This window comes from Yinghuangia seranimata (assembly GCF_029953285.1).
In the GTDB taxonomy this organism is placed as follows: Bacteria; Actinomycetota; Actinomycetes; order Streptomycetales; family Streptomycetaceae; genus Yinghuangia; species Yinghuangia seranimata.
This window is the reverse complement of record NZ_JASAOI010000027.1, coordinates 1-81,935: the sequence shown is the minus strand read 5'-3', so window position 1 is coordinate 81,935 and position 81,935 is coordinate 1. Positions and strand designations below refer to the sequence as shown.

At 72.5% G+C, this 81,935-nt stretch carries 76 protein-coding genes, 2 tRNA genes and 2 pseudogenes; 32 read left to right on the top strand and 48 right to left on the bottom strand.

The genetic code is table 11. The features are described 5' to 3' along the window. Positions 1 to 63: 63 nt before the first annotated feature. A complete protein-coding gene (locus tag QI554_RS18325) occupies positions 64 to 1,257 on the bottom strand; it encodes an NAD(P)-dependent malic enzyme (RefSeq protein WP_281471115.1) in 1,194 nt (397 codons plus the stop codon). 347 nt (positions 1,258 to 1,604) lie between these two features. Between QI554_RS18325 and QI554_RS18320 the strand changes: the two genes are divergently transcribed. Next, positions 1,605 to 2,156 (top strand): CGNR zinc finger domain-containing protein, encoded by a 552-nt coding sequence (locus QI554_RS18320; protein WP_281471114.1) that lies wholly within the window; start codon positions 1,605 to 1,607, stop codon positions 2,154 to 2,156. Between the two features lie 7 nt (positions 2,157 to 2,163). On the opposite strand, the gene sodX is transcribed toward QI554_RS18320, so the two are convergent. Further along, on the bottom strand, positions 2,164 to 2,568 hold the full coding sequence (gene sodX / locus QI554_RS18315) for a nickel-type superoxide dismutase maturation protease (protein WP_281471113.1): 405 nt from the start codon (positions 2,566 to 2,568) through the stop codon (positions 2,164 to 2,166). Positions 2,569 to 2,698: 130 nt separating this feature from the next. On the opposite strand from sodX, the gene sodN reads away from it, so the two are divergent. Continuing rightward, the gene (gene sodN / locus QI554_RS18310) at positions 2,699 to 3,103 is read left to right on the top strand and encodes a superoxide dismutase, Ni (RefSeq protein WP_281471112.1); all 405 of its coding nucleotides are present in this window, start codon (positions 2,699 to 2,701) and stop codon (positions 3,101 to 3,103) included. An 84-nt stretch (positions 3,104 to 3,187) separates the two neighbouring features. On the opposite strand, the gene QI554_RS18305 is transcribed toward sodN, so the two are convergent. Next, positions 3,188 to 3,400 (bottom strand): DUF4287 domain-containing protein, encoded by a 213-nt coding sequence (locus tag QI554_RS18305; RefSeq protein ID WP_281471111.1) that lies wholly within the window; start codon positions 3,398 to 3,400, stop codon positions 3,188 to 3,190. A 135-nt stretch (positions 3,401 to 3,535) separates the two neighbouring features. On the opposite strand from QI554_RS18305, the gene QI554_RS18300 reads away from it, so the two are divergent. Then, on the top strand, positions 3,536 to 3,946 hold the full coding sequence (locus QI554_RS18300) for a VOC family protein (protein WP_281471110.1): 411 nt from the start codon (positions 3,536 to 3,538) through the stop codon (positions 3,944 to 3,946). Here the strand turns inward: QI554_RS18300 and QI554_RS18295 are convergent. After that, the gene (locus QI554_RS18295; RefSeq protein ID WP_281471109.1) at positions 3,928 to 4,587 is read right to left on the bottom strand and encodes a methyltransferase domain-containing protein; all 660 of its coding nucleotides are present in this window, start codon (positions 4,585 to 4,587) and stop codon (positions 3,928 to 3,930) included. The two genes, QI554_RS18300 and QI554_RS18295, sit on opposite strands and share 19 nt — an antisense overlap. A 524-nt stretch (positions 4,588 to 5,111) precedes the next feature. Between QI554_RS18295 and QI554_RS18290 the strand changes: the two genes are divergently transcribed. Then, entirely contained in the window at positions 5,112 to 5,555 is a 444-nt protein-coding gene (locus QI554_RS18290; protein ID WP_425528006.1) for an ATP-binding protein, read from the top strand. Next, positions 5,444 to 6,487, top strand: a complete 1,044-nt coding sequence (locus tag QI554_RS18285; protein WP_281471107.1) for an RNA polymerase sigma factor SigF — start codon at positions 5,444 to 5,446, stop codon at positions 6,485 to 6,487. Before QI554_RS18290 ends, QI554_RS18285 begins: the two co-directional genes overlap by 112 nt. 97 nt (positions 6,488 to 6,584) lie before the next feature. On the opposite strand, the gene QI554_RS18280 is transcribed toward QI554_RS18285, so the two are convergent. Then, the gene (locus tag QI554_RS18280; protein ID WP_281471106.1) at positions 6,585 to 7,022 is read right to left on the bottom strand and encodes a hypothetical protein; all 438 of its coding nucleotides are present in this window, start codon (positions 7,020 to 7,022) and stop codon (positions 6,585 to 6,587) included. A gap of 117 nt (positions 7,023 to 7,139) precedes the next feature. Here QI554_RS18280 and QI554_RS18275 point away from each other — a divergent pair, with 117 nt between their 5' ends. Beyond that, a complete protein-coding gene (locus QI554_RS18275) occupies positions 7,140 to 8,069 on the top strand; it encodes a diacylglycerol/lipid kinase family protein (RefSeq protein WP_281471105.1) in 930 nt (309 codons plus the stop codon). Between the two features lie 321 nt (positions 8,070 to 8,390). After that, a complete protein-coding gene (locus QI554_RS18270) occupies positions 8,391 to 8,645 on the top strand; it encodes a WhiB family transcriptional regulator (RefSeq protein WP_281471104.1) in 255 nt (84 codons plus the stop codon). 179 nt (positions 8,646 to 8,824) lie between these two features. On the opposite strand, the gene QI554_RS18265 is transcribed toward QI554_RS18270, so the two are convergent. After that, on the bottom strand, positions 8,825 to 10,294 hold the full coding sequence (locus QI554_RS18265) for a sensor histidine kinase (RefSeq protein WP_281471121.1): 1,470 nt from the start codon (positions 10,292 to 10,294) through the stop codon (positions 8,825 to 8,827). A 132-nt stretch (positions 10,295 to 10,426) separates the two neighbouring features. On the opposite strand from QI554_RS18265, the gene QI554_RS18260 reads away from it, so the two are divergent. The 3 genes from QI554_RS18260 to nagA all read left to right on the top strand — a co-directional run bounded on the left by QI554_RS18260 (position 10,427) and on the right by nagA (position 13,563). Next, on the top strand, positions 10,427 to 11,632 hold the full coding sequence (locus QI554_RS18260; protein WP_425528005.1) for an 8-amino-7-oxononanoate synthase: 1,206 nt from the start codon (positions 10,427 to 10,429) through the stop codon (positions 11,630 to 11,632). A 241-nt stretch (positions 11,633 to 11,873) separates the two neighbouring features. Continuing rightward, positions 11,874 to 12,044 carry a hypothetical protein gene (locus QI554_RS18255; protein WP_425528004.1) on the top strand — a complete coding sequence of 57 codons (171 nt, stop codon included), beginning with the start codon at positions 11,874 to 11,876 and terminating at the stop codon, positions 12,042 to 12,044. 316 nt (positions 12,045 to 12,360) lie between these two features. Next, on the top strand, positions 12,361 to 13,563 hold the full coding sequence (gene nagA / locus QI554_RS18250) for an N-acetylglucosamine-6-phosphate deacetylase (RefSeq protein WP_281471102.1): 1,203 nt from the start codon (positions 12,361 to 12,363) through the stop codon (positions 13,561 to 13,563). 203 nt (positions 13,564 to 13,766) lie between these two features. On the opposite strand, the gene QI554_RS18245 is transcribed toward nagA, so the two are convergent. The 10 genes from QI554_RS18245 to QI554_RS18200 form a co-directional block, all read right to left on the bottom strand. Continuing rightward, entirely contained in the window at positions 13,767 to 14,339 is a 573-nt protein-coding gene (locus QI554_RS18245; protein WP_281471101.1) for a lysophospholipid acyltransferase family protein, read from the bottom strand. Positions 14,340 to 15,016: 677 nt separating this feature from the next. Further along, positions 15,017 to 15,766, bottom strand: a complete 750-nt coding sequence (locus tag QI554_RS18240) for a GNAT family N-acetyltransferase (protein ID WP_281471120.1) — start codon at positions 15,764 to 15,766, stop codon at positions 15,017 to 15,019. Between the two features lie 482 nt (positions 15,767 to 16,248). Further along, entirely contained in the window at positions 16,249 to 16,944 is a 696-nt protein-coding gene (locus QI554_RS18235) for an SDR family oxidoreductase (RefSeq protein ID WP_281471100.1), read from the bottom strand. Between the two features lie 77 nt (positions 16,945 to 17,021). Next, entirely contained in the window at positions 17,022 to 18,041 is a 1,020-nt protein-coding gene (locus QI554_RS18230; protein ID WP_281471099.1) for an aldo/keto reductase, read from the bottom strand. Positions 18,042 to 18,107: 66 nt separating this feature from the next. After that, a complete protein-coding gene (locus QI554_RS18225) occupies positions 18,108 to 20,921 on the bottom strand; it encodes an arylsulfotransferase family protein (RefSeq protein ID WP_281471098.1) in 2,814 nt (937 codons plus the stop codon). 238 nt (positions 20,922 to 21,159) lie between these two features. After that, a complete protein-coding gene (locus QI554_RS18220; RefSeq protein WP_281471097.1) occupies positions 21,160 to 22,221 on the bottom strand; it encodes an SIS domain-containing protein in 1,062 nt (353 codons plus the stop codon). Between the two features lie 32 nt (positions 22,222 to 22,253). After that, the gene (locus tag QI554_RS18215; RefSeq protein ID WP_281471096.1) at positions 22,254 to 23,750 is read right to left on the bottom strand and encodes a glycoside hydrolase family 3 protein; all 1,497 of its coding nucleotides are present in this window, start codon (positions 23,748 to 23,750) and stop codon (positions 22,254 to 22,256) included. A gap of 8 nt (positions 23,751 to 23,758) precedes the next feature. After that, positions 23,759 to 24,586 (bottom strand): carbohydrate ABC transporter permease, encoded by an 828-nt coding sequence (locus QI554_RS18210; protein WP_281471119.1) that lies wholly within the window; start codon positions 24,584 to 24,586, stop codon positions 23,759 to 23,761. A 2-nt stretch (positions 24,587 to 24,588) separates the two neighbouring features. Continuing rightward, on the bottom strand, positions 24,589 to 25,605 hold the full coding sequence (locus QI554_RS18205; protein WP_281471095.1) for a carbohydrate ABC transporter permease: 1,017 nt from the start codon (positions 25,603 to 25,605) through the stop codon (positions 24,589 to 24,591). A gap of 165 nt (positions 25,606 to 25,770) precedes the next feature. Then, positions 25,771 to 27,078: an extracellular solute-binding protein gene (locus QI554_RS18200; protein WP_281471094.1), complete on the bottom strand. Its 1,308-nt coding sequence runs from the start codon at positions 27,076 to 27,078 to the stop codon at positions 25,771 to 25,773. Between the two features lie 342 nt (positions 27,079 to 27,420). Between QI554_RS18200 and QI554_RS18195 the strand changes: the two genes are divergently transcribed. The 4 genes from QI554_RS18195 to QI554_RS18180 all read left to right on the top strand — a co-directional run bounded on the left by QI554_RS18195 (position 27,421) and on the right by QI554_RS18180 (position 32,263). Next, complete coding sequence (locus tag QI554_RS18195; RefSeq protein ID WP_281471118.1) at positions 27,421 to 28,206, top strand: GntR family transcriptional regulator; 786 nt, start codon at positions 27,421 to 27,423, stop codon at positions 28,204 to 28,206. A gap of 362 nt (positions 28,207 to 28,568) precedes the next feature. Further along, a complete protein-coding gene (gene bioD / locus QI554_RS18190; RefSeq protein WP_281471093.1) occupies positions 28,569 to 29,300 on the top strand; it encodes a dethiobiotin synthase in 732 nt (243 codons plus the stop codon). Continuing rightward, positions 29,297 to 30,334, top strand: coding sequence for a biotin synthase BioB (gene bioB / locus QI554_RS18185; RefSeq protein ID WP_281471092.1), 1,038 nt, complete (start codon positions 29,297 to 29,299; stop codon positions 30,332 to 30,334). Before bioD ends, bioB begins: the two co-directional genes overlap by 4 nt. A gap of 156 nt (positions 30,335 to 30,490) precedes the next feature. Then, complete coding sequence (locus tag QI554_RS18180; protein WP_281471091.1) at positions 30,491 to 32,263, top strand: acetolactate synthase; 1,773 nt, start codon at positions 30,491 to 30,493, stop codon at positions 32,261 to 32,263. A gap of 7 nt (positions 32,264 to 32,270) precedes the next feature. On the opposite strand, the gene QI554_RS18175 is transcribed toward QI554_RS18180, so the two are convergent. After that, positions 32,271 to 32,672, bottom strand: coding sequence for a thioesterase family protein (locus QI554_RS18175; RefSeq protein ID WP_281471090.1), 402 nt, complete (start codon positions 32,670 to 32,672; stop codon positions 32,271 to 32,273). A 19-nt stretch (positions 32,673 to 32,691) separates the two neighbouring features. Between QI554_RS18175 and bsaP the strand changes: the two genes are divergently transcribed. Further along, entirely contained in the window at positions 32,692 to 32,907 is a 216-nt protein-coding gene (gene bsaP / locus QI554_RS18170) for a biotin synthase auxiliary protein BsaP (RefSeq protein WP_281471089.1), read from the top strand. A gap of 40 nt (positions 32,908 to 32,947) precedes the next feature. Here the strand turns inward: bsaP and QI554_RS18165 are convergent, their stop codons facing one another. Beyond that, complete coding sequence (locus QI554_RS18165) at positions 32,948 to 33,562, bottom strand: zinc-ribbon domain-containing protein (RefSeq protein WP_281471088.1); 615 nt, start codon at positions 33,560 to 33,562, stop codon at positions 32,948 to 32,950. 131 nt (positions 33,563 to 33,693) lie between these two features. Between QI554_RS18165 and QI554_RS18160 the strand changes: the two genes are divergently transcribed. Both QI554_RS18160 and QI554_RS18155 read left to right on the top strand, forming a co-directional pair. Continuing rightward, a complete protein-coding gene (locus QI554_RS18160; RefSeq protein WP_281471087.1) occupies positions 33,694 to 34,224 on the top strand; it encodes a SigE family RNA polymerase sigma factor in 531 nt (176 codons plus the stop codon). Beyond that, entirely contained in the window at positions 34,221 to 35,243 is a 1,023-nt protein-coding gene (locus tag QI554_RS18155; RefSeq protein ID WP_281471086.1) for a hypothetical protein, read from the top strand. Before QI554_RS18160 ends, QI554_RS18155 begins: the two co-directional genes overlap by 4 nt. Before the next feature lie 38 nt (positions 35,244 to 35,281). Here QI554_RS18155 and QI554_RS18150 read toward each other — a convergent pair whose 3' ends face one another. From QI554_RS18150 to QI554_RS18130, 5 genes are all read right to left on the bottom strand, one after another. Beyond that, positions 35,282 to 36,112, bottom strand: a complete 831-nt coding sequence (locus QI554_RS18150; protein WP_425528003.1) for an HD-GYP domain-containing protein — start codon at positions 36,110 to 36,112, stop codon at positions 35,282 to 35,284. A 173-nt stretch (positions 36,113 to 36,285) separates the two neighbouring features. Further along, complete coding sequence (rsrA, locus tag QI554_RS18145) at positions 36,286 to 36,627, bottom strand: mycothiol system anti-sigma-R factor (protein ID WP_281471085.1); 342 nt, start codon at positions 36,625 to 36,627, stop codon at positions 36,286 to 36,288. Then, entirely contained in the window at positions 36,624 to 37,397 is a 774-nt protein-coding gene (locus tag QI554_RS18140) for a sigma-70 family RNA polymerase sigma factor (RefSeq protein WP_281471084.1), read from the bottom strand. The genes rsrA and QI554_RS18140 overlap by 4 nt, the downstream gene beginning before the upstream one ends. Positions 37,398 to 37,471: 74 nt before the next feature. Beyond that, the gene (locus QI554_RS18135) at positions 37,472 to 38,146 is read right to left on the bottom strand and encodes an alpha/beta hydrolase family protein (RefSeq protein ID WP_281471083.1); all 675 of its coding nucleotides are present in this window, start codon (positions 38,144 to 38,146) and stop codon (positions 37,472 to 37,474) included. 44 nt (positions 38,147 to 38,190) lie between these two features. After that, positions 38,191 to 38,973 carry an SOS response-associated peptidase gene (locus tag QI554_RS18130; protein ID WP_281471082.1) on the bottom strand — a complete coding sequence of 261 codons (783 nt, stop codon included), beginning with the start codon at positions 38,971 to 38,973 and terminating at the stop codon, positions 38,191 to 38,193. Between the two features lie 82 nt (positions 38,974 to 39,055). On the opposite strand from QI554_RS18130, the gene aroA reads away from it, so the two are divergent. Further along, a complete protein-coding gene (gene aroA / locus QI554_RS18125) occupies positions 39,056 to 40,342 on the top strand; it encodes a 3-phosphoshikimate 1-carboxyvinyltransferase (RefSeq protein WP_281471081.1) in 1,287 nt (428 codons plus the stop codon). 7 nt (positions 40,343 to 40,349) lie between these two features. Continuing rightward, positions 40,350 to 41,399: a ribosome small subunit-dependent GTPase A gene (rsgA, locus tag QI554_RS18120; RefSeq protein ID WP_281471080.1), complete on the top strand. Its 1,050-nt coding sequence runs from the start codon at positions 40,350 to 40,352 to the stop codon at positions 41,397 to 41,399. A gap of 23 nt (positions 41,400 to 41,422) precedes the next feature. On the opposite strand, the gene QI554_RS18115 is transcribed toward rsgA, so the two are convergent. After that, a complete protein-coding gene (locus QI554_RS18115; RefSeq protein WP_281471079.1) occupies positions 41,423 to 41,956 on the bottom strand; it encodes a DUF2231 domain-containing protein in 534 nt (177 codons plus the stop codon). Positions 41,957 to 42,219: 263 nt separating this feature from the next. Between QI554_RS18115 and QI554_RS18110 the strand changes: the two genes are divergently transcribed. Next, positions 42,220 to 43,011 carry a DUF4097 family beta strand repeat-containing protein gene (locus tag QI554_RS18110; RefSeq protein ID WP_281471078.1) on the top strand — a complete coding sequence of 264 codons (792 nt, stop codon included), beginning with the start codon at positions 42,220 to 42,222 and terminating at the stop codon, positions 43,009 to 43,011. A 24-nt stretch (positions 43,012 to 43,035) separates the two neighbouring features. Here the strand turns inward: QI554_RS18110 and QI554_RS18105 are convergent, their stop codons facing one another. From QI554_RS18105 to QI554_RS18085, 5 genes are all read right to left on the bottom strand, one after another. After that, positions 43,036 to 43,587: a DUF2087 domain-containing protein gene (locus QI554_RS18105; RefSeq protein WP_281471077.1), complete on the bottom strand. Its 552-nt coding sequence runs from the start codon at positions 43,585 to 43,587 to the stop codon at positions 43,036 to 43,038. A gap of 30 nt (positions 43,588 to 43,617) precedes the next feature. After that, positions 43,618 to 44,307, bottom strand: coding sequence for an HAD family hydrolase (locus QI554_RS18100; RefSeq protein WP_281471076.1), 690 nt, complete (start codon positions 44,305 to 44,307; stop codon positions 43,618 to 43,620). Positions 44,308 to 44,398: 91 nt separating this feature from the next. Beyond that, positions 44,399 to 45,508 carry a ferritin-like domain-containing protein gene (locus QI554_RS18095; protein WP_281471075.1) on the bottom strand — a complete coding sequence of 370 codons (1,110 nt, stop codon included), beginning with the start codon at positions 45,506 to 45,508 and terminating at the stop codon, positions 44,399 to 44,401. A 64-nt stretch (positions 45,509 to 45,572) separates the two neighbouring features. After that, complete coding sequence (locus tag QI554_RS18090; protein WP_425528002.1) at positions 45,573 to 46,130, bottom strand: TetR/AcrR family transcriptional regulator; 558 nt, start codon at positions 46,128 to 46,130, stop codon at positions 45,573 to 45,575. A 1,311-nt stretch (positions 46,131 to 47,441) separates the two neighbouring features. Next, positions 47,442 to 48,185, bottom strand: coding sequence for a hypothetical protein (locus tag QI554_RS18085; RefSeq protein ID WP_281471073.1), 744 nt, complete (start codon positions 48,183 to 48,185; stop codon positions 47,442 to 47,444). 172 nt (positions 48,186 to 48,357) lie between these two features. Here QI554_RS18085 and hisN point away from each other — a divergent pair, with 172 nt between their 5' ends. Both hisN and QI554_RS18075 read left to right on the top strand, forming a co-directional pair. Continuing rightward, positions 48,358 to 49,146 carry a histidinol-phosphatase gene (gene hisN / locus QI554_RS18080; RefSeq protein ID WP_281471072.1) on the top strand — a complete coding sequence of 263 codons (789 nt, stop codon included), beginning with the start codon at positions 48,358 to 48,360 and terminating at the stop codon, positions 49,144 to 49,146. 201 nt (positions 49,147 to 49,347) lie between these two features. Next, positions 49,348 to 49,749: a CBS domain-containing protein gene (locus QI554_RS18075; RefSeq protein WP_281471071.1), complete on the top strand. Its 402-nt coding sequence runs from the start codon at positions 49,348 to 49,350 to the stop codon at positions 49,747 to 49,749. A 54-nt stretch (positions 49,750 to 49,803) separates the two neighbouring features. On the opposite strand, the gene QI554_RS18070 is transcribed toward QI554_RS18075, so the two are convergent. Next, positions 49,804 to 51,273: a catalase gene (locus QI554_RS18070; RefSeq protein ID WP_281471070.1), complete on the bottom strand. Its 1,470-nt coding sequence runs from the start codon at positions 51,271 to 51,273 to the stop codon at positions 49,804 to 49,806. Between the two features lie 133 nt (positions 51,274 to 51,406). On the opposite strand from QI554_RS18070, the gene QI554_RS18065 reads away from it, so the two are divergent. Beyond that, on the top strand, positions 51,407 to 51,823 hold the full coding sequence (locus tag QI554_RS18065; protein ID WP_281471069.1) for a Fur family transcriptional regulator: 417 nt from the start codon (positions 51,407 to 51,409) through the stop codon (positions 51,821 to 51,823). 4 nt (positions 51,824 to 51,827) lie between these two features. Here QI554_RS18065 and QI554_RS18060 read toward each other — a convergent pair whose 3' ends face one another. Beyond that, the gene (locus tag QI554_RS18060) at positions 51,828 to 52,460 is read right to left on the bottom strand and encodes a TetR/AcrR family transcriptional regulator (RefSeq protein WP_281471068.1); all 633 of its coding nucleotides are present in this window, start codon (positions 52,458 to 52,460) and stop codon (positions 51,828 to 51,830) included. Between the two features lie 103 nt (positions 52,461 to 52,563). On the opposite strand from QI554_RS18060, the gene QI554_RS18055 reads away from it, so the two are divergent. Next, on the top strand, positions 52,564 to 53,280 hold the full coding sequence (locus QI554_RS18055) for a rhomboid-like protein (RefSeq protein ID WP_281471067.1): 717 nt from the start codon (positions 52,564 to 52,566) through the stop codon (positions 53,278 to 53,280). A 384-nt stretch (positions 53,281 to 53,664) separates the two neighbouring features. On the opposite strand, the gene QI554_RS18050 is transcribed toward QI554_RS18055, so the two are convergent. After that, on the bottom strand, positions 53,665 to 54,381 hold the full coding sequence (locus QI554_RS18050; RefSeq protein WP_281471066.1) for a hypothetical protein: 717 nt from the start codon (positions 54,379 to 54,381) through the stop codon (positions 53,665 to 53,667). 384 nt (positions 54,382 to 54,765) lie between these two features. Between QI554_RS18050 and QI554_RS18045 the strand changes: the two genes are divergently transcribed. The 3 genes from QI554_RS18045 to QI554_RS18035 are packed head-to-tail and all read left to right on the top strand — an operon-like array spanning position 54,766 to position 57,748. Further along, on the top strand, positions 54,766 to 55,575 hold the full coding sequence (locus QI554_RS18045; protein WP_281471065.1) for an ABC transporter ATP-binding protein: 810 nt from the start codon (positions 54,766 to 54,768) through the stop codon (positions 55,573 to 55,575). Continuing rightward, a complete protein-coding gene (locus QI554_RS18040; protein ID WP_281471064.1) occupies positions 55,572 to 56,567 on the top strand; it encodes an ABC transporter permease in 996 nt (331 codons plus the stop codon). Before QI554_RS18045 ends, QI554_RS18040 begins: the two co-directional genes overlap by 4 nt. 17 nt (positions 56,568 to 56,584) lie before the next feature. Next, the gene (locus QI554_RS18035) at positions 56,585 to 57,748 is read left to right on the top strand and encodes an ABC transporter substrate-binding protein (RefSeq protein ID WP_281471117.1); all 1,164 of its coding nucleotides are present in this window, start codon (positions 56,585 to 56,587) and stop codon (positions 57,746 to 57,748) included. Between the two features lie 58 nt (positions 57,749 to 57,806). Here the strand turns inward: QI554_RS18035 and QI554_RS18030 are convergent, their stop codons facing one another. The 6 genes from QI554_RS18030 to QI554_RS18005 form a co-directional block, all read right to left on the bottom strand. After that, positions 57,807 to 59,732 (bottom strand): tetratricopeptide repeat protein, encoded by a 1,926-nt coding sequence (locus QI554_RS18030; RefSeq protein ID WP_281471063.1) that lies wholly within the window; start codon positions 59,730 to 59,732, stop codon positions 57,807 to 57,809. 193 nt (positions 59,733 to 59,925) lie between these two features. Further along, a tRNA-Met gene (locus QI554_RS18025) sits at positions 59,926 to 60,002 on the bottom strand. Between the two features lie 71 nt (positions 60,003 to 60,073). Beyond that, on the bottom strand, positions 60,074 to 61,195 hold the full coding sequence (locus QI554_RS18020) for a Gfo/Idh/MocA family protein (RefSeq protein WP_281471062.1): 1,122 nt from the start codon (positions 61,193 to 61,195) through the stop codon (positions 60,074 to 60,076). A 96-nt stretch (positions 61,196 to 61,291) separates the two neighbouring features. Then, on the bottom strand, positions 61,292 to 62,578 hold the full coding sequence (locus tag QI554_RS18015) for a cytochrome P450 (protein ID WP_281471061.1): 1,287 nt from the start codon (positions 62,576 to 62,578) through the stop codon (positions 61,292 to 61,294). A gap of 92 nt (positions 62,579 to 62,670) precedes the next feature. Next, positions 62,671 to 64,350 carry an N-acyl-D-amino-acid deacylase family protein gene (locus QI554_RS18010; RefSeq protein ID WP_281471060.1) on the bottom strand — a complete coding sequence of 560 codons (1,680 nt, stop codon included), beginning with the start codon at positions 64,348 to 64,350 and terminating at the stop codon, positions 62,671 to 62,673. Between the two features lie 32 nt (positions 64,351 to 64,382). Continuing rightward, a complete protein-coding gene (locus QI554_RS18005) occupies positions 64,383 to 65,891 on the bottom strand; it encodes an aldehyde dehydrogenase family protein (protein ID WP_281471059.1) in 1,509 nt (502 codons plus the stop codon). Between the two features lie 321 nt (positions 65,892 to 66,212). On the opposite strand from QI554_RS18005, the gene QI554_RS18000 reads away from it, so the two are divergent. Further along, complete coding sequence (locus tag QI554_RS18000; protein WP_281471058.1) at positions 66,213 to 66,500, top strand: hypothetical protein; 288 nt, start codon at positions 66,213 to 66,215, stop codon at positions 66,498 to 66,500. 263 nt (positions 66,501 to 66,763) lie between these two features. On the opposite strand, the gene QI554_RS17995 is transcribed toward QI554_RS18000, so the two are convergent. Both QI554_RS17995 and QI554_RS17990 read right to left on the bottom strand, forming a co-directional pair. Continuing rightward, positions 66,764 to 66,837 (bottom strand) — tRNA-Met (locus QI554_RS17995). A 100-nt stretch (positions 66,838 to 66,937) separates the two neighbouring features. Next, on the bottom strand, positions 66,938 to 70,003 hold the full coding sequence (locus tag QI554_RS17990) for a UPF0182 family membrane protein (RefSeq protein ID WP_281471057.1): 3,066 nt from the start codon (positions 70,001 to 70,003) through the stop codon (positions 66,938 to 66,940). 230 nt (positions 70,004 to 70,233) lie between these two features. Here QI554_RS17990 and QI554_RS17985 point away from each other — a divergent pair, with 230 nt between their 5' ends. Further along, entirely contained in the window at positions 70,234 to 70,758 is a 525-nt protein-coding gene (locus QI554_RS17985; protein ID WP_281471055.1) for a PPA1309 family protein, read from the top strand. A gap of 27 nt (positions 70,759 to 70,785) precedes the next feature. Here QI554_RS17985 and QI554_RS17980 read toward each other — a convergent pair whose 3' ends face one another. The 4 genes from QI554_RS17980 to QI554_RS17965 all read right to left on the bottom strand — a co-directional run bounded on the left by QI554_RS17980 (position 70,786) and on the right by QI554_RS17965 (position 73,826). Continuing rightward, positions 70,786 to 71,874 carry a YlbL family protein gene (locus QI554_RS17980; RefSeq protein WP_281471053.1) on the bottom strand — a complete coding sequence of 363 codons (1,089 nt, stop codon included), beginning with the start codon at positions 71,872 to 71,874 and terminating at the stop codon, positions 70,786 to 70,788. Positions 71,875 to 71,884: 10 nt separating this feature from the next. Further along, the gene (locus tag QI554_RS17975; RefSeq protein ID WP_281471052.1) at positions 71,885 to 72,100 is read right to left on the bottom strand and encodes a hypothetical protein; all 216 of its coding nucleotides are present in this window, start codon (positions 72,098 to 72,100) and stop codon (positions 71,885 to 71,887) included. 122 nt (positions 72,101 to 72,222) lie between these two features. Continuing rightward, positions 72,223 to 72,675, bottom strand: a complete 453-nt coding sequence (locus QI554_RS17970) for a molybdenum cofactor biosynthesis protein MoaE (protein WP_281471050.1) — start codon at positions 72,673 to 72,675, stop codon at positions 72,223 to 72,225. Positions 72,676 to 72,758: 83 nt separating this feature from the next. Then, positions 72,759 to 73,826 carry an NAD-dependent epimerase/dehydratase family protein gene (locus QI554_RS17965; RefSeq protein ID WP_281471116.1) on the bottom strand — a complete coding sequence of 356 codons (1,068 nt, stop codon included), beginning with the start codon at positions 73,824 to 73,826 and terminating at the stop codon, positions 72,759 to 72,761. A gap of 374 nt (positions 73,827 to 74,200) precedes the next feature. Between QI554_RS17965 and QI554_RS17960 the strand changes: the two genes are divergently transcribed. Together QI554_RS17960 and QI554_RS17955 are read left to right on the top strand one after the other, a co-directional pair. After that, positions 74,201 to 75,727, top strand: a complete 1,527-nt coding sequence (locus tag QI554_RS17960; RefSeq protein ID WP_281471049.1) for a zinc-dependent metalloprotease — start codon at positions 74,201 to 74,203, stop codon at positions 75,725 to 75,727. A gap of 723 nt (positions 75,728 to 76,450) precedes the next feature. Further along, complete coding sequence (locus tag QI554_RS17955; protein WP_281471048.1) at positions 76,451 to 77,026, top strand: NUDIX hydrolase; 576 nt, start codon at positions 76,451 to 76,453, stop codon at positions 77,024 to 77,026. Between the two features lie 81 nt (positions 77,027 to 77,107). On the opposite strand, the gene QI554_RS17950 is transcribed toward QI554_RS17955, so the two are convergent. The 4 genes and pseudogenes from QI554_RS17950 to QI554_RS17935 form a co-directional block, all read right to left on the bottom strand. Further along, positions 77,108 to 77,866: an AIM24 family protein gene (locus QI554_RS17950; RefSeq protein ID WP_281471047.1), complete on the bottom strand. Its 759-nt coding sequence runs from the start codon at positions 77,864 to 77,866 to the stop codon at positions 77,108 to 77,110. Between the two features lie 17 nt (positions 77,867 to 77,883). Then, positions 77,884 to 78,564, bottom strand: coding sequence for an AIM24 family protein (locus QI554_RS17945; RefSeq protein WP_281471046.1), 681 nt, complete (start codon positions 78,562 to 78,564; stop codon positions 77,884 to 77,886). 7 nt (positions 78,565 to 78,571) lie between these two features. Further along, on the bottom strand, positions 78,572 to 80,257 hold the full coding sequence (locus QI554_RS17940) for a TerD family protein (RefSeq protein ID WP_281471045.1): 1,686 nt from the start codon (positions 80,255 to 80,257) through the stop codon (positions 78,572 to 78,574). A gap of 563 nt (positions 80,258 to 80,820) precedes the next feature. Continuing rightward, positions 80,821 to 81,363: pseudogene (locus tag QI554_RS17935) on the bottom strand (M48 metallopeptidase family protein); the annotation flags it as partial. 197 nt (positions 81,364 to 81,560) lie between these two features. Here QI554_RS17935 and QI554_RS17930 point away from each other — a divergent pair. Beyond that, positions 81,561 to 81,935 (top strand): annotated as a pseudogene (locus tag QI554_RS17930) (ThiF family adenylyltransferase); the annotation flags it as partial.

The following is an 81,935-nucleotide window of genomic DNA, read 5'->3' as shown; positions in this document are numbered from 1 at the left end:
GCCGGGGGGGGCCCAACCGGGGGGGCCCGCCCCCCGGGGGGCCCGGCCCACCGCCGTACAGCGTCAGATCCGGGCGACGCCGTCGCGCCGGGCGGCCGCCGCGACGGCCTTCGTCACGGCGGGCGCGACGCGGTCGTCGAACGGGCTCGGGATGACCTTGTCCGCCGAGAGCTCGTCGGCGACGACGGCCGCGAGGGCTTCGGCCGCGGCAACCTTCATGCCCTCGGTGACGCGGGTCGCGCGCACGGACAGCGCGCCGGCGAACACGCCGGGGAACGCCAGGACGTTGTTGATCTGGTTCGGGTAGTCGCTGCGCCCGGTCGCCACGACCGCGGCGTACTTGGCGGCGACCTCCGGCATGATCTCCGGGTCCGGGTTGGCCATCGCGAAGATGATCGCGTTCGGCGCCATCGTCGCCACGACGTCCTCCGGCACCTTGCCGGCCGAGACGCCGAGGAACACGTCGGCGCCCTCCATCGCGACCTCGATGCCGCCCTGGAGGCGCGCCTTGTTGGTCAGTTCGGCGATCATGCGCTTGACGCTCGTGAGGTCCTCGCGGCCCTCGTGCACGATGCCGCGCGAGTCGACGACGCACAGGTCGCCGATGCCGGCCTCGATGAGGATCTTGGCGATCGCGATGCCGGCCGCTCCCGCGCCCGAGATGACCGCGCGCAGGTCCTTCAGCTCGCGGCCGGTGACCGTCGCGGCGTTGCGCAGCGCGGCGAGCGCGACGATCGCGGTGCCGTGCTGGTCGTCGTGGAAGACCGGGATGTCCAGGCGCTCCTGGAGGCGGCGTTCCACCTCGAAGCAGCGCGGCGCGGAGATGTCCTCCAGGTTGATGCCGCCGAAGGACGGGGCCAGCCGGGCCACCGTCTCGACGAGGTCGTCGACGTCGGTGCAGTCGAGCGCGATCGGCACGGCGTCGACGCCGCCGAACTGCTTGAACAGCAGCGCCTTGCCCTCCATGACCGGCAGGGACGCCTTCGGACCGATGTCGCCCAGGCCCAGCACGGCGGTGCCGTCGGTGACGACCGCGACGGTGTTCGACACCCACGTGTAGTCGTTCACCAGGTCGGGGTTCTCGGCGATCGCCGTGCACACGCGGGCCACGCCCGGCGTGTACGCCAGCGACAGGTCGTCCTTGTTGCGCACCGGGACGGTCGACCGGACCTCGAGCTTGCCGCCGCGGTGCAGGGCGAACGCCGGGTCCAGCTCGTCGGGTGAAGTGCTCTCGGTGGGGATGATCTCCGCTGCCACAGTGACCCCTTTGTCAACGTCGCGATTTGGTGGTGCAGCTCCTGTGCCGAAGGACGGCACGACCAGGGGTTGGGGGCCTGGGGGTGTCGTTCGTCGGGCACGGCGGGATGCTGCCTGCCTCGTCGTCGCCGGCGCCGCTTGTCGCGCACGCGATCCGACGAGGGTACGGGGGTCACCCGTGACATCTAGCTTTCCACAACCCCCGGACGGTGGTACGTCGGGGCGATGCCGCAGCCCGGTAGGCGGGATGGACCGTTGGTGTACGCGCACCGCCCTTGTGGGGGATCACCGTACTGCCACCGGCGGTAGGCTCGGTGTAACCACCGCCACACCTGGGAGGCCGGACCGTGGAACTGTCCGCGTACGCCGACTACGCGGTCCGTCTGGTCAACACCGAAGAGCCCGCGCGCGGCACCGACGAGCTCCGCAGCACGGCGGACATCGCGCGGCTGCTCGAGGCGGTCGGGCGGCCGCCCGGCAGGGTCACCGAATCGGACGTACCCCGGCTGCGCGCGGTGCGCGCCCGGCTCCGGGCCGTCTTCACGGACGCCGCCGAGGGCCGCGCCGAGGACGCGGTGGCAACGCTGAACGGGCTGCTCGCCGAGTACCCGGTGCACCCGCGCGTGACCGGCCACGACGGGCGGCCGTGGCACATCCACCTGGCCGACGACCAGTCCGGCGCGGCCGAGTCGTACGCGGCGGTCGCCGGGATGGGGCTGGCGGTGCAGCTGACCTCGCTGGGCCCGGACCGGCTGGGGGTGTGCGAGGCGGCGCCGTGCCGCAACGTATACGTCGACGCCTCCGCGAACCGCTCGCGCCGCTACTGCAGCGACCGGTGCTCGACGCGTGCCAACGTCGCCGTCTTCCGCGCCCGCCGCAAGGCGCGCGCCGCGGACTGACGCCCCGTCATCCCTCGAACGGGTTGTCCGCACCGATCCTGCGCCACCGTGCGCGCCCCCGGGACGCGCCTTCCGCGCCTGTCCCGGCGCCGCCGCGGCGGCGCACGAACGCCGCCCGGCCCATCACGAGATGGTCGGCCACCGGGCCGAACTCCCGGCTGTCGATGCTGCGGTACGGGTTGTCGCCCAGCAGCCACCAGCCGTCGGCCACCCGCTCGCGGACCCGCTTGACCATGACCACCTCGGGCCGGTCGGGCCGCCGGACCACCACGACATCACCCGGGCGGACGCGCGCGTAGGGCCACGCGAGGACCTGCTCGCCGTCGTAGAGGTTGGGCAGCATCGAAGGTCCCGCGATGTCCGCGAGCAGCCACGGCGGCCGCAGACGCCGCGCCTTCGGGGTGTCACCCATGCGCACAACGTACCGGTTCCGCCCGAACCCCCCACGGACACACCGGCGCCCGACCCCCGGCCCGCCCGGAAAAAGCACCCCGCGCCGGAGTAGGGTCCCCCGTGGGAAGACGATCACAGAAAGGACTCACATGTTCTCTCGCCTGTTCGCGAGCACGGTGACGGCCGAGGCGCACTGCGACCTCCCCTGCGGTGTCTACGACCCCGCTCAGGCCCGTATCGAGGCCGAGTCGGTCAAGGCCATCCAGGAGAAGTACCAGGGCAACGAGGACGCGGCGTTCCGCGCCCGCGCGATCGAGATCAAGGAGCAGCGCTCCGAGCTCGTCAAGCACCACCTGTCGGTGCTGTGGAGCGACTACTTCAAGGCCCCGCACTTCGAGGCCTACCCGAACCTGCACACCCTGTTCAACGACGCCATCAAGGCGGCCGGCGCGGGTGGCACCAAGGGCTCGAACGACCCTGCCACCGGCCAGGCGCTCCTCGACCTGATCGCGCAGATCGACGCGATCTTCTGGGAGACCAAGAAGGCCGCGTGACGCCTCGTCACTGACGCAAGCGACCGCACCCGGGCCCGCCCGGGTGCGGTCGTCGTCTTCCGCGGGCCGGTCGCGCCGACCGGGTCACCCGGCGGCGGGCAGCGAACGGACGTGGGCGACCAGGGCGTTGGCGTGGCCGTGGCCCAGCCCGTACTCCGACTTGAGCCAGGCGACCTGCTCCATGTGCTTCTCCAGCGGCGAGGCCTGGATCAGCTCGATCCACTCGGCGATCGGCCGGCCGTACTTCTTCTCGATGGAAGGGAAGTAGCTGGCGGGACCCTTGGGTGCGTCGGCCATGGCCGTCTCCTTGTCCACTCGTGGAGTGCGCTCGCGTCGATGTCTCACGGTCTTGGACCGCCGCGAGCCCGAGAACTCATCGCCACCCCCGATGTGACCCGCACCATACCCACCCCGCCGCGGGATGATCGCCGCATGGCACACCTGGGACTCACCGCGATCCTCGTCCACGACTACGACGAAGCGATCGCGTTCTACACCGGCCCGGTCGGATTCGACCTCGTCGAGGACACCCCGCTCGGCAACGGAAAGCGCTGGGTCGTCGTCCGCCCACGCGGCGCGCACGAGACCGGCCTCCTCCTGGCCCGCGCCGACGGCGACCGCCAGCGCGACCGCGTCGGCGACCAGACCGGCGGCCGGGTGGGCCTCCTCCTGTTCACCGACGACTTCGCCGCCGACCACGCCCGCATGACCGCCGCCGGCGTGACCTTCGCCGAAGACCCCCGCCACGAGCCCTACGGCACCGTCGCCGTCTTCGTCGACCTGTACGGCAACCGCTGGGACCTGATCCAGCACACCGAACCGACTCACCCCGCGAGCGAGTAGTACGCGTCCACCGCCGGCTGCCCGGTGTAGTTGGGTCCGGCCTGGTCGTCGGCACCGACGTAGCGGAGGCGGCCCAGCGCGGCGACGCCGGAAGCGCCGAGCGGGCCGCGGCGGGTCACCAGCTTCCGGCGCGCGTCGTAGACGAACCCGGCCGCCCGCAGCGCGGCCGCCGCACGCCTCGCCGCGGAGGCGCCGCCCACCAGGCGTATCCCGTTGACGTCGAGGTTGGCGGCGAGCACACCCTCGGGGGCGAGCCAGGTCGCGGCGCGGGCCAGCAGGCCGAGGCGGTCTCCGACGTAGTGCAGCCCGTGCACACAGGTGATCAGGTCGTATCGCGCGCCTTCCGGAGGCGACCACTCCGCGACCGGCGCGGTCGCGAACCGTACGCCGCGGGGCCACGGCGCGGGGACGTAGAAGTCGACGAGGTCGACGCCCGTGAAATCGAACCGGGGCGGGTCAAGATCCGTGTTCCCGGCATGGGGCGATGCGGGTGGGGCGGCGAGGGGCGGGAGCGAGGCGGCTTCGACGAGGGCTCGGCCGGAGCCGCAGCACAGATCCAGCCAGGCGGCGGGGTGTGCGGGGGTGGCGGCGCGCAGGAGCGCGGGCAGGTCGACGTGCAGTTCTCGGGTGTAGCTGTTCACGCCGGAAAGGCCCCGTCCCCGGTTCATCGTGCGGTTGGCCACCACGGCAGAATTTTCCAGTGCGGCGGTGGAGAGAAGGACGGGATTTTCCGGCGTCGGGGTCACCCGGGCAGGTTAATCGCGGGCGTCTCCGAGGGCTGGAAGGCCGCGCCGGGGCGCGAAAGTGGTGGGGTGGGCGCCCGGACATCACTCCTGAATCACCCTTTCGGGTCAACAGCCTTGACATCCCTGGGTCTTGCCTGGTTTCTGTCGTGTGGACGACTTTCACCCTTTCAGGGTGTCCGCCGCGCGGTTCCCGGCGAACCAGGTACACTGCGTACTCGCCAAATCACATGCGGTGACGTACTGTCGTACGCATAAGCGATGCGGCGGAGCGCCTGCGGGTCGAGACGGGATGCCAGAGGAGAGCACAATCGAGCTCCCTGGAAGAGTGGTGGCGGAGACGGGTCGGGGGTCCGCGCGGTAGCGTCAACACGGTCTCCGTCATCGGTCGTGGTCACAGGTGTGACCACCTACGCAGCACCTTGGAGGTGAGGGTGTCCCAGCGATCCGCACACACGGCGGACGAAGCCGGCGCCGGCCAGCAGGACTTCGTCGAGGTCCGGTTGCCCGCCGCGGGGGCGTACCTCTCGGTTCTTCGTACCGCCACGGCCGGCCTGGCGGCGCGGCTGGATTTCACACTGGACGAGATCGAAGATCTGCGTATCGCCGTGGACGAGGCGTGCGCGATGCTGCTGGGGCAGGCCGTCCCGGGGAGCGTCCTCTCCTGTGTGTTCCACCTCGTCGGTGACGCCTTGCAGATCACCGTCTCGGCGCCGACGACCGACGGGCACACCCCTGCGCGTGACACGTTCGCGTGGACCGTGTTGTCCGCCCTCGCGGGCGAGGTCGACGCGACCGTGGACGAGAACGACGTCGTGAGCATCAGCCTCCACAAGAAGCGCGGTGGCGGGCCGGGGGCGCCGTGAGCACCGAGCGCGCGAGTGACCACCGGGGCGCGGAACCCCCGGAGGGCGAGGCCCGGGAGGCCGAGGACATGGCCAGTGAGACGAGTGTGACGGCGCAGGACGAGACCGTCCCGCCGCAGGACAGTCCCGACTCGACCGTGCCGGGCCGCCGCAGGCAGCCCGGCTCCGGCCACTCGCACCACGACCGGGAGCTCGCGAAGGGCATGTTCGCCCAGCTCGCGAAGCTGCCGCCAGACGATCCCGACCGGCGGCTGATCCGCGACCGGCTGGTCGAGATGCACCTGCCGCTGGTCGAGCACCTCGCGCGCCGGTTCCGCAACCGCGGCGAGCCGCTCGACGACCTGGTGCAGGTCGCGACGATCGGGCTGATCAAGTCGGTGGACCGGTTCGACCCGGACCGCGGCGTGGAGTTCTCGACGTACGCGACACCGACCATCGTCGGCGAGATCAAGCGGCACTTCCGCGACAAGGGCTGGGCGGTGCGCGTGCCGCGCCGCCTGCAGGAGCTGCGGCTCGCGCTGACCGCCGCGACGGCCGAGCTGTCGCAGCGCAACGGCCGCTCGCCGACGGTCGCCGAGCTGGCGGTGCAGCTGGGCATCTCCGAGGAGGAGGTGCTCGAGGGCCTGGAGTCGGCGAACGCGTACAGCACGCTGTCGCTCGACGTCCCGGACACGGACGACGAGTCGCCCGCAGTCGCGGACACGCTGGGCTCCGAGGACGAGGCGCTGGAGGGCGTCGAGTACCGGGAGTCGCTCAAGCCGCTGCTGGAGCAGCTGCCGCCGCGCGAGAAGCGGATCCTGCTGCTGCGTTTCTTCGGGAACATGACGCAGTCGCAGATCGCGCAGGAGGTCGGCATCTCGCAGATGCACGTCTCGCGCCTGCTCGCGCGCACGCTGGCGCAGCTGCGCGAGCGCCTGCTGGTCGAAGAGTAGACCGCGGAGTCACGGACACACGGCACAACGGGGAGGGCCCCGGAGGAAGCAGTTCCTCCGGGGCCCTCCCCGTTGTGCCGTTCTTCCGCCGGGCCGGTCAGCCCCGCTCGGCTCGCTGCCGCCGGTGGTGCTCTTCGAGGGCCTGGTACAGGCTCGGCCGCACGAGGACGCCGATCGCGCCGACGCCGAGCAGGACGATCACGGCGCCGAGCGCCCAGCGCCCGCTGCCGCTGATCATCCAGTAGCCGACACCGACCACGATGAGGTTGAACGTGATCGCCGGCGACCGGCTCCAGCGCCGACCGCGCAGCATGCCGATCGTCGTCGCGAGCATGCCGAGCCCGAGCACCAGGAGGTACGCGCCCTCGCTGATGCCCTTGTCCCGGTGCACCGGGTGCCCGAACACGCTGGCGAGCAGGATGTAGAGGGAGAAGCCGAGGCCGACGGCGGTCTCCAGCGCGACGATCCCGGTCGCGGCGCGGAAAGCGACAGGCAGGGAACGGAAGCCCACGGGGGCGGGAGCGGCGTCAGTCATCACCCCACGAGGGTAGACCGGCCGCGCGGCCGCCTCGGACCACGACCCCGACAGGCACGGGGCCGGTCGCCCCTCCACCGCGTCGGCCCAGGTGGGCGCGAGGTTACTCTTGCGTACATGCGTGCCCTTCTCGTCGTGAACCCCAAGGCGACGACCACCAGCGAGCGGACCCGCGACGTTCTGGCGCACGCGCTCGCCAGCGACCTGAAGCTCGACGTGGCGGTCACCGGGCACCGCGGGCACGCGACCGAGCTGGCCCGCGCGGCCGTCGCGGACGGCGTCGACGTGGTGATCGCGCTCGGCGGCGACGGCACGGTCAACGAGGTGGCGAACGGTGTGCTCGCCGACGGCCCCTCCCCCGACCTGCCGGCCGTCGCGGTCGTCCCGGGCGGCAGCACCAACGTGTTCGCCCGCGCGCTCGGCATGCCGAACGACCCGGTCGAGGCCACCGGCGTCCTGCTCGACGCGCTGCGCACCCGCCGCACCCGCGAGATCGGCCTGGGCATGGCGGACGACCGCTGGTTCCTCTTCTGCGCGGGCTTCGGCTTCGACGCCGAGGTCGTGGCGCGGGTGGAGGAGCACCGCGCGGACGGGAAGCGCTCGACGTCGGCGCTCTACGTGCGGTCCGCTCTGCGCAGGTTTTACCGAAGTGGTGGCACGCGGAGGTCCGGTCCCCTCACACTGGAGGTACCCGGCCGAGAGCCGGTTCCCGGACTGTGCCTCGGCATAGTCCAGAACACGAATCCCTGGACGTATCTGGGCGCTCGCCCGGTTACCGCCTGCCCTGACGCGTCGTTCGACACCGGCTTGGACCTGTTCGGTCTGACCCGTATGTCGACGCTGCCCACCCTCCGGCATCTCAGCCGGATGCTGGGTTCGTCGGGGAACGCACCGCACGGACGTCACGTGGTGTCGCTGCACGACTGCGCGACGTTCACTCTTGGGGCTGAGGAGGCTGTGTCGCTTCAGGTGGACGGCGACCACCTGGGGGAACATCGCAGTGTGACCTTCAGGGGCGTTCCGCGAGCACTGCGTGTGATTGTGTGAGCGGAAGGGCCTCTACGCCTTTCAGTCGAACGTAGAAAGCCGTTCACTCCTTCGAAGTAGCGGTGTGACCTACCCGACACCGATGATTCAAAAAATCCTTCGCAAGAGGGGTTGTGTCCAGAGCCGAGGTTTGTCAGGCTCTACGTGGCGGCAGGGAGAAGCCCCAAAGGCTGGATTCTCTCCGCTCGACTCCACCACCAAACCTGGGGACCGACAATGTCGGCCCTTACGTTGTTGGGGGATTCGTGAAAGCGTTCACATTCACAAGCCGACACTAGGTGGGGCCACAAGCTCCGCCCGCTGAACGAGGAGTTGGACCGCATGGACTGGCGCCACCGTGCCGCCTGCCGTGACGAAGACCCGGAGCTGTTCTTCCCGATCGGTAACACCGGTCCGGCGCTGCTGCAGATCGAGGAGGCGAAGGCTGTCTGCCGTCGCTGCCCCGTCATGGAGTCGTGCCTGCAGTGGGCCCTTGAGTCCGGCCAGGACGCGGGCGTCTGGGGTGGGATGAGCGAAGACGAGCGCCGCGCGCTCAAGCGCCGTGCCGCGCGCAACCGCGCACGCGCCTCTGCCTGATCCCCCCGCTTCCGGATCTCCACGGCACCAACAGAACCTCGGCAACGCCCCGGACGGTCATCGCGACCGACACCGGGGTGTTGCCGTTTCCGCGCCCGGTCGCCTTTGTGCGACCGGGCGTTCGCGTTGCCCGGGGCCCGACGAGCGGGGCCGGCCGCGCGCCGCCGGGAGCAGCCGGATCAGCCCCGCGTCGAGCGGCGGACCGGGAAGTCGAGCGTCACGACGGTGCCGCCGCCGTCGCGCTGCGCCATGTCGAAGCGGCCGCCCAACTCGCTGCCGACCAGGGTGCGGACGATCTGCAGCCCGAGGTTTCCGGACAACTGCGGGTCGAACCCCTCCGGGAGTCCGGCCCCGTCGTCGGTGACGGTGATGACCAGCCGTTCGGCGTCGCCCTGTTCGCGTACCGCGGTGATCTCCAGGCTGCCGGAGTGCGTGTCGAACGCGTGCTCCAGGGCGTTCTGCAGCAGTTCCGTCAGCACCATCGCGAGCGGCGTCGCCGTCTCGGCGATGAGCTCGCCGAACGAGCCGTGCCGCGCGGTCCGCACCCGGACCGCGGACGCCGCGACCTCGGTGACCATGCTCAGCACGCGGTCCGCGATCTCGTCGAAGTCGACCCGCTCGTCGAGCGTCTGCGACAGCGTCTCGTGCACGATCGCGATCGAGCCGACCCGGCGCACCGCCTCCTCGAGCGCGGCCCTGGCCTGCGGCGAGTCCATCCGCCGGGCCTGGAGGCGCAGCAGCGCCGCGACGGTCTGCAGGTTGTTCTTCACCCGGTGGTGGATCTCCCGGATGGTGGCGTCCTTGGTGATCAGTTCCCGTTCGCGGCGGCGCAGTTCGGTGACGTCGCGCAGCAGCACGATCGCGCCGATCCGGGCCCCGCGCGGCTTGAGCGGGATGGCGCGCAGTTGGACGACCGCGGCGGCCGTCTCCACCTCGGTCTCGCGCGGCGCCCATCCGCTCGCGACCGCGGAGATGGCCTCGTCGACGGGGCCTTCGGTGGGCGCGATCTCGGCGGTGGTGCGGCCGAGGTGGCAGCCGACGAGGTCGGTGTTCAGGCCGAGGCGGTGGTACGCGGACAGCGCGTTGGGGCTCGCGTACTGCACGAAGCCCTCGGAGTCGAGCCGGATCAGGCCGTCGCCGACGCGCGGAGAGGCGTCCATGTCGACCTGCTCGCCCTTGTACGGGAAGAACCCCGAGGCGATCATTTGCGCCAGGTCGGCGGCGCTCTGCAGGTACGTGAGCTCGAGCCGGCTCGGCGTGCGCGCGGTCAGCAGGTTGGTGTTGCGGGCGATGACGCCGATGACCCGGCCGTCGCGGCGCACCGGGATGGCCTCGACGCGCACGGGGACGTCGTCGCGCCACTCGGGGTCGCCCTCGCGGACGATGCGGCCCTCGTCGAGGGCGGCGTCGAGCATCGGGCGGTCGCCGCGGGAGACCAGGTCGCCGACCAGGTCGTCCTGGTGCGAGGTGGCGCCGGTGTTGGGCCGCATCTGCGCGACCGCGACGTAGCGGTCGTCGCTCGTCGGCACCCACAGGACCAGGTCCGCGAACGACAGGTCCGCGAGCAGCTGCCACTCGGAAACCAGCAGGTGGAGCCACTCGAGGTCGGCCGGCGGCAGGTTCCCGTAGTTGCGGACGAGGTTGTTCATGGAGCGCACACGCGAAGCGTAACCCCGGGGTGTGTGCGGGCCTCTGTAAGGATGCCCTGAGCACCCGGCGCCGACCGGGGGCCGCCGGGCGGGCGCGCCACCGCCTCCCGGGCCGAACGTTCGGAGGTCGATATGTCCCAGGGTGTGTCCGAGAACCCCTCCCCCGCCGGGGCGCCGCACGCGTCGTCCGCGGCGGCCGGCGGGCACCCGCTGGACTGGCTGGACCTGCGCGAGAAGGAGCGGATCGCGGCGGGCCTGCGGCGCCGCGTGCGGCCGCGTCCGGCCGACGAGCCGGGCGTCCTCGACCTGGCCGGAAACGACTACCTGGGCCTCGCCCGCCACCCGCGCGTGCTGGCCGCGGCGGCCGCGGCGGTCGCGGAGTGGGGCGCGGGGTCGACCGGGTCGCGGCTGGTGACCGGCTCCACCGAACTGCACGCGGCGCTGGAGGACGAGCTCGCGGAACACCTGGAGGCCGAGGCCGCGCTGGTGTTCTCGTCGGGCTACCTGGCGAACCTCGGCGCGATCACGGCGCTCGTCGGGCGCGGCGACCTGGTCGTGTCGGACGCGATCAACCACGCGTCGATCGTCGACGCGTGCCGGCTGTCGCGGGCGCGGACCGCGATCACGCCGCACTGCGACGTCGACGCGGTCGCCGAGGTCCTCGCGAACCGGGCCGAGGAACGCGCCCTGGTGGTCGTGGACGCGGTGTTCTCGGTCGACGGGGACGTCGCCCCGCTCGCCGCGCTGGCGGCCGTCGTACGGCGCTACAACGCGGTCCTGCTCGTGGACGAGGCGCACGGCCTCGGCGTCGTCGGCGCGGGCGGCCGCGGCGCGGTGCACGAGGCGGGCCTGGCGGGCGCCGACCACGTGCTGCAGACGGTGACGCTGTCCAAGGCGATGGGCTCGCAGGGCGGCGCGGTCGTCGGGCCGCGGCGGGTCGTCGACCACCTGATCGACACGGCGCGGACGTTCATCTTCGACACGGGCCTCGCGCCGGTGAGCGTCGCCGCGGCGCTGGAGAGCCTGCGGATGCTGCGCGAACGCCCGGAGCTGGCCGACGCGGTGCGCCTGCGCGCGACCCAGCTCGCCGACGGGGCCCGGGCGCTCGGCCTGCGCGCGACGCACCCGGCGGGCGCCGTCGCCTCGGTCCTGATCGGCGAACCCGACGCGGCCTTCGCGGCCTCGCAGCGGTGCGCCGACGCGGGCGTGCGCGTGGGCTGCTTCCGCCCGCCGTCCGTCCCGGACGGCATCTCCCGCCTGCGGCTCGCGGCCCGCGCGGACCTGACGGACGGGGACGTCGCGCGGGCACTGGAGGTGCTGGCCGACTCCGTCGGCTGACGGGCGGAGCGGATCGGCCGATGCCGTGGTCCTGATCCGCGGAGGAGGCCCCCCGCACCCCCGAGGCGCGAGCGCGCCGAGGGACCGGAACGCGACGCACCTGATGTCGCCGGCCGGTCCGTCCGCGAGACCGCCGAGGAGCGGGAGGACTTCGCCCGCGACATGGCCGGCACACCGCAGGCGGCGCCGTGCCGCGCCCCGGCGGCGCCGTGCCGCGGACCTGATCCTGCGGATCCGTGCGGTGAGCCCGGACGCCGACCGGCGGGCGTGCGACGCGGGCGTGCGCGTGGGCTGCTTCCGCCCGCCGTCCGTCCCGGACGGTATCTCCCGCCTACGCCTCGCGGCCCGCGCCGACCTGACGGACGCGGACGTCGCGCGGGCACTGGAGACGCTGGCCGACGCGGCCGTGTGATCGGACGCGGACGTGGCCCGGCCACTAGAGGTGCCGGCGGACGCGGCCATGTGAGGTCGCCGACTCGCTCGTCCGCGAGGCCGTCCTCCTCCCCCGACGCTGCGGTTGGTGGGCCCGCCGCGGCGCGCCGACCTGCGCCTCAAGCATGCCCGCGAACGGTGTGGCGCGGGCCTCCCGGCCATCCTGCGCGATTGGTCTAGACATCTGGGATTGGTCTGAACCACAATGGTCCGCGTTGCTCTGATCCAGGAGGCGCTACCCCGGCGGACGTCGCACCCGCCGGGGTAGCGGCACCTTTGAGGGAAGGACCGCGCGCGTGGCCACCATCTCGGCGCCCCGGCTGCTCGTCGGCGGCCGCATCGTCGGTCCCGGCGCGGTCGTGGTCGAGGACGGCCTCGTGGTGCGCGTCGAGGACACCGTGCCGCCGCCCGCGCCGGACCACCTCGCGCTGCCGTCCGGCGTGCTCACCCCGGGGCTCATCGACCTGCAGGTCAACGGCGCGTTCGGCGTCGACTTCGTGGCCTCCACGCCCGACGAGTGGCGCACGGTCGCGGGCCGCCTCGCCGGGACCGGCGTCACGGCGTTCCTGCCGACGTTCATCACCGGAGCCATGGACACCCTGGTCGCCGCCCTGGCCCGGGCCCACACCACCCGGGCGACGCTGGCCGCCGAGCCCGTCGCCCGGGTGCTCGGCGTGCACCTCGAAGGCCCGTTCCTGTCCCCCGCCAAAGGCGGCACCCACCCCAAGGAACACCTGCTCGAGCCCGCGCCGGAGCTCGTCGACCGGCTGCTGGGCGACCCCGCCGTCCGCGGCGTCCTCGCGCTCGTGACGCTCGCCCCCGAACTCCCCGGCGGCACCGAGGCCGTGCGGCGCCTCGTCGAGGCCGGCATCAAGGTGTCGATCGGCCACAGCGACGCCACCGCCGCCGAGGTGGGCGCCGCCGCCGACGCGGGCGCGACGCTCGTCACCCACCTGTTCAACGCCATGCGCGGCCTCGGCCACCGCGAGCCGGGCGTCGTCGGCGCCGCGCTGACCGACCCGCGGCTCACCCCCGGGCTCATCGCCGACCTGCACCACGTCGTGCCCGCCGTGTGCTCGCTCGTCCTGCGGATCGCCGGCAAGCGCACGGCGCTCGTGACCGACGCCATGGCCGCCGCCGGCATGCCGCCCGGCCGCTACCGGCTCGGCGACGTCGACGTGACGCTGGCGGAGGGCGACGTCCCCCGCAACCCGGACGGCACCATCGCCGGATCCGCGCTCACGCTGGACCAGGCGGTCCGCAACCTCGTCGCCCTCGGCCACGGTCTGGCCGAAGTCGTCACGTGCGGTTCGACCGTCCCCGCCGACGCGCTCGGCCGCGCCGACCTGGGCCGCATCGCGCCCGGTGCGGCCGCCGACCTGGTGTGGTGGGACGATGAACTGAACGTTCGTCAGACCTGGGTGGCGGGCGAGACGGTCTTCACCGCAGCGGCTGACACGGCGCCTGCAGCGGCGGCGGCCGCGACCTTGGGGGCCTGACCCGGCGCCCACCGAAAACGTGGCGGGCGGCCCTCAGCCGCACTGTAAGGCCCTCACCGCCACCCTCCGAAGCGGCTGCCACCGCACCGGAGTGCACGCCGACAGGCGCCGGACCACCGGGGTCCGGCGCCTGTCGCGTTCCGGCGGTTTCCGCGGGCGCGGGTCCGGCCGACGAACGGGTCGGCGTGGGTGGGGATCCCGGGTCAGAGCGGGTGCTCGGCGCCGGGAACGGCCGCCCGCACCGCGTGCTCGGCGGCGCGGGCGAGACCACGGCGGTCCTGGTGGGCGCCCGCCGGGATGGCCGGCAGCACCCGCACCTCGACGGAGAGTCCACGCGCGCCCGCGACGCGCCACACCGACGCCCCGAGGGTGTCGTCGCCCACGAAGGCCGCCACGTGGGCCGGTTCGCCGTCGGCGCCCCGGTAGGCGACGGCCAGAGGCCGCACCGGCACGTCGGCGTCCAACGCGGCCTGGAACACCGCCCGCCGGAACCCGCCCATGCGGGCGCCGCACCACGTACTGCCCTCCGGGAACACCGCGACCGCCGACCCTCCGCGCAACGTCCCGGCCAGTGCGGCGACTTCGCCCGGCAGGGCACGAGGCCGGTCACGCGCCACGAACAACGTGCCGCCGAGGGCCACGAACCGCCCGAGCACCGGCCAGCCGCCGACCTCGCGCTTGGCGACCATCCGCGCCGGACGCACGGCCGCCACGGCGGCGACGTCCAGCCACGACACGTGGTTCGCGACGACCAGCACCCCGCCGGTCTCGCGCACCTCCCCCGACACATTGACCCGCACCCCAAGCGCCCGCGGCACGGCCCGAGCCCACACGCGCACAAGCCGCGTCCGACGCTCCGCACCCAGCCGCGCCACGACAGGCAACGCGACCAGACCCGCGACGACCACGAACAGACAGCCCACACACCGCAGAACGCGCCGCACAAGCCCCACGCGGGCCCGGGAAGCCTCGACGAGACAGGCCCGAGGGCTGCACGGCGCACACGGAACCCAGGCAGGCACCGGCCCGGGGTGCACGTCGACAACGGACTCGGCGACCGCATGCGGGACGGGGCCGCGATGCGCACGGGCAGACGGCATCGCGCTGGCACTCTCAGCGGGCGCCCCCGAGACGGACCCGGTACGACCGGGCGCCCCGGACGAGGCCGCGTGCCCGACGGGACCGGGCACGACGGTGGTCGCGTCGGATCCTGCCGCGCCCACGGCACTCGCCTCCGCGAGCCCCGCGCCGGCGAGCACCGGCAGCGGCGGCTTCAGCGACCCTGGCAGCGCCGTTCCCCTGCCACCCCCGGCCACCGAGCGGCAGGCGGTAGCGTCGGCCCCGACAGCTGTCGCCCCGCCCGCGGCACTCGTCGTCGCGAACTCCGCGCCGGAGGCGGTCCCGTCGGGGTGCCGGGTCAGGGCGTCCAGGTTGTCCGCGCCCGCCGGCGTTCTCACGCCGAGTCCAGGGCGAGGAATCTGCGCAGGTAGCGGGCGTCGGTGCGGCGCAGGGACAGGAGTACGTAGAAGTCGGCGCACTCGAAGTCCGGGTCGTACGCGGGCTCGCCGCACACCCACGCGCCCAGGCGCAGGTAGCCGCGCAGGAGTGCCGGCAGCGGCACGCGTCCTTCCGGCGCGGGCGCGCCGGTCGGGTCCCAGGGGCGGTAGGGGCGGACCCGGTACTCGGCGGGGGCCATGTGCTTGCGGGAGACCTCGTCCCACACCGCCGCCGCCAGCGTGCCGCCGTCGTTCAGCGGGACCGAGCAGCATCCGGCGAGCCAGTTGTGGCCGCTGTCGACGAGGTAGCGCGCGATGCCGGCCCACATGAGGCCGATCACCGCGCCTTCGCGGTGGTCGGGGTGGACGCAGGAGCGGCCGACCTCGACGAGGTCGTCGTGGAGGACGTTCTGGCCGCCGAGGGCGAACTCGCCGTCGGCGTAGCGGCGTCCCAGGGCGGCCGCGCGGCCGGGCGGGAGGAGGCGGTAGGTGCCGACGACGGCTCCCGTGTTCTCCTCGCGCACCACGAGGTGGTCGCAGTGCGCGTCGAACTCGTCGACGTCGAGGCCCGGTTCGAGGCTGTCGAGGCGCGCGCCGAGTTCGCCGGCGAACACCTGGTGGCGCAGCAGCTGCGCGGCGCGGACCTCGGCGAGGTCGCGGGCGAGTCCGACGGTGTAGCGGGGCGCGGCGGGTTCGGCGGCCGGCATTCCGGTGCCCGCGACGACGCGGGCCGCGGCCGCGGACACCACGGCGGCGGCGGACGCGCGGGCGGCCATCGCGCGGGCGGTGTTGGGGTCGCCGGGGGTCTCGAAGGCGTTCCGGGGCAGCCCGTAAGCCGGTTCGGCGGCGGGCGCCGGCGCGGTGCTCGGACCCGGGTTCTTGGTGGGCGCTGGGGCGGGGGCAGGTGCGGGCGCGCTCATGAGGTCTCCCGTACCCGGCGGTCCGGCCGGGGCGTGACGGCGCCACGGGTGCGGCGCCGCACTCCTCTTCATCCCGGCCGGGACTGGATTCGGTGTGGCGGCGGCAGTGCGTACGGGTGTTCGGCCGCTGAAATCTTCCGCCGTATGCGGAGGAAGAGTGACAAACCATCCCGACCACCGCTGTGCGGGTCCTCCCGGCCCGTCAGTCGGCGGCCACCGTCCGGCTACCGCGTGGACGTCGCCCCGTCTCCCCCCGACGACGACGCCGCCTACCAGGCCACGGCCACGCCGTCCTGGAAGAACCCGCCCGTCGGGCCGCCGTCCGGCAGCGTCGCCGCCCACACCACGCTGGACGCCCCCTCGGCGACGGGACGGCCGCCGGGGCCGCCCATGTCGGTCGCGACCCAGCCGGGGCAGACCGCGTTGACCAGGATCCCGTCGTGCCGCAGCTCCGCGGCGAGCATGCGGGTGAGCGCGTTGAGGGCGACCTTGGACGTCCCGTAGGCGGGCGTCCCGCCGCCCATCTCGGTCAGCGACGCGGCCGCGCTGGACACGTTGACGATCCGGCCGTGCCCGCCGGCCCGCAGCAGCGGCAGGAACGCCTGCACGCACCGCCACGGCCCGTACAGGTTGGTGTCCATCGCCTCGTGCACGACCGCGAGGTCGGCCTCGGCGGCGCGCTGCCACGTGTCGTAGTGGATCGCCGCGTTGTTGACCAGCACGTCGAGGCGCCCGAAACGGTCGCCGACCTCGGCGGCCGCCCGGGCGACGTCGGCGTCGGAGGTCACGTCGAGCACGAGCGGGTGGACGTCGAGCCCCTCCGCGGACAGCGCTGCGGCGGCCGTCGCCGCGCTGTCCTTCGTGCGCGCGGTCAGCAGCACCGTGTCGCCGCGTGCCGCCAGCTGCCGCGCCACTTCGCGGCCGATGCCGCGGTTCGCACCCGTCACCAGCGCCACGCGTGCCATGTGTGCTCCTCGTCCGATCGCCGGCCGGTCTCCCCGTACCGGTGATCTTCGCGGATGCCCGCCGCCGCGGCCCATATTCAGCCGCGCCCGTCGAGCCGTCCCGCGGTCTCCCCGTAGACCCAGTTGTGCGTCGAGGCCATGAAGTCGTGCGGGAACCCCAGCGCGAAGTCGACCGCACCGTCCAGTCGGGCGACCGCCTCGGCCGGCAGGTCGAGTTCGGCCGCGCCGAGGTTGTCCTTGAGCTGCTCGACGGTCCGCGCCCCGATGATCGGGTGCACGGCGCGCGAGCGCGCCCGCGTCCACGCGATGGCGACCTGCGACGCGGTGACGCCCAGCTCGTCGGCGACCTCCTGCACGGCACGGGCGGCCGCATGGTCGCGGTCGCCGAGCGTCCCGGGGTCGACGCGGGTGCCGGCCTCGGCGCCGCCGGGGCGGGTGAACTTGCCGGACAGCACACCGCTCGCCAGCGGCCCCCACGCGGCGACGCTCATGCCGAAGTCGAAGGCCATCGGCAGCAGTTCCCGCTCGATGTCGCGGTTGAGCAGGTTGTACGGCACCTGCAGTCCCGCAAACGGCGTCCAACCCCGCCACTCGGCCAGCGTGTTGGCCCGCGACACGACCCAGGCGGGCGCGTCCGAGATCCCGACGTACAGCACCTTGCCCGCCCGCACCGCGTCGTCGAGGGCGCGCATCGTCTCCTCGATCGGCGTCTGCCGGTCCCAGATGTGCACCCAGTAGACGTCTATGTAGTCGGTGCGCAGGCGCTTGAGGCTGGTCTCCAGCGAAAGGCGGAGGTTCTTGCGGTGGTTGCCCGCCGCGTTCGGGTCCGAACCGTCGCGCGTCAGCGTGTACTTGGTCGCCACGACGAACCGGTCGCGGCGGCCTTCGAGGACCGTGCCGAGGATCTCCTCGCTCTGCCCGCCCCGGTAGTTGACGGCGGTGTCGATCACATTCCCGCCCGCGTCCTCGTACGCGTCGACCATCCGCCGGCACTCCTCCGGCGCCGCCCCGACCGTCCCCGCGTCCCCGAACGTCATCGCCCCGAAGAACAACTCCGATACGCGCAGCCCCGTGTTCCCGAAGAGCCGGTAACGCATGTGCGATCCCCCTTGAGTGGCACCGTCGTTCAGGCCGTTCCGGGCCGTCGTGGACCGGCCGGTGGTTCAGTAGTAGTGGACGGTCGTCTTCTGGCTACGCGGGTCCCAGAAGATCCATCCGCCGTCGAAGTCCTGCCGCTGGCGCCCGTCGTCCGTGCGGTACTCGTCGCTGCGCGGGTAACCGAGGCGGCTGTTCTCGTATCCCAACGACGCCCAGGTGCTCAGCATTCCGCCACGCACCGCCGCGGTGCCGCCCCACGACGTCCAGTAGATGGAGCCGCGCTCGAACGTGTTGAAGCGACCGGTCCCGGCGGGCGTCGACTGCTCGTCGCTCGTCGGGTAGCCGAGCACGCCGCCCTGCCAGCCGAGCGCCGCCCACTTGTCGCGGATGCCGCGCTGCACGATGTGCGCGCCGGTGGCCGGGCTCCAGAAGATCGAGGCCCCGCCGGAGAAGTGGTTGTAACGCCCCACCCCGTCGGCCGCGCCCAGTTCGTCCGCCAGCGGGAAGCCGAGCCCGCCGCGCTCGGCGCCGTTCGCCATCCAGACGTCGCGAATGCCGCCGTGCACCTCGTGGGCTCCGGTCGCCGGGCTCCAGGCGACCGTGCCGCGCTGGAAGTGCACGACGCGCCCGCCCGCCGACGCGGTGCTGTCGGTGACCGGGTAGCCGAGGAAGCCGCCCTGCCAGCCCAGTTCCGCCCATTTGGTGCGGACGTCGGCGTCGACCGTGTGCGCACCGGTCGCCGGGGACCAGAAGATGCTCCAGTAGTTGGAGAAGTGCACGTAGCGGCCGCCGTCGGACGTCGTGTTCTCCTCCATGAGCGGCATGCCGAGCGGGCCGGTGACGCCGCCCGCCGCGTTCCACTTGGTGTAGATGTCGCCCCAGATCCCGTGCAGTTCCTGCGTGCTGTTGACGTAGGTGCCGGTGATCGCGCCGTTCTGGAACTTCTGGACGTACATGTCACCGCCGGGCACGCGCACCGAGCTGACGTCGGCCGCGGGCAGCCCCAGGGGGCCCTGCTCGCCGCCGAGTTCGCGGTACCGCGTCAGCCAGGGGCCGGCCATGGTGACGGCACCGGCCGGCAGGGCGTAGACCGTTCCGCGGTCGAAGTCCTGGCGCGGCGTGGTGGATCCCGCCGGCGTGTACTCGTCGGACACGGGCGCGCCGAGCGAGTTGCCGCGGGCCAGGTAGTCCCAGATCACCCCGGCGACGGCGTGCGCGCCGGTGGCGGGCCTCCAGGTGACGGTGCCGTGCATGTAGCTGACGCTGACTTCGCCGTCGCTCTCGGTGCGGGAGACGAACGCGCCGAGCTTCTCGCTCCCGCCCGCCGCCGCGTACGCCTGGGCGACCTGCGCCAGCGCGACGCGGTCGGTGCGCCCGAGGACCTCCCCGCTGCGGCCGAGCGCCTCGACGCGGGTGACGACGTCCGAGGACGTGTACGACGCGCCGATCCGCGTCTCGAACCCGGCGCGCGGCGTGGTCGCCACGACGCGCAGGTGGTCCGCGTCGGGGCCGACGGAGACGCGCCAGGCCTGCACGTCGGTGCCGTTCCAGCTCGCGTAGACGTCGGTGCCGCCCGACTCGGAGGGCAGCGCCCCCACGTCGGGCCTGGTCTTCCACGCGCTGCTCGGCCACATACCGCGGGTGGTGGGGGACGCCCCCTGCGGCGTCGTCGCGGTGAACACCAGCTGGCCGTTGACGTCGTACTCCGCCGACCAGTTGCCCGCGGACAGCAGGCCCGCGTAGGTACCGCCGAAGGAGACCGCGTAACTCACGGGCTGGAAGGCGCCCTTGGTCGTGTCTGTGACCTGCGGGGCGGAGTCCGGGGCCACGGACTTCAGCAGTCGGACCGAACCGTCCGTCCCGGTCTTGTACACCAAGCCGCGCGCGGTGCCCGTCCCCGGGTTCACGTCGCCTACGTAGACCGCCCCGTCGTCGTGCACGGCCACGGAGAACGGCTTGTTCGGGGTCGGCATGTCGGCGGGGCCGGTCAGCGTGGGGTGCTTGCCGCCGAGCGTCGCGACGATCTGCCCGGTGGCGGCGTCGAGCTGATAGACGGCGCTGGTGCCGCGCGCGCTGACGTACACGTAGCGACCGTCGCGCGAGTACGCGACGCTGCTCAGGCCCAGGTAGTCGAACGTCCGGGTGGAGGCGGTCCGGTAGCTGTCCGACAGGGGGATCGGCCCCTGGTCCGGCAAGGATTCCTGACCGGCAGTCAGGCTCCGCCACTCCCACAGGACTTCGCCGGTCCGCACGGCCACACTCTTCACCGTGGCGACGAGGACCCGGCCGTTCTCCGGGCCGCCGTACGGCCGCAGGTCGGCCGTGACCTCCTGCGTGCCGCTGACGACCGCGATCTCGCCGGAGACGTTCACCGCGATCGACGCGCCCGTGTGCGGGGCGACGGAATCGACCGGGATGGACGCGGCTTTGTGCCCCCAGTCGTCGTAGATGTCCCACCGGTTCGGCGCGGTGAAGGCGGCCATGCCCTCGCCCCACGCGTACCGGACGGGGCGGGCACCGGTGCCGCCGGACTGGATCCCCAGCGGCTCGCCGGTGTTGTCGTACACCACCATGGCAGGAACGTTTCCGCCTGCACTCTGCCCCGTGAAGGACGTGAACAGCGCGCCGTCGTGCGGCCGTCCCGGCGTGGTCGTATCGGCGTGGAACCGCGGCAGGTCCGGGCGGCTCACATATCCGGCGGCGGCAGCCGCAGGCACCGCGGCGGGAACGACGGCGGGCGCGAAGACGGCCGGAACGCCCGGCGCCGCCGTCACGGTCACCGGGGAGGCGTACGCCGGCGAGGTCAGCGCCGGCAGGACGAACGATACGGACGCGGCCGCGCACGCGGCGGCCACGGTTCGCTTCAGAAACGCGGTCAAGTAGTGCTTCCTCGTCGCACGGGCACCAGGCGGTCGCCGTTCGGCCCGGAAAAGGCGCAGGCGTGTCGAATCCCCCACGGCCGCGGCGGAGTCGCAGCGCGGCGCGGTCATCTTATGAGCGCGCCCGTCAACTGACCAGTGTTTTGCCCCGTGGCGCCCGGCTCCGGACCCGCCGCGGCCCCGCCCCCGGGACGTGGGGCGGGGCCTTGGGGTGGCGGCGGGGTTGGGGGCCGCCGGGTCAGTGGGTTTCGGTGACCTTGGCGAGGGCGCGGGGGGCGTCGGGGTCGAGGCCGCGGGCCATGGTGATCTCGTAGGCGAGGAGTTGCAGCGGGAGGATCTCGAGGATCGGCTGGACCTCCTCGGGGACGCCCGCCGGGAGGGCGAAGCCCGCGCTGGCGCGTTCGACCTGGTCGGCCTGGCCGACGACCATCAGGTCGGCGCCGCGGCCGCGGAGTCGTTCGAGGACGGGCTGGAGCGCCTCGCCGGCGCGGCCGTCGGGGACGACCGCGATGACGGGGCTGACGTTGTCGATCATCGCCAGCGGGCCGTGCAGCAGGTCGGCTCCGGAGAACGGGTGGGCCGGGATGTAGCTGGTCTCCATGATCTTCAACGCGGCCTCGCGCGCCGTCGGGTAGCCGTACCCGCGCGACGTGATGACGAGGCGCTGCGCGAACCGGTAGCGCTGGGCGATCTCGGCGACCTCGGCCCGCCGGGCCAGGATGCCCGCGGCGAGCTCCGGCAGCTCCGAGGCGGCCGCGCCGTCGCCGCCGCGCAGGCCCTCGACCAGCAGGTAGAGGGACAGCAGTTCGGCGGTGTAGGTCTTGGTCGCGGGCAGTGCCTTCTCGGGTCCGGCGAGCACGTCGATGTGGAACTCGGAGACGGCGGCGAGCGGCGAGTCGGCGTTGTTGGTGACGGCGAGGGTGATCGCGCCGGCCTTGCGCGCGGCCTCGGTGGAGGCGACCAGGTCGGGCGACCCGCCGGACTGGCTGACCGTGATCACGAGGCAGTCGGTGAGGTCGGGCTCGGCGCCGTACGCGGTGGTGGTCGACATCGAGGTGAGGCCGGCCGGCTTCCCGAGCAGCACCTCGACGAGGTACTTCGCGTACAGCGCGGCGTTGTCGCTGGTGCCGCGCGCGGTCAGCAGCACGAAGCGCGGGCTGCGGGCGGCGATCTCGGCGGCGACCGCGCGGATCCGCGGCGCGCCTTCGGTCAGGATCCGGCGCAGGACCTCCGGCTGCTCCGCCGTCTCGGCGGACATGATCCCGCCCCGCGGGGCCACACCTTCGGAGCTCGCAGACATCTCTTTGGGGCCTTCCGTAGTTGCGGTCGTGCTCAGGTGTAGAGGGGTTCCAGGGTGCGCCCGGTGAGCGCCTCGGCGGCCGCTATGCCGCACACGCGCGCGGCGCCGTGCGTGGCGACGCGCGTGACGCCCTGGGTGTCGCCGTACGGCAGGCCCATCTCGACGACGACCGCGTCGGGCCGTGCCGCGAGGATGCCGGCCAGCAGGTCGGCGGCGCGGACGTTGCGGTGCAGGTCGCGGACGACGACCGCGAGCGGGCGCCCGGCGGCGGCCGCGAGCTGCGTGTCGACCAGGCCGAAGGTGGTGACCGAGGCACGCGCCACCGTGGTGCCGGGCAGCAGGCGGGCGAGGTACGCGCCGACGCCCCAAGGGGTCCGGTCGCCGACCGCGATGTTGGCCTGCGACGCGAGTTCCAGCACGTGCGCGGGCCGGGTGAACGGGTGGAGGTCGCCGGTGACGCGGACCGCGCGGCGCGCCGCGTCCAGGCCCGCGGCGTGGTCGCCGCCGGAGCCGCCGTACTCGGCGACCGAGCGTGCCCAGGCGGCGAGTTCGCCGACCCGGCGGGCGGCGTCGGCGAGCCGTTCCTCGGGGAGCCTGCCGGTGCGCACGGCGTCGACGATGGCGTCGCGCAGCAGCACGACGGTGGCCTCGTCGCACAGGCCGCCGCCCACGCACACCGCGTCGGCGCCAGCGGCGAGCGCCCGCACCGTGCCGTCGGCGATGCCGTAGGTGTCGGCGATGGCGCCCATCTCGATGCCGTCGGTGACGATGAGGCCGTCGTAGCCGAGTTCCTCGCGCAGCAGGCCGGTCAGGATCGTCCGGCTGAGCGTCGCGGGGTGCTCGTCGTCGTACGCGGGCAGCACGATGTGCGCCGACATGACGGCCTTGGCGCCCGCCTCGATGGCCGCGCGGAACGGCACCAGCTCGCGGGTGGCGAGCAGTTCGCGGGACGCGTCGACGCGCGGCAGGCCCAGGTGCGAGTCCACCGCGGTGTCGCCGTGCCCGGGGAAGTGCTTGACGCACGCGGCGACGCCGGTGGCCTGGAGGCCCTCGACGTACGCGCGGGTGTGCCGGGCGACCAGGTCGGGGTCGGCGCCGAAGGAGCGGACGCCGATCACCGGGTTGTCGGGGTTGGAGTTGACGTCGGCGTCCGGCGCCCAGTTGAAGTTGACGCCGCAGCGCGCCAGGTCGCGGCCGAGCCCGCCGGCGACCGCGCGGGTGAGCGCGGGGTCGTCGACGGTGCCGAGCGCGAGGTTTCCGGGCCAGGAGCTGCCCGTGCCGACCTCGAGGCGGGTGACGTCGCCGCCCTCCTCGTCGATGGCGACGAGGACGTCCTCCTTCTCCTTGCGCAGTGCGGCGGTCAGGCCCGCGAGCTGCTCGGGCGCGTGGATGTTGCGCCCGAACAGGCCGACGGCGCCGAGTCCGTCGCCGAGGTGCCGGCGCAGCCAGTCGGGCGGCGTGAGGCCCTCGAAGCCGGGCTGCAGGACGGTCAGGGCGAGGCGGTTGAGCTCGTGGGACTCGTGCGACATCAGACGTATCAGCCCTTGACCGCACCGGAGGTCATACCCCCGGTGACCTTGCCTTGCAGGACGAGGAAGATCGCCAGGACCGGCAGCATGAACAGCGTCGACGCCGCCATGATCGCGCCCCAGTCGATGGTCAGCCCGTTGCTGAACGAGCTGAGCCAGGTCGGCAGCGTCTTCTGGTCCTCGTTGTTGATCAGCAGCGCGTTGGCGAACGCGAACTCGTTCCACGCGGTGATGAAGCCGAACAGCGAGGTGGACAGCAGGCCCGGCGCCAGCAGCGGGAACACGACCTTGCGGAACGCCGTGAACCGCGAGCACCCGTCGACCCGGGCGGCCTCCTCCAGCTCGACCGGGATGCCGGCGAGGAAGCCGCGCAGCGTCACGATCGCGAACGGCAGTGTCATGACGAAGTAGATCGCGGTGAGGAACGGCAGGTTGTCGAGCATGTCGTTGTCGCGCGCGATGAGGTACATCGGGATCATCAGCGCCTCCCACGGCGCCATCTGCGCGATGAACACCATGAGGATGAACGACGCGCGGCCCTTCCACTGCATCCGCGCCACCGCGAACGCCGCGAAGCACGCGATGACCAGCGACAGGCCGACGCCGCCGACCGCGACCAGCAGGCTGTTGCGCCAGTAGTCGGCGAAGTGCGGGGTGTCGATCGCGTGCTTGAAGCTCTCGAACGTGATCGAGCTGGGGACGAACTTCGGCGTCTCCGACTGGATGTCCTTGCCCGGCTTGATCGCCGTGAGGACCATCCAGTAGACGGGGAAGATCATGAAGACGAACGTGATGAACGCCGCCTGGTTGAGCGCAAACCGCTTGAGGAAACGCATGTTCACGAGTTCCCGGCCTCCCGCTCCTGCTTGAACATCTGTCGGAAGTAGAAGACGAGCATCAGCGCGATCAGCAGCACCGTGACCGTCGCGACGGCGCCCGACATGCCGTAGTGGTGCAGCGACGTGCCCATCTGGAACGCGTACACGGGCAGCGTGCGCACGTCGTTGATCGGGCCGTTCTCACCGGCGATCGACCAGATCTGCGCGAACGACTTGAAGATCCAGATGACCTCGAGCGAGGTGACCAGTGCGAAGATCGGCCGCAGCATCGGGAAGGTGATCGAGCGGAAGATCCGGACGGGGCCCGCGCCGTCGAGGCGCGCGGACTCGTAGATCTCGGAGGAGATCGTGGTCAGGCCCGCGTAGATGGTGAGCGTCGCGAACGGGATCGACTGCCACACGATGAGCAGGCCGACGACGAACAGCGTCGAGCCGCCGTGCGCGAACCACGTGTAGTTCTGGTACGAGTCGAAGCCGAGCTGCACGAGCGCCCAGTTGACGACGCCGTTGTCCGAGCGGAACAGCCACTTGAAGATCGTGGTGGCCGCGATGACCGGGGTCGCCCACGCGGCGACCAGGCCGATCAGGACCAGGACGCGCATGGCCTTGCCGAGCTTCATGACCATGAGCGCGATCAGCGTCGAGACGACCATGATCACGACGACCTGGATCCCGGTGAACCAGAAGGTCCGCCAGGTGACTTCCCAGAAGTCGGAGTCCTTGAACAGCGTCGTGAAGTTGTCGAAGCCGATGTACTCGGCGCCGCCCTTGAACAGCTGCTTGAGGTTGTAGTCCTGGAAGGACAGGACGGTGTTCTTGGCCACCGGATAGACCAGCAGGAAGGCGATCCCGAGGATCGCCGGGGCGACGAGCAGGTACGGGGTGACCTGCCGCGCGATGGCGCCCGGACGGCGCGGGGACCTATGGGTGGGGGACGCGTGCGAAGGCGTTCGCGCGTCCTTCCGCGGGGGCTGCGCGGGCGTCGCGACCGCCGCCTGTGCCTTGGGGGCTGCCACAGCTGCCTTCCCGTCGTCGAAAGGGTGGGGTTCCGAGGCCGATCGTGGCCCGGGGCCGGTCCCGCCGGAGGCTGCTTTCCCCTCCGGCGGGACCGGCCCGCTCGGGCTGACTGTTGTTCAGTCGATCGGATCAGGCCGGGTGTGCGTCCGGCCGGGTCCCGTTGCTCAGGACTTGGTGTTGAGCGTCTTGGTGAGCGTCTCGTTCGCTTCCTTGCCCGCCGCGGCCGCGTCGGTCCCGGTCAGCACCTTCGTGAGGTAGGCCTTGATCGGGTTGTTGCTCTCGACCGCGGTCCAGTTCGGGGAGTTCGGGGTCGCGAAGCCGTTGGAGGCGCCGGTCATCATCGCGGCGGCACCGGCGTCGCCCTCGAGGGCCGCGCCCAGCGTCGTCTTGTTCGGCAGCATCTTGATCGCCTTGGCGAGCTTGGTCTGCCACTCGTCGCTGTTGAACTGCTTGATCACGTCGTAGGCCAGGTCCTGGTTCTTCGCCGTCTCCGGGATGATCAGGTCCGAGCCGCCGGTCAGCACCGCGCCGGGCTTCGCGGCGTCCTTGCCCGGGATCGGGAAGTAGCCGTACTTGTCCTTCAGCGCCGGGTTCTTCGTGACGACCGTCTCGAGCTCACCCGGGACCGCGATGAACTGCGCGACCTTGCCGTTGGCCGCCGCGACGGTCTCGGGCTGGGTCTTCTCATCGCCGTCCTTGGCCGCCTTGCTGTTCGCCTGGAGGTCCTTGTAGAAGTTGGCGGCAGCGGCGGCGGCCGGGGTGTCCAGGCCGCCCTTCCACTTGTCGCCGTCCTTGACCGCCAGGTCGCCGCCCTGGTCCTTGAGCAGGCCCGCGTAGAAGTACCAGTTCTGACCCGGCAGGTAGATGCCCTGCTGGTCGCCGCTGTTGAGCTTCTTGGTGTCCTCGAGCCACTCCGCCTGCGTCTTCGGCGGGGCCGTGATGCCGGCGGCCGCGAAGGCCTCCTTGTTGTAGATCACGACGCGGTTGGCGGCGTAGAACGGCACGCCGTACTGCTTGCCGTCGACCTTGCCGGGGTTGGACAGGCCGGTCAGCCAGTCCTTGCCGCCCAGCTCGTTGACCTTGCCGGTCAGGTCCTTCACGCCGCCCGAGGCCGCGTAGGTGGCGACCTGGGTGTTGCCGGCCTCCATGACGTCCGGCGCGTCCTTGCTCGCCAGCGCGGAGATGATCTTCTGGTCGATGCCGTTCCACTGCTGGATCTGGACGTCCAGGGTGGCACCGGGGTGGTCGGCCTCGAACTTCGCCTTGAAGGCGGCGAGGTAGTCGTCGGGGGCGGTGCCCTTCATGAGCCAGACGGTGACCTTCTTGCCGTTGCCCGGGGCGGGAGCGTTGCTGGACGCTCCGGCGGCCGGGGTCTGGCCGTCCTTCTTGTCACCGTCGTCCGAGCTGCCACAGGCAGCAACGCCGGCGAGCGCCGCCGCGACACCCGCCGCGACGAAGAGACGACGCTTCACACCATCCTCCTCAGGATGCTTGGTACCGCTGCCGTGGGTATCGCGCTCCCCGCTTCAGGCCCGCTCTGGAGCGCCGGGCCTTCAGGATCCGCCTGGAGGGAGTTGGGTTGCGAACCTGGACGAGGGTTGCGCGGTGACCACCAATGGTTTAGACCATTCCGGAGGTTGGCATAGACCAATTGGGGTGTCAAGGTTCCGCGAAAGACCGGCCCCAGCCGTTATCCGACCGACATCTGCGTCGTGATAAACGCGGCCCGGCACCACCGCCGGGACGGTCGTGCCACGATGGGGACCGAACGTGTCAGGAGGGCACCGGTGACGGCGGAACAAGGGGCGACCGCGATGGCTGCGGCGTCGAACGAACAGGGCGCTGGCCTGGACAGCGCCGCGGGTGGGGACCTGGCCGCCGAGGGCGCCGCGCGGGAGCCGAAGTACTACCGGCTCAAGAAGCACCTGCTCGAGCTCACCCAGACCCAGCCGCCGGGCACCCCGGTGCCGCCCGAGCGGACGCTGGCCGGAGAGTTCGACATCTCACGCACCACCGTGCGCCAGGCGCTGCAGGAACTGGTCATCGAGGGCCGGCTCGAGCGCGTCCAGGGCCGCGGCACCTTCGTCGCGAAGCCCAAGGTCGCCCAGAGCCTCCAGCTGACCTCGTACACCGAGGACATGCGGGCCCAGGGGCTGGAGCCCACCTCCCGTCTCATCGACATCGGCTACATCACCGCCGACGACCAACTGGCCGAACGCCTGGCCATCAAGCCCGGCAACCGGGTGCTGCGGATCGAACGCCTCCGGCTGGCCAACGCCGAGCCGATGGCGATCGAGACCACCCACCTGTCCACCAAGCGGTTCCCGTCGCTGCGCCGCACGCTCGACCGGTACACGTCGCTGTACACCGCCCTGAGCGAGGCCTACGACGTCCACCTGGCCGAGGCCGAGGAGACCATCGAGACGGCGCTCGCCAACCCGCGCGAAGCGGGCCTGCTCTCCACCGACGTCGGCATGCCGCTGCTGCTGCTCTCCCGCCACAGCTTCGACACGGCCGGCGAGCCGGTGGAGTGGGTCCGCTCCGTGTACCGCGGCGACCGCTACAAGTTCGTGGCCCGCCTTCGGCGCCCTCAAGGGTGACACATCAACCCTTAAAACGGGCATAAGCCCAGTTCATCCCTGAATCACCGCACAGCGCGCGCGTGGCGGAACCGGGGAAACGGCCGGAAACACACCCGGACACACGTCGGCCGGGACGGCGGGGGCTTGGTTTCGCCCGCCGTCCCGGCCGAGGGTGGAGGAATGCCGTTCACTCCGTGTGGCCCGTGCAGAATCGAAGGCACGAACTGAACCGGGTCGCGTGCCCGCGCCCGTCCGGGCGCGGGCTCCACGCCCACACCCTGATCCTGCCCCCGCCGGCGGCGGATCCAACCGGGCCGACGGTCCGAAGTCGGACGGGACCTTGGTCCTGACCGGCGACCGGGGCCGTTTAGGGTGCTGCGGTGAGCATCCTCGTCGTGACCGGCACCGACACCGGGGTCGGGAAAACCGTGGTGACCGCGGCGGTGGCCGCACTGGCGGCGGCGCGCGGGTCGTCCGTCGCGGTCGTGAAGGCCGCCCAGACCGGGATCGGCCCGGACGAGCCCGGCGACTTGCAGGACGTCGGGCGCCTGGCCGGCGTCACCGACCTGCACGAATACGCCCGCTACCCCGACCCGCTGTCCCCCGCCGCCGCGGCCCGGGTGTCCGGCCTCCCGCCGGTCAACCTGTACGAGGTCGTCGGCCGGGTCCGCGAGCTCGCCGAGACCCGGCGGCTGGTCGTCGTCGAGGGCGCCGGCGGCCTGCTGGTGCGCTTCGACGAGGAGGGCACCACGCTCGCCGACCTGGCGCACACGCTCGGCGCCCAGGTCCTCGTGGTCGCCCGCCCGGACCTCGGCACGCTGAACCACACCGCGCTCACGCTGGAGGCGATGGCGCACCGCGGCATCGACCTGGCGGGCGTCGTCATCGGCTCGTGGCCGGCCCGACCGGACCTCGCGATGCGCTGCAACATCCGGGACCTGGAGACCATCGCGGCCCGCCCGCTGGCCGGCGCGATCGGCGCCGGGGCGGGAGCGCTGCACCCCGCCGAGTTCCTTGTGTCGGCCCGCTTGAGTTTGTCCCCGGCCCTGGGCGGTACCTTCGACCCGGGCGCGTTCCGTGCCGCCCACGATCCAGCGCGAGGTGAACGGTGACGGAAACGCTCGATGTGACGAGCCGGCAGGCCCCCGCGGACGGCGACATCCTCGCCGTCGCACGCGTGCAGGTCCTGGAGGAAGGCCGCGGCCTGTCCGAGGAGCAGGTGCTGGAGGTGCTGAACCTCCCGGACGAGCGCCTCGAGGAGCTGCTCCAGCTGGCGCACGAGGTGCGCATGCGGCACTGCGGCCCCGAGGTCGAGGTCGAGGGCATCGTGTCGGTCAAGACCGGCGGCTGCCCGGAGGACTGCCACTTCTGCTCGCAGTCCGGCCTGTTCCCGTCCCCCGTGCGCGCCGCGTGGCTCGACATCCCGTCGCTGGTGAAGGCCGCCGAGGAGACCGCGGCGACCGGCGCGACGGAGTTCTGCATCGTGGCCGCCGTCCGCGGGCCCGACGAGCGCCTCATGAGCCAGATGCGCGAGGGCGTCAAGGCGATCCGCGAGGCCGTCGACATCAACATCGCGGCCTCCCTCGGCATGCTCTCGCAGGAGCAGGTCGACGAGCTCGCCGAGATGGGCATCCACCGCTACAACCACAACCTCGAGACGGCCCGCTCCTACTTCCCGAACGTGGTCACCACGCACTCGTGGGAGGAGCGCTGGGACACCCTGCGCATGGTGCGCGCCGCCGGCATGGAGGTGTGCTGCGGCGGCATCGTCGGCATGGGCGAGACCCCGGAGCAGCGCGCCGAGTTCGCCGGCCAGCTCGCCGAGCTGGAGCCGGACGAGGTGCCGCTGAACTTCCTCAACCCGCGCCCGGGCACGCCGTTCGAGGAGCAGACGGTCATCGAGCCGCGCGAGGCGCTGAAGATCATCGGCGCGTTCCGGCTCGCCCTCCCGCGCACCATCCTGCGCTACGCGGGCGGCCGCGAGATCGCGCTCGGCGACCTGGGCACCGAGCAGGGCCTGCTGGGCGGCATCAACGCCGTCATCGTCGGCAACTACCTGACGACGCTCGGCCGCAAGCCGGAGAGCGACCTGGCGCTGCTCGACCAGCTGAGCATGCCGGTCAAGGCGCTGAACCAGACGCTGTAGGCACCATCCGGAGGCCCGTGCGCGAGCGACCCGCTCACGCACGGGCCTTCGCGCGTCCGGGGCGCCCGGTTCCCGGGGAAATCCCGCCGCGGACCGTGTCGCAGCGTGTCCGCGCCGCTACCGTTTCAGGTCGGACTCTTGCGCGGAGGTGTCGGCATGGCGGGCACGGACAAGGACGCAGGTCAGGACACAGGGCAGGACGCGGGGCACGGCGCGGGGCACGACCCCGCCGCACCGCAGGGGGCACGGGCGAACGCCGCCCCGCCCGACACCCCACCCGGCACCGTGGCCGGCCACGGCGGCGACCTCGTGGTCGCGGCGGCCCGCGCGTACGGTGTCGACACGCTCTTCACGCTCTCCGGCGGCCACGTCTTCCCCGTCTACGACGCCGCGGTGCGTGCCGCCGAGCCGCTGCGGGTGCTGGACGTGCGCCACGAGCAGACCGCCGTGTTCGCGGCCGAGGCGACCGCGAAGCTGACGCGCCGCGCCGGGTTCGCGGTGCTGACGGCCGGGCCCGGCGTGACCAACGGGATCAGCGCCGTCACGACCGCACACCTCAACGGCTCGCCGCTGGTCGTGCTCGGCGGTCGGGCGCCCGCGTTCCGGTGGGGTTCGGGCGCGCTGCAGGAGCTCGACCACCCCCCGCTGCTCGCGCCGGTGACCAAGCACGCCGCGACGGTGCACGAGACGGACCGGATCGGCGCCGAGCTCGCCGACGCCTTCGCGCTGGCCGAGCGACCGCGGCGCGGACCGGTGTTCCTGGACGTGCCCATGGACGTGCTGTTCGACCGGACCACCGCCCCGGCGCCGGTCGCCGTGCGCGCGGAGCCCGTCGCCCCCGACCCGGTCGCGGTGGCGACCGCCGCGGGACTGCTGGCCGACGCGCAGCGGCCCGTGCTGGTGCTCGGGCAGGACGTGTGGATGGGCCGCGCAGAGGAGGCCGCGCGGCGGGCCGCGGAGACCATGGGCGTCCCGGTCGTCGCGAACGGCATGGGCCGCGGGGTGCTGCCGACCGGCCACGAGCTGCTGGTCACCCGCGCCCGCGTGGCCGCGCTCGGCGGCGCGGACCTGGTCGTCGTGGTCGGCGCGCCGCTCGACTTCCGGCTCGGGTACGGCGTGTTCGGCGGCCGGGACGGCGCCGTGCCGGCCCGCGTCCTGCATCTCGTGGACTCCCCCGAGCAGCTGAGCGCGACCGCCCCCGTCGCGGCGTCGGTGTGCGGCGACCTCACGCTCGTGCTGGACGGCCTGGTGGACGCGTGGGAGCGGCAGGCCAAGCCGGGCACGTACCGGAACTGGTTCGAGCACATGCAGGCGGCGACCCGCACCGCCGCGCAGTCCGACCGCGCGCTGCTCCGCGGCGGCGGCGACCCGATCCACCCCGTGCGGATCTACGGCGAGCTGCTGCGGGTGCTGGCAGACGACGCGGTGGTGGTCGGCGACGGCGGGGACTTCGTGTCGTACGCCGGGAAGTACGTCGAGCCCGGCCGGCCCGGCGGCTGGTTGGACCCGGGCCCGTACGGCTGCCTGGGCACCGGCCTCGGCTACGCGGTCGCCGCGCGCCTGGCCCGCCCCGACGCCCAGGTCGTGGTGCTGCTCGGCGACGGCGCGGCGGGGTTCTCGCTGATGGACGCCTACACGCTCGTGCGGCACAACCTGCCGGTGGTGATGGTCGTCGGCAACAACGGCGTCTGGGGCCTGGAGAAACACCCGATGCGCAAGCTGTACGGCCACGACGTCGCCGCCACCCTGGCGCCGGAGACCCGCTACGACGAGGTGGTGCGGGCGCTGGGCGGTGCGGGCGAGACGGTCCGCAGGGCGGACGACATCGAGGGCGCGCTGGCCCGCGCGTTCGCGTCCGGCGTGCCGTACCTGGTCAACGTGCTGACCGACCCGGACGCCGTCTATCCGCGCAGCACCATGGGCGTCTAGGGCCGCGTCACGCCTCGGGCAGCCGGGCGAGGAACCGCTCGCGGTCGACCACGACGCGGGTGACCTCGCCCTGCCCGACGAGGCGGCGCGCGGCGTCCTCGGCGACCACCGCGAAGCGCACCAACCGGCCGTCGGTGTAGACGACTTCGGCGCGCACGGTCACGGTGCCGCCGACCGGCGTGGCGAGCAGGTGCTCGAGCGCGACGCGGGTGCCGACGGACGTGCGGCGCTCGCCGAGCAGGCCGTCGAGCGCGCGGACGGTGGCGGCCTCGGCGAGCGCCAGCAGCCGCGGGGTGCCGAGCACGGCCAGGTCACCGCTGCCGACCGCGGCCGCGGTGTCGGCGTCGGTCACGGTGTGGGTGATTTCGGCGTGTGTTCCGGGTGACACCGGAATGGGCTCGTGCGGCATAGGGCCGTACTCTACGACCGTGAACACGACCGCTGACCCGACCGACGCGACGCCCGCGGCCTTCTGCGACCAGTGCGGCGAGCCCGCCGACGCCGCCGGGCACACCGCGTGCGCCCGGCGCCGCGAGCTGGAGCCGCCGCGTTACTGCGGGCAGTGCCGCCGGAGGATGGTCGTGCAGGTGACGCCGCGCGGCTGGACCGCCAAGTGCGTCGAGGACGGCGTCCGCACCGCCTGACCCGACCCCGGGCCGGTACCGCGCCGGACACGGCGGACGATCAGGCCTGGGCCGCGTTCCGCTGCACGGTGTCCACGACGCCCGCCACGTGCGCGACCGTCATCTGGAGGAACGCGCCGCAGCGGTCGAGCACCTCGCGCTCGGCCGACCCGATCCCGCCGTCGGCCGCGGCGATCCGCACCCCGCGGGTGAGCAGCCATTCGCGGCCCTGCGCCTCGAGCTGCTGGCCGAGCGGCACGAGCACGCTGCCCGACGGGACGGGTGCGGCGGCGAGTTCGGCGTCGAGCGCGGCCATGGAGTAGTCCGGCAGGCCGGCTTCGACGACCGCCTTGACCGCCGCGGTACGCGCCGCGGTCGACGGGGTGCCCGACGCGCGCAGCACGTCCAGAGCCAGCAGCCGCATGCCGTTCGCCAGGTCCTGCGACAGCTGCCCGGACGTCGGCCGTTGCAGCACCGACTCGTAGAACGTGCCCTTGCAGGTCTGGCACTCCACGTGGTTGCCGTCCGTGCGGTACGGGAAGACGGGGATGAAGAACAGCGTGAACCAGCGCCGCGCGAGGCGCAGCCGGTAGGCACGGTCCACGCCGCAGCGCGGGCAGTGGAAGACGCCCTCGGAGAGGACCTTGAACAGGGTCTTGAAGCCCCATATGAGCATGCTGAGTTCCCCGCTTGGTCGGTAGGAGGGGAACGATGCTGTCAATTGCCGTCGGCGCCGCGCAACCGGATAGCCGGGTCGCGTCTCTTCCAAGGTGAAGGCCCTGACCGGGCCCCCGAGGAGGTGTCGCGTTGGCAGGACATGACGATGCCCTGCGCGAGTTCATCATCGCTCGTCGCGGTCCTCTGCTGCGCAGCGCGTTCCTGCTGTGCGGCGACGTCCACGAAGCCGAGGACCTCGTGCAGTCCACCCTGGTCAAGGTGGTGCTCGCGGGTCGGCGGCTCGACCGGATCGACAACATCGAGGCGTACACGCGCCGCACGCTCATGAGCGTGTTCATATCGTCGCGGCGCCGCCTGTGGCGCCGCGAACACCCGCACGCCGCACCGCCGGACACCCAGGCGGCGCCGGGCGGGGATCCGGAACTCGGGCTCGCGGTACGCGCGGCGCTCACCCGCGTACCCGCCCGGCAGCGCGCGGTCCTGGTGCTGCGTTACTGGGAGGACCTCAGCGTCGAGGAGACCGCCCACATCCTCGGCGTCTCGCCCGGCACGGTGAAGAGCCAGAGCGCCCGGGGGCTGGCGGCGCTGCGCACCGCGTTGGGCGACGCGCTGCCCGGGGCGCCGCTCGCGGCCACGAATGCCGAGGAGGCCCGGCTTTGAACGGCACGGACAGGTTCGACACGGACGACGACTTCGACGGGAGTGACCCACAAGACGTGCTGGCCAAGCAGCTTCTCAAGCTGGCGGCCGAAGGGTTCGTGCCGCCCGGCGACACGGGCGCCGACGACATCATGGCGCGCGCCGGGGCGATCCGGCGGCGGCGCAGGTACGCGATGGCCGCGTCGTCGATCGCGGCCGTGCTCGCGATCGGCTTCGGCGCGGGCCTCCTGCCGAAGCTCAACCAGGCCGCGCCGCAGGGCAACTCCCAGCCGCAGAGCACCACGGCCGCGGCGCCGGCGCCGCACGCGACCGGCAGCCCCGCGCCGCTCGTCGAACCCGGCGGGGGCGAGGTGAGCGCGTCCACCGGGCCCACCGCGAGCCCGGCCGACGGCCCCGACGAGGAGCGCACCACCCAGCCCGGCGGCGCCGGAATCAGCAAGCAGACCAAGAGCAGCGGCACCCCGACGCGGAGTTCGCCGCCGGCCACCGCCTCCACGCCGCCCGCGGCCAAGGACCCGGTCGCCTTCATCGCCGCGCTGCTTCCGTCCGACACGGGGACGCTGCGCCGGCAGACCCCGGCCAAGACGCCGACCAACCCGCTCAACGGCCGCTACTTCGTGACCAAGGACGGCAAGACCGGGTACCTCGACGTCGCCGTCGTCGACATCGCGGTCAACCGCGACGACTGGCACAGCACGGTCGACGACGAACGCGCGCACAACTACTGCGAGAGCACCGGCACGACGCCGCCGAACACCGACTGCACGACCGAGACGCTGTCCAGCGGCGCGGTGTTCAAGACCTGGACGCTGCCCGGCGACCAGCAGTCCGGTGGCGCGGCCGGCTCCGCGGCCGGCTTCGCCGCGTCCCTCACCTTCGCCAACGGCAACCAGGTGGTGCTGTACGCCGTCAACGGCCTCACCGGGCCGGACGCCCCCGGACCCGCGATGAGCAAGCCGCCGCTGACCAAGTCGGCACTGAACGACCTGGCGAAGTCGCCGGCGTGGTTCCGCAAGTGATCCGACGGGGCCCGAACGCCCCCGACCGGCCGGGGTGTTCAGCCGGCCTCGTGCCGCTCGGCCGCGAGCGCCCCGGCCACGCTGTGGGTGTCGTCGACACCCAGCCGCGGCACGGGGACCGGCGACGCCGCCCGGCCCGCCGCGGCGGTGTCCGGGCGCTCGGCGAGCGGCCAGCCGTAGCGGCGCAGGGCCGCGTCGAGCGCCTGCACCATGCGCGGGTCGAACTGGTCGCCGCTGCAGCGGTGCAGTTCGGCGAGCGCCGCCTCGATCGGCCGCGACCTGCGGTACGAGCGGGTCGAGGTCATCGCGTCGAACGCGTCGGCGACCGCGATGATGCGGGCGAACTCCGGGATGGCGGTGCCTTCGAGGCCCGCCGGGTAGCCGCGTCCGTCCATGCGCTCGTGGTGGTGCAGGATGCCGTCCCGGCCCTCGCCGAGGAAGTCCATGTCGCGCACCAGGTCGGCGCCGCACTCGGGATGCCGCTGAATGGTCTCGCGCTCGTCCGGGTCGAGCGGGCCCGACTTGGTGAGCAGCCGGGTCGGGACGCCGAGCTTGCCGACGTCGTGCAGCAGCGCCGCGTAGCGCAGCAGCACCACGCGGCGGTCCGGCATCCCGAGCTGACGGGCGATCAACACCGAGGCGTGGGCCACCCGTTCGCTGTGCGCGCGGGTGTAGACGTCCTTGACCTCGACGGCCCGCAGCAGACTGCGCACCGCCGCGTCGCGCTCCGCGTGGTCGCGGGCGCGGGCCAGGCCGCGGCGCACCAGGACGAGCGCTGCGGACAGCGCGACCGCGCCGCGTACCGCGAACCCGATATGTGGAAATCGGGCAGTGGACCGGCCGGCCGTAATGATCGGCAGCGTTCCCATTGCGACTGCCTCCTCGGCTCCGGTCGCGAATTCAACCGCCAACCGAGGATAGGACGGCGTACGGGCGCTGAGCGCCTTCTGCCCGGTTTACTCTGCCCGGCGTCGCCGGATTAACCCGAAAGGGGGGCGCGTAATAGGCCGTTCGCCGTATCACGCGCCCTGGGGCACGACGGTCAGGCGCCGGGCCGGTCGCCGTCCACGACGACGGACTCCACCGACACCTGTTCGACGACGACCGACGCCCCGTCGGACGTCACGACCTGCGTCTTCACCTCGCGGATCCGCGCCAGGACTTTGCTGCGCAGATCGACCGGCACGTCGTCGCAGCCGCAGCAGCGCTGCACCAGCGCCTTCACGTGCTGTTCCAGCCCGTACTTCTCCAGACACGGCGAGCACTCGTCCAAGTGCGTCCGGATGTCCCCGCAGTCGGCGTCGGCCAGCTCGTTGTCGATGTACTCGTACAGCCGGTCGAGGATTTGCGAGCAGTCCACTTCGTGGTGGTCGCCGCAGCTCATGAGACCGAGTCCTTCCGATCCGAGCCCGCCGGGACCAGCCCGCGCTCACGGGCGTAGTCCTCCAGCAGGGTGCGCAACTGGCGGCGTCCGCGGTGCAACCGGGACATCACCGTACCGATGGGGGTCCCCATGATGTCGGCGATCTCCTTGTACGGGAATCCCTCGACGTCCGCGAGATACACCGCGATGCGGAATTCCTCGGGGATCGCCTGCAGCGCTGCCTTCACATCGGAATCCGGCAGCCGGTCGAGCGCCTGCGCCTCGGCCGAACGCAGGCCCGTCGACATATGCGACTCGGCCCGCGCGAGCTGCCAGTCCTCGATCTCCTCGGCGGCGCTCTGCTGGGGCTCCCGCTGCTTCTTGCGGTAGCTGTTGATGAAGGTGTTCGTGAGGATCCGGTAGAGCCAGGCCTTCAGGTTGGTGCCCTCGCGGAACTGGTGGAACGACCCGTACGCCTTCGCGAACGTCTCCTGCACCAGGTCCTCGGCGTCCGCCGGGTTGCGCGTCATACGCAGCGCCGCCGAGTAAAGCTGGTCCAGATACGGCAGCGCGTCGCGCTCGAACCGCGCGTCCCGCTGCTCCAGGGTCTCGGTCTCCGCGACGGGACCCACCTCCTCCACCTGACGATCCCCACGGGTCACCACGGACCCGTTCGACCTCGACGATATCGGTCGCTCGGGATCACCGCCCGGCGCCCACGCGCGCCACTGCAAGATCGACGGGTCGGCAGCGGCATCAGCGCGGCCGACAGGGGGCAGGGCTGTGAGCATGGGCGGCCTCCACAGGTCGAGGGTGTATCGGCCACAACGCGAGGTCAGCGGGGTTCATTCCCCACCGCCGGCGGTCACCCGAACAGGCTTACGAGCCAGTCGCCGACCGTGTCCGTGATCAGCGCGAGGGTGTCCTCCTCGGTCACCGGGGCCTTCTTCGCGACGCCGAAGGAGTGGTCGGCGTACGGCACGGCGACCAGCGTCGTGCCGGCCGGCGGCTCCGGGAACTCGGCGGGTCCGCCGAACGGGTCCTTGTCGCCCTGCACGACCAGCGTCGGCACGCCCGCCCCGAGCAGCTCGTCCGCCCGCGACGCCGCCGGCTTGCCCGGGGGGTGCAGCGGGAACGCCAGCGCGACCACCCCTGCGGCCCCCGACGCCGCCGCGGTGCGGCACGCCACGCGCGCGCCCGCGCTCCGCCCGGAGACGGCGAACGGCAGGCCGTCCATCCGGGCCTTCAGGTCCTCGACGACCGGTACCCAGGCCTCGTCCAGCCGTTTCGGGGCCGGGGCGAGCTTCTTCCCCGCCACCCGCCACGGCTGCTCGACCAGCGCCACGGTGATCCCCAGCGGCGGCAGCGCCGCGGCCAGCGCGACCAGGTCGCGCGCCTCGATCCCGCCGCCGGCGCCGTGCGACGTCACGAACCAGCCGCGGGCCGTCCCCGTGGCGGCGTGCACCGTCGCCCGGGCCTCGCCGACGGGCGTCTCGATCGTGTGGACGGAGGGCGATGCGGCGGCCTTGGCGCGGGTCATGCCGCGATGCTGCCAGACACGGTCGCGCGGGCCGGTCAAACGCGTCAAAACAGCGTCGCGTCGGCCTCGAGGACCTCCTCCGGAGGCAGCGGGTCGACCAGGTGCGGCGAGTTGTTCTTCACGCTGTTGACCTCCAGGGACACCGGGTGCGCCTGCATCAGGCCCGGGTCCGGCGCGGTCAGCAGCGCGCGGGCCTGCTCGGTGTCGCCGAGCTTGGGGTCGAGCCACGCGTCCCAGCGGTCGGGCTCGAGGACCAGCGGCATCCGGGGGTGGATGCGGGCGAGCTCGGGCTCGGCGTCGGTGGTGATGATCGTGCAGGTCCACAGCCACGCGAGCGGGTCGTCGTCGGGGCGCGTGCGGTCGCGCCACCACTCGTACAGGCCCGCGAACACCAGCGGCGAGCCGTCGGTGTGGTGGATCCAGAACGGCTGCTTGCGGACCTTGCCCTTGGGACCGTCCGGGGCGGTCTCCGGGGTGTACCACTCGTAGTAGCCGTCGGCCGGCAGCAGGCAGCGGCGCGACGCGAAGGCCTTGCGGTACGCCGGCTTCTCGAACACCGTCTCGGAGCGCGCGTTGATCATCTTGGCGCCCATGTCCGGGGACTTCGCCCACGACGGCACCAGGCCCCAGCGCAGCGCGCGCAGCTGCCGCACCGGCGGGCCCTCGGCGGCCGCGGCACGTTCCAGCACCGCGTAGACGTTCTTCGTCGGCGCGATGTTCCAGTCCGGGGGCAGCGTCTGGTCCGGGTCCGACCTGTCGAACTTCTCGATCTCGAACAGCTCGATCAGGTCGTCGGGCTGCTGGCTTGAGGCGTAACGACCGCACATGTGCCCTACCCTCGCACGTCCGGAGCAGTGCCGGGACAAACCCCGGAGATCGTTCCGGTGCCCGCGTATAGGCTGGTTGCCCATGACGACCCCGCTCTGGCCCGCTCCTGTCGCGTCCGCTCCTGTCGACGCCGTCGTCGCGCTGCCCGGCTCCAAGTCGGTCACCAACCGCGCGCTGGTCCTGGCGGCGCTCGCCGAGGGCCCGGGGTACGTCCGCCGTCCGCTGCGCAGCCGGGACACCCTGCTGATGACGGCCGGGCTGCGCGCGCTGGGCGTCACCGTCGAGGACACCCCCGAGGGCGACTGGTACGTCGTGCCGGCCCCGCTGACCGGGCCCGCCCAGGTCGACGTCGGCAACGCGGGGACCGTGATGCGCTTCCTGCCGCCGCTGGCCACGCTCGCCTCGGGCGACGTGCGGTTCGCCGGCGACCCGCGGTCGACCGAGCGCCCGCTGGACGCCGTCATCCTGGCACTGCGCGAGCTCGGCGCCGACATCGACGACGGCGGCGCCGGGCGGCTGCCGATGACGGTCCGCGGCGCGGGCGGCCTGCGCGGCGGCATCGTGGAGATCGACGCGTCGGCGTCGTCGCAGTTCGTGAGCGCGCTGCTGCTGTCGGGCCCGCGCTTCGCCGAGGGCGTCGAGGTGCGGCACGTGGGCACCTCCGTCCCGTCCATGCCGCACATCGAGATGACCGTCCAGATGCTGCGCGCCGCCGGCGTCGCGGTGGACGACTCCGAGCCGGACGTGTGGCGGATCGCGCCGAGCGCGCTCGCCGCCCGGGACATGGTCGTCGAGCCCGACCTGTCGAACGCCGCGCCGTTCCTGGCCGCCGCGCTCGTCGCGGGCGGCACGGTGACCGTGCGGGACTGGCCGCACGCGACCACACAGCCCGGCGACCAGCTGCGCGACCTGTTCACGCGCATGGGCGGGGCGTGCGAGTTCACCCCCGACGGCCTGCGCTTCACCGGCACCGGCACGGTGCACGGCATCACCGTCGACCTGCACGACGTCGGCGAACTGACACCGCTGGTCGCGGCGGTCGCCGCACTCGCCGACTCGCCCAGCTCGCTGACCGGCATCGCCCACCTGCGGCTGCACGAGACCGACCGCCTCGCGGCGCTCGCCAAGGAGATCAACGGGCTCGGCGGCGACGCCACGGACACCGCCGACGGCCTGGAGATCCGGCCGCGCGCCCTGCACGGCGGCGTGTTCCACAGCTACGACGACCACCGGATCGCGACCGCGGGCGCGGTCCTCGGCCTGGTCGTGCCGGGTGTGGAGGTGGAGGACATCGCCACCACCGGCAAGACGCTGCCCGACTTCCCGGGCATGTGGTCCGACCTGCTCGCGCCCGCGCAGGCCGGCTGAGCGTCCGATGGCCAACGCCCGGTCGACGCGCCGCACCGACTTCGACGAGGACGACGTCCGGATCCGGCCGTCGCGGCGCGGTTCGCGGCCGCGTACCCGGATCCGCCCCAAGCACGAGGACGCCGAGACGGGGCGGGTCCTGACCATCGACCGCGGCCGCTTCACGTGCCTGGTCGACGAGGGCACCCGCCGCGAGCACGAGGTCACCGCGATGAAGGCCCGCGAGCTGGGCCGCAAGGGCGTCGTGGTCGGCGACCGCGTCGCGATCGTGGGTGACGTCAGCGGCGACAAGGGCGCGCTGGCCCGCATCGTACGGGTCGAGGAGCGCGACTCGGTGCTGCGCCGCACCGCGGACGACGACGACCCGTTCGAGCGGATCATCGTCGCGAACGCCGACCAGCTGGCGATCGTCACGGCGCTCGCCGACCCCGAGCCGCGGCCCCGGCTGATCGACCGCTGCCTGGTCGCGGCGTACGACGCGGGCATGGAGCCGCTGCTGGTGCTCACCAAGGCGGACCTCGCGCCGCCGGAGACACTGCTCGAGCTGTACGGCGCGCTGGGCGTGCCGTACGTGGTCACGCGCGGCGGCGACGCCTACGACGACTGGGACCTCGACCCGATCTACGCCGAGCTGGCCGGCCTGACGACGGTGTTCGTCGGCCACTCGGGGGTCGGCAAGACCACGCTGGTCAACGCGCTCGTCCCGGACCGGCAGCGCGCCACCGGGCACGTCAACGAGGTCACCGGGCGCGGGCGGCACACCACGACGTCGGCCCTGACGCTGCGGCTGCCGCCGTTCGGCGAGGACCGCGAGCAGGGCTGGGTGGTGGACACCCCGGGCGTGCGCTCGTTCGGGCTCAACCACGTCGACCTGGGCCGCATCATCCACGCGTTCCCCGACCTGGAGCCGGGCACGGTCGACTGCCCGCGCGCCTGCTCGCACGACGAACAGGACTGCGCGCTCGACGCGTGGGTCTCGGACGGGCACGCGGACCCGGCGCGGCTGACGTCGCTGCGTCGGCTGCTGGCGACGCGCGAGCGCGCCGAGGGCGACTGACGCTCTCCGGCGCGCCCGCGGGGTCAGCCGAGGAGCCGGTCGACCGGCGCGGACACCGCGTTGGTGCTCTGCACGACGGGCCGCCACACCGCCCGCGCGCCGGAGTCTCCGACCCGGATGACCTGAATGATCGTCAGCACGGCGGCGGCGACCGCGAGTACGCCCGCGACCGGGACGAGGAACGGCGGGAACGGGCGGCGGAACATCGCGCCGCGGTTGCGCTCACGCGCCACCAGCACGAGGACGATCGCGGTGACCAGCAGCGCGACGGCGTACCAGAGCAGGTCCTCGCCGCGGCTGATGTGGGTGCGCACGGCCGGCGGCCGGTCGTCGGCGTTCGGCCACAGCCGGTGGGCGAGCTTCTCGCCGCTCTCGCGGGTCACGTACACGACGACGAGCAGCACCGCGTCGAGGGCCACCACCCACCAGCCGAAGCGGGGCAGCCACGCCGGGCGCACCGCGACGGCGATCGTCGCGAGCGCCGCCACCGGCAGCCCGACCACGGTCAGGTGCAGGATCAGGATGTGCACGGGCAGACCGAACACCGTGTCGAACATGCGCGGACACTCCTTAGCGCCTCGGGGAAGCTCAACCGATCACATGATCAAACCGGACGACGGGACGGACGCTCCGGCACGCCTTGCACGTGCGGGAGGCCTCCCCGGTTCGACCGCGGCTCGAACCAGGTTCGAACACCGTGGTGGGGCTGTCCCTACCACCGATCGGGGAGGGCGCTGCATGCCGCCGGTCCGGGACCGGCTCATAGGCTCATCGCATCGGAGTACAGCGTCGTCCCCGTCCGAACCACCCAGGAGCCTTCATGTCCCGCCCGATGCGCGTCGCCCTGTTCACCGTCGGGGGCGTGGTGGCGGCCGCGTCCATCGGCACGGCCGCGTACATAGGGCTGGTCGCGGTGTCGAGCCACGACGTGAAGGGGCACAACGACTTCCTCTTCAGCGGGCAGACGCTCACCATCACCAGCGACGGCGGCGAGATCAACCTCGTGCCCGGCGACGCGGGCGTGATCAAGGTCGACCGCACGACGACCGAGAGCATCAACGGCAGCGACCCGGAGTGGGAGCTGAGCAACGGCAAGCTGCGCCTGGACACCAACTGCCCGAGTTTCCTCAACCTGTTCTGCGACGGGAAGTACGACGTCCAGGTGCCGAAGGGCGTGGACATCGTCGTCCGGGACGACAACGGCTCGATCCACGTGAACTCGCTCGCCCAGAACCTCGACCTGCGCAGCGACAACGGGTCGATCCACGTGAACGACTCGCGCGTCGACAACCTGAGGATGGAGAGCGACAACGGGTCCATCTCCGTCAACCGCAGCTTCGTCCAGACGCTCAACGCCTCGTCGGACAACGGCAGCTTCAACGCGCACCTGAACAGCGCGCCCGTGTTCGTGAAGGCCTCGTCGGACAACGGCAGCCTGAAGCTCTACGTCCCCGAGGGACCCGAGACGTACAAGATCTCCGCGTCCACCGACAACGGCTCGAAGGACATCGGCAGCGTCCGCACCGCGCCGGACGGCCGCCCCGTCACCCTGTCGTCGGACAACGGCTCGGTGAAGATGGGCTACTGGACGCCGCCGCCGGCCGCGCAGTAGCCCCACGACGGGCGGGACCCGCCGTCACTCGACGTCGAACGTCCCGCCCGTGCGCCAGTACGAGCCGCCCTCCCGGCCGAGGAACCCCTCGTCGACCAGGTGCCGGCGCAGCGCCGTCGGGTCGTCGGTGTACCGCTGCAGCGCTTCGCCGACCTCGGTCTCCGAGTAGTGCAGGCCGGGCTCGAACGTGCCCGCGACGTGGTCGAGGACGACCAGCCGCTTGGCGCGCTGCGCGGGCAGCTGCTGGATGCGGCCGTCGACCAGGTAGGTGCGCAGTACGGCGACCTCGGCCGAGGTGCGGCCGGGGTACGCGGCCTCGGGCGGGCCGTCGGCGTTCAGCACGGCCTCGCGCAGGCGTTCGGGGCACGCGTGCCAGCCGTCGCCCACCCGCACCGCGAGGCCCGCCGCCTCGAACCGGGCCAGGATCCGCACGGCGTCCCCCGGCGCGAGCCCGGCCCGCTCGGCGATCTGCGCGGTGCCGCGGGTGCCGAGGACCAGCACGGCGAACACCCGCAACCGGGTCTGGTCGGCGAGCAGTCCGAGCAGTTGCGTGGCGTCGTCGGCTGCGGCTGACATGGCCTGAATCCTAAGGGCGCGGACCCGGCGTCAGGCGCCGCGCACGCCCAACTCGTCGATGTGGGTGAGCAGATCGCCCGGCTCCTCGTACACCCGGAAGGCGGACGCCCGCTCCAGCTCGTCCTGGCCGTAGCCGCCGGACAGCAGGCCGACGCCGAGCGAGCCGGCGCGGCGCGCGGCCAGCAGGTCCCACACGCTGTCGCCGACCACGACGCAGTGCCGCGGGTCGACGTCGAGTTTGGCGGCGCCGGCCAGGAACAGGTCCGGGTCGGGCTTGGCGCGGGCGACCTCGTCGCGGGTGACCATCGGCAGGTCGGCGGGCGCGCCGAGCTTGGCGAGCATCGGCTCGGCGCCGGCGCGGCGGCCGCTGGTGGCGATCGTCCACTTGATGCCGACGTTCGTGAGGTGGCGCAGCAGCTCGGGCGCGCCCGGCAGCGGCTCGACCTCGGCGACGCGCGCCGCGTAGTGCCGGCCGTGGGCGTCCTGGAGCGCCTCGACCTGCGCGTCGTCCAGGACGATGCCGGTCTCGCGCTGCACGCCCTTCACGAACAGGCCGCCGCTCATGCCGATCTTGCGGTGGATGCGCCAGGTCGCCAGCGGGATGCCGGCCTCGCGCAACGCCTCCTGCCACGAGATGACGTGCTGGTAGACGCTGTCGACGAGGGTCCCGTCGAGGTCGAACACGAACGCCGGGGCCGGAGGACGGACAAGATCGCTCATACCGCCAAACCTAACGCGCCGCCGCCCCGCGACGCGGCCATCCGCGGGGGCGCGCCGCCCGGGCGGGCCGCGCGCCCCCCGCCGTCCGGGCTCAGTCCTCCGCGCCCAGCGCGACCATCTCGGCGACCTCGTCGGCGCGCGCCGCCTCCTCGGCCGTGAACCGCCGCTTGCGGTCGATCTCCTCGGCGGTGTCCTCGTCGGCGCGCATCATCACGTCGAGGTCGGTGTCGGCCATGTCGAGCACGCCCATGTCCGCGAACGCGTCGCGCACCTTGGGGCCCCACAGCCCGATGTCCTTGATGCACGGCGCGATGCGGCTGAACAGCAGTTTGCGGAACGCCCGCAGCCACTCGGAGTTCGCGGTGGCCTCGGTCGCCTCGCGCTTGTCGATGTCGAAGTTGGTCCACACCTCCTCGCCGCGCAGCCGGTCGCGCATCAGGTAGCAGCCGTGCACGACGAAGTCCTCGCGCTCGGCGAGCTCGGCGTCGGTCAGCTCGCGGTAGTAGTCGCGCAGCGCGAGGCGGCCGAACGCGACGTGCCGGGCCTCGTCCTGCATCACGTACGCGAGGATCTGCTTGGGCAGTTCGACCGGTGTCAGGTCGCGCAGCATGCCGAACGCGGCGAGCGCGAGGCCCTCGATGAGCACCTGCATGCCGAGGTAGGGCATGTCCCAGCGGGAGTCGGACAGGGTGTCGTCGAGGAGTTCCTTCAGCTGCGGGTTGATCGGGTAGTAGAGGCCGACCTTCTCCTTGAGGAACCGCGCGTAGGTCTCGGCGTGCCGGGCCTCGTCCATGGTCTGGGTCGCGGCGTAGAACTTCGCGTCCAGGTCCGGGACCGACTCGACGATGCGCGCGCTGCACACCATCGCGCCCTGTTCGCCGTGCAGGAACTGGCTGAACTGCCAGGCGACGCTGTGCCGGGTCAGTTCGTCGCGCTCGCGCTGCGACATCTTGTTCCAGCTGGGGGTGCCGTAGAGGGCGTGGGTCTCCTCGGGCAGGCCGAGCGGCTTGACGGGGTCGACGGGCAGCGACCAGTCGATGCGGCGGGCGGCGTCCCACTGCTTGTCCTTGCCCTTGGCGTACAGCGACAGCAGCCGGTCGCGCCCGTCGTCGTACTCCCAGGTGAAGCGGGCGGAACCGGTCGCGGGGACTTCCCACACCTGCATCTCGGCAGGTAGCGCGTACAGTTCGTGCGTCGACACGGGCGATCTCCTTCGGAGCCGGTGGTGCGTGTGACGTTCGGGGGGCGTTGCGGGGGACGCGGGGTCAGCCGGACGCGGTCAGCAGCCGGCGGACCAGGACGGCGATGTGGTCGGCGGTCACCTCGGCCGCCTCGGTGGGCACGACCAGGTGCGAGACCGTGATGCGGACGGCCATCTCGGCCACCCACGCCACCTCGTCGGGGTCCAGGTCGGGGAAGCGCTCCAGGAGCACCGCGGCCGCGGCGTCCCGGAACAGCACCAGCAGGCCCGCGGAGCGGGTGGTCAGGGTGGGGAGCAGGCCCGCGGCCTCGTCGGTCAGCGCGGCCTTGATGAGCAGGTTCTGGCGGGCCTCGTGGAGCGACCACAGCGTCGCGGCGCGGACGCAGTCGCCCGCGTCGCCGGTCGAGGCGCGGCAGGCCTCCGCGGTGCCGGCCAGGAAACGGTCGGCCTCGTGCCGGGTCAGCGCCTCGGCCAGCGCGTCCTTGCCGCCGAACTCGTTGTAGAGGGTCTGGCGTGAGACGCCCGCCGCCGCGGCGACGTCGGCCATGCGCGTGGTCGCCCAGTTGCCGGCGACGGCCGCGTCGCGGGCGGCGTCGAGCAGTGCCTGACGTACGGACAACACGTGCTCCCCTCGGGGACGGACCGGCGGTCTGTGCTTTACACGTGGAGGCTTGGTGTCAACCAGGATTGTCCCGGTCGGGTGCGGCCGTCAAGAGCGTGTACGGGGCAACTATGTGCCGGCGAGCGGGGCGTCAGACGGGTGGAATCCCGGCCGCCGGGCACCGCACCCTCGCCACTGCCCACACGCACACGAGGTTCACCGGGGCAGGTGCGATGCCTGGGCCACGGCGCTGCGCCAGCTCGAACAGTCGCGGCCCGCGGTGCTCATCAGACCGGTCACCGAACAGGGCTTCGGGCCGATGGGCTGCGGGCCGATGGGCTGCGGCATGGACTGCGCGTGGCCGCACCGGGATCGGGCCGATGGGCTGCGGCATGGACTGCGCCTGGCATGCACCGTTCCCGGCCTGGCTGGTGGCGGTGTCCTGGCGCCCCTCCCGATTTTTGATGGTCCGCGCGGCCGAACGGCTGTCAAGCCGCGGTGGATCTCCTACGAACAGGCGGCCTGTCGCGCGCTGGTGGGGGCGGCTTGACAGCCGCCCGTCCGCGCAGACAACCCGGCAGCTATCGGGAGGGGCGCGGGGTGTGAAGGCGCTTTGGTCGCGTTGGTCGTGCCGGGCTGCGGTCCCAGCGTGGTGGGCGGCGCGGCTTCACGCCGAGTGTGCCGCGCTGCCGGGCTGCGGTCGCCGACCTCTCATCTCTCACTGACAACGGTTTTCAAAAGAACCAGATGGCAACATGTGGCCATTTGGTTCTTTTGACGCAAAGCCAATAAGGGATTCGGCGCCTCAATGCCCGATTTTGGTGCGATATGAGAACTGTGAAGCCCGGTCACCGGTCGTCAAAGGTGGCCGCCCGCCCCACGCTGGGACCGCAGCCCGGCGACGCAGCGCACCCGATGCGGCTCCACACCGCCTCCCCCTCCCGATAGTTGCCGAGGTTTTAGCGCGGCCGGGCGGCTGTCAAGGCGCCTCCCCGGCACGCGACAGGCCGCCTGTTGACGACTGATCCACCGCGCCTTGACAGGCGACCGGCCGCGCGGACAATCACAAATCGGGAGGGGGAGGTGGCCACCGCCAGCGTGCAGGTCCGGGACGGTGCAGGTCTTCGACGGCCACGCCGCAACAGCCGAGGCCTTGGCCGCCTTCGACGGCCGGGCGGCCCGCTCGCTACGCGAGAGCACGGGCCCGATCAACGCCTGAGTCCGGCAACGGCCTTGGGCCGGCCGGAAGGCCGGCAACGGCTTTCAGCCAGACGGTCCGCGACCTCATCCGCGCCACCGGGCCCGACGCAGCGGTCGCGGGCGCGCCGTCGCTCAGTCCTCGGACGTGCTCTCGTCCTCGCTGGCGTCCGGCGCCTTCCCGTCGTCGTCCGACGCCTTCCCGTCGTCGGTCGCGTCCGCCGCAGGCGGCGGGGTGGCGGGGAGGGGCGGAAGCGGTGGCAGGGGCGGAAGCGGCGGCAGCGTGGCCGCCAGCGGTTCGGCGGGCTTTGCAGGGATCGCCGGGGCCGATTCGGGATCCGGCTTCGCGGTCGGCGCCGGAGGGGTCGTCGTCGGCTTCGGCGGAACCGCGGGCTCGGCGGCAGGCGCCGGGGCGGGCTCCGGCGACGCGGTGGCCTGCTTCGGCGGCGTGGGCCCGCTCGGCACAGCGCTCGTGACCGACGGGGACTCGGGGCTGGTCGAGGGCTCCGGGATCGCGCCGAGGCGCTTACGGAGCCGCTGGCGGCGGCGGCCGAGGGTCTTCGTCTGCACGGGGTGGGCGTCCCGTACGGCCGAGGGAAGGGCGAACCAGGCTTCCAGGACCGCGAGGGCCTGGGGGCGTTCGCCGCCGCGTTCGAGCAGGTCGGCGGCGCGTTCGTAGGTCCACGGGGTGTCCATCCCCGCGCTCACGCCGTGCAGGAGAGTGCCGAGCTCGCGCAGGTCCTCACCGGCGAACCGGGCCGCGAGCGTTGTGCCGTCCAGCGTCCAGCCGTCGAGACTGCGGCGCGGGGCCACCAGCGCCGGCACCTGGAACGCTTCCTTGTCGCGCGCACGCCCGCGCCCGACCCCGAACAGTGCCATCGAGGCCCCGACCCCTTCCGCCGTCACGCTGCACACCCGAGTGCACCCGAAGCGTACGAGGCGTCACGGACGCCGCGAAAGGGCGCCGGTCGGCCGACCGCCCCCGGTGCGCCCCCACGCCACCCCGTGCCCGCGTGGCAGCGCCCGCCCCGGAGCGGCTAGTGTTCGCGCCATGCCCGGCTACGACGACGACCTGCGCCTCGCCCACGTCCTCGCGGACGCCGCCGACGCGACCACGCTCGACCGCTTCAAGGCGCTCGACCTGAAGATCGAGACCAAGCCGGACATGACGCCGGTGAGCGACGCGGACAAGGCCGCCGAGGAGCTGATCCGCGCGCAGCTGGGCCGTGCCAGGCCGCGCGACGCGGTGCTCGGCGAGGAGTACGGCGCGACGGGCCACGGCCCGCGCCGCTGGGTGATCGACCCGATCGACGGCACCAAGAACTTCGTGCGCGGCGTCCCGGTCTGGGCGACGCTGATCGCGCTGATGGACGGCGACGAGGTCGTCGTGGGCCTGGTGTCGGCGCCGGCGCTGGGCCGCCGCTGGTGGGCCTCGAAGGGCGCGGGCGCGTTCACCGGCCGCAGCCTGTCGCAGGCGTCGCGGATCCACGTGTCGAAGGTCGCGAGCGTCGAGGACGCGTCGTTCTCGTACTCGAGCCTGGGCGGCTGGGAGGACCGGGGCGCGCTGGACAACATGCTCGACCTGACGCGCGCGGTGTGGCGCAGCCGGGCGTACGGCGACTTCTGGTCGTACATGCTGGTCGCCGAGGGCGCGGTGGACATGTGCGCGGAGCCCGAGGTCAACCTGTGGGACCTGGCGGCGCTGTCGGTGATCGTGACCGAGGCGGGCGGCAAGTTCACGTCGCTGTCCGGGATTCCGAGCCCCGCCGAGGGTGACGCGGCGGCCTCCAACGGCCTGCTGCACGAGGACCTGCTCGGGTACCTGACGCAGCCCGCCTGATCCGCGTCAGCCAACCACTCCGATAGCAAGAAATTCTCGGTAAATCCCGACAAAGCTTTCGCCAGTCGGTAGGGCCGTGTGACCATAAGAATGCATCCGCTTGTGAACTTGTGAACGCGTTCTCAAGGGTCTCCAGGGCCGTCGAGGGCGCGTACCCGGCTCACGGGCGCCGGCCCGACCCCCTTGTGGAGGTGGTGCACCATGCTCGTACGCGACGGCATGAGCACGGTCGTCCTGACCATCGGCCCGACCCACACCCTGCGCGACGCCGCCCGGCTCATGGCAGCCCGGCAGATCGGCGCCGCCGTCGTCATCGATCCCGACACCAGCGGGATCGGCATCCTGACCGAACGGGACATCCTCGTCTCGCTGGGGTCCGAACAGGACCCCGACCGTGAGATCGCGGCCGACCACCTGACGTCGAACGTCGTGTTCGCGACGCCGCACTGGACCCTCCAGGACGCCGCCGCCGCCATGACCCGCGGCAACTTCCGGCACCTCGTCGTCCTCGACCGGGACGACGTGGTCGGCATCATCTCGGTCCGCGACATCGTGCGCTGCACGCTGCAGGAGCAGGCCAGGGCCGCGGAACTGGTGGGATGACTGCGGTGGCCGGCCGGGTCTCGAGGGCGCCGGCCGGCCACCGGATCACGGGGCTCAGCCGGTCCGCAGGGCCTTGACCGCGGCCTCCAGCCGGTCGCCGTAATCGGCGTCCGCGGCACGGAAGTTGGCGATCGCGCGGTCGACGATGTCGTCGCGTGAGACCTGGGCGACGAAGCCCGCCAGGTTGGCGATCAGGCGGGCGCGCTCGTCTTCGCCCATGAGCCGATAGAGGTTGCCGGCCTGCACGAAGTCGTCGTCCTCCACGTGCGCGGGGGCGGCGAACGTGCCGGTCCGACCCGACACCTGGCCGGGCGCGAAGACCGGCTCACCGGTCTCGTACGGGCCGCCGAAGCTGTTCGGCTCGTAGTTCTTCGCGCGCCCCGCGGCGTTGGTCGCCATCGCGCCGTCGCGGCCGTGGTTGTTCGCGGCTGTGGCGTGCGGGGCGTTGACCGCCAGCTGGGTGTGGTTGACGCCCAGGCGGTACCGGTGCGCGTCCGCGTAGGCGAACAGCCGTCCCTGGAGCATCTTGTCGGGCGACGGACCGATGCCCGGAACGAAGTTGTTCGGCGAGAACGCGGCCTGCTCGACCTCCGCGAACACGTTCTCCGGGTTGCGGTCGAGCACGAGCCGGCCCACCTCGATGAGCGGGTAGTCGGCCTGCGGCCACACCTTGGTCAGGTCGAACGGGTTGAAGCGGTACGTGGCCGCGTCCGCCACCGGCATGAGCTGCACCTTGAGCGTCCACGACGGGAACCGGCCCGCGTCGACGGCCTGGTGGAGGTCGCGCTGGTGGGAGTCGGGGTCGGCGCCGGCGAGCGCTGCGGCGTCCTCGGCGGTCAGGTTCCGGATGCCCTGGTCGGTCTTGAAGTGGTACTTCACCCAGAACGCCTCGCCCTGGGCGTTGACCCACTGGTAGGTGTGCGAGCCGTAGCCGTTCATGTGCCGGTACGACGCGGGGATGCCGCGGTCGCCGAACAGCCACGTCACCTGGTGCGTGGCCTCGGGCGACAGGGACCAGAAGTCCCAGACGTTGTCGGCCTCCTGCACGCCCGTGTACGGGTCGCGCTTCTGCGTGTGGATGAAGTCCGGGAACTTCAGCGGGTCCTTGATGAAGAACACCGGCGTGTTGTTGCCGACCAGGTCGTAGTTGCCCTGCTCGGTGTAGAACTTCACGGCGAACCCGCGCGGGTCGCGCACCGCGTCCGCCGCGCCCAGGTTGCCCGCCACCGTCGAGAACCGCGCGAACACCTCGGTGCGGCGCCCCGGTTCGGCCAGGAAGTGGGCCTTGGTGAAGCGCGTGACGTCGGCCGTCACCTCGAAGTAGCCGTACGCGCCCGAGCCGCGCGCATGCACGATCCGCTCCGGGATGCGCTCGCGGTTGAACCGCGCGAGCTTCTCCAGCAGGTACTGGTCCTGGAGCAGCAGCGGGCCGCCGACGCCGGCCTGCGCGGAGTTCTGGTTGTCGGCGACGGGGGCGCCGGACTCGGTGGTGAGGGTGGCGCGCGAGGCGTTGCGGTCGGTCATTGTTCTCCCCTTCGGACCCCGGGGGACCTCCCCCGGCCAGCGGAACGATCGCCAAACTAGATCCGAACTTAGATTTTGTCTAGCTCAATACTTAGACTAGTTCTAAGACTGGCGCGGGTGTACCCTTCCCCGCATGAGCGACCTTCTGGAACGACTCCGCGACCGGGGATGGCGGCTCACCGCGCAGCGCCGCGTCGTGGCCGAGGTCCTGAACGGCGACCACGTCCACCTCACCGCCGACGAGGTGCACGAGCGCGCGGGCCGGCTGCTCCCCGAGATCAGCCGCGCGACCGTCTACAACACGCTGGGCGAACTCGTCGCGCTCGGTGAGGTCCTCGAGGTCAGCACGGACGGCCGCGCCAAGCGGTACGACCCCAACGCGCGCCACCGGCACCACCACCTGGTGTGCACGAACTGCCGGACGATCCGCGATGTTCCGGCGGACGAGACGACCGACGCCCCGCCCTCCGGCGACTGCTTCGGGTTCCGGATCTCGGACGTCGAGATCACCTACCGGGGGCTGTGCCCCGACTGCCAGGCCAAGGCCTGACGCGCTATCCGGCCGCGACCGCCTCGGGCGCGCACATCGGCGCCGCCACCGAGTCCGGCGACACCGACTCCGGCGACCAGGCGCCGTCCAGCGGCCCGGTGAGGCAGCGCTGCAGCGCGGGGGCGAGCCACGCGACGACCTCGTCGCGGGTCATGTCCACGACCGGTCCGATGCGCAGGATGTAGCGGCACAGCGCGAACCCGAGCACCTGCGAGACGAGCAGGCCGGCCCGACGCTGCGCCTGCGCGGCGTCGGGGCACACGGCCGTGACGATCGGGCAGAGCTTCTCCCGGGAGATGACCCGCAGCCGCTCGGCGGCCTCCTCGTTCGTGACGCTGGTGCGCAGCAGCACCATGAAGGCCTCGTCGTCCTCCCAGCGCCGCGTGAAGTGCTCGGCGAGCACACGGCCGAGGGTCTCGGGAGGCAGGGCGGACAGGCCGGGCAGCCCGAGGTCGAACTCGGCGGCGGCCGCGAAGAGCTTGTCCTTGCTGCCGAAGTAGCGCATGACCATGGCCGGGTCGATCCCCGCGTCGGCGGCGATGGCCCGGATCGTCGCACGCTCGAAGCCGTCGGTCGCGAAGCGCTCGCGCGCGGCGGCGAGGATGGCGCACTTCGTGTCCTGTGACGTCCTTCTCATCTCAACAAGCGTAGGCCAACACGTGTTGACCCGCCATAAAACCGGGTGCAGACTCGTGCCAACGGTTGTTGGCCTACGACCGTTGGCACGGGAGGGGCGCACAGTGACCACAGTCACGGGCACCGACACACGGCCGGCACACCCGCCGGCGCACACCCGCACAGCGGCACTCGCCGCGACCACGGCCGCCGCAACCACGGCACTCCGACGCGCGGCGGCCGTCCTACCGCACCCCCGGCGCACGCCGGTGACGTTCTGGTACCTCGCGGTCCTGCTGGTCACCACCCAGCTGCGGCGGATGCTGCCCGAGGACACCGTCGAGCGACTGGTCTCCGGGTCCAGCACCGACGCGTACCACCTGACGCACAGCCCGCTCCGCGTCCTGATCGCGAGCGCGCTGTGGACGGCCGGCGGACTGTGGACGCTCTACGCCGTCCAGTTCAGCCTGATCCTCGCCCCGCTCGAACGCCGCGTCGGCGGCCGGCGCCTGCTCATGGTCTTCGCCTCCGGCCACATCGCCGCGACCCTCGCCACCGAACTCCCCATCGCCGCCATGGTGGGCTTCAACCACCTCCCGGACGACTCGGCCCACCGCGTCGACGTCGGCGTGAGCTTCGGCCTCTACGCGACGGCAGGCGCCCTCATGGGCCTGCTCACACTCCGACACAGGCTGCTCGGCCTGGCGCTCATCGCCGCCACCCTGATCCCCGACGTCCTCGAACTGGACGACCCGGTAGCCGCCTTCGGCCACCCGTTCGCCCTGGCAGTAGGCATCCTGTGGTGGCCGGTCCTCACCAGAACACGAGTGACGCAAGTGTGACGCGAACACCCCCCAATGAGGGAGTTCTGGTGATTCGCATACGTGACGGCAAAGTGATGGGGGGTCGAGGCCGCGCCCCCGACCGAGTCGGACAAGCGCGGCCCCACGCTGGAACGACCCCCGGCAGCGCAACAAAACCAAGCAACAAAACCCGCCCGGAACCCCAAGCGAAACCGCAGCCCGGCAGGGAAACCAAACAAGCGCGTCCACACCCCGCGCCCCTCCCGCCAGGTACGAGGTGGTTCAGCGCGGACGGCCCGCAGGTCAAGCCGCAACCGAACCAGGCCACCAGACCAAGCGTTGGCAGGATCGGCTTGAGGCGCGGGCCGTCCGCGCGGAAAATCCAAGAGCGGGAGGGGCGTCAGGCCAAAACCACAAACCAGGTCAGGAACGGTGCAGCCGGGGCCCGTCACCCCGACACGCCTCGCGGTACACATCGAGGACGCCCGAAGCGCGGGAACGGCCCCGTCGAAGCTCAAGCAGCGGCAGGATCACCGCCGCCTCCTCCGCCTCCATCCGCCACATGAGCGCGATCCGGGCCCGCCGCCGCACCGGTTCCACCCAGTCGTCGGTACGCAGCGCGAGGACGGCCGCAGCCAGCGGCCCGGGCCGCGCGGCGAGCCGGACGACGGCCTCCTCACGCAGTCCGCCGTTCTCGTCCATGCCCGACAACGCGGCGACAGCCGGATGATCCGTCCGCCGAAGCAGCGCACGCCGCTCCCGGAGCCCGCCGAGCGCCTCGACGGAACCCGACCGCGAGAGCTCGTCGAGATCGACCAACGTCCGCGCGGGCACCCCGCCCAGGACATCCGCGGCAGCGTCGCGGTCCGCGTCGTCCCCGAGCACCGCGTCGCGCAGCGAAAACAACAGAGCGTCGGCCTCAGCACGCGGATACCCGGACGCAGCAAGCGCGCGCGTCACAGTGCCGAGCATGTGGCCGCGAACCCCACCGACAGGCGCCTCCCCCGGCGGCTGATAGGCGAAGGCGCCGAACGCTTTCCCGCCACGCATCTCACGCCGCGCCCCACGCATCTCACGCCGCGCCCGAGGCACCCGGTCCGTACCGGTCAGACCACGTCGCACCACACGCACCGCAACCACCGCCCCTACCGACGCCCGCCGGAGACCCACGTCGGAGACCCACCTCGCGGGGTACCAGCCTGCCTCACCCGTCGACCCCGCGCACGCACCACCCGTCGACCCTCCGCACGCACCACCCGTCGCACCCCCAACCACACCGCGCGCGCTTCCGTACCCACGACCCGCGTTTTCCGGCCGTACGCCGGCGCACGTCGGTGTGCATTTGTCGACCAACGGCTCATCCCTCTTGTCTCATCTGACACCCCGTCATATCGTCGCGCCGTTCACCGTCGGTGATCCTTTCGGGATCGCGAAATCCGCCGGTACGCGCCGAAGTACGTCGTCAGTACGTCGCCAGAACGCCGCTAGTACGCCGCCAGCACGCCCTGCCGGGGAGGACACCAGGTGACCGAAACCCCACCGTCCGGGAACCCGCCTCCCGACGCCCCTGTCAAGATCCACGCGACGGGCGTGACACGGCACTTCGGCCGCGGCACCAAACGCGTCGACGCCCTGGGGCCGATCGATCTCGACATCCGCACCGGCGAGTTCTGCTGCATCGTGGGCCCCTCCGGCTGCGGCAAGTCGACGTTCCTGCGCGTCGTCGCGGGGCTCGTCCGGCCGAGCGAGGGCCGCGTCGAGATCACCGCCGGGACGCCGCACCCGGCCGCGATGGTGTTCCAGGACTACGGCATCAGCCCGTGGAAGACCGTCCTGGCGAACGTCCGCTTCGGCCTGGACATCCAGCGGGTGCCCCGCAAGGAGGCCGACGCGCGCGCCCGCGACTGGCTCGCGCGCCTGAAGCTCGCGGAGTTCGCCGACGCCTACCCGGCCGCGCTGTCCGGCGGCATGCGGCAGCGCGTGTCGATCGCCCGCGCGCTCGCCGTGGAGCCGGAGATCCTGCTCATGGACGAGCCGTTCGCCGCGCTCGACGCGCAGCTCCGCACGATCCTTCAGGACGAGCTCCTGGAGATCTGCCAGGCCGACCGGCGCACCGTGCTGTTCGTGACGCACAGCCTGGAGGAGGCGTTGCTCCTCGGCGACCGCGTCCTCGTGATGTCGTCGCGCCCCGGGCGGGTGATCGCCGAGCGGGTCCCGCCGTTCGAGCGCCCGCGTACCGGAGCCGTCCGTACCTCCCCCGAGTTCGCCGCCATGCAGGCCGAGTTGTGGATGCTGCTGCGCGGCGAGGTGGAGACCTCAGGAGCCGCCCGATGAGCGACGGAACCACCGAAGCCACCGAAGCCGAAGCCGCCAAGGCCGAAGCCCCCGGAACCGCAGCCACCACACCCGACGGAACCAACGGAACCGTCGGAACCCCCGGAGCCCCCGGAGCCCCCGGAACCGAACAGGCCAAGCCCACCCCCACGCTCCTGCTCACCCGCTCCCCCGGCCCCGCCGAACTCGACCCGGACCGAGCCCGGCGCCGCCGCCGCACGCTGGAGATCACCCTCGGCATCGCCGTACCCCTGCTGCTGCTCCTGTGGTGGCAACTGGCCGTCCAGCAGAAGTGGATCGACTCGCGCATCTACCCCGCGCCGCAGACGATCCTCGAAGACGGCTGGAAGCGCCTCGTCGACGGCAAGCTGTGGCCGGACATCTGGGCCACCCTCAAGCGCGTCGTCCCGGGCTTCCTGCTCGGTTCGCTCGCCGGCTACGTCGTCGGCCTGCTGACCGGTTCGATCCCGCTGGTCCGCGCCGCGCTGGAACCGATGCTGGACGCCCTCTACGTCGTCCCCAAGCTCGCCCTGCTGCCGATCTTCCTGCTCATCTTCGGCCTCGGCGAGACCCCGCAGATCATGCTCGTCGCGGTCACCGTGTTCTTCCTGATCTGGATCCAGACGATGGCCGCCGTCCTCGCCGTCCCCGAGGGCTACCGCGAAGCCGCGACCGTCTTCGGCGCGAGCCAGTGGCAGATGTACCGGCACATCCTCATCCCCGCGTCGCTCCCACCCGTCGTGGTCGGGCTGCGCCTGGCGTCCGGAATGGCCGTCCTGGTGATCGTCGCGTCGGAAGGCCTCGCGTCGCCGAACAACGACGGCCTCGGCTACCTGATCTTCAACGCCAAGAACATCTTCGACCAGAAGGCGATGTACGTCGGCATCATCACCGTCGCCGTCGTCGGCGTGCTCTTCTCCGAACTCGTCCGGCTGATCGGCCGGCTGCTCACCCCCTGGGCCCCGGACCGCCGCGGCCCGGGCGGCTCCTGAGGAAAGGCAAGGTGTCCATGCCGCTGCTCCCGTCCCCCCGTGCGGGTCGCCGTACCGCACTCGCCACCGCACTGGTCGCCTGCACCGCGCTGCTGTCCGCCTGCGTGTCGTCCGACGACACCGACAACACCGCCAAGTCGGCGCCGACGCCGTCCGCGCAGGTCGCCTCGGTGCCCGGCTGCGAGAAGGGCTGGACCGACCCGGCCGACCTCTCGCCGACCAGAGCGCCGGCGCGCTGCGCGCCGAACACGCCGGCCGCGAAGCCGCTTCCGGCCAAGACGCACATCGTCGTGACGGCCGGCACGCTGTCGGCCGAGTACCTGGGCCCGATCCGGGTGGCCATCGCGAAGGGAGAGTTCGCGAAGGAGAACCTGGACGTCGAGCTCAAGCAGATGCCGTCGACGGACGCCATCACGCTGCTCTCCAAGGGCGAGATCGACGTGCTGTACTCGGCGCCCGAGGCCGGCATGGTCAACGCCGCCAAGCAGGGCTTCAACGTCAAGTGGGTGCTCGGCAACTACTCCTCGGACCCGAAGTCGAAGTCCGGCGTGTGGGTGCGCCTCAAGGACGGCCAGACCGCGGACCAGGTGGATCTGAAGGGCAAGACCTTCGGCAGCCTCGTGGGCAAGACGTCGATCATCATGTACCCGATCGCGTCGGTGCTGGAGAAGCACAACACCAAGGTCACCGACGTGCAGTTCAAGCAGTTGGACGCGCAGAGCAACATCCAGGCGCTGCAGAACGGCGGCGTCGACGCCGCATGGCTGCTCGACCCGGCGTGGAAGGACTTCGAGAACAAGCCGGGCTACGCGTTCCTCGGCGGCCAGCCGGCCGGCGAGCCGATCGGCGGCATGCTGTACGGGCCGAGCCTGCTCGACAAGAACCGTGCCGCGGGCACCGCGTTCGCGCGCGCGATGATCCGCACCGTGAGCACCTACTTCGCGGGCGACTACAAGGCGGACCCGGCGTTCGTGCAGGAGCTCGCGCAGATCCTCGGCAACAAGCCCGAACTGCTCGCCGCCGTACCGTCGTTGGTGACGGACTGGGAGATCCGCAAGGGCACCGTCGACAAGGCGGAGAAGATGTTCGTCGAGGGCGAGGTCGTCCAGGCGCCCGCGCTGCCCGAGGACAAGCTCGTCGACCGCTCCTTCTACGCCGAGGCCGTCGGGCACAGCGGATAGCCGAAGCCCGAAGCGTCTGAAAGAGCCGCCGGTCCCGGACGCCCCGGGTCCGGCGGCTCTACGACGCCAGCTCCTCGCGTAGAGCGCGCAGCAACCGCTCCGCGCGCGCCGCGAGTTCGGGCGGGCCGTGGGTGATGACAGGCCCGCACCAGCGCTCCGCGGCGACCGGGTCGCCCGCCTTCAAGGCGAGCACCACCAGCCGCATCGCCGCACGCCCGTGGCCGCGTTCGGCCGCCGCGCGCAGCCACGGCTCGGCACCCTTGGGGTCGCCGCGCCGCAGGTGCACCAGGCCGAGGTTCCACGCCCCGGCGACGCTTCCGGCGTCGGCCGCGGCCCGGAACCGGCGGGCGGCCGAGCCCTCCGCGCCGCGCTTGGCGTGCAGGATGCCCGCGCGCAGCATGGCCGGCACATGCCCGGAGTCCGCCGCCGTGCCGTACCAGTGCTCGGCCCCTTCGGTGTCGCCGGCGCGGACGAGCAGCGCGGCGAGCCGGCAGGCCGCCACGGTGCGCCCGGCACCGGCCGCGACGCGGTACGCGCGCGCGGCCTCCCCGTCGGCACCGCGGCGCTCCATGATCAGCCCCAACTGGAGTGCGGCGTCCGGGTGTCCGCCCTCGGCCGCGCGCGCCCAGCAGCGCTCGGCGGCGCCCTGCGGCTCGGCACCGGGTCGGCGCGCAAACAGGATGCCGAGGTTGTAGGCGCCGTCCAGGCTGCCCGCCTCGCTCGCGCGCGCGAACCAGACCTCGGCCTCCTCCTCGTCGTCTCGCGACAGCAACAGCCCGGCAAGGGCGTTCGCGGCGTCGGCGTGCCCGGCGTAGGCGGCCATGCGGTACCAGCGCTCGGCCTCCTCCTGGTTGTCGCGCGCGGTGTACAGCAGCCCGAGGTTGAAGGCGCCGTTGGACTCGCCGGTGGCGGCGGCGCGTTCGTACCAGTGCGCGGCCTCGCCGGCCCGGCCCTCGGCGGCCAGCAGCGCGCCGAGCGCGTTCGCGGCCATGCCGTCGCCGGCCTCCGCGGCACGCCGCCACCAGTGCGCGGCGCCGTCCGCGTCGCCCGCGTCCTGGAGCAGGAAGCCGAGCGCGCGGGCCGCGCCCGGGTCGCCCTCCTCGGCGGCGAGCCGGAACCAGCCCTCGGCCTCGTCGGTGTCCCCCGCGCGCTGCAACTGCCGCGCGAGGCGTACGGCGGCCCTTATGTGGCCGCACGACGCGGCGCGCAGGAACCACGCGGACGCCGCCCGTTCGTCGCCCCGGTCCTGCCCGAGCCGGCCGAGCCGGTACGCGGCCTCCGGGTGCCCGGCCTCGGCGGCGCGCCGGTACCAGCGCTCGGCGCCGGCCTGGCCGCGCTGCTCGTGGAACTCGCCGAGCACCAGGGCCGCGCGGACGTGCCCGGCCTCGGCCGCGTTGCGCAGCCAGTAGAGCGCCTGGCCCAGGTCGTCGCCGTCCTGCTCGGCCGTCGCGGGCCCGTCGTCGAGGGCGGTGTCCAGGAGCAGCGCGCCGAGCGAGAACGCCGCGATGCGGCTGCCCGCCTCGGCGGCCCGGTACCACCAGCGCCGCGCCTCGTCGAGCCGGTCCTGACGGTGCATCAGTACGCCGAGGTTGGTGGCGGCGCCGCGGTGCCCGGCCTCGGCGGCGCGGCGCAGCCACGGCTCGGCCTCGTTCTCCTCGCCGCGGCGCAGCAGCATCAGGCCGAGTCGGCTCGCGGCGGTCGCGTCGCGACCCGCGCGGTCGCGGTAGCGCCTTTCCAGCTCGGCGAGTTCGCGGCGGTCGAGGTCGTCGTCGTCCAGCGGCTCGGCGCCGGCGAAGTCGGCGGCCGGGCCTCCGCCGTCGGCGCCCGCGGCGCGGCGGCGGGGACGGAACGGCACCAACACCGCATAGTCGTCAGGGTGTTTGGCCGGAGGCGTCAGGTAGCCGTCGGACCGGCCGCGGTCGAGGACGACGGTCGGGAACGCCTCACTCTCCGGGACGGAAGCCGAAATATCCGTCGTTTCCACAGGAATTCGGGCAGGGTCAGGTGGCGGCTGCGCAGGCGCGCTCCGCTCACCTCGTCCCCGCCGTACCCCCATACGTCCATCGTCGCATCATCGGACGCACGCGTCAGGGTCGATTTCTCGATAACTAGATGACAATGCTGTTTCTTCAACGGCGAAGGTCCGGTTGCCAGAAAGGCAACCGGACCTTCGTACGTGGTAGCGGGGACAGGATTTGAACCTGCGACCTCTGGGTTATGAGCCCAGCGAGCTACCGAGCTGCTCCACCCCGCGTCGGTGAAGACAACAGTACGGCAGCGTGCCCCGTTCGCCAAATCGATTACCGCGACCCGCGTGTTCCGGGGTCAGCGCTCGACCGCGACCCAGCGGCCCTCCGCCGCCGACCGGCGCACGGCGTCCAGCACCAGCTGGTTCGCGACGCCGTCGGCGAACGTCGCGTACGGCGGGTCGGCCGGCACCTCGCAGCCCAGGATCAGGTCGCGGAACGTGCCGGCGAGCCGCGCGTACGGCGCCCGGTCGATGCCCATGCAGTGCAGCAGGTCGTACGCGGTGTGCAGCAGATCGCCGGGCGGCGGCTCGGGCGCGGGGTTCGCCAGGTCGTCGGGCACCGGGACCTTGCGGTCGCCTTCGGCGTCGCCGAGCCACACGTCCTCGAACTCGACCCACGCGGTGCCGTGCGTGCCCGCCACCCGCGTGATCATCTGCGGCGGCCCGTACACCGCGCCGGAGCTCTGCAGCGTGCCCTCGACGCCGGTGACGGTGCGGAAGCGGATGTTGAAGGTGTCCTCGGCGGTCTGCCCGGGCCGGTCGGAGACGATCGGCAGCCCGGCGCTGACGCCCTCGATCGCGCCGAGCGTGTACTCGACCTGGTCGATCCAGTGGGTGGCGTGCGCGCCCAGCCAGCCGCCGCTGTCCTCGGCGCGGCCCCACCACTCCGGGACCTCCGCGTCGGGGCCGGCGAGCACGGGGATGTGCAGCAGCCAGGTGGCGAGCGTCGGCGTGCCGACCGCGCCTTCGGCGACCACGCGGCGCAGCAGCGCCTGCGGCGTCGACCAGCGGAACTCCGTGCCGAGCAGGTGGACGACACCGGCCTTCTCGGCGGCGTCGAGCATGCGGCGGGCCTGCTCGGCGTCGGCGGCGAAGGGCTTCTCGCACACCACGTGCTTGCCGGCCTCGACGGCCTCGATCACGAGGTCGGCGTGCGTGTGCGGCGGCGTGGCGACGCTGACCGCGTCGACGCCGTCCAGCGCGAGCGCCTCGGTCAGCGAGGTGAACGCGTGCGGCACACCGAAGCGTTCGGCCCGCGCCCGGGTCTTCTCGGGGTCGCGCCCGACGAGCGCGCGCACCTCGAACCCCGCGTCGCGGAACGCCGGCAGGTGCGTGAGGCACCCGAAGCCCGTCCCGACGATGACGACACCCAGCTCGGTGTCCGTCGCGCCCGTCGTCCCCGTCGTCACATCGGTCATCGCGCCCGCCCACTCCCCGCTCGTTCCGGCCACGGCCCTTGGTGCGGCGGCACGCTAACGCCTCGTCCGCCAGATCAACAGGGCCACGCTCAGCCGTCAGGGTGTGTCGAAGACCACGGGCAGGCGCACGGCGGTGCGCAGCCCCAGGCCGGTGACGCCGTCGCAGGGAGTGTCCGGGTCCAGGCGCAGCCCGGGCAGCCGGTCGAGCAGCAGGTCGAGCGCGACGCGCATCTCCATACGGGCCGCGTGGATGCCGAGGCACACGTGCGGGCCGACGCCGAAGGACACGTGCGGGACGGGCGTACGGAAGATGTCGAACTCGTCCGGACGCTCCCAGCGCGACGGGTCGTGGTTGGCGGCCGCGACGGGGGCGTTGACGTGCTGGCCCGCGCGGACCGGGCAGCCCTCGACGACGGTGTCGCGCACCGCCGTTCGCCCGACGGCCAGCAGCGGCACCTCCCAGCGCAGGCCCTCCTCGATCGCCTGCGGGATCAGCGAGCGGTCGGCCCGCACGGCGGCGAGCTGGTCGGGGTGGCTGAGCAGGCCGTAGAGGACGGTGGTGATGGCGCGGTAGGTGGTCTGGGCGCCGGCCGGGACGAGCAGGCGCAGGAAGGCGACGATCTCGTCGTCGGTGAGCTGCCGGTCGCTGGCGCCGTCCCAGTCCTCGTCGTTGAGCCGGGCGCGGACCAGGACGCCGATGAGGTCGTCGGCGGGCTCGGCGCGGCGGGCGTCGATGAGTTCCTGCACCATGGCGCCGAGGTCGCGTGACGCGGCGAGGCGTTCGTCCTGGGAGACGGCGACGTTGGTCAGCAGCGCCGTGTGCCGGTAGAACTCGGGCAGGTCCACGACCGGCAGCCCGGCGGCGACCGCGATGACGTGGATCGGGTAGTGGAACGCGAAGTCCGCGGCCAGGTCGGCACGTCCGTCGGCGCGGAAGCGGTCGAGGTACGCGTCGACGATCCCGCGCACGAACCCGTGCTCCCAGCGGTCCATTTCGCGACGCGTGAAGGCCGGGGAGATCAGCGAGCGGAAGCGGCGGTGCTCGGGCGGGTCCATCTCCAGGATGGTCCGGCCGATGACGTCGCCGATCGACATGCGGTACCAGCTCGACGAGAACGAGGCCGCGTCGCGCAGGACGGCGTCGACGCCCTGGTAGGTGTAGACGGACGCCTGCTCGTCCTCGGCGGCGATGATCCGGTCCGCGCCGGGGAGGTCGAAGCGCGCCGACACCGAGCCCTGGTGGACGGGGCACTGCGAGCGGAGTTCGGCGAGCCGCGGGTACGGGTCCTTGACGACGCCGACGCCGTTGAGCGCGTTCTTGGCCGCGAACGCGTCAAACGCGTCGAACTCAGTGGGGGCGTCGGAGGTCTGCTGGTCGGCCACTGGCCTGCCTTCCTGGTGTGGTCGGTGTCGGTCGTGCCGTACCTGTGTCGCCGCAGTCACCGCTGTCGCTGCTGTCGGTGCTGTCGGTGCTGTCAGCGCTCGCCGTCCGCCGTGGACCGCAGGACGCGTCCCGGGGCGTGGCCCCAGAAGTCGATCGGGCGGTCCACCTGCCGCTCCTCGCACCGGATCGGCACCCCGGCGACCAGGACGTGCCGCACGCCGGTCGGCGCGTCCGCCACCAGCCGGTCCGCGTCCGCCGGGAAGTCCGTCACGCGCCTGATCGGGCCCGGTCCTATCGCCGCCGGGTCGAACACCACGACGTCGGCGGCCGCGCCCACGCGCAGGTAGCCGCGGTCCGCGAGCCCGAACAGGTCGGCCGGCTCGCCGGTCAGCTTGCGCACCGCCGCCGGCAGCGCCAGCACGCCGCGGTCGCGCACCCATCCGCCGAGCAGGTCCGTCGGCAGTACGGCGTCGCAGATCTGGTCGGGGTGGGCGCCCGCGTCCGACAGCCCCAGCACGGCGCCGTCCAGCGTGAGCAGGTCGGCGACCTCGGCCTCGTCGTCGTTGGCCAGCACGACCGTGAACCGCGTCGCGAGGTCGTCCGCGAGCGCGATGTCGAGCGCGCAGTCCAGCGGCGCCGTGTCGCGTTCCTCGGCGACCTCGGCGACCGTCCGCCCGACCAGGGCCTCGTCGCCCGACTCGGCGACGAACCAGCGGTCCCAGCGCGGCGCCAGCAAGCCCTCGGCGAGCTCGGCGGCGAGCCGGTCGCGCCACCCCCGGTCGCGGTAGGCGGCGGCCCGCAACAGCATTGAGGAGCCTTCGAGTTCCGCGAGGCTCGCGGCGCGCAACGCGAACGGTGCCAGCAGCGTCGTCTGTGCGACCAGCGGCCGACAGGTCACCTGCGGGTGCACGTCCGCCCCGGCCGCGGTCCCCGCGCGGTGCAGGTCCGCCCATTCGCGGTGCCGTCCGTCCGCGAGGGCGAGCAGCGCGGTCCACGTGAACGGCCGTCCGATACGCGGCTGGAGCTCGTACAGCGCGGCGTGGTCGAACGCGCCACCCGGCACGAAGGAGGCCACTCCCCGTCCGGCGTCGCGCAGTTCGTCCAGCAAGCCGGTCGTCTCGGCGGCGCCCGCGAACCGCGACGGACAGCGCCGCCCGGTCGGCGAGGCGCTCGTCGCGAACCCGATCGCGCCCGCCGCGAGCGCGTCCCGCACCGCCATGCGCATCTCGGCGACCTCAAGGTCGGTGGCCTCGCGCTCGTACGCCTCCTCGCCCATCACGTCGATGCGCACCGCCGAATGCCCCACGTACGCCGCGAGGTTGATGACGGGGCCGAGCCGCTCCACGGCGTCCAGGTACTCGCCGAAGGTCGCGAAACCCCAGCCGATCCCGGCCTCCAGGGTGTCGGTGCGCATGTCCTCCAGGTCGTGCAGCATCCGCACCATCAGCGCGCGCCGATCGGGTCGGCAAGGCGCCAGCGAGAAGCCGCAGTTGCCCAGCACCGCCGTCGTCACCCCGTGGTAGCTCGACGGCGTGCACGCCGGGTCCCAGAAGACCTGGGCGTCGTAGTGCGTGTGGACGTCGATGAAGCCCGGCGCCACCACGCAGCCGGACGCGTCCAGCACCCGGTCCCCCGGCATCGCCTCCACATCGGGGCCGAGTTCGGTGACCCGGCCGGCCGACAGCGCCACGTCCGCGCGGTACAGCGCCCCGCCGGTGCCGTCCGCGACCAGACCGCCGCGCAGCACCGTCCTCACGTCTCCCCCGACCAACGCCGCCTCCTCTTACGCCTCGCCCGTCACGCTCACACCGACCCGACCACGACGTGCTTCGTCTCCTGGAACGCCCGGATCCCCGCTACCCCGCGTTCCCGGCCCAAACCGCTCTGCCCGTATCCACCGGCCGGCGTGAAGCCGCTCGCGCACCCGGTGTTGATCTGCACGGTGCCGGTGCGCATCCGCTCGGCGACCGCCATCCCCGCAGCCAGGTCGTCCGTGTAGACCCCGCCGGACAGCCCGTACGGACTGTCGTTCGCTATCGCGACGGCCTCGTCCACGTCGCGGTAGCCCTGCACGCTCAGCACCGGCCCGAAGACCTCCTCGCGCGCCGCCGGGTTCGCGTTGTCGTCGACGTCGAGCACCGTGGGCGCGAAGTACCAGCCGCGGTCCAGCCCTTCGGGCACACCGCCGCCCGTCACAAGGTGCCCGCCCGCCGCCACCGACGCGGCCACGAGCCCGGCGACCCGGTCCCGCTGCGCCTCGCTGATCAACGGCCCGAGCACGGTCGCCCGTTCGTGCGGATCCCCGACGGGCAGCGCCGCCGCGGCGGCGCGCAGCGCGTCCAGGACCTCCGCTTTGCGGTCCTGCGGCACCAGCATGCGCGTCTGCGCCGCGCACGCCTGCCCGGAATGGCTCGCGAACATCGCCACGGCGCCCGCGACCGCCCGTGCGGGACCGGCCGCGAGCGCGTCCGGCAGGTACAACCCCGCGCTCTTGCCGCCGAGTTCGAGGACGAGGCGCTTGAGGGTCTCCGCACCCTGCGCGGCGATGCGCCGGCCGACGGCCGTCGACCCCGTGAAGCTGACCAGGTCCACGTCCGGGTGCGTGGACAGCAGCACGCCGCCCGCGTCACCGGCCTCGGCGACCACGTTCAGCACACCGGGCGGCAGCCCGGCCGCGGCCGCCGCGTCGCCGAGCACCAGCGCGGCCAGCGGCGTCAGCGGACTCGGCCGCAGCACCACGGTGCAGCCGGCGGCGAGCGCCGGGAACACCTTCACGACGTTGGTCACCAGCGGGAAGTTGTACGCGGTGATCGCCGCGACGACGCCTACCGGCTCGTACCGGCGGATGCTGAGCCGCACCTTGCCCGGCGCGTAGAGGTGCTGCTCCAACGGGAGTTCGTTGTGCTCCCAGGCGGGCAGCCCGGCGGCGAGGCCGGTCAGCTCACGGGCCTGCGCCAGCGCGAGGCCGACCTGCGCGGCCTCGGCGAGCGTGCGCGGCGCGCCGGCCTCCGCGATCGCGGTCTCGACGAGCCGGTCGCGGAGCCCGTCCAGATGGTCGGTCATCCGGTCGAGCACAGTGACGCGCTCGGCGACCGTCGTGCGCGGCCAGGGGCCGGTGTCGAAGGCCGCGCGCGCCGCGCGGACCGCCCGCTCGACCAGCGCCGTGCCGTCCGCCGCGACCACCTCGGCGACGACCGCCCCGGTCGCGGGGTCGGACACCGCGAGCGGAAGCGTCCCGGGGACGCCGAATTCCACGAACTTCCCGTCGACATATGCGCGGCGGCTTGCGACGATCTCGACCGCGTCGGTCATGCGCCGGCACCTTTCTCAGGCCGCGTGATCTTTTCGGTATATCGAAAAGAATTTCGCCATGATGTTCGTCACATCGTCCGGGCGCGCCCGCGAGAAATCAAGGCCGAGGCGATGCGGTCACCCCCGGTGATCACATCGCCGAATCGATATATGACCGAACGATTCGCCCGATTGATCCCAACTGGGCGGCCGCGCGCGCGACGTACCTGACCGACGGCGTGAAATCGACGTCCCGACACGGCTGTTCCGGCCCGAAAACGCCACCCCGACATGCGGGAACAGGCGGTCACAGAGGGCCTCCGATGGGGTACGGTCTGCGTCGTGGTCATATCAGGAATGGACCATTCGAGCAGGCCGCGGCGGGTTCCGATCCCCGCGGTCGACGCCCTGCGCGGCGGCAGCGGCGACCGACTCGAACGGCACCTCGCTCTCTTCGGGCATGCCCCGGCACCGGCCAAGGCCCCCGAGGCGGCCACCGCCAACGCACGCGAGTCCGCCATGCTCATCCAGGAGGTCGCGCCGCGTCCGAGCCGTGCCGCGGGGCACCGCCTCGCCCGCGCCGTCCTGACGGCGCCGCTCCGTGGGCTGCGCCGCCGCGTCTCTCTCTGACCAGCGCCACCCGCACCGCACGACGCCAACGCCGACCGCAAGCCTTCGGGCCCGGTCGGCGTCGTGTTTTCCCCGCCTTGCGTCACACAGCCCCGAAGGCCGGGGGTGCGGGCGCCGAAGCCCCCACCTGCCCGACCCGGCAGGGCCCACCCCGAAGGCGGGGGTGCGGGTGGCGAAGCCCCGCCCGCGCGGCGAAACCGCGCAAAAAACAACGAAGGCGACCCGGCTCACGTTTCCGTGAGCACAGATCGCCTTCGACTGAGTAGCGGGGACAGGATTTGAACCTGCGACCTCTGGGTTATGAGCCCAGCGAGCTACCGAGCTGCTCCACCCCGCGTCGGTATGCCTTAACCATACGCGATCGTCGGGCGGAAAGCCAACCGGGTTGCCCCGGGCCCTGACGGACCCGGGACAACCCGGTCTATGCGCGTCCTGCTCTACGGTTTCGGCGTCGCCCCGCTGGCCGGCGGCAGGGCCGGCTGCTGGGTCTGGCCGGGGGTCGGCGAGGCGGGCGGTGCCGCCGGGGCCGTGGCCGCGGTCTCGGCCTGCACCGCGCGGGTGATGGCCTCGTTGAGCCGCTTCTGCGCATCGCCGTACTTGGCGAAGTCACCCGCCTTCAGCGCGGCGTCCGCGTCCGCGATCGCCTTCTGCGCGTCGTCGAGCGCCTGCTTGACCGTCGGGTTCTGCTGCCCGCCGGCCGGCGGCGGGGTCGTCGACGGCGGCGTGGTCGCCCCACCGGTCGGCGGCGGCGTGGTGTTCGTACCGCCCGCCGGCGGCGGGCTGCCCGGGTTGGGGACCGCCCCCTGAGCCCCGGCGAACAGCACCGCGAAGGCTTTCTCGAGGGTGTCCTCGTACGCGATCGTGTTGCCGTACGACGCGAGCACCTTCTTCATCAGCGGATACGAGCTGTTGTTCTGCGCCACGGCCTTCACGTAGACCGGCTCGACGTAGAGCATCCCTCCGCCCACCGGAAGGCTCAGCAGGTTGCCGTAGACCACCTGTGAGGCGTTCAGGCCTCCGATGGTGCCGAGCGACGTACTGACGGTCGGGTTCGAGGTGAACACGTTCTGCATCTGCTCGGGCCCGTTGATCGTCGTCGTCGACGGCAGCGACAGGAGTCTGAACTTGCCGTAGTCGGGCCCTGGTTGCGCGTTCACCGCGAGGAACGCCGCCATGCTCTGCCGTTGGTTCGGCACGAGGGCACTGGTGAGCCGGAAGACCTGGTCGGTCTCCGGCGCCTGTCCCTGGGCGGGCGGCATCTTCATCGAAAGGTAGTACGGCGGCTGCTCGCCGCCCGCCTGCTTGATCGTCGTCGGGTCCTGCGGGACCTTCCAGAAGTCCGAGCCGTTGAAGAACGTCTGCGGGTTGGTGACGTGGTAGCGGGTCAGCATCTCGCGCTGCACCTTGAACAGGTCCTGCGGGTAGCGCAGGTGCTGCATCAGGGCCGGGGAGATCTTGTCCTTCTTCTCCACGGTGCCGGGGAACGCCTTCATCCAGGTCTTGAGGACCGGGTCCTGCTCGTCCCACTGGTACAGGGTCACCGCGCCCGTGTAGGCGTCGACGGTGGCCTTCACCGAGTTGCGGATGTAGTTGACGTTGCCGGTGTTGCCGACCGTGCCGCGCTTCTGGTCGGCGCGCACCGCCGAGTCCGCGGTGGTGTCACCGAGCGTCGTCCGCGACGAGTACGGGTAGCCGTTGGTCGTCGTGTACGCGTCGACTATCCACTGGATCTTGCCGTCGATGACGGCCGGGTACGCGTCGCCGTCGATGGTGAGCCACGGCGCGACGGCCTCCACCCGCTCCTTGGGGGTGCGGTTGTAGAGGATGCGCGACTTCTCGTTGATCGAGCTCGACAGCAGGATGTTGCCGTCCGCGAACTTGGTCGCGTACAGCAGCTTGTTGAACGTCGAGCCGATCGGCACGCCGCCGTTGCCGGTGTAGGTGTACGTCGCCTGGCCGCCCGGCAGCCTCTCGTCCGGGTAGTCGATCTCGGTCGGCGCGGTGCCCTGCGGGGCGCCGACGATCGAGTACTCGGTGGTCTTCTCGCCGAAGTAGATGCGCTGCTGGTAGGTGCCCAGGTTGCTGGGCGTACCGTCCGGCGTGATGTTCGAGACGATGAACTCGGGGTTGCCGTAGACGTCCACCTGGTTGCCGTCGGCCGCGACCACGCCGTATCCGTGGGTGTACTTGGTGTGGTCGTTCACCCAGTTGCGGTTCTGCAGGCCGTTCGGGTTCAGCTCGCGCAGCGCGATGACGGTGTCCTGGACCTTGCCGTCGAGCACGTAGCGGTCGACGTCGAGGGTCGTGTTGAAGCCGTAGAACTGCTTCAGCTGCTGGAGCTGCTGGAACGTCGGGCCGACGACGTTCGGGTCCAGCAGGCGGATGCTCGCGGCTCCGCGGGCCTCGTCCACCAGGCCGGCCTTGGTGTCGGTGGAGCCCGCGTAGCCCTCGGCGTTCACATCGGCGATGCCGTACGCGTCCCGCGTCGCCTTGATGTTGTACTCGATGTACTTGGCTTCCTTGGCCTGCTGGTTCGGCTTGACCTGGAAGCGCTCGACGATGAACGGGTACAGCCCGCCGATCAGCACCGCGGACAGCACCATCAGCCCGAAGCCGATGATCGGCAGCGCCCAGGTGCGGCGGAAGACGTTGACGAAGAACAGCACCGCGCAGATCAGCGCGACGATGAACAGGATCGTCTTCGCGGGCAGCACGGCGTTGGCGTCGGTGTACCGGAGACCGGTGAACTGGGTGGCCTCCTTGAAGTCACCCGAGTGCACCGCGAGCGCGTACCGGTCGAGCCAGTAGGCGATGGCCTTGAGCAGCACGAACAGGCCGAGCAGCAGCGACAGGTGCGCCTGCGCCGCGGGGGTCGCGCGGGCGCCCGGGCTCTGCACGCGGAGGCCGCCGTACAGGTAGTGGGTGAGCACCGCGACGATCAGGCCGACCACGACCGCGATGAACGCGAAGTCCACCAGGAACCGGTAGAACGGCAGGTCGAACGCGAAGAACGAGACGTCCTTGTGGAACTGCGGGTCCTTGACCCCGAAGGACACCCCGTTGACGAAGAGCAGCCACGTGCTCCAGTGCCCGGCCGCGGACGTGCCGGCGATGATGCCGACGATCACGGACAGGCCGGCGAGGATCCACACGCGGAAGGGGGCGAGCGCCGAGCGGTACCGGTCCAGGCTCTGCTGTTCGAGGGACATGCCGCGGAACTGCGGGCGCAACCGGTACGCGAAGTACATGTTGAGGCCCACGGCCGCGGCCATGAGGACGCCGAACACCAGGAAGAGCCCCAGGCGCGTCCACAGCTTGGTGGTGAAGACGTTGCCGTAGCCGACGGACTTGTACCAGAGCCAGTCCGTCCAGAAGTTGGCGAACAGGATCCACGCGACAACCAGCACCGCGATGATGCCGAGAGTCAGCAGCAGGGTCCGCAGCCGACGGGACGGGGCTCCCAATCTGATACGGCGACCCCGGGGGTCGCCACGTTCGGGCATCTGAAAAACCAAGGGTGCGCACCTCGATCATTACCTGGTTGCGCCCGGTCGGCGCTCGACGTGTCAACTTACCGAGCCTTGACATGGTTCCCCACCGACACGGCTGAACTGTCCGAGGGACGGGACGCCCGCGGGGCCTCACAGGGCCTCACAGGGCCTTGCGGGGCCCGGTGAGGGCGGTGTCCGGCGGCCTGTGCGGAGGAGCGTCCGGATACCGGGATGATGGAGCCATGACCGTTGCATTGACCCAGGCCGTCGTGGAGATCGAGCGCCACGTGTCGGCGTTCGGGTGGGACCAGCCCGCCCGCCTGTACGCGCTCGTCGACACCGCCGCCCTGGTCCGCTCCGAGCCGCAGCTCGCGCAGGACCTGGGCCTGGCCGCCGAGGAGGGCGCGCCGACCACGCTGACCCCGATCGAGCAGGACGAGATCCCGGCCGAGACGCCGATCGACGAGTTCCTGGCCGGCATCGCCTGGCCGGACGCGGTACTCGGCTGCGCCATCGTCGTCGAGCGGCTGATGCTGCCGCCGGCCGCCGAGGCCGAGCTGCCGACGTCCGGCACCGACGAGGAGATCGCGGCGTGGGTCGCGGCCCGCCCGGACCGGCAGGAGGTGCGCATCGCGGTCGGCGTGATGCGCGACGGCTCCCGCGAGTCGGTCCTGCGGCTGCGCGACAAGGACGAGGACACCGAGGTGCTGTCCGGCGCCTCGCTGGTGCCGGGGCTCGCCGAGGCCCTCGAGGCGACCTTCTCCTGACCCGCCTGACCCGCCTGACCCTCCGGGTCAGCCGTTGTGCGTGTCGGCCGTGCACTCCGTGAGGGTGCCCTGGCCGCTGCTGATGACCTTGAGCGCGTTCAGGGCGTCGTTCAGCGACTCCACCCGGACGAGGGTGAGGCCGCCGGGCTTGTTCTTGACCGCCTCGCTGCAGTTGTCGGCCGGCGTCAGGAAGTACTTGGCGCCGGCCCGCTGCGCGGCGATCGTCTTCATCTGGACGCCGCCGATCGGGCCGACACCGCCGTCGTCGTCGATCGTGCCGGTGCCGGCCACGAACTTCCCGCCGGTCAGGTCGCCGGGGCTGAGGATGTCGACGATGCCGAGCGCGAACATCAGGCCGGCGCTGGGGCCGCCGACGTCCTCCAGGTGGATCGTCACCTTGAACGGGAACTCCGGCAGCACGCCCGGCGTGATGCCGACCACGGCGTGACCGTCCTGGGGGGCGGCGGTCGTGGTGATGTCGATGGTGCGCTGGGTGCCGCGGGCGTCCTCGGGGTCGACGACGAACCGCACGGTCTCGCCGGCCTTGTGCTTGGTGATCGCTGCGCCGACGTCGCCGGTCGTCTTGATCGGCGTTCCGTCGATGGACAGGATGATGTCGCCCGCGTGCAGCTTGCCGGTGGCGGGCATGTCCTTGGACACCGTCTTGACGATGATGTGCCGGGTGACGGGCTGGCTGATCAGGCCGTTCGCGTACAGGTAGTCGAATGCGGCGACCTTGGCGTGCTGCTGGGAGGAGGTGAACTCCTCGGCGTTCTCCTCTTCGACCTGCTTCTCGGTCTTGTCGTCCGGGTAGAGGTCGTTCTTCTTGACGACGTCGGCGTCGTCCTTGGCCCAGCCGATGAACGCCTGGAACAGGGGCATGTCGAAGCTCTTGCTGGTGACCGAGACGGTCGTCATGTTGAGGTGCCCGCTGGCCGGGAACGTCTCGTGGCCCTCGACCTCGATGACCGGCTTGCCCTGGTAGTTCGGCGACAGGGTGTTCACGGTCGGCCCCGGGCTCAGCTCGCCGTACGGGACCGCCGTGGTCAGCACGGCGAACACCATGGCTATCAACAGCAGGCCCGAGACGGCCAGGGTGGCGGAGCGACGCGACATGTGCGCGACACTACGGCACGTCGCGGGCCGCGGCAGCGCGACCGTCCGGGGTGCCGCCCGGCTCGGCCTCGACAACGCGGGTCAACACCGCTTGGAACTGCTCGTAGTGCGCGACGGTTTCGCGCATCCCCGCGGGTTTGCGGGGGCGGCCGCGCCATACGGCCCACAGGATGACGGCGGCCAATGCGACCGCCGGGATGGCCCACCAGCCCACGATCGCTGCCATGCCGCACCCCCGCCCACGCGAAACGGAATAGTGCGTAAATCGTATCTATCGCGATCAGGGGTCGCATTTCGGACAACGGGTCGGTTCACCCGACCCGCCGAACACGCGTGGCGGGACGCGGCTCAGCAGGCGCCGACCCACTCCGACGTGCCGTCCGCGAAGTGCTGGTGCTTCCAGATCGGCACCTCGTGCTTGAGCGTGTCGATCAGCTTCCGGCACGCCTCGAACGCCTCACCGCGGTGCGGGCACGAGACCGCCACCACCACCGCGAGGTCGCCGATCTCCAGACGGCCCACCCGGTGCACCGCGGCGAGCGCCTTCACCGGATAGTCCGCCGCCACCTTCTCGGCGATGCGGCGCAGCTCGTCCGCCGCGCTCGGGTGCGCCGAGTACTCCAGCGAGGTGACCGACTGGCCGCCGTCGTGGTCGCGCACCGTGCCGACGAACAGCGCCGTGCCGCCCGCGGTCGGGTCGCCGACCGCGGCGAACACCTCGTCGACCGACAGCGGGGTGTCCCGGATCTCGAGGAGTCTGATCGACCCCGCGCCCTTGTCCGTATCCATGTCCTTGCCCATGCGGCGCAGTATGCCCCGAGCCGTCCCACCCGGCCACGCCAGGGCCGCGCGGCGGCCCGCCGGGTCGGACCCCCGGCGGGCGGTCAGATACCGCGGCGCTTGCGCACCTTCCGCACGATCGCCGCGGTGCCGATGAGGGCCACCGTCGCACCCGCCGCGCCGAGCGTGGTGGCGTCCTTGCGGCCCAGGCGGCGGGCGACGAGGGCGTGGCGGCCCGCGACGTCCTCCAGCAGCGCCGCGAACGCGAGCTCGTTCGTCCACAGCGGGCGCCAGCCGGCGTCCCGCAGCCGCGTCGACGGCACCACCCAGCCGTGCATCGTGTACGCCAGGTCGCCCGCCGGCGCCGGGGTCAGGCCCAGCCGGTGCAGCCGCTCCGCGGTGCCCAGCGCGAGCGAGGCCGGCAGCTCCATCCTGCGCATGCCGGACAGCTCCTCGACCTCCTCCTGCTCGAGCCAGCCCTCCGAGGCGACCGTCACGACCCCCTCGACCTTGCCGAGCGCCGCGTACACCAGCGCGGAGGCGAGGTCGTCGACGTGGCAGAACTGCCAGCGCGGACGGCTGCCCGACACGACCAGCAGCCGCGGCGCCTCGAAGTGCCGGGTCAGCACGCTGTCCGCCTCGGGGCCGCCGACCAGCGTGGCGGGGCGCACCACGGTCACGTTGAGCGCCCGGTGCGCACGGGGCGCGCGGGCCGCCAGCTCCTCGATCTCCAGCAGGTCGCCGACCAGCGACGCGTCGGCGGTCGCCTTCAGCGGCGCGTCCTCGTCCAGCGGCGTCTCGTTCTCCGGGAGCGCGCCGTAGACCATCGCCGAGGTGCACAGCACGACACGTGGCACCCCCGCGGCGGCCGCCGCGGTCAGGACCGTCTGGGTGCCGCGCACGTTCCGCGCGCCGCGTGCCCGCGGCTCGGAGTCGAGCGACAGGTCCAGGTCCAGGTGCAGCACGACGTCCACGCCGTCCAGCCGGCCCGCCAGCGCCGGGTCCCGGACGTCCATGATCCGCCACTGCGCGCCGGGGATGTCGCCGCGCCGCTCGTCGATCGCGATCAGCCGCTTGACCTGCTCGTTCTCGGACAGCAGCAGGGCCACCCGATGGCCGATCCCGGATGCCGCGCCGGTGACCGCCACGACCGGGCGCACACCCGGGCCCATCCCGCGTCGGGACGTGTCGATGTCGTCCTCCAAGGGCCGCTCGGCCGTCTGGTTCCGCTCACTCCGCCGAGAGCGAACGCGAGGAGGCTGGGAACTCACTGACCGCCTCCCGTGGTTAGTTTGGTACGTGCGGTTCGCTTACGCCGACCCGCCCGGAAGCCGGCCGGGTCCGCGTACCGAGAGCGCACATGACGCAGCATCCGCAATCCATCCTGCCCGAGGTGTGGCCGTGACCATCACGCGAGGCGCCGATCCGCGCCCCCGTCGATGCGCCGTCCGTGCCCCGGGGCAGGTCGAACGAGGCGCGGCGGGCCTGGCAGGCCACCGCCCCCACACCCCCGGCGACGGGGGTCGGCAAGGAGGACACGGCCGTCATGGGTGACTTCCCCTTCGGTTTCGGCAAGCCGTCGGGCGGCGGCGACAACCCCGACCGCGACCCTGGTTCCTCCGACGCGTCAGGCGGGTCCGGTAGTTCCCCGGGCTTCGGTTTCGGCGGTTCGGGCGCGGAGGGCTCCGGCGGGGGCAAGGGCCCCGGCGGACCCTCGGGGCCCGGCGGACCGGGTGGTCCGGGCGGTCCGGGCGGGTTCGACCCGTTCGGCAACCCCAACGACCCCGACAACCCGTTCGGCGCGCTGTTCGGCAACATGAACCCGGCCGACCTCGGCGCGGCCTTCCAGCAGCTGGGCAAGCTGCTGTCCTACGAGGGCGGCCCGGTCAACTGGGACCTCGCGCACGACATCGCCCGGCAGACCGTCGCCCAGAAGGGCGGCGACGCGAGCGTCGGCCAGGTCGACCGCACCGCGGTCGAGGAGTCGGTGCGGCTCGCCGAGCTGTGGCTCGACGAGGCCACCCCGCTGCCGTCCGGCGCGTCCACCACGCTGGCGTGGAGCCGCGCCGAGTGGATCGAGGCGACGCTCCCGCAGTGGAAGGAGCTCGTCGAACCGCTCGCCACCCGCGTCGTCAGCGCGATGGGCGAGATGATGCCCGACGAGATGCAGCAGATGGCCGGGCCGCTGATCGGCATGATGCGCGGCATGGGCGGCGCGATGTTCGGTGCCCAGGTCGGGCAGGCGCTCGGCGCGCTGGCCGGCGAGGTCGTCGGCTCCGCCGACATCGGCCTGCCGATCGGGCCGGCCGGGCGCGCCGCGCTGCTGCCCGCGAACCTGGCCGAGTTCGGCGCCGGGCTCGGCCTGCCGCAGGACGAGGTGCGCCTCTACCTGGCGCTGCGCGAGGCGGCCCACCAGCGGCTCTTCGCGCACGTGCCGTGGCTGGGCCGGCACCTGTTCGGCGCGGTCGACGCGTACGCGCGCGGCATCAAGGTCGACATGAGCCGCCTGGAGGAGGCCGCCGGGCGCATCGACCCGACCAACCCCGAGGCGCTGCAGGAGGCCTTCACGCAGGGCCTCTTCGAGCCCGAGGAGACGCCCGAGCAGAAGGCCGCGCTGGCCCGCCTGGAGACCGCCCTGGCGCTCGTCGAGGGCTGGGTCGACGCGGTCGTCCACGCGGCCGCCGCGCCGCGCCTGCCGTCCGCGGACGCCCTCCGCGAGACCCTCCGCCGCCGCCGCGCGACCGGCGGCCCGGCCGAGCAGACCTTCGCCACCCTGGTCGGCCTCGAGCTGCGCCCCCGCCGCCTGCGGGACGCCTCGCGCCTGTGGGCCTCCCTCGCGGACGCCCGCGGCATCGAGGGCCGCGACGCCCTGTGGGCCCACCCCGACATGCTCCCGACAGCCGACGACCTCGACGACCCGGACGGCTTCGTCCACCGCGAGGAACTCGACATCTCCGCCCTCGCCGCCCAGATGCAGGCCGACCTGGAGGCCCTGGAAGGCGAACGCGACGCCAAGAAGGACGACCAGAAGACCGACGAGAAGGACGACAAGGGCGAGGACGACGCCAAGTAGCCGATGACGCCGGTCCGGCGACGCGACATGTGCCGCCGGACCGCCCCCATCCGCAAGGCCGCCCCATGCCGGTTCCGTGACCGCTGGCTGCCCGAGCTGCATGCGGCGGGCCTCGGCGTCCTGGTCCAGCACGTCGCCCACGGGCGGCTGCGTTCCGGCAAGGTCGCACGTCGGGCGGCGTCGGGCCTCGGTCGTACGGTCCGGCCGCGGCCCGACAGTCGTAGCGCGCCGACAACGCTCGGCCGACCCGACGATGCCGGATGACCTCGCAAGGGGCGGCATTCGACTGGCCGCACGGCACACCGACACGACGGGCCTGCGGGGCGGCGTGGCGGTGCGGCTGGCGGCGCAGGCAGCCCCCGAGTCGGCGGGCGCAGCTGAAGGCCGACGATCTCGCCAAGCAGCGCTCCACCCGCCTGCGGGGCCCGTCGGCGAACGGTCCCGCACGCGGGTGCCGCCGTGTACACCCCTCGTCGGCGCGGGCCCAGAGCGGCCTAGGCGGCCCTCCTCACCGGCTGCGCTCGCTCCGCGGCGTTTCCAGACCCGGCGCAGCGCGCACGGGCCACGTGCGGGCTTGCCGAAGAGATCCGCCAGACAGCCCCTGGGCGGCGCGCGAGGGATACTGCGCCTCGATCGGCCTCGTCGGCTCTGGCCGTCCGTCGGGGGGTCGTTCGCGTGGCAGGATCGTCGGCGACCCGACCCGTCGCGACAGATCGGCCGCCTGTGAGCTCACACGACAGTGCACTTCCGTCCACGACGCTGCACGCGGACGCGGCGCGCGTCCTCGCAGCCTGGGCCGCCCCGGACCCGGGGCAGGGGGCGCTGCGGGACGCGTATCTGGAGCACCTCGCGACGTACGCCGACGCGATGTCGCGCACGCGCCAGGAGGGTCACCTGACCGCGAGTGCCGTCGTCGTCGACCCGGCCGAGGGGCGTGTGCTGCTCACGCTGCACCCCAAGGTGGGGCTCTGGCTGCAGACCGGCGGGCACTGCGAGGACGGCGACGGCGCGCTCGCCGAGGCCGCGCTGCGTGAGGCCGTCGAGGAGTCCGGCATCGCGGGGCTGCGGCTGCTGCCCGAGCCCGTCCGGCTCGACCGGCACGACGTGCGCTGCGGCGGCCCCGACCAGTGGAGCGTGCACTTCGACGTCCAGTACGCCGCGATCGCGCCGCCCGGCTCGGTCGCCGCGATCAGCGACGAGTCCCTCGACCTGCGCTGGTTCCCGATCGACGCGCTCCCGGACCCGACCGACGACTCGGTCCGCCGCCTGGTCGCGGACGCCGCGAAGCTGACCGGCTGACGGCGCGGCACATCCCGCATGCGAAGAGGCACCGCCCGGGTCCGCGCGGTGCCTCTTCGGCGTCGTGTCACGCGGTGCGGGTCAGGCGCCCCACGTGTTGCCGCGCATGCCGCCCTGCTGCCCCAGACCGCGGTTGGCGAGGAAGCCCTGCGCCGCCTGCTGGAACACCGTCGGCGGAAGCAGCTCGCTGGGCTGCACCAGGACGTAGCCCTGGCCCTGGAAGCTCATGTTCCAGCCCTCGCCGGTGCCGCCGCGGCGGCTCCACACGCGCTGCGAGGTCAGCTGCGCCTCCATGCGCGTCACCAGGCTCGTGCTCCAGGCGACGACGGCGTCCGCGTCGGCGAACACCTCCTGCTGCGGGGTGACCTGCATGACGAGCGGCTTGCCCGAGGTCATGATCGCCAGCTTGCCCTGGCCGCCGATCTCCAGGTTGTAGCCGCCGCCGACCGCGGCGATGCCCTGGTCGGACTCGACGCGCACCACGTTCCAGCTGAGCGTCGGGTCGAGGGCCAGCACGTACTGCCCGTCCACGGTGATGCCCTCGTGGTTCAGGTCGAGCACGTGGATGCTCTGCGCCAGGTTCGCGAGGTACACGGTCCCCGCGCCGAAGCAGCGCATCAGGTTCAGCTCTTCACCGGTCGCGGTGGCGGCCATGCGCTCGCCGCCCGACTGGAGGTGGCCGTCGAAGTCGACGCCGCCCTGGAACGCGACCATGGTGCCCTTGCGCGCGAGCACGTCGCGCATCTGGCCGCCCAGGTCGATCTTCAGCATCTGGCTGTTCTGCAGCGCCCAGCGGTCCTGCGACTGGACCGGGCCGTGCGCGAAAAGCGAGCTCTGCACAGAAATCCCTCCCCTGCTCAGCCGCGGATGTGGAAGCGGTCGGTGGAGTCCTCGGACGGCTGGACGACGACGTAGCCGCTGCCCGTGAACGCGACCTGCATGGCCTCGCCGCTGCCGCGGCCGATCAGGTTCATCGCCCGCATCGAGCTCTTGGTCTTCACTCGGAGCCCGCTGGACCACGCGACCAGCGCGTCGGGGTCGACGTACGTCTCGCGCTCGCCCGGGTTGAGCACGACCGGCGTGCCCTGGGTGGTGATGGCCACCCACCCGGTGCCTTCGAGCTTGATGTTGAACATGCCGTTGCCGCTGAACTTGGCGGCCAGGCCCGGGATCGACTCGATGCTCTTGGTGAGCTGCGCGTCGAACGCCAGGATGTTCGCCCCGTTGACCGAGAGCGCCTCGCCGTTCAGCTGGAGCATGACGACGTCGGCGCCGTAGTCGGCGAGGTACAGGTCGCCCTGCCCGGTGCACTGCATGAGCTCGACCTTCTCGCCCGTGATCGCGCCGCGGGCACGCTGGCCGCGCGAGTCGCGCCACGGGTTGAAGGTGATGAAGCCCGTGTAGGCGATCATCGAGCCCTGCTTGGCGAACAGGTCGTAGCCCTGCTGCATGGCGACGCGGCAGATCTTGTTGCCGTGCGCCTGCATGCGCGCGGTCGGGGCGGTCTGGCCGTACGCCGCGATCATCTGCTGATCCATGGTTCCCTCACACCTCGTACGGCTGGACGACGATGAAGTGCCCCTGCATGCCGCGGAACTGCAGCGACACGGTCTCGCCGCTGTGGCCGGGGTACGCGGTGCGCCGCACGCGCACGGCGGTGCTGGTGGACACCTGCATGCCGTCGGTCCACGCCACGATCGCGTTCGAGTCCGCGAAGGTCGGCGCGCCGGGGTTGACCGGCAGGACCATCGGGGTGCCCAGCGTCTTCACGATGCAGGTGCCGTTGCCGGACACCGTCTGCACGAAGAGGCCGCCGCCCGGGATGCCCTGGCCCTCGATGCGGCGCGGCTCCAGCTGGAGGCCGTCGTCCCACGCGAGCAGGTTCTGCGCGTTGACGCACAGCCGCTGACCGCCGAGCTCGACGACGTGCAGGTAGCCGGCGTCCTCGGCGAAGAACACCTCGCCGTCGCCCTCGCAGCGCATGAGCTCCATGGTCTGGCCGGTGAGCCGGTTGGTGCCCCATGCCTGGAGGCGGCTCTGACCCTGCGCCGAGCCCTGCGTCGTGCGCTTGAACTCGACCTTGCCCTGGTACGCGACCATGCTGCCGGAGCGCGCGATGACCTTCGCGCCGCTGCGGCTCACGAGGGCCTTGACCATCTTCGTGTTCTGCTGCGTCCAGCGCTGCCCGCCCTGGACCTCGGCGAACTGTGTGAGGCCGTACTGGTACGTCTGGTCCGCGCCCATCGGCGCGCCGGGCTGGCCCATCGGCATGCCTTGCGGCGGCATCCCCTGCTGCGGGGGCATACCGGGCTGGCCGGGGAACTGGCCGGGCATGCCCTGCGGGGGCATCCCCTGCTGGGGCGGCATGCCCATCGGCATGCCCTGCTGCGGCACGGGGGGCGCCATCTGGCCCTGCGGCGGCATCCCCATCGGCATGCCCTGCGGCGGCGGCATACCGGGCTGCTGGAACTGCCCGGGCGGCGGCTGCATGCCCATGCCCTGCTGGGCGCCCTGGACGGCGATCGGCTGGAACTGGTCCTGCTGGGGGGCGCCGGGCGGCGGGCCGAAGTTCGGGGCCGGCGGCTGCTGCTGGAACTGCGGCGCCGGGGGCTGCTGGAAGCTGGGCGCGGGCGGCTGCGGCGCGGCGGGTGGCGGCGCGAACGACGGCGCCTGCTGCTGCGGCGGCGCGGCGGGCTCGTCCTCGAGCGCCTCGCCGCCGAAGTTCTCCAGGAGCGCCTGGAGCCCGCCGTCGAAGCCCTGGCCGACGGCGGCGACGCGCCAGACGGCCGGCTCCTTGCGGTAGATGTCCGCGATCATGATGGCGCGCTCGGTGCTGAACTCGGCACCGGTGAACGCGTACCGGAGGACCTCCTGGCCGCCGACCGCAATGCGGATGTAGCCGGAGCCGACCTGCGACATCTGGCCGTTGCCGTCGATCGTCGCGGTGAACGCGAGCTTCCCGATCTGCGGCGGCACGCGGTCGAGCGTGACCCGGAACGACTCCTGGTCGCCGGCCTGCGCGCCGAGCAGCTGGATCGACTCCTCCGGCGACTTCGGCTGGTTGAAGAAGACGAAGTACCGGTCGTCGGACAACCGGTCGTTCGCGTCCAGGCCGAAGCAGCTGATGTCGAACGTCAGACCGGGGGCGTCAAGCCGCAGGCCGACGTACAGATCGGTTCCCGGGGTCAGATCGGACAGCTTGGCCTTCTGACCCTTCCTGAACTCGACCACCTCGTGGCTCCCTTCCCGTCAGAAGGGGCCCATCCGGGCATCGACCCCCACCGCGCACGGCACGCTACAACATCCCGGCCCCGGCCGAGCCCGGTCCCTCGGCCCCGTTGTTCCCCCGTCGAATCCCGACGTGGGTGCGGCGTCCGCGGTTCCGCGCACCGCCCCCGCGATGGCGCCGCCCACACCGACTGCGGGCTCACGGTATTACGTGCGCGACCGCTGCCGCGACGGAACCGGGGGCCCGGGAACCCACCATCCGTTCGGGTGCGCGCCGTTCGGGCGTGCGCCGCGGCCGCGGCGCGGCCGTGCGGGCCCGTCGGGTGGAACGCCAGGCGAACGAGACCGCGGGATCAGCCGCTGTGCGGACGCGGCGGGCGGCCGGTGGCGCCGCGGTGGGCGCGGCCGCCCTCGGCGGCGCTCGCGCGCGAGTGCGGCTGCGGGTCGGGCCCCTCGGCGCCCCCGGAGGCGCCGTCGACCGGCTCGGCTGCGGCGTCGTCCGGGCCCGACGGGTGGTCCTCGACCTCGTGCGGGCCCTCGACGTCGTCGTCCTCGTCCGACAGGCCCAGCCCGCCGGACGCCGCGACACCTTCCAGATAACCGCGCGCCCGTTCGGTGCGCGGGTACGCCGCGAGCAGGGTCCAGAACCGCGGCCCGTGCCCGGGGACCAGCAGGTGCGCGAGCTCGTGCAGCAGCACGTAGTCGACGACGTACGGCGGCATGCCCTGGAGGCGGCTGGACAGTCTGATGGACGCGTCCAGCGGCGTGCACGAGCCCCAGCGGGTGTTCTGGTTGTCGACCCAGCGCACGGTGGTCGGCACGGCGCGGCCGCCGAGGTAGCGGTCGGACAGTTCGCGGGCCCGCTGGGCGAGCACGTCGTCGCTGGGCCGGCGGCGCTTCTCCTGGGCGGCGAGGCGGTCGAGCATTATCCCGACCCAGCGCTGCTCCTCGGCCGCGGACATCCGCGCGGGCAGCAGCACGACCGTGCGGTCCCCGTCGCGATAGGCCGACACAGTACGGCGCCGTCGGGTGCTCCTTCGGACCTCGACGGCGTTGTCAGGCGGGTTTCCGGGCACGGCGGAGCGCCCGGCCCCGGGATCGGCGGCCACAACCAGACGTTACCCAACAGCGCGCGTCAGGAGCCGTTGCTTCGCCGCCGCGTCCACAAATCGCCCGCGTTCGATACCCACAACCGTCCGTTTTGCCGAATTTTCCGGTGATTCCATGCCGAATAAGGCTGATAGTCCTACCGGCCCTGTGGACGACGAACACCGGGGTCGTCCGGCTTTCGGCCACAGTGCCGGGCATGAGACCACGCCTGCGCACCGCCCTCGTCCGCCTGTGGCGCGACCACGACACCCTGCAGCTCGGCGCCGACCCGGCCCGCGCCGTCCTCGTCGCCGGGCTGGACCCGCCGACCGCACGGCTCCTCGACCGCGTCGACGGCACCCGTACCCCCGAGGACCTGTACGCGGCGGGCGACCACTTCGGCGTGCCGCACGGCCGCACCCGGCGGCTGCTCGACCTGCTCGCCGAGGCCCGGCTGCTGGAGGACGCCGACGAGGCGGCCGCCCACCTGCCCGCCGGCACCGACCGCGCGGCCCCCGACCGGCTGGCGCCCGACCGGGCCGCGGCCGGCCTGCTGCGCCGCGGCCTCGACGGCGGGGCGGGGGCGATCGCG

Coding starts and splice junctions, on each gene's coding strand:
- QI554_RS18305 (WP_281471111.1), bottom strand. CDS start 3,400: ATGGCCGACGCACCCAAGGGTCCCGCCAGCTACTTCCCTTCCATCGAG.
- QI554_RS18300 (WP_281471110.1), top strand. CDS start 3,536: ATGGCACACCTGGGACTCACCGCGATCCTCGTCCACGACTACGACGAA.
- QI554_RS18260 (WP_425528005.1), top strand. CDS start 10,427: ATGTCCCAGGGTGTGTCCGAGAACCCCTCCCCCGCCGGGGCGCCGCAC.
- QI554_RS18065 (WP_281471069.1), top strand. CDS start 51,407: ATGAGCGACCTTCTGGAACGACTCCGCGACCGGGGATGGCGGCTCACC.
- QI554_RS18175 (WP_281471090.1), bottom strand. CDS start 32,672: ATGCCGCACGAGCCCATTCCGGTGTCACCCGGAACACACGCCGAAATC.
- QI554_RS18230 (WP_281471099.1), bottom strand. CDS start 18,041: ATGCGTTACCGGCTCTTCGGGAACACGGGGCTGCGCGTATCGGAGTTG.
- QI554_RS18280 (WP_281471106.1), bottom strand. CDS start 7,022: ATGACTGACGCCGCTCCCGCCCCCGTGGGCTTCCGTTCCCTGCCTGTC.
- hisN (WP_281471072.1), top strand. CDS start 48,358: ATGCCCGGCTACGACGACGACCTGCGCCTCGCCCACGTCCTCGCGGAC.
- sodX (WP_281471113.1), bottom strand. CDS start 2,568: ATGGGTGACACCCCGAAGGCGCGGCGTCTGCGGCCGCCGTGGCTGCTC.
- QI554_RS18180 (WP_281471091.1), top strand. CDS start 30,491: ATGGCGGGCACGGACAAGGACGCAGGTCAGGACACAGGGCAGGACGCG.
- QI554_RS18070 (WP_281471070.1), bottom strand. CDS start 51,273: ATGACCGACCGCAACGCCTCGCGCGCCACCCTCACCACCGAGTCCGGC.
- QI554_RS18275 (WP_281471105.1), top strand. CDS start 7,140: ATGCGTGCCCTTCTCGTCGTGAACCCCAAGGCGACGACCACCAGCGAG.
- QI554_RS17975 (WP_281471052.1), bottom strand. CDS start 72,100: ATGGCAGCGATCGTGGGCTGGTGGGCCATCCCGGCGGTCGCATTGGCC.
- QI554_RS18075 (WP_281471071.1), top strand. CDS start 49,348: ATGCTCGTACGCGACGGCATGAGCACGGTCGTCCTGACCATCGGCCCG.
- QI554_RS18130 (WP_281471082.1), bottom strand. CDS start 38,973: ATGTGCGGTCGTTACGCCTCAAGCCAGCAGCCCGACGACCTGATCGAG.
- QI554_RS17985 (WP_281471055.1), top strand. CDS start 70,234: ATGACCGTTGCATTGACCCAGGCCGTCGTGGAGATCGAGCGCCACGTG.
- QI554_RS17980 (WP_281471053.1), bottom strand. CDS start 71,874: ATGTCGCGTCGCTCCGCCACCCTGGCCGTCTCGGGCCTGCTGTTGATA.
- QI554_RS18265 (WP_281471121.1), bottom strand. CDS start 10,294: ATGAACAACCTCGTCCGCAACTACGGGAACCTGCCGCCGGCCGACCTC.
- QI554_RS18110 (WP_281471078.1), top strand. CDS start 42,220: ATGTCCCGCCCGATGCGCGTCGCCCTGTTCACCGTCGGGGGCGTGGTG.
- QI554_RS18020 (WP_281471062.1), bottom strand. CDS start 61,195: ATGACCGATGTGACGACGGGGACGACGGGCGCGACGGACACCGAGCTG.
- QI554_RS18140 (WP_281471084.1), bottom strand. CDS start 37,397: ATGCTCACAGCCCTGCCCCCTGTCGGCCGCGCTGATGCCGCTGCCGAC.
- QI554_RS18040 (WP_281471064.1), top strand. CDS start 55,572: ATGAGCGACGGAACCACCGAAGCCACCGAAGCCGAAGCCGCCAAGGCC.
- QI554_RS18035 (WP_281471117.1), top strand. CDS start 56,585: ATGCCGCTGCTCCCGTCCCCCCGTGCGGGTCGCCGTACCGCACTCGCC.
- QI554_RS18100 (WP_281471076.1), bottom strand. CDS start 44,307: ATGAGCGATCTTGTCCGTCCTCCGGCCCCGGCGTTCGTGTTCGACCTC.
- QI554_RS18005 (WP_281471059.1), bottom strand. CDS start 65,891: ATGACCGACGCGGTCGAGATCGTCGCAAGCCGCCGCGCATATGTCGAC.
- rsgA (WP_281471080.1), top strand. CDS start 40,350: ATGGCCAACGCCCGGTCGACGCGCCGCACCGACTTCGACGAGGACGAC.
- QI554_RS18150 (WP_425528003.1), bottom strand. CDS start 36,112: ATGGGAACGCTGCCGATCATTACGGCCGGCCGGTCCACTGCCCGATTT.
- QI554_RS18165 (WP_281471088.1), bottom strand. CDS start 33,562: ATGCTCATATGGGGCTTCAAGACCCTGTTCAAGGTCCTCTCCGAGGGC.
- QI554_RS18240 (WP_281471120.1), bottom strand. CDS start 15,766: ATGCCGGCCGCCGAACCCGCCGCGCCCCGCTACACCGTCGGACTCGCC.
- sodN (WP_281471112.1), top strand. CDS start 2,699: ATGTTCTCTCGCCTGTTCGCGAGCACGGTGACGGCCGAGGCGCACTGC.
- QI554_RS17990 (WP_281471057.1), bottom strand. CDS start 70,003: ATGCCCGAACGTGGCGACCCCCGGGGTCGCCGTATCAGATTGGGAGCC.
- QI554_RS17960 (WP_281471049.1), top strand. CDS start 74,201: ATGGGTGACTTCCCCTTCGGTTTCGGCAAGCCGTCGGGCGGCGGCGAC.
- QI554_RS17965 (WP_281471116.1), bottom strand. CDS start 73,826: ATGGGCCCGGGTGTGCGCCCGGTCGTGGCGGTCACCGGCGCGGCATCC.
- rsrA (WP_281471085.1), bottom strand. CDS start 36,627: ATGAGCTGCGGCGACCACCACGAAGTGGACTGCTCGCAAATCCTCGAC.
- QI554_RS17945 (WP_281471046.1), bottom strand. CDS start 78,564: ATGGATCAGCAGATGATCGCGGCGTACGGCCAGACCGCCCCGACCGCG.
- QI554_RS18220 (WP_281471097.1), bottom strand. CDS start 22,221: ATGTCTGCGAGCTCCGAAGGTGTGGCCCCGCGGGGCGGGATCATGTCC.
- aroA (WP_281471081.1), top strand. CDS start 39,056: ATGACGACCCCGCTCTGGCCCGCTCCTGTCGCGTCCGCTCCTGTCGAC.
- QI554_RS18135 (WP_281471083.1), bottom strand. CDS start 38,146: ATGACCCGCGCCAAGGCCGCCGCATCGCCCTCCGTCCACACGATCGAG.
- QI554_RS18210 (WP_281471119.1), bottom strand. CDS start 24,586: ATGCGTTTCCTCAAGCGGTTTGCGCTCAACCAGGCGGCGTTCATCACG.
- QI554_RS18195 (WP_281471118.1), top strand. CDS start 27,421: ATGGCTGCGGCGTCGAACGAACAGGGCGCTGGCCTGGACAGCGCCGCG.
- QI554_RS18235 (WP_281471100.1), bottom strand. CDS start 16,944: ATGGCACGCGTGGCGCTGGTGACGGGTGCGAACCGCGGCATCGGCCGC.
- QI554_RS18060 (WP_281471068.1), bottom strand. CDS start 52,460: ATGAGAAGGACGTCACAGGACACGAAGTGCGCCATCCTCGCCGCCGCG.
- QI554_RS18270 (WP_281471104.1), top strand. CDS start 8,391: ATGGACTGGCGCCACCGTGCCGCCTGCCGTGACGAAGACCCGGAGCTG.
- QI554_RS18215 (WP_281471096.1), bottom strand. CDS start 23,750: ATGTCGCACGAGTCCCACGAGCTCAACCGCCTCGCCCTGACCGTCCTG.
- QI554_RS18105 (WP_281471077.1), bottom strand. CDS start 43,587: ATGTCAGCCGCAGCCGACGACGCCACGCAACTGCTCGGACTGCTCGCC.
- QI554_RS18115 (WP_281471079.1), bottom strand. CDS start 41,956: ATGTTCGACACGGTGTTCGGTCTGCCCGTGCACATCCTGATCCTGCAC.
- QI554_RS17970 (WP_281471050.1), bottom strand. CDS start 72,675: ATGGGCAAGGACATGGATACGGACAAGGGCGCGGGGTCGATCAGACTC.
- QI554_RS18085 (WP_281471073.1), bottom strand. CDS start 48,185: ATGGCACTGTTCGGGGTCGGGCGCGGGCGTGCGCGCGACAAGGAAGCG.